The sequence below is a fragment of the Cupriavidus sp. 22TCCZM04-2 genome, assembly GCF_057798895.1.
On record NZ_JBYOJS010000016.1, the window covers coordinates 55,782 to 164,754 of the forward strand.

Annotated in this window: 91 protein-coding genes and 3 pseudogenes (1 of these 94 running past the window's edge); 47 read left to right on the plus strand and 47 right to left on the minus strand. The window is 65.7% G+C overall.

What is annotated here, in order from left to right; translation table 11 throughout:
* Positions 1–419: the beginning of a LysR family transcriptional regulator gene (locus tag AC3FKG_RS21795; protein WP_488744097.1), read on the minus strand. The gene continues 490 nt to the left of window position 1, outside the view; the window shows 419 of its 909 coding nt (coding positions 1–419); the start codon lies at positions 417–419; its stop codon lies beyond the left edge, outside the window.
* 121 nt (positions 420–540) lie between these two features.
* On the opposite strand from AC3FKG_RS21795, the gene mdlC reads away from it, so the two are divergent.
* From mdlC to AC3FKG_RS21830, 7 genes and pseudogenes are all read left to right on the plus strand, one after another.
* Positions 541–2,160 carry a benzoylformate decarboxylase gene (gene mdlC / locus AC3FKG_RS21800; protein WP_488744098.1) on the plus strand — a complete coding sequence of 540 codons (1,620 nt, stop codon included), beginning with the start codon at positions 541–543 and terminating at the stop codon, positions 2,158–2,160.
* A gap of 50 nt (positions 2,161–2,210) precedes the next feature.
* Positions 2,211–3,659 (plus strand): aldehyde dehydrogenase, encoded by a 1,449-nt coding sequence (locus AC3FKG_RS21805; protein ID WP_488744099.1) that lies wholly within the window; start codon positions 2,211–2,213, stop codon positions 3,657–3,659.
* A 13-nt stretch (positions 3,660–3,672) separates the two neighbouring features.
* Positions 3,673–4,107 (plus strand): annotated as a pseudogene (locus tag AC3FKG_RS21810) (FAD-dependent monooxygenase); the annotation flags it as partial.
* Positions 4,108–4,594: 487 nt separating this feature from the next.
* Positions 4,595–5,977, plus strand: coding sequence for an MFS transporter (locus AC3FKG_RS21815; RefSeq protein WP_483713757.1), 1,383 nt, complete (start codon positions 4,595–4,597; stop codon positions 5,975–5,977).
* A 16-nt stretch (positions 5,978–5,993) separates the two neighbouring features.
* On the plus strand, positions 5,994–6,938 hold the full coding sequence (locus tag AC3FKG_RS21820) for a ketopantoate reductase family protein (protein WP_488744100.1): 945 nt from the start codon (positions 5,994–5,996) through the stop codon (positions 6,936–6,938).
* Between the two features lie 11 nt (positions 6,939–6,949).
* Positions 6,950–7,132: pseudogene (locus AC3FKG_RS21825) on the plus strand (porin); the annotation flags it as partial.
* 164 nt (positions 7,133–7,296) lie between these two features.
* Entirely contained in the window at positions 7,297–8,442 is a 1,146-nt protein-coding gene (locus AC3FKG_RS21830; protein ID WP_483714478.1) for an alpha-hydroxy-acid oxidizing protein, read from the plus strand.
* Positions 8,443–8,755: 313 nt separating this feature from the next.
* Here AC3FKG_RS21830 and AC3FKG_RS21835 read toward each other — a convergent pair whose 3' ends face one another.
* From AC3FKG_RS21835 to AC3FKG_RS21850, 4 genes are all read right to left on the minus strand, one after another.
* Complete coding sequence (locus AC3FKG_RS21835; protein ID WP_483713752.1) at positions 8,756–9,946, minus strand: M24 family metallopeptidase; 1,191 nt, start codon at positions 9,944–9,946, stop codon at positions 8,756–8,758.
* A gap of 8 nt (positions 9,947–9,954) precedes the next feature.
* Positions 9,955–10,923 carry a Bug family tripartite tricarboxylate transporter substrate binding protein gene (locus tag AC3FKG_RS21840; protein ID WP_488744101.1) on the minus strand — a complete coding sequence of 323 codons (969 nt, stop codon included), beginning with the start codon at positions 10,921–10,923 and terminating at the stop codon, positions 9,955–9,957.
* Positions 10,924–11,177: 254 nt separating this feature from the next.
* The gene (locus AC3FKG_RS21845; RefSeq protein WP_488744102.1) at positions 11,178–11,789 is read right to left on the minus strand and encodes a TetR family transcriptional regulator; all 612 of its coding nucleotides are present in this window, start codon (positions 11,787–11,789) and stop codon (positions 11,178–11,180) included.
* Positions 11,790–12,066: 277 nt separating this feature from the next.
* Complete coding sequence (locus AC3FKG_RS21850; protein WP_483713749.1) at positions 12,067–12,993, minus strand: LysR substrate-binding domain-containing protein; 927 nt, start codon at positions 12,991–12,993, stop codon at positions 12,067–12,069.
* A gap of 221 nt (positions 12,994–13,214) precedes the next feature.
* Here AC3FKG_RS21850 and AC3FKG_RS21855 point away from each other — a divergent pair, with 221 nt between their 5' ends.
* The 5 genes from AC3FKG_RS21855 to AC3FKG_RS21875 are packed head-to-tail and all read left to right on the plus strand — an operon-like array spanning position 13,215 to position 17,514.
* Positions 13,215–14,111 (plus strand): transporter substrate-binding domain-containing protein, encoded by an 897-nt coding sequence (locus tag AC3FKG_RS21855; RefSeq protein WP_483713748.1) that lies wholly within the window; start codon positions 13,215–13,217, stop codon positions 14,109–14,111.
* A gap of 14 nt (positions 14,112–14,125) precedes the next feature.
* Complete coding sequence (locus tag AC3FKG_RS21860) at positions 14,126–14,866, plus strand: amino acid ABC transporter permease (RefSeq protein ID WP_483713746.1); 741 nt, start codon at positions 14,126–14,128, stop codon at positions 14,864–14,866.
* The gene (locus AC3FKG_RS21865; RefSeq protein ID WP_483713744.1) at positions 14,863–15,552 is read left to right on the plus strand and encodes an amino acid ABC transporter permease; all 690 of its coding nucleotides are present in this window, start codon (positions 14,863–14,865) and stop codon (positions 15,550–15,552) included. Before AC3FKG_RS21860 ends, AC3FKG_RS21865 begins: the two co-directional genes overlap by 4 nt.
* Before the next feature lie 12 nt (positions 15,553–15,564).
* Positions 15,565–16,296 carry an amino acid ABC transporter ATP-binding protein gene (locus tag AC3FKG_RS21870; RefSeq protein WP_483713742.1) on the plus strand — a complete coding sequence of 244 codons (732 nt, stop codon included), beginning with the start codon at positions 15,565–15,567 and terminating at the stop codon, positions 16,294–16,296.
* A 45-nt stretch (positions 16,297–16,341) separates the two neighbouring features.
* On the plus strand, positions 16,342–17,514 hold the full coding sequence (locus tag AC3FKG_RS21875) for a trans-sulfuration enzyme family protein (RefSeq protein ID WP_483713741.1): 1,173 nt from the start codon (positions 16,342–16,344) through the stop codon (positions 17,512–17,514).
* Between the two features lie 343 nt (positions 17,515–17,857).
* Here the strand turns inward: AC3FKG_RS21875 and AC3FKG_RS21880 are convergent, their stop codons facing one another.
* The 5 genes from AC3FKG_RS21880 to AC3FKG_RS21900 are packed head-to-tail and all read right to left on the minus strand — an operon-like array spanning position 17,858 to position 23,985.
* Positions 17,858–18,676 carry an enoyl-CoA hydratase gene (locus AC3FKG_RS21880; protein ID WP_483713740.1) on the minus strand — a complete coding sequence of 273 codons (819 nt, stop codon included), beginning with the start codon at positions 18,674–18,676 and terminating at the stop codon, positions 17,858–17,860.
* Between the two features lie 24 nt (positions 18,677–18,700).
* A complete protein-coding gene (locus tag AC3FKG_RS21885; RefSeq protein WP_488744103.1) occupies positions 18,701–20,116 on the minus strand; it encodes an aldehyde dehydrogenase family protein in 1,416 nt (471 codons plus the stop codon).
* The gene (locus AC3FKG_RS21890) at positions 20,113–20,883 is read right to left on the minus strand and encodes an enoyl-CoA hydratase/isomerase family protein (RefSeq protein WP_483713737.1); all 771 of its coding nucleotides are present in this window, start codon (positions 20,881–20,883) and stop codon (positions 20,113–20,115) included. Before AC3FKG_RS21890 ends, AC3FKG_RS21885 begins: the two co-directional genes overlap by 4 nt.
* 2 nt (positions 20,884–20,885) lie before the next feature.
* Complete coding sequence (locus AC3FKG_RS21895) at positions 20,886–22,988, minus strand: acetate--CoA ligase family protein (RefSeq protein ID WP_483713735.1); 2,103 nt, start codon at positions 22,986–22,988, stop codon at positions 20,886–20,888.
* Complete coding sequence (locus AC3FKG_RS21900; RefSeq protein ID WP_488744104.1) at positions 22,981–23,985, minus strand: Bug family tripartite tricarboxylate transporter substrate binding protein; 1,005 nt, start codon at positions 23,983–23,985, stop codon at positions 22,981–22,983. Before AC3FKG_RS21900 ends, AC3FKG_RS21895 begins: the two co-directional genes overlap by 8 nt.
* 127 nt (positions 23,986–24,112) lie before the next feature.
* Between AC3FKG_RS21900 and AC3FKG_RS21905 the strand changes: the two genes are divergently transcribed.
* A complete protein-coding gene (locus tag AC3FKG_RS21905; protein WP_483713732.1) occupies positions 24,113–25,021 on the plus strand; it encodes a LysR family transcriptional regulator in 909 nt (302 codons plus the stop codon).
* Between the two features lie 184 nt (positions 25,022–25,205).
* Here AC3FKG_RS21905 and AC3FKG_RS21910 read toward each other — a convergent pair whose 3' ends face one another.
* The 12 genes from AC3FKG_RS21910 to AC3FKG_RS21965 all read right to left on the minus strand — a co-directional run bounded on the left by AC3FKG_RS21910 (position 25,206) and on the right by AC3FKG_RS21965 (position 38,719).
* Positions 25,206–26,627, minus strand: coding sequence for an aldehyde dehydrogenase family protein (locus AC3FKG_RS21910; protein WP_488744105.1), 1,422 nt, complete (start codon positions 26,625–26,627; stop codon positions 25,206–25,208).
* A gap of 42 nt (positions 26,628–26,669) precedes the next feature.
* The gene (locus AC3FKG_RS21915) at positions 26,670–27,110 is read right to left on the minus strand and encodes a c-type cytochrome (RefSeq protein WP_488744106.1); all 441 of its coding nucleotides are present in this window, start codon (positions 27,108–27,110) and stop codon (positions 26,670–26,672) included.
* A gap of 23 nt (positions 27,111–27,133) precedes the next feature.
* Complete coding sequence (locus AC3FKG_RS21920; protein ID WP_488744107.1) at positions 27,134–27,622, minus strand: c-type cytochrome; 489 nt, start codon at positions 27,620–27,622, stop codon at positions 27,134–27,136.
* Entirely contained in the window at positions 27,619–28,146 is a 528-nt protein-coding gene (locus AC3FKG_RS21925; protein ID WP_220631701.1) for a methylamine dehydrogenase light chain, read from the minus strand. Before AC3FKG_RS21925 ends, AC3FKG_RS21920 begins: the two co-directional genes overlap by 4 nt.
* 11 nt (positions 28,147–28,157) lie before the next feature.
* Positions 28,158–28,772 (minus strand): methylamine dehydrogenase accessory protein MauD, encoded by a 615-nt coding sequence (gene mauD, locus AC3FKG_RS21930; protein ID WP_483713727.1) that lies wholly within the window; start codon positions 28,770–28,772, stop codon positions 28,158–28,160.
* Between the two features lies 1 nt (position 28,773).
* Positions 28,774–29,325 (minus strand): MauE/DoxX family redox-associated membrane protein, encoded by a 552-nt coding sequence (locus AC3FKG_RS21935; RefSeq protein ID WP_483713726.1) that lies wholly within the window; start codon positions 29,323–29,325, stop codon positions 28,774–28,776.
* Between the two features lie 9 nt (positions 29,326–29,334).
* Positions 29,335–30,372 (minus strand): amine dehydrogenase large subunit, encoded by a 1,038-nt coding sequence (locus AC3FKG_RS21940; protein WP_488744144.1) that lies wholly within the window; start codon positions 30,370–30,372, stop codon positions 29,335–29,337.
* 453 nt (positions 30,373–30,825) lie between these two features.
* Positions 30,826–31,812: a WD40/YVTN/BNR-like repeat-containing protein gene (locus AC3FKG_RS21945; RefSeq protein ID WP_488744108.1), complete on the minus strand. Its 987-nt coding sequence runs from the start codon at positions 31,810–31,812 to the stop codon at positions 30,826–30,828.
* 10 nt (positions 31,813–31,822) lie between these two features.
* A complete protein-coding gene (locus AC3FKG_RS21950) occupies positions 31,823–34,180 on the minus strand; it encodes an efflux RND transporter permease subunit (RefSeq protein WP_488744109.1) in 2,358 nt (785 codons plus the stop codon).
* A 73-nt stretch (positions 34,181–34,253) separates the two neighbouring features.
* Positions 34,254–36,032: a DUF1302 domain-containing protein gene (locus AC3FKG_RS21955; RefSeq protein ID WP_220631913.1), complete on the minus strand. Its 1,779-nt coding sequence runs from the start codon at positions 36,030–36,032 to the stop codon at positions 34,254–34,256.
* Between the two features lie 210 nt (positions 36,033–36,242).
* Entirely contained in the window at positions 36,243–37,625 is a 1,383-nt protein-coding gene (locus tag AC3FKG_RS21960) for a DUF1329 domain-containing protein (RefSeq protein ID WP_483713722.1), read from the minus strand.
* A gap of 356 nt (positions 37,626–37,981) precedes the next feature.
* Positions 37,982–38,719, minus strand: a complete 738-nt coding sequence (locus tag AC3FKG_RS21965; RefSeq protein ID WP_483713720.1) for a helix-turn-helix domain-containing protein — start codon at positions 38,717–38,719, stop codon at positions 37,982–37,984.
* Between the two features lie 54 nt (positions 38,720–38,773).
* Here AC3FKG_RS21965 and AC3FKG_RS21970 point away from each other — a divergent pair, with 54 nt between their 5' ends.
* The 4 genes and pseudogenes from AC3FKG_RS21970 to AC3FKG_RS21985 all read left to right on the plus strand — a co-directional run bounded on the left by AC3FKG_RS21970 (position 38,774) and on the right by AC3FKG_RS21985 (position 43,167).
* Positions 38,774–38,932 (plus strand): hypothetical protein, encoded by a 159-nt coding sequence (locus AC3FKG_RS21970; RefSeq protein ID WP_483713719.1) that lies wholly within the window; start codon positions 38,774–38,776, stop codon positions 38,930–38,932.
* A 265-nt stretch (positions 38,933–39,197) separates the two neighbouring features.
* A complete protein-coding gene (locus tag AC3FKG_RS21975; protein ID WP_488744110.1) occupies positions 39,198–40,679 on the plus strand; it encodes a flavin monoamine oxidase family protein in 1,482 nt (493 codons plus the stop codon).
* Positions 40,680–40,718: 39 nt separating this feature from the next.
* Positions 40,719–42,169: pseudogene (locus tag AC3FKG_RS21980) on the plus strand (arylsulfatase).
* On the plus strand, positions 42,166–43,167 hold the full coding sequence (locus tag AC3FKG_RS21985; RefSeq protein ID WP_483713715.1) for a formylglycine-generating enzyme family protein: 1,002 nt from the start codon (positions 42,166–42,168) through the stop codon (positions 43,165–43,167). The pseudogene AC3FKG_RS21980 and the gene AC3FKG_RS21985 overlap by 4 nt, the downstream one beginning before the upstream one ends.
* Before the next feature lie 405 nt (positions 43,168–43,572).
* Here AC3FKG_RS21985 and AC3FKG_RS21990 read toward each other — a convergent pair whose 3' ends face one another.
* Both AC3FKG_RS21990 and AC3FKG_RS21995 read right to left on the minus strand, forming a co-directional pair.
* Complete coding sequence (locus AC3FKG_RS21990; RefSeq protein WP_483713714.1) at positions 43,573–44,568, minus strand: HpcH/HpaI aldolase/citrate lyase family protein; 996 nt, start codon at positions 44,566–44,568, stop codon at positions 43,573–43,575.
* Positions 44,569–44,615: 47 nt separating this feature from the next.
* Positions 44,616–45,683 carry a MaoC family dehydratase gene (locus AC3FKG_RS21995; protein ID WP_483713713.1) on the minus strand — a complete coding sequence of 356 codons (1,068 nt, stop codon included), beginning with the start codon at positions 45,681–45,683 and terminating at the stop codon, positions 44,616–44,618.
* A gap of 306 nt (positions 45,684–45,989) precedes the next feature.
* On the opposite strand from AC3FKG_RS21995, the gene AC3FKG_RS22000 reads away from it, so the two are divergent.
* Positions 45,990–47,360 (plus strand): MFS transporter, encoded by a 1,371-nt coding sequence (locus AC3FKG_RS22000; RefSeq protein ID WP_488744111.1) that lies wholly within the window; start codon positions 45,990–45,992, stop codon positions 47,358–47,360.
* A 23-nt stretch (positions 47,361–47,383) separates the two neighbouring features.
* Here AC3FKG_RS22000 and AC3FKG_RS22005 read toward each other — a convergent pair whose 3' ends face one another.
* Positions 47,384–48,364: an AraC family transcriptional regulator gene (locus tag AC3FKG_RS22005; RefSeq protein ID WP_483713711.1), complete on the minus strand. Its 981-nt coding sequence runs from the start codon at positions 48,362–48,364 to the stop codon at positions 47,384–47,386.
* Between the two features lie 209 nt (positions 48,365–48,573).
* On the opposite strand from AC3FKG_RS22005, the gene AC3FKG_RS22010 reads away from it, so the two are divergent.
* From AC3FKG_RS22010 to AC3FKG_RS22030, 5 genes are read left to right on the plus strand one after another with little or no spacing between them, the layout of a single operon-like run.
* Positions 48,574–49,350, plus strand: coding sequence for a glucose 1-dehydrogenase (locus AC3FKG_RS22010; protein WP_488744112.1), 777 nt, complete (start codon positions 48,574–48,576; stop codon positions 49,348–49,350).
* A 38-nt stretch (positions 49,351–49,388) separates the two neighbouring features.
* On the plus strand, positions 49,389–49,895 hold the full coding sequence (locus AC3FKG_RS22015; protein ID WP_488744113.1) for a 2,4'-dihydroxyacetophenone dioxygenase family protein: 507 nt from the start codon (positions 49,389–49,391) through the stop codon (positions 49,893–49,895).
* 16 nt (positions 49,896–49,911) lie between these two features.
* A complete protein-coding gene (locus tag AC3FKG_RS22020; RefSeq protein WP_483713707.1) occupies positions 49,912–51,021 on the plus strand; it encodes a glycerol dehydrogenase in 1,110 nt (369 codons plus the stop codon).
* A 32-nt stretch (positions 51,022–51,053) separates the two neighbouring features.
* The gene (locus tag AC3FKG_RS22025; RefSeq protein ID WP_488744114.1) at positions 51,054–52,688 is read left to right on the plus strand and encodes an arylsulfatase; all 1,635 of its coding nucleotides are present in this window, start codon (positions 51,054–51,056) and stop codon (positions 52,686–52,688) included.
* Positions 52,689–52,696: 8 nt separating this feature from the next.
* On the plus strand, positions 52,697–53,875 hold the full coding sequence (locus AC3FKG_RS22030; RefSeq protein WP_488744115.1) for a formylglycine-generating enzyme family protein: 1,179 nt from the start codon (positions 52,697–52,699) through the stop codon (positions 53,873–53,875).
* A 5-nt stretch (positions 53,876–53,880) separates the two neighbouring features.
* On the opposite strand, the gene AC3FKG_RS22035 is transcribed toward AC3FKG_RS22030, so the two are convergent.
* Positions 53,881–54,621 carry an IclR family transcriptional regulator gene (locus AC3FKG_RS22035; RefSeq protein ID WP_488744116.1) on the minus strand — a complete coding sequence of 247 codons (741 nt, stop codon included), beginning with the start codon at positions 54,619–54,621 and terminating at the stop codon, positions 53,881–53,883.
* A 213-nt stretch (positions 54,622–54,834) separates the two neighbouring features.
* Here AC3FKG_RS22035 and AC3FKG_RS22040 point away from each other — a divergent pair, with 213 nt between their 5' ends.
* Genes AC3FKG_RS22040 through AC3FKG_RS22055 form a run of 4 tightly spaced genes read left to right on the plus strand, consistent with a single transcriptional unit; the run spans position 54,835 to position 58,623 of the window.
* Complete coding sequence (locus tag AC3FKG_RS22040; protein ID WP_483713702.1) at positions 54,835–55,827, plus strand: Bug family tripartite tricarboxylate transporter substrate binding protein; 993 nt, start codon at positions 54,835–54,837, stop codon at positions 55,825–55,827.
* 9 nt (positions 55,828–55,836) lie between these two features.
* On the plus strand, positions 55,837–57,012 hold the full coding sequence (locus AC3FKG_RS22045) for a CaiB/BaiF CoA transferase family protein (RefSeq protein WP_483713701.1): 1,176 nt from the start codon (positions 55,837–55,839) through the stop codon (positions 57,010–57,012).
* A 58-nt stretch (positions 57,013–57,070) separates the two neighbouring features.
* A complete protein-coding gene (locus tag AC3FKG_RS22050; protein ID WP_483714477.1) occupies positions 57,071–57,856 on the plus strand; it encodes a crotonase/enoyl-CoA hydratase family protein in 786 nt (261 codons plus the stop codon).
* Between the two features lie 11 nt (positions 57,857–57,867).
* A complete protein-coding gene (locus tag AC3FKG_RS22055; RefSeq protein ID WP_483713700.1) occupies positions 57,868–58,623 on the plus strand; it encodes a 3-hydroxyacyl-CoA dehydrogenase in 756 nt (251 codons plus the stop codon).
* A 60-nt stretch (positions 58,624–58,683) separates the two neighbouring features.
* Here the strand turns inward: AC3FKG_RS22055 and AC3FKG_RS22060 are convergent, their stop codons facing one another.
* Positions 58,684–59,688, minus strand: a complete 1,005-nt coding sequence (locus AC3FKG_RS22060) for a Bug family tripartite tricarboxylate transporter substrate binding protein (RefSeq protein WP_488744117.1) — start codon at positions 59,686–59,688, stop codon at positions 58,684–58,686.
* Positions 59,689–59,907: 219 nt separating this feature from the next.
* Here AC3FKG_RS22060 and AC3FKG_RS22065 point away from each other — a divergent pair, with 219 nt between their 5' ends.
* From AC3FKG_RS22065 to AC3FKG_RS22105, 9 genes are all read left to right on the plus strand, one after another.
* Positions 59,908–60,648, plus strand: a complete 741-nt coding sequence (locus AC3FKG_RS22065) for an IclR family transcriptional regulator (protein WP_483713697.1) — start codon at positions 59,908–59,910, stop codon at positions 60,646–60,648.
* Between the two features lie 54 nt (positions 60,649–60,702).
* Positions 60,703–61,452 carry an SDR family NAD(P)-dependent oxidoreductase gene (locus tag AC3FKG_RS22070; RefSeq protein WP_488744118.1) on the plus strand — a complete coding sequence of 250 codons (750 nt, stop codon included), beginning with the start codon at positions 60,703–60,705 and terminating at the stop codon, positions 61,450–61,452.
* The gene (locus AC3FKG_RS22075) at positions 61,445–62,608 is read left to right on the plus strand and encodes an acyl-CoA dehydrogenase family protein (protein ID WP_488744119.1); all 1,164 of its coding nucleotides are present in this window, start codon (positions 61,445–61,447) and stop codon (positions 62,606–62,608) included. The genes AC3FKG_RS22070 and AC3FKG_RS22075 overlap by 8 nt, the downstream gene beginning before the upstream one ends.
* A gap of 27 nt (positions 62,609–62,635) precedes the next feature.
* A complete protein-coding gene (locus tag AC3FKG_RS22080) occupies positions 62,636–63,136 on the plus strand; it encodes a MaoC family dehydratase (protein ID WP_488744120.1) in 501 nt (166 codons plus the stop codon).
* The gene (locus AC3FKG_RS22085; RefSeq protein ID WP_483713691.1) at positions 63,133–65,298 is read left to right on the plus strand and encodes an acetate--CoA ligase family protein; all 2,166 of its coding nucleotides are present in this window, start codon (positions 63,133–63,135) and stop codon (positions 65,296–65,298) included. Before AC3FKG_RS22080 ends, AC3FKG_RS22085 begins: the two co-directional genes overlap by 4 nt.
* A complete protein-coding gene (locus tag AC3FKG_RS22090) occupies positions 65,292–66,062 on the plus strand; it encodes a citryl-CoA lyase (RefSeq protein ID WP_488744121.1) in 771 nt (256 codons plus the stop codon). The genes AC3FKG_RS22085 and AC3FKG_RS22090 overlap by 7 nt, the downstream gene beginning before the upstream one ends.
* Before the next feature lie 62 nt (positions 66,063–66,124).
* Positions 66,125–67,291 (plus strand): acyl-CoA dehydrogenase family protein, encoded by a 1,167-nt coding sequence (locus tag AC3FKG_RS22095; RefSeq protein WP_483713689.1) that lies wholly within the window; start codon positions 66,125–66,127, stop codon positions 67,289–67,291.
* The gene (locus AC3FKG_RS22100; protein WP_483713688.1) at positions 67,288–68,514 is read left to right on the plus strand and encodes a CaiB/BaiF CoA transferase family protein; all 1,227 of its coding nucleotides are present in this window, start codon (positions 67,288–67,290) and stop codon (positions 68,512–68,514) included. The genes AC3FKG_RS22095 and AC3FKG_RS22100 overlap by 4 nt, the downstream gene beginning before the upstream one ends.
* A 23-nt stretch (positions 68,515–68,537) precedes the next feature.
* Positions 68,538–69,440: a LysR family transcriptional regulator gene (locus tag AC3FKG_RS22105; protein WP_483713687.1), complete on the plus strand. Its 903-nt coding sequence runs from the start codon at positions 68,538–68,540 to the stop codon at positions 69,438–69,440.
* A 105-nt stretch (positions 69,441–69,545) separates the two neighbouring features.
* On the opposite strand, the gene AC3FKG_RS22110 is transcribed toward AC3FKG_RS22105, so the two are convergent.
* The 11 genes from AC3FKG_RS22110 to AC3FKG_RS22160 all read right to left on the minus strand — a co-directional run bounded on the left by AC3FKG_RS22110 (position 69,546) and on the right by AC3FKG_RS22160 (position 83,013).
* Positions 69,546–71,684 carry an acetate--CoA ligase family protein gene (locus AC3FKG_RS22110; protein ID WP_483713686.1) on the minus strand — a complete coding sequence of 713 codons (2,139 nt, stop codon included), beginning with the start codon at positions 71,682–71,684 and terminating at the stop codon, positions 69,546–69,548.
* A 7-nt stretch (positions 71,685–71,691) separates the two neighbouring features.
* A complete protein-coding gene (locus tag AC3FKG_RS22115; protein WP_488744122.1) occupies positions 71,692–72,468 on the minus strand; it encodes an SDR family NAD(P)-dependent oxidoreductase in 777 nt (258 codons plus the stop codon).
* 69 nt (positions 72,469–72,537) lie between these two features.
* Complete coding sequence (locus tag AC3FKG_RS22120) at positions 72,538–73,635, minus strand: acyl-CoA dehydrogenase family protein (protein WP_483713682.1); 1,098 nt, start codon at positions 73,633–73,635, stop codon at positions 72,538–72,540.
* Complete coding sequence (locus tag AC3FKG_RS22125) at positions 73,632–74,771, minus strand: acyl-CoA dehydrogenase family protein (RefSeq protein ID WP_488744123.1); 1,140 nt, start codon at positions 74,769–74,771, stop codon at positions 73,632–73,634. The genes AC3FKG_RS22120 and AC3FKG_RS22125 overlap by 4 nt, the downstream gene beginning before the upstream one ends.
* A gap of 19 nt (positions 74,772–74,790) precedes the next feature.
* Entirely contained in the window at positions 74,791–75,561 is a 771-nt protein-coding gene (locus tag AC3FKG_RS22130) for an enoyl-CoA hydratase/isomerase family protein (protein WP_488744124.1), read from the minus strand.
* A gap of 10 nt (positions 75,562–75,571) precedes the next feature.
* The gene (locus tag AC3FKG_RS22135) at positions 75,572–76,750 is read right to left on the minus strand and encodes a thiolase family protein (RefSeq protein WP_488744125.1); all 1,179 of its coding nucleotides are present in this window, start codon (positions 76,748–76,750) and stop codon (positions 75,572–75,574) included.
* Between the two features lie 7 nt (positions 76,751–76,757).
* Positions 76,758–77,771 carry an acyl-CoA dehydrogenase family protein gene (locus tag AC3FKG_RS22140; protein ID WP_488744126.1) on the minus strand — a complete coding sequence of 338 codons (1,014 nt, stop codon included), beginning with the start codon at positions 77,769–77,771 and terminating at the stop codon, positions 76,758–76,760.
* Positions 77,772–77,790: 19 nt separating this feature from the next.
* Positions 77,791–78,954: an acyl-CoA dehydrogenase family protein gene (locus tag AC3FKG_RS22145; protein ID WP_488744127.1), complete on the minus strand. Its 1,164-nt coding sequence runs from the start codon at positions 78,952–78,954 to the stop codon at positions 77,791–77,793.
* A 21-nt stretch (positions 78,955–78,975) separates the two neighbouring features.
* Positions 78,976–80,187, minus strand: coding sequence for a CaiB/BaiF CoA transferase family protein (locus AC3FKG_RS22150; protein WP_488744128.1), 1,212 nt, complete (start codon positions 80,185–80,187; stop codon positions 78,976–78,978).
* Between the two features lie 391 nt (positions 80,188–80,578).
* Positions 80,579–81,745, minus strand: a complete 1,167-nt coding sequence (locus AC3FKG_RS22155) for a porin (protein ID WP_488744129.1) — start codon at positions 81,743–81,745, stop codon at positions 80,579–80,581.
* A 428-nt stretch (positions 81,746–82,173) separates the two neighbouring features.
* A complete protein-coding gene (locus tag AC3FKG_RS22160) occupies positions 82,174–83,013 on the minus strand; it encodes an enoyl-CoA hydratase/isomerase family protein (protein ID WP_483713673.1) in 840 nt (279 codons plus the stop codon).
* A gap of 325 nt (positions 83,014–83,338) precedes the next feature.
* Between AC3FKG_RS22160 and AC3FKG_RS22165 the strand changes: the two genes are divergently transcribed.
* Positions 83,339–84,532, plus strand: a complete 1,194-nt coding sequence (locus AC3FKG_RS22165) for an acyl-CoA dehydrogenase (protein ID WP_488744130.1) — start codon at positions 83,339–83,341, stop codon at positions 84,530–84,532.
* A 165-nt stretch (positions 84,533–84,697) separates the two neighbouring features.
* On the opposite strand, the gene AC3FKG_RS22170 is transcribed toward AC3FKG_RS22165, so the two are convergent.
* From AC3FKG_RS22170 to AC3FKG_RS22205, 8 genes are all read right to left on the minus strand, one after another.
* A complete protein-coding gene (locus AC3FKG_RS22170) occupies positions 84,698–85,699 on the minus strand; it encodes a Bug family tripartite tricarboxylate transporter substrate binding protein (RefSeq protein WP_488744131.1) in 1,002 nt (333 codons plus the stop codon).
* Positions 85,700–85,810: 111 nt separating this feature from the next.
* Complete coding sequence (locus tag AC3FKG_RS22175; RefSeq protein ID WP_483713670.1) at positions 85,811–86,266, minus strand: MaoC family dehydratase; 456 nt, start codon at positions 86,264–86,266, stop codon at positions 85,811–85,813.
* A 23-nt stretch (positions 86,267–86,289) separates the two neighbouring features.
* Entirely contained in the window at positions 86,290–87,450 is a 1,161-nt protein-coding gene (locus tag AC3FKG_RS22180) for an acyl-CoA dehydrogenase family protein (RefSeq protein ID WP_483713668.1), read from the minus strand.
* Between the two features lie 32 nt (positions 87,451–87,482).
* Positions 87,483–88,685 (minus strand): acyl-CoA dehydrogenase, encoded by a 1,203-nt coding sequence (locus tag AC3FKG_RS22185; protein ID WP_488744132.1) that lies wholly within the window; start codon positions 88,683–88,685, stop codon positions 87,483–87,485.
* A gap of 61 nt (positions 88,686–88,746) precedes the next feature.
* On the minus strand, positions 88,747–89,658 hold the full coding sequence (locus AC3FKG_RS22190) for an SDR family NAD(P)-dependent oxidoreductase (protein WP_483713665.1): 912 nt from the start codon (positions 89,656–89,658) through the stop codon (positions 88,747–88,749).
* Positions 89,645–90,190, minus strand: a complete 546-nt coding sequence (locus AC3FKG_RS22195; protein WP_483713664.1) for an AMP-binding protein — start codon at positions 90,188–90,190, stop codon at positions 89,645–89,647. Before AC3FKG_RS22195 ends, AC3FKG_RS22190 begins: the two co-directional genes overlap by 14 nt.
* Positions 90,191–90,356: 166 nt before the next feature.
* Positions 90,357–94,151, minus strand: coding sequence for a LuxR C-terminal-related transcriptional regulator (locus AC3FKG_RS22200; RefSeq protein ID WP_488744133.1), 3,795 nt, complete (start codon positions 94,149–94,151; stop codon positions 90,357–90,359).
* A gap of 81 nt (positions 94,152–94,232) precedes the next feature.
* Positions 94,233–96,137, minus strand: coding sequence for an AMP-binding protein (locus tag AC3FKG_RS22205; RefSeq protein WP_488744134.1), 1,905 nt, complete (start codon positions 96,135–96,137; stop codon positions 94,233–94,235).
* A 229-nt stretch (positions 96,138–96,366) separates the two neighbouring features.
* Here AC3FKG_RS22205 and AC3FKG_RS22210 point away from each other — a divergent pair, with 229 nt between their 5' ends.
* The 9 genes from AC3FKG_RS22210 (at position 96,367) to AC3FKG_RS22250 (ending at position 107,385) form a co-directional block, all read left to right on the plus strand.
* Complete coding sequence (locus AC3FKG_RS22210) at positions 96,367–97,107, plus strand: IclR family transcriptional regulator (protein ID WP_483713660.1); 741 nt, start codon at positions 96,367–96,369, stop codon at positions 97,105–97,107.
* Between the two features lie 21 nt (positions 97,108–97,128).
* Positions 97,129–97,566, plus strand: coding sequence for a hypothetical protein (locus AC3FKG_RS22215; protein WP_488744135.1), 438 nt, complete (start codon positions 97,129–97,131; stop codon positions 97,564–97,566).
* A complete protein-coding gene (locus AC3FKG_RS22220; RefSeq protein ID WP_488744136.1) occupies positions 97,563–98,156 on the plus strand; it encodes a DUF2889 domain-containing protein in 594 nt (197 codons plus the stop codon). Before AC3FKG_RS22215 ends, AC3FKG_RS22220 begins: the two co-directional genes overlap by 4 nt.
* A 117-nt stretch (positions 98,157–98,273) precedes the next feature.
* The gene (locus AC3FKG_RS22225; RefSeq protein ID WP_483713657.1) at positions 98,274–99,275 is read left to right on the plus strand and encodes a Bug family tripartite tricarboxylate transporter substrate binding protein; all 1,002 of its coding nucleotides are present in this window, start codon (positions 98,274–98,276) and stop codon (positions 99,273–99,275) included.
* 47 nt (positions 99,276–99,322) lie between these two features.
* The gene (locus AC3FKG_RS22230; protein WP_488744137.1) at positions 99,323–100,489 is read left to right on the plus strand and encodes a thiolase domain-containing protein; all 1,167 of its coding nucleotides are present in this window, start codon (positions 99,323–99,325) and stop codon (positions 100,487–100,489) included.
* A gap of 34 nt (positions 100,490–100,523) precedes the next feature.
* Positions 100,524–100,922, plus strand: coding sequence for a Zn-ribbon domain-containing OB-fold protein (locus tag AC3FKG_RS22235; protein WP_483713654.1), 399 nt, complete (start codon positions 100,524–100,526; stop codon positions 100,920–100,922).
* Positions 100,923–101,007: 85 nt separating this feature from the next.
* A complete protein-coding gene (locus tag AC3FKG_RS22240; protein WP_488744138.1) occupies positions 101,008–103,101 on the plus strand; it encodes an acetate--CoA ligase family protein in 2,094 nt (697 codons plus the stop codon).
* Between the two features lie 153 nt (positions 103,102–103,254).
* Positions 103,255–106,977, plus strand: coding sequence for an alkyl sulfatase dimerization domain-containing protein (locus AC3FKG_RS22245; protein WP_488744139.1), 3,723 nt, complete (start codon positions 103,255–103,257; stop codon positions 106,975–106,977).
* Positions 106,978–106,989: 12 nt separating this feature from the next.
* On the plus strand, positions 106,990–107,385 hold the full coding sequence (locus tag AC3FKG_RS22250) for a hypothetical protein (RefSeq protein ID WP_488744140.1): 396 nt from the start codon (positions 106,990–106,992) through the stop codon (positions 107,383–107,385).
* A gap of 124 nt (positions 107,386–107,509) precedes the next feature.
* Here the strand turns inward: AC3FKG_RS22250 and AC3FKG_RS22255 are convergent, their stop codons facing one another.
* Positions 107,510–108,082, minus strand: a complete 573-nt coding sequence (locus AC3FKG_RS22255) for a Crp/Fnr family transcriptional regulator (protein WP_488744141.1) — start codon at positions 108,080–108,082, stop codon at positions 107,510–107,512.
* A 63-nt stretch (positions 108,083–108,145) separates the two neighbouring features.
* On the opposite strand from AC3FKG_RS22255, the gene AC3FKG_RS22260 reads away from it, so the two are divergent.
* Positions 108,146–108,957 (plus strand): IS5 family transposase gene (locus AC3FKG_RS22260; RefSeq protein WP_488743105.1). Its coding sequence is split into 2 segments (ribosomal slippage): positions 108,146–108,485 and positions 108,485–108,957, totalling 813 coding nucleotides; the frame shifts between segments, so codons are not numbered across the junction.
* Positions 108,958–108,973 lie beyond the last annotated feature (16 nt).

Consider the following 108,973-nt stretch of genomic DNA (forward strand, 5'->3'; position numbering starts at 1 on the left):
GAGACAAGCGCATCAGCAAGGCGATCCCAGACTCCTTCGATGATCTGGACCTGAAGATTTGGCCACTTATTGCATGTGCTGCCGATTGCCAATGGAAGCAACAGGCAGGCGATGCTGCCGACTGCGCCGACGCGGATCGTTCCTTTTGCCAAGCCCAGCATCGCCTTGATGTGTTCATTCGCATGCTCGGACTCGCGTTGCAAAAGGAGCGCATGGGGCTGCAACGCCCTGCCCACATCCGTCAACTGCATACCCTTTGAGTGACGCTCGAACAGAGGTGCGCCAACCTGCTCCTCCAGCCGGCGAATCGTGCGGCTCAGCGCCGGTTGCGTCACGTTCAAGCCGTCTGCCGCGCGACCAAGGCTTCCAGATGAAACGATGGCGTTGAAGGCGACAAGATATTGGAGATCGAAAGTCATGCCTAACGGTAATGACTTTCTCTCAAAAAAGCAATTTTCAGGAGGGCGATGAACTTCCACACTTGCGCCATCGAGATAAGCGCTGCGACTCGTCCAGCGCACAACAGAAGGAAAGCGCGAAATGACCGGACCCGTACCCCTCGCCGTCGTCGAAGCAGCCAAGCAACCCGGCACCGTCACCGTCCGCCACGCCGTCGTCGACCTCATGCGTCGTTTCGGCATGACATCCGTGTTCGCGAACCCCGGTTCGACTGAGCTGCCAATGTTTCGCGATTTCCCAAACGACTTCCGCTACGTCCTCGGTTTGCAGGAGGCTACCGTGGTCGGCATGGCGGATGGCTACGCCCAGGCAACGCGAAACGCTTCCTTCGTGAACTTGCATTCGGCAGCAGGCGTGGGCAATGCGATGGGCAACATCTTTACCGCTCACAAAAACCGCACGCCGCTGGTCATCACGGCAGGCCAGCAGGCGCGTTCGATCCTCCCTTTCGACCCATTCCTGTCTTCCACCCAAGCCACTGAACTCCCCAGGCCCTATGTGAAATGGAGCATCGAGCCAGCGCGGGCTCAAGACGTGCCGCAGGCCATCGCGCGGGCGTACTACATCGCGATGATGCCGCCCCGTGGCCCCGTTCTCGTGTCGGTGCCGGTAGACGACTGGGACCAGCCAGCAGAGTTGGTGCCGGCAAGGGTTGTGAGTACGGAGCTTCGCCCGCAGCCTGCCGTTCTGGCACAAATAGGCGACGCGCTAGATGCAAGTCATAGACCGGCGATCGTCGTCGGTGCCGCGATCGATCGGGACAACGCGTGGAACGAGGTCGTTGCTCTGGCAGAGGCGCACAACGCCCGCGTGTGGGCGGCGCCGATGTCGGGCCGGTGCAGTTTCCCCGAGGATCATCGGTTGTTCGCTGGCTTCCTGCCCGCAATGCGTGAGCGGATCGTCAAACTGCTCGGTGACCATGACCTGGTCCTGGCCATTGGCGCGCCCGCGTTCGCGTATCACGTCGAAGGCGCGGGACCACACATCCCAAGCGGTACTACGTTGTGCCAGCTAACCGAGGACCCGGATACCGCGGCTTGGACGCCGGTCGGAATGTCGGCTGTCGGCAGCATCCGCCTGGGCGTACTTGATCTGCTGGCCCGCCCGGCGCCCCAGGTTCGGACCGTGCCGCCGGCCAGGATCAAGGCGCCACGGGCAGAGCCTTCGCCTTTGATGTCAGTTGCCTATGTCCTTCAGACGTTAGCGGAGGTGAAAGCGCCCGAAGACATCGTGGTCGAGGAAGCACCGAGCGCGCGCCCGGTGATGCAAGCCTATCTACCCATCACCCGCAGCGAAACCTTCTTCACGATGGACAGCGGCGGTCTCGGCTATGGCATGCCGGCAGCGGTGGGCGTGGCGCTCGGCAAACCGGGCAGCCGCGTCATCTGCCTGATGGGCGACGGTTCCAGCATGTACTCGATACAGGCGCTGTGGACGGCAGCTCAACTCAAGCTGCCGATCACTTTCGTGATCCTGAACAACCGTCGGTACGCTGCGCTACAGGATTTCGCGCCCGTGTTCGGGTTCGCTGCAACCGATGTCGTTCAGGGAACAGAACTGCCCGACATCGATTTCGTGTCGCTGGCAAAGGGCATGGGATGCGCTGCCACGCTCGTCAGCAATTCCGGCGATTTGCGGGCAGTGCTCGACCTTGCCTTGGCCGGCAAGACGCCACACGTCGTGGAGGTTCAGGTCGCCTGAACGCACCGCCCGCTCCCGCTTCCATACAAGACCCTTCCGGAGACAAACCAATGAAGATTTCGATGTTGATCAACGGCGAGCAAGTCCAGGCCCGCAATGGCGCCACCTTCGAGCGACGCAATCCGCTTGACGGCAGCGTTGCGACGGTCGCGCCTGCGGCCACCGAAGAAGACGCGGTCATGGCCGTCGACGCTGCCGCTGCGGCCTTCAAGACATGGTCGCGCACCGGGCCAACCGAGCGCAGAACGATGCTGACGAAGGCCGCACAAGCCGTCGAAGCGAAAGCCGAGGCCTTCGCGGCTGCCGTGGCGTCCGAAACCGGCGCATCGGCGATCTGGGCAGGCTTCAACGTTCACCTTGCGGCCAGCATGCTTCTAGAGGCCGCATCGCTGACTACACAGATCGGCGGCGAGATTATTCCTTCCGACGTGCCGGGCAACCTCGCCATGGGCGTGCGACAGCCTGCGGGGGTCGTTCTGGGCATCGCCCCCTGGAACGCGCCCGTGATCCTGGCTGTACGGGCCATCGCGACGCCACTGGCTTGTGGCAATACGGTGGTGCTCAAGGGCAGCGAGATCTGTCCGGCGACACACGGCCTCATCATCGAGGCGCTGCAAGAGGCCGGGCTGCCCAAGGGCGTGGTGAACTTTGTCACCAATGCGCCGGCCGACGCGGCTGCTGTCGTCGAAGCCATGATTTCGCACCCGGCTGTGCGGCGGGTCAACTTCACCGGGTCCACCCACGTGGGCAAGCTCATTGCTGCGACCTGCGCGAAGTACCTGAAGCCCGTGGTTCTCGAACTCGGCGGCAAAGCGCCGCTCGTTGTCCTCGACGACGCCGATGTCGATGCCGCCGTCAACGCGGCCGTGTTCGGTGCGTTCGCCAATTCGGGACAGATCTGCATGTCGACCGAGCGGATCGTCGTCGATTCGGCCATCGCCGATGAGTTCGTTGCCAAGTTGAGCGCACGTGCATCGAGTCTTCCGCTCGGTGATCCGTGTCTTGGCCCGGTGGTCCTCGGCTCAGTCGTGGACATGAGCACGGCAAAGCGCTGCAACGAACTGATCGATGATGCGCTTTTGAAAGGCGCGAAGCTCGTAGCGGGTGGCAAGGCGAACGACACGCTGATGCCCGCGACCCTGCTCGACCACGTAACGCCGGACATGCGCATCTTCCGCGAGGAAGCTTTCGGCCCCGTGAAGGGCATCGTGCGTGTCAGTGGCGTCGAAGAGGCAATCGCTTGCGCTAACGATAATGAGTACGGCCTCGCCGCCGCGGTCTTCGGCCGTGATGTGGCCCGCGCCATCCAGGTAGCGGGACGCATCGAGTCAGGCATTTGCCACGTGAACGGACCCACGGTGCACGACGAAGCGCAGATGCCATTTGGCGGCGTCAAAGGCAGTGGCATTGGCCATTTCGGCGGGAAAGCTGGTGTCGAAGCCTTCACCGATCTGCGGTGGGTGACCGTTCAAACGACCCAGCGTCACTACCCCTTCTGAGAGAAACACCGGAATGAAAACTCAAGTTGCCATCATCGGTGCCGGTCCGGCCGGGCTTCTGCTGTCCCAAATCCTGCACCTGCAAGGCATCGAGTCGATTGTCCTCGAAACCCGCAGCCGCGAAGCCATCGAAGCCACGATCCGCGCCGGCGTGCTCGAGCAGGGGACGGTTGATCTCATGAACGAGATTGGCGTTGGCGCGCGTATGGGGCGCGAGGGCTATCGGCACGAAGGAACGATCCTGCGCTTCGACGGGATTGACCGCCGCATCGATTTTCCAGAACTCACTGGTGGCAAGGCTGTAATGGTCTATGCACAGCACGAGGTGATCAAGGACTTGGTGGAAGCGCGCCTAGCGACGGGTGGCGACATTCGGCTCGAAGTGACCGATGTCAGCGTCCACGACCTCGACTCGACCTCGCCGAGCGTGCGATTTCGTCAATTGGGGCTCGAGCGCTACAGCGAAACCGCACTGCGGCGCATCTGGAAGGCGCAACGCTTCTCGTGGTGGATGACCTCGATGCTGCATCGCTTCCCCAACGCGGACGAGTTCCAGCACAAGGTGCAGGTCGCCGAACTCGACTACGTAACGGGCTCGCGCGCTGCTTCGACAGCGCTGGCCGAGAACTATGTCGGCTTGCCATTCGACGCGCTGGACGACTGAGACTCAGTCCGTCAGACCGCCCGGAAAGAGGCGATGGCTGTCAGAAAGCTATGTGGTGAGGAATGCCGTTTTCTCAATAAAGCAGTTTTCCGGCAGGCGTATAGGTTGGACCCTGCTACTGCTACTACCAGGGCGCGCAGACGCCAGAGCGCTCAATCAGGAGACAAGACATGATCGATCGAACCCCGTCAGCCGTTGGCGCGCAAGCATTTCGAGCGCGCAACCAATGCCAGCGCATGCTGCCCACGACCTGCAACCTGGGAGTATGCGCATGAGCTCCCAAGCGGTTCCCTTCAGGGGCAATGCCGATATCGGTCGCCTGCTCGACGACGGCGCCTATACGACCATGCAAAAGTTTGTGGTCTTCCTGGCGGCCCTGTCCATTGTGATGGACGGCTTTGACGGCCAACTCATCGGCTTCGCGATTCCATTGATGATCAAGGAGTGGAACATCACGCGAAGCGCCTTCGCCCCAGCGGTCGCCGCTGGCCTCATTGGCATGGGAATCGGCAGCGCCTGTGCAGGCCTGTTCGCGGACCGATTCGGCCGTCGGATGGCGGTTATCTCCAGCGTCTTTGTCTTCGGCGCAGCGACCTGCGCCATTGGCCTCGCGCCCGATGTCCTGACGGTGGCTGCGCTGAGGTTTGTCGCCGGCCTGGGCATAGGTGGCGCACTGCCGAGTTCGACCACGGTTACGGCTGAGTTCACGCCGGCTCGTCGCAGGACACTCGCCGTCACGGCCACGATCGTCTGCGTACCGCTCGGCGGCATGCTGGCGGGCCTCTTTGCCGGTGAAATCCTGCCGACATTCGGCTGGCGTGGACTGTTCTTTATCGGTGGAACCTTTCCAATTGCGCTGGCTACCATTCTTCTGTTCACGTTGCCAGAGACACCTCGATTCCTTGCACGCCATCCGGCACGCTGGGAGGAGTTGGGCAAGCTGCTAGGGCGTATGGGCCATCCGATGGCTGCCAATGCAACGTACACCGACGCCGCGGAACAGGTCGTGGAAAAGCGGGCCGGATTTGGCGCGCTGTTCTCAAACGGTCTCGCGCGCGACACGCTGGCAACCTGGGCTGCGTTCTTCCTGTGTCTTACCGCCGTCTACAGCGCCTTTAGCTGGCTGCCGACAATGCTGGCATCAGAAGGATTGTCGATGGCCGTCGCTGGCTCGGGGTTGACCGCCTACAACCTCGGAGGCGTAATTGGCGCATTGGTCTGCGCTGTTGCAATAACGCGATTCGGGTCACGTTGGCCCTTGGTGCTGTGCTGCGCCGGAGCAGCCGCCAGTGCATTCGCGATGCAGACCCTGAATGTCGGGCAGGACACGAATCTGTTGATCTTCGGCTTCGGTGTGCATGGCATGTTCGTCAATGCAGTGCAGTCCACCATGTACGCGCTGTGCGCGTTCATGTACCCCACCAGCGTCAGAGCGACCGGCACCGCGTCCGCGCTGGCCTTCGGACGACTGGGTGCGATTCTCAGTGCTTTCGCAGGGGCCGTTGTCATTACGGCCGGTGGTGCGATGGCTTATCTCGCACTACTTGGCACCGCGATGGTCTTTGCGATGCTCGCGCTCCTTGTCGTCAGGCATCACATCCCCAAGCGTGACGGGCTGGTAACGCCGCGTTCCACGGCGGCAATCACTAGCTGAAAATCTGAGGGCAACCATGAAAATTACCATCGTCGGCGCTGGCGCCATGGGCTCAATGTTTGGCGGCTTGCTAGCTGAGTGCGGCAATGATGTCACTCTGATCGACATCAACGATGCACACATCGGCGCCATCCGATCGGATGGCTTGCGATTGGTCACGGACAACGGGGATCGGCGTGTGAAGACGCTGAAAATCTGCCGACCTGAGGAAGCTCGGGAGCTACCCGAATTGCTGGTGATCTTTACCAAGACCCTGCACACTGGCGCCGCGCTCCAAGGCGTCAGGCACCTGATGGGTCCGGAAGTTCATGTGCTTTCCCTGCAGAACGGGCTAGGCAACGTCGAGAAGATCAGCGAGTTCGCCTCGACAGAGCGCATCCTCATCGGCGTCACCACCTGGCCGGCCGACATGGTCGCGCCTGGCCACGTGCACTCGCACGGCAAAGGTATCGTTAGACTCATGACCGCTGACGGCAACGTCAGACCGATCGTCTCCGCAGTCTCCGAGACGCTTTCGGCCGCCGGTCTCCAATGCAGTTCGGATGCTACCGTATGGGCTGCGATTTGGGAGAAGGTTGCGTTCAACGCCGCGCTTAACAGCATCTGCGCCGTAACTGGGTGCACAGTCGATCAACTCGGCACTACGCCTGAAGGTAGCCGGCTCGCAGAGCAAATCGTCGTTGAAGTCCTGTCGGTCGCACAGAGGCTCGGTATCGAAGTGAATCCAGTCAAGTGCAAAGCCAATGTCGCAGGCGCCATTGCCGAGCACAAGGGGCACAAGCCATCGATGTTGCAGGACGTTCAGGCCGGACGCCGCACCGAGATCGAAGCGATCAATGGAGCAGCGGTCGCCACGGCCGAGAGCTTAAACATGAAGCTGCCCACAACCGAGACGCTGCTGTCGCTCATGCGCCTCGTCGAGGCGCGGGTAATTGCCTGGCATCAGCCGTCTCACTCTTGAACGCATCAGGAACGGCGGGCATGCTGAACTACGCGTTCTCTAGGCGCACGGACGTATATGTGGAGGTCGACTACACCAATCTGAAAGGGACGTGGATCGCATTGAACAGCTCGCCTACCTTCAATAACAGCGGTAACACGTTCGGCAAAGGGACGCGGCTGGGGGCGATGCTGGGGATGAGGCACAAGTTCTAATCCAAGCAATGGCCAGCGGCTTAGGTTCGGCTACTCCACCAAGTCATTGATCCCACGAGTATGACGTCGTCGAGATTCGCTATCCGCGGAATAATCACATGAGCAATCCTCAGGACGGACGTAATGCGTTTCCGGCTTTCAGTTCAATCACGCAAGACGCAATCATGACAAGAGCATTTCCCGGTTTCTTCTCCGTCGGTGACTATCGTTCTGAGGCTAGGCGTCGGTTACCAAGGATGGTATTTGACTATCTGGAAGGCGGAGCGGACGACGAGTCAGGCCTCAGGCACAATCGTGCTGCCTTTGATAGATGGGAATTGCGTCCCCGGCGTCTTATTGATGTGAGCAAGCGGGAGCAGTCTACCGAGCTTCTGGGAAGACAAATCTCCTCGCCGCTTGTGATAGCGCCGACAGGCCTTAATAGTGCGTTCTGGCCCAAGGGAGACCTTGCGCTTGCACGCGCTGCGAGCAAGGCCGGGATTCCGTTCGCACTCTCTACCGCGTCGAATATGTCCATCGAAGAGATATCAAAGGGAGCGGACGGAGACTTGTGGTTTCAGTTATACGTGGTACATCGGAATCTGGCGACCAGCTTGGTCAGCCGAGCCCGAGCGGCTAACTATTCGACGTTGATCCTAACCACGGACGTTGCGGTGAATGGGTTTCGGGAGCGTGATCTGCGAAACGGGTTCGCTATGCCATTCAAGATCACTGCACGAGGAGCTCTCGATGGCATTTCACATCCCCGTTGGCTCTGGTCCTACCTAACGAATGGCATGCCGCAGTTGAAGAACTTAGCGACCGACGACGCGTCTGATACCGCGTCGCAGGCTGCGGTGCTGCGGCGGGAAATGGACGCGAGCTTTGGTTGGGACGACCTCCGTCGCTTGCGCGACGACTGGCCTGGAAAACTGCTCGTCAAAGGCATCCTGACGGCTGAGGATGCCGAACGATGCGTGGAAATCGGCGTCGACGGTATCATAGTCTCAAATCATGGCGGACGACAGCTTGCAGAGCTTCCTGCACCGATTGACTCGTTGCCGAGCATTTCTGATCGGACTCCGACCACCAACCTCATTCTGGACAGTGGCATTCGAAGAGGGGGCGATGTGGTAAAGGCGGTCGCATTGGGTGCCAAGGCCGTAATGCTCGGACGCGCCACCTTGTACGGGCTCTCCGCGAAAGGCGAGACTGGTGTATCTGACGTCGTCGCAATGATCAAAGAAGAAATCGACCGGACGCTCGCCCTAGTCGGGTGCAGTTCGATAATGGAAGTCAATAGGAGCTGTGTCGCTCGGCGGCCCGTGTAGCGAGGGGGTACGCGGGCACATCGACGTGATATTTCCCGCGCGTAATCGTCCCACACTGTCCATGACATCGGGCATTACCAGATGGCGGATTTGTTATGAATAAGATTCGACACTCTCACGGTTGCAGACGTTTGAGGCAGCCGCACCGAAAGTCGGCAACGGCCGACGATGCGCCCGCGACAAAGCGAGTGAGTGGCCGTAGCGCTCCGTAAACCGACGCTCGGCGTACCAAAGGTGGAACGGCGGCAGCGGGTTGACAACCGCCGATCCCGGCGTCAAATTTCGCTTGCTAGATCACAGCCAATTCTGAAACTTACGCGACCGTGGCATACGACAACGTCTTCGGTGTCCGGACGATAACCTCAGGCTCTTCGCCAACAATGACCGTGTCATCGAGCCTGAAGCCGCCGAGGCCATACACGTACAACCCTGGCTCGGACGAATAGACTTCTCCTGCCAGCAGGGCACGGGTATTGAATGCCATGTCCTCCGGATACTCGTGCAGCATCAGGCCGACCGCATGGCCCGTTCTGTGGAAAATGAATTCACCACACCCCGCTGCTTCGATCACGGCCTGAGCGGCGGCGTCCATATCGCAGACGCGCCGGCCGACCACAGCAGCAGCGACAGCGGCATCCGTCGCCTGTGCTGCCACGCGGTAGAACTTCGCCTGCTCGTCGGATGGCTGACCACAGAACCAGGTGCGTTCGTTTTCGACATAGAGCCCATTCAGCCTGGGCAACACAAGATTGACGATCGTGTCGCCCTTGGCAATGCGTGCCCCGCAGGATGCACCGTCGCCATGCGGGGATGCCGACGCCGCGCCAGTCAGGGTCCAGCACTTCAGAATTTCGAAATCCTCGCCGGGAAATCGCGTGGCCGCTTCTTCGACCATGAGCGCCGCCATGGCGTGATCCAGCTCCTGAACCAGACGGCCGGGACGGATGTTCTCCCTGTACCTGTCCTGCACCCAGTCGGTAAGGCCGGCCAAGGCGCGCATGTTCTGCAGTTCCTCGTCGTGCTTGACCCACCGCAGGCTCCGCATTTCGGCAAGGGCCGGGCGCAATGTCAACTCAGGAAGATGGCGCTGTGCCCCGGCAAGTATCGGATGATTGACGTCCACGGCGATGCGTGACATGCCCAGTCCCTTCTGGCTCAGCAACGCAGCGACCACCTCCGGCAGTTGCGATGGCAGCGCAAGACGGTTGGCCACGCGTGGATGCTCGGCGTAGTAAGTCACATCCGAGAGCCATACCGTGCCCTTCTTTGCCGCGAACCGCATGTGGTTGGTGGAGAGCTCGTTCATCACGGCAAACGTCTCGCCATTGCGCGGCACGACAACAAACACAGGCCGCTCCCAGGGCCACACATCAAGCTGGAAGTTCGTGGCGTACTGGAAGAAGTCAGGCATGCCGAAAACCAGGGCATCAACGCGCAGGCGATCCATCAGGCGCTGCATCGCCGACAGGCGGGATTCGTGTACAGCTTTCGTGAGATGAGGCATGGCGTGACCTAGAGAGAGATGTTGAGGCGGCGAATGATTGGCCTCCACGCGTCGGCGTCGCGCTTCATATAGTGGCCGACTTCCGAGGGCGGCCCCTTGATGGCGTCGAGAAACTGGAAGCCCAGCTTCTCCTTGAATTGCGGATCGTCCAGAACGTGGTTGATATCCGTGTTGATCTTCTGGATCACATCTGGCGGCGTGCCGGTCCGCGCCACGATCGCGTACCAGCCTGGCACCTCCACGTCGTAGCCCAGCTCCTTGAAGGTCGGCACCGTCGGCAGCGCAGCCAGCCGCTTTTCACCGGTCACTGCCAGTGGCAGCAGTTTCTTGCCGGCGATGAATGGCTGCACACCGGCCACCACGTTCATCATCACGGGCGTTTGCCCGTTCATCAGACTGGTCGATCCTCCGGTCCCGTTGAACGGCACGTGCTGCATCTGGATTCCGGTGCGCTCCGCAACCAGTTCCATCGCCAGGTGCGTGGAGTTGCCGATGCCACCCGACGCGAAGCTGATCTCTCCCGGACGCGCCTTGGCCATGCGCACAAATTCCTGGAACGTCTGTACCTGCAGTGATGGCGAGGCGACAAAGACGAACGGCGAGTTGGCAAGCATGGCCACGCCGGTCAGATCCTTGGTCGGCGAGTACGGCAGCTTCGGATAGAGGAACGGATTGAAGCTCAGGTTGGAAACGCCGGCAAAGAACAGCGTGTAGCCGTCGGCCGGCTGCCCCAGCACGTACGAGATAGCCAGCGTGCCATTGGCACCAGGCTTGTTCTCGACGACAACGGGCTGCTTCCACGCCTGCCCGAGCTTCTCGGCCAATGCCCGGGCCAGTACGTCGTTGCCTGTCCCGCCCGCCTGCGGCACCACCAGCCGGATTGGTTTCGCTGGGAAGCCCTGCGCGCAGGCCGTAGCCGACAGCGCCAGCGAAGCCACCGCCGCTGCAGTCCATCCCCAAATTCGTTGCACGTTCATATCCCACCTGATTCATCTTTTCGTCGGCACCCAAAGCGACGATCGTGATGAATGTACCATGTGGTACACGCTACGGCGAAATTGGGGTTTACGCGAAAGCGCGGAAGCAGCGCGGCGCGGGAAAGGTGATGAGAAGCGCAACCAGAGCGGCGGCGCTACGCTTGATGGAGGGGTGTTCCGAGGACTATCCGCCGGCAAGCAGCCGGCGCCTCGATGATGACGATGGCGTTCTCGGCGGCATGGCCGCCTGCGGGCTATTTTTTCTGCTGCGGCCTGCGGGGTGCGCTCATCTTGCTCGCGAAATATTTGAGCGCAGCCGTTGTTCCCTCGCGATCGCCGGTCGTGATCAGGTCGAGCAGCAAGCCGCGAATTGTCGCGACTTCGACACGTGCAAAGAGTCGCGCCTCGTCCGCGCCGATGTCCATAGCATGCTGCAATCGCTCGGCAATGACGGCAGTCCAACTGCCGATGACATCATCAAGGAAGCCGCTGAAGCGCTCGCGATCCCGGATGGCTCTGCCGTAGATCTCGAACAGCAACTGCATAATCGGCAGGTAGTTCGACGCCGAATAGCGGTCCCATGCTGCAACCATGGTCGCCTCTGCGTCCAACCCTTCGACATGCAGCATTTCGCGCGCTTGCTGTTCGGCATGTCGCACACGGAATAGCAACGCCTGCCAAAAGCCGTCGGCAGAGCCAAAGTAGTAGATGAGCATCCGGTGGCTGGTACCCAGGGCATCCGCCACGCTTCGCAACGACAGATCGCCAAGGCCGTTCTCGAGGACGTGGGCAGTTGCCGCATCCAGCAATTGAAGTGCCTGCTCGCTGGTCGAGCGGTCAGTCGGCGAGGCTTTGGTTCTTGGCATCCTTCGCTTCGATATCGGGAAAAGGCTAGAGAGGCCAGAATGTACCATGCAGTACACGGACGACGGCTATTACTCCTGCGGGCGGCAGCCGGCCATTATCCGTCGCTTGACCTGCCGCGTTGAGCGGCGCAGATGGAAGGGATAACGGTCGATGGCGTCTCTATGCCGCCGATTCCCTTCGCCGAATGCCCGGAAGTCGACCCGCGTCGCGGCTTCCCTGTCTGCCCACCGCTGCGACGTTCATCATGCGCAACCCGAAACCGACACCCCCCGCCTATTAGATGTTCTTCAAGTACGCTTGGACGGCCTTTTCCTCGTCCGAAAGCTGCGTCCGGAGTGCTGCCAAAAACTCCCGTGCGGTTGTCGATAGCAAGCGACCAGCGGGAACGGCCTGGATGCAAATAACCATCGCGTCGACTGAGAGTTTGCGAAACGCCAGCCCCCTCTTACTGTATTCGAGGGCCGTAATGGGATTTACCACTCCGATGCCCAGGCCCGCGAGTGTCAACTCACAAACATTGAACGCGTATGGCGCATGAACGGCAATGTTCAATCGAACGCCATGTTCTGTGAGTTTCTCCTCAAGTCGCCTGCGCGAGGAATCTTCGGGATTCATCGCGAGGAAAGGAACTTCTGCAAGCTGTTGAGGCGTAATCACTCGGTGCCGGGCCAGCGGATGAGCCTCCGGCATAACGACGACACCCGCCTGTTCCGCGAACACCGTGCACTCGAGGCCCTCAGTGGTCACTTCATCCGCAAAAAAACCGACGTCAAACTGCCCAGCGGCGACCCGCTCACGCACGTCGCGGGAACTGAGAATTTGCAACGATACGTTCGGCCATTGGCCCGTAGACTTTCCTTCCCTCATTCGTCCCAGAGCGCGTGGCACGAGGCCTGAGCCGAAGGCCGGATTACACGCAATCTGGAGAGCGCCAACCCCGAACTCCCGTAGCGTTTTGATGCGGTGCTCGATCGCGCTGAGACCCACATACATCCGGTCGACATCTGGCACTAGTGCGAGGGCCTCCGGCGTCGGCTGCAATCGTCCCCTCAGCCGCTGAAAAAGCGCAAATCCGGCTTCGGCTTCGAGCCGCTTGATGGCTTTGCTGACCGCCGGCTGTGACAGACCCAGCAGACTCGCCGCCTTGCGGGCAGATCCCGCTTGGAGAATTGCTCGGAACGTTTCAATCTCAGTGACGCGCATGGTGGGGGCAATCGCGTGGTGGAAGCAAAACCTATAACGAAACTTTACCATCCGATAACTAAGGGATGCTACTGCCGCGGGCCCCGACCGACAAAATTGCCCTCACCCGCGGTTGCGCTGTAGGTGGCCGGTTGAGCATGCATCAACCCGACACCCTGGATGCTCACGCGGGACCCGGCCAACGGAATTACCCCACCATCAAATGGTACTGGAGACAAAAAATGTCGAAACAAATCACTGCAATGTTCGTTTCAGCCGTCACCGTGCTTTTGGCCGCACCAACAATGGCACAACCCACCGGCACACTCGCAAAAATCCGCGATACGGGCACGATTACCATTGGCACGCGCGCTGCGTCGATTCCATTTAACTATCTGGACGACAACAACAAGCAAACGGGCTTTTCGTGGGATATCGAACAGCGCGTCGTCGAACGTGTAAAAAAAGAACTGAATCTTCCTAATCTCCAGGTTAAAACTATGGAGGTTACGCCGCAAACGCGAATCCCCCTGGTCGCTAATCAAACGGTGGATCTGGAATGCAGCTCAACCACTAATAATCTAGAACGACAGAGGCAAGTATCCTTCTCCAATAATTTTTTCATCATTGGCCTTCGATTGCTAGTTAAGAAGGATTCCGGCATCAACGACTGGAATGACGTAGCAGGCAAGACCCTCGCCGTAAGTGCCGGCACCACCGGAGACCGCATCGTCCGCCAGTTGAACGAACAGCATAAGTGGAACGCTAACATTGTTCTTACCAAGGACATAAATGAAACGTTTCTCGTCCTCGAGAGCGGTCGGGTAAAAGCCGTTGTGCAAGACGACATCATCAGCCATTCGGTTGTCGCGGGCTCACGGGAACCAAAAAAATGGGCAGTTGTCGGGACACCCGCGATCCGGGAAGCCTATGCATGCATGCTCCGCAAGGATGACACACAGTTCAAGAACCTCGTGGACGACGTCATTACGAAGATGTCAAAGAGCGGAGAGATGGAAGGAAATTTTGAGAAATACTTCCAGAATAAAATTTCCGTCAAAGGTGGTATGACCGTCGGGTTCCCTCTTAACGACGATTTGCGCGAACTGTTCCGCCACCCCAATGACAAGGCCCTCTGAATTGGTAATTAGTCATGAACTACAATTGGGATTTATCGATATTCTTCCATCCGTCTGTCACTGGTGAGGGCACATACGGCCATATGTTACTCGTTGGTTTAGGGTGGACAGTGCTACTCTCGCTATCTTCCTGGGTTATAGCTCTCGGCTTGGGAACATTGGCTGGCATCGCACGCACCGTTCCCAACAAATCCATACGTCTTCTATCATTAATTTACGTACACGTCTTTAGAAACACACCGCTTCTTGTTCAGTTATTTATTTTTTACTTTGTTATTCCGGAGCTTCTGCCAGAAAAATGGGGCGAAGCGATCAAGAACCTTGATCCGACGACGAATCAGTTTCTCACGATCCTTGTTTGCTTGACGCTATACACGGCCGCAAAGGCAGCCGAGGTGATCCGCAGTGGTATCGAATCCATTCCTAGTGGCCAAGCGAAGGCCGCAAAAGCCCTTGGAATGAGGTCCGTCGCGGTATACCGCTATGTCATTCTTCCTCAAGCCTTCCGTATTGTGATACCCCCGCTGACATCCGATTTTATGAACGTCATCAAGAATTCCGCGGTCGCTCTGACGATTGGACTGATGGAATTGACCGGACAGACTAGACAAATCAGCGAATTCAGCGCACAGCCTTTCGAAGCTTTTGCTGCGGCGACCCTCATATACATGGGACTCGCATACCTGGTCGTCCACTTGATGAACTGGCTAGAGCGGCGATCCGATAAGTCCGTCGCGTTGGGGGTAGTAGCGTGAACTATTCATTCGACTGGAATTCCATTGCCCGTGCGTGGCCAGTGTTGGTTGATGGAATGTACACCACGCTTCTCATGACTGTGGTCGCAATGGTGCTCGGCGTAGTCATCGGCACTCTACTGGCCATCGGAAAGACATACGGTGGACATACATTACGGCGGGTCGTCGAGGCTTACGTCAACCTTTTCCGCTCGATTCCTCTCATTCTGACTATTTTCTGGTTCTATTTTCTTGCGCCACCTATTGCGCGCGTCGTCACGGGCGATCCGAATCTTTCCGTGAGTGCCGTCTTTTCGGCATTGATGGCGTTTGTCCTCGCAGAGTCTGCCTATTATTGCGAAATCGTGAGAGCCGGGATTGGTAGCGTTCGACGCGGGCAAATGCAGGCGGCGTTGGCAATGGGCATGTCACGTTCTCAGGCGCTGCGGCTCGTTGTCTTGCCCCAGGCATTTAGAAACATGACACCGTCGTTAATCAATCAGACGATCGCCTTGGTAAAAGACACCTCGCTGGTCTATGTCATCAGTCTGAATGACTTTCTGGGCGCTGCAACAAAAATTGCGCAGCGAGATGGGTGCCTGGTCGAGATGTACTTATTTGTTGCAGTCGTTTATCTTGCGATTTGCTCGCTGGGAGTCGGTGCAGTCTCGATTTTTAAGAGCCGGCAGAAAGTGTTGTCATATTGATGGCTAGTTGAAATGATCGAACTCAATAGTGTTTCGAAGTGGTATGGCAGCACGAAGGTCCTTGCCGAATGCAGCCTGTCTGTCAGTCGCGGCGAGGTAGTGGTCATCTGCGGACCGTCTGGCTCGGGAAAGTCGACGATGATTCGTACCATTAATGGCCTCGAGCTATTTCAAAGTGGTGATATCACGGTGGACGGCATGTCTCTCCGACACAGCAAAACGAAGCTGCCAGAGGTGAGGAGCCGCGTTGGCATGGTGTTTCAACACTTCGAGCTCTTTCCGCACCTGACTGTCGCCGAGAATCTAACACTGTGCCAGGTCAAAGTGCTAAAACGCGACATGACCCTGGCTCGGTCGAAGGCGCGGTCCTTGCTGGATCGCGTCGGCATGCTGGCGCATCAGCACAAATATCCTGGTCAACTCTCCGGAGGTCAGCAACAACGTGTGGCCATTGCGCGCGCTCTGTGCATGGATCCAGTCGTGATGCTGTTCGACGAACCGACATCCGCGCTCGATCCTGAGATGGTAAACGAGGTGCTTGACGTCATGGCCGGTCTCGCAGCCGAAGGCATGACCATGCTCTGCGTGACACATGAGATGAACTTCGCACGTCGCGTGGGCGATCGCGTTGTGTTTATGGACGCCGGCAGAATTGTCGATGACCTCCCAGTTAGCGATTTCTTTGGCGAGAGCGAACGCAAATCGGCACGGGCAAAGACCTTCCTGTCGCAGGTTTCCGTCTAAATCACGTTGCGCAACCTGCGTTGTATACAAAAAAAAGGAACTCAAGTGAAAAATACTACTGTCTTCCCGACTGATATGCATCACCGCCTCGAGGAAATGCCGGAGTTCATGGGGTTTTCCGTGCCGATTCATCGGGCTTCAACGCTTAAATTCAAAACCGTCGAAGACTTTACAAATCGCCGTAGTCGTTTGTTTGATGGCTTTAGCTATGGCTTGTACGGTACCCCCACAGTTCGATACCTGGAAGAAGAAATTGCCAAGCTGGAGGGAGGTCGATATTGCCTGACGACGCCCTCTGGTTTGTCGGCTGTCAACCTTCCGATGTTGGCATTGCTGCAGAGCGGCGACCACATTTTGGTCGCGCAGAATGCCTACGGTTCGACGCGAGAGTTTTGTAAGGATTTCCTCAATCGCATGAGTATCGCTCATACGATCATTCCCGCCGATGCCTCTTCGGTTCAACCGTGGATCACGCCGGCGACTCGCCTGGTCATTCTCGAGTCCCCCGGCTCCTACACAATGGAAGTTCAGGACATGGGGCAGATTGCGCAGGAAGCGCATGCTCACGGAGCGTTAGTCGCGATCGACAATGCTTGGGGGCTCGGCCTGACTCGCCCATTCGAGTATGGAATCGACATTGTCTGCAACGCCCTCTCGAAGTATGCAGGGGGGCATTCCGACGTCTGCATGGGTTCCGTGACAGTCCAGGACCGCGAGTTGTATGAGCGTCTGAAAACGGCCTCCTTCATGCTGGGCGAAGGCGTCTCGTCTGATGACGCGTCGTTGGTGTTAAGGGGCCTTCAGACGTTCGACGTACGGGTCGCGGAGCACGAACGAAGAGCCCTCCTAGTTGCGGAGTGGTTTATGGAGCAATCCAGCGTAGCACGGGTGATTTGCCCGCAACATCCCGCCGACGAAAACCATGGGCGATTCGCCCGCTATTTCAGCCAAGGCAACGGCCTGCTGAGCGTCGTCCTCGACGAAGCGATCCCCGACGAGCGAGTTATCGAAATGGTCGAAGAGTTTAAGATGTTCAAAATCGGGGCAAGTTGGGGAGGTACTCATAGTCTCGTCGCGCCGGTCCGCGGCACCATGTTCCCATGGCTGCCCCAGCACGAACAGCGGTCTTGGATCCTGCGGTTCCACATCGGGCTGGAACCGTTTGATGGCCTGCTCCATGACCTCGAGGATGGTTTTGTAACCCTGCGCGCGAAGTAAGGGCTTGAGGCGACGCCGCTGCTAACAGAACTTCAAGTCTTTTGCGCAGCGGCTACTCAAATACCCCGACGTACCCCTTTGACGTTTCGTCGGCGGCCTGCATGCCTCTCCTCCCGTACCCTTCGAAATGTAACGCCTCAGCATTTGCAGGCACGCCCACCAACAGCGATGGTGAAGGGTGCACCCATGTTGGGCTGCCGCATTAACCGGATGGCCCGACGGGGCACAGAAGCGGTCACTCGTAATTACCTCTTGAGCGGCAGCCTGGTCAGAGACGGTCGAGCTTCGAGGTCAGCAATCATGCACTGAAGCAGGGTCTTGCGCCGGTGGGACCGATTGCCGGTCACCGACCAGAAAATTCGGCAGGTCTGCGCTCGAGGAAATGCGCAACCCCTTCCGCAAAATCCTCGCTCTGGATGCTTTCGAACATTTCGGCATTGGCGACTTGCGTGGCTTCGGCCAATGACTGGAACGGCTGCTCCCACAGCTGCCGTTTCATCACGCGAATAGATCGGGGTGAAACGTTCTCGGCCAGGTCGTCGGCATAATCGAGCGTGATCGCCATGAGGGCGTCCGCATCCACCAGGCGGTCGACCAGGCCGATCCGCAGCGCCTCGTCAGCCAGCACCTTGCGCGCCGAGTACAACAGGTCGGCCGCATGGCCAGGGCCGACCACGCGCGGCAGCAGCCAGGAGATGCCGTGCTCGGCAATCAAGCCTCGACGCGCGAACGCGGTACTGAATGCTGCGTCGGCACTGGCGAAGCGCATGTCGCTGTAGAGTGCGAATACCAGCCCCAGCCCCGCTGCCGCTCCATTGATTGCCGCGATCACGGGCTTGCGCATGGCCGGAAAGTAGCCATAGCGCGTCTGGTAATCGGCGCGCCGGTTCATGTCGAACGGGCGCATCCACTGGGCGGCGCGGATATCGCCCGGCGGCAGCACTTCGAGCTCGTTGATGTCCATGCCGGCGCAGAAGCCCTTGCCTGCCCCGGTCAGCACCACCACGCGCACGTTGTCGTCGCGATCGATGGAATCCATGGCGTCGCGCAGTTCGCCCTCCATGACCTTGGTCAGCGCATTGAGCCTGTCCGGCCGGTTCATGGTGACCACGGCGATTCGCTCGCTTTTTCCGGCGCGAGCAACGGTAATCTGACTGTACATTTTGCGATTCCTTTCGATGTCGTACTAAGGGAGCTGAACGGATCTCGGTTCCAGGAACTCCTCCAGCCCATACACGCCGCCTTCCCGCCCAATACCGGACATACCGAAGCCGCCGAACGGTGCCGCGGGATTGAACCGGGCGCCGTTGACCTCCACCTGCCCTGCCCGCAGCGCGTTGGCAACCACCTCGCCGGCACCGTCATCGGCAGCCCAGACACTTGCTGCCAGCCCATAGCGCGTGCTGTTGGCCAAGGTGATCGCCTCGTCGACGCTGTCGTAACACAGCACCGCCAGCACCGGTCCGAAGACCTCCTCGTTCGCCAGCCGGCTGTCGGGTGCGACGTTGCCGTAGATGGTCGGCGCAACGAAATAGCCGGTTGCTGGCACCGGCGCATCGGCACCGCCGGCAATCCGATCAAAGCCTGCCTGCTCCGCTTCGGCGATATGCGCCTGCACGCGTTGACGCTGCTGCGCCGATAGCAAGGGGCCGATCCGGGTTTCGCCATCGGCGGGATCGCCGAGCTTCACCGCTGCTGCCGCCTCCGCCAGCAGTTGCCGGCACTGCGGGTAGTCCTCGCGGGGCACGATCAGCCGGGTAGTCGCGCTGCAAGTCTGCCCCGAGTTGAGGAAACATGAGTTGACAGTCGCCTTGACCGCCCTGGCGAGATCCGCGCCCGGCAGCACGACGGACGCGGACTTCCCGCCCAGTTCCATCGACACACGCTTCATGTCGCCGGCCGCTTGCGCGGCGACCTTGCGGCCGACAGCCGTGGAGCCGGTGAACGACACCATCTGGATGTCGGGATGCGATACCAGCGCCTCGCCGACCGCCGCGCCGCCCAACACGAGATTGAGGACGCCCGGCGGCAGCTTCGTCTGCTCGCACGCGGCCATCATCCGTTCGGTCACGGCCGGGGCCAGCTCTGACGGCTTCAGCACCACCGTGCAGCCGGCCAGCAGCGCCGGCGCCACCTTGGCCGTGATCTGATGCAGCGGGTAGTTCCACGGCGTAATAGCGGCTACTGCCCCGACCGGTCCCAGCGTCACGCGGGAATTGCCGATCGTCCGGACGAAGGCGAACGTGTCCGCCAGCGCCGCCGTGGCGCGCCACGCCGCGATTGGTGCATCGACCTGGATCCGACGCGACAGCTTCAGCGGCATGCCGACTTCGCGCGAGATCTCATTCGCCAGCTCCGTCGCGCAGTCTTCCAGCGCGTCGGCCAGCGCGCGCAGATACGGCGCCCGTCCGGCTGCGCCCAGCGCTTGCCAGCCAGGTTGCGCCCGCGCGGCTGCCGCCACGGCTTCGGCCACATCGCCCGCGGTGCCGAGACAGACATCAGCCAACGGGGCTTCGGTCGCCGAATCGTAGACGCGAATTGACTCGCCGGCTCGAATCGGAAGACGTGCGCCGTCTATATAATGTTGGGTAAATTGCTTCACTGCGACTCCCTTGTGTTGCGTTTGTCGAGGAACGCAGCCATCACGCGCTGCGGTTCACCGTCGGCATAGCATTCGAGTTGCGCCCGGATTCCGGCGACACAGGCGTCATCAAATCCCGGCTGCGTCATGGCGCGAAAGCGCTGCTTGGACAGGCGCGCGGCGGTCGGCGGCAGCGCCGCGAGCGATCTGGCCTGCGCGAGCGCCTGCGCCATCAGTTCGGTCTCGCCGCATAGTGCCGTCACCAGACCGATATCGAAGGCGCGCTGGCCACTGACCAGATCGCCCGAGAGCGACATCTGCACGTTATGGGTGTGCCCCACGTGCAGCGTCATCAGGTAGGATCCGACGATGCTCGCCAGGCCTGCCTTGACCTCCGGCTGCCCCCAGCGGCTGTCTGCAGTGGCCAGCCGCCAGTCCGCGCACAGCGCAAGCTGGAAACCCGCGCCTGCCGCCACACCCCGCACTGCGGCCACGCAGGGCTTGTCCAGGTCGCGTACGGCCTGGTACATCGCCCGTTGCCGATTCAGCCAGGGCACGAGCTGCTGCCAGGTCACCGTGGCCGCCTCATCAAGATCCTGTCCGGCACAAAACGCCCGCTCGCCGGCACCGGCCAGCACGACGGCGCGCACCGAAGGCTCGGCGTTGAGCTGGCCCAGGGCTTCGATCAACTCGCCGCGCAAGGCGTCATTGACCGCATTCATTCTGGTCGGGCGGTTCAGCGTGACGATGGCAATGTCGTTATCCCGTTTGACGCGTACAGTTTCCATGTTCAATTCCACTTGAGTTCCACCACAGCATCGACCGCCATGACCCCTTCGCCCGCAGCCATCACCATCAGCGGGTTGATATCCACCGATGCCAGCGCAGTACGGTGACACAATGCCCAGTCGCCGAGCGCCACTGCGGACGCTGCCAGCGCGTCGAGATCAAGCGCCGGGATGTCGCGATAGCCGTCGAACAACGGCGCCAGGCGCAGCCTCGCGCAGGCCGCCTTGACATCTTCGGCCGTGAACGGCGCCAGCAGGGTCACGACGTCCTTGCGTAGTTCGAGCAGTGTGCCGCCCTCCCCGATCATCACCAGCGGCCCGAACACATGATCGACCGAGACCCCCAGCGCAAACTCATGACGGCCCTTGACCATCGTCGCCACAATGACCCGTGGCGATTCCACGCCCAGCCGCTGCAGCGTGTCGAGGCAGTCCTGCGCCGCCCGGGCCACGCTGGAGGCATCGGTCAGGCGAAGCTGCACGAGGCCGTGCTCGCTCTTGTGCGGGACGTCCGCCGCACAGCCCTTGACCACCACCGGCACCCCGCCGAGCGCGTCAAACGCCGCTACCGCCGCATCCACGCTGTCACAGAGTCGGTGCGCCACGACGGGTACGCCGGCTTCGGCGAGCAAGGCCAGGCTACGGGCTTCGTCCTGCAAGCCGCTGCCGTTGAGGCGCTGCGCGTCAGGCCAGGTCGACGCCGTCGCCGTCACCGTTGCCGCCGCGGCCAGCCGATGATGCGCGACATACTGCGCAAGCGCTGCAACGGCATCGGCTTCGGTGACAAAGGCCGGCACGCCGTGTCGCACGAAGACCTCGCGGACCGATTGTTGCGTCGCGCTGACCACCAACGGCTTGGCTTGGCCCGCGCTGAAGTCGGCGGCGTCGCGCGCCAGTGCCTCGACGTCGTAGCCGGGACCCGCCACCGGAATGCCAACCATCACCATGTCGGCCTGCGGATCGGCGCCCAGCGCCTGGAGCACGCGCGGGAACATGTCGGCCTTGCCTAGCAGCGCCGCTGTCATGTCGAGCGGATTGCTGGCCGTGCCAAACTCGGGCAGGATCGCGCCCAGTTCGCGCAGCGTTGCCGGCTGGAGTTCGGTCAGCGGCAAATCGTGTCGTTCGGCCAGGTCGGCCGCCATCACACCCACCGCACCGCTATGGCTCATCACGACCGTGCGGCCCTGCCCCGGGGCGCGCTGCTGCAAATACAGCGGCACCGCGCGGACCAGTTCGCCAATGTCACGCGCACGCCAGATGCCGTGACGTGCTAGGAAGGCATCGATCGCGGCATCGTTGCCGACCAGCGCACCGGTATGCGAGGCCGCCGCCTTGGCACCGCGTTGGCTGTTGCCGGCCTTGATCGCCACGATGCTGGCGCCATGCGCTCGGGCCACTTCCGCCGCGCGGGCAAGCTGGGCAGGGTCGGACACCGATTCGAGGTAGACCAGAATCAACCGCACATCGGGGTCCGCCGCCACGGCCGCGGTCATCGCGCAGGCGTCGAGATCGGCGTCGTTGCCCGTCGCCACCAGGTAGCGCACGCCGTAGCCAGCCTGGCGCAGCAATGCATAAGGCATGACGCTCGCCGCGCCACTCTGGCCGATGATCGCGATCGGGCCGTCCTGGGGCGCCACCTCCATGAACATCGTCGAGAAATTGAGCACCGCGCCGCTGGCGAAGTTGGCCGTGCCTTGCGCGTTCGGGCCCACCAGCCGCATGCCGCTGGCATTGGCCACCGCCACCAATTCCTGCTGCCGCTGGCGTCCCGCCTCGCCCGTTTCGGCAAAACCCGACGCCATGATGACTGCAGCCTTGACGCCCGCGGCGCCGCACTTGCGCACCTGGCCAAGCGTGGCTTCGCCGGACACGGCAATCACGACGGCGTCCGGCGCCTTGCCGATCGCATCAAGATCGGGGTACGCACGATAGCCCTGGATGACCTCGCGCGCCGGGTTGACCGGAAACACCTCGCCCGCATAGCCGAAGGTGCGCATGTAGTGAATCGGTCGTCCGCCCACCTTGTTGGGGTTGTCCGAGGCGCCGATGACGGCCACCGATGCCGGCGAGAACAGCGCGTCGAAGGTTGCAGTGGTCTCAGTCAAGGGTCGCTCCCGATGCCTTGACCACCGGCGACCACTTGCCCGCGTCATGCTGGATCAGTTTCGAGAACTCGGCCGGCGTTCCCGGCAGCGGCCGGGCGCCCAATGCGGCGAGCTGTTTCTGCACGTCTGCCTGCGCCAGCACGGCCTGTAGTTCGCTGTTCAGGCGGCGGATCACATCCGGCGTGGTGCCCTTCGGCGCCGACAGGCCGAACCAGATCGTCACGTCGAAGCCAGGCAGGCCAGCCTCGGCAATCGTCGGCACCTTGGGCAGAGCTTCAGAACGGGTCACGCCGGTCACGCCTAGCGCCTTGACCTTGCCCGCGTTGATGTACTGCCCTTGGCTCGATACGGTGTCGAACATCATCGAGATGCGTCCGCCAAGCAAGTCAGTGAACGCCGCGGCCGAGCCCTTGTACGGCACATGGACGATATCGATGCCGGCCATCGACTTGAACAGTTCACCGGACAGATGGTTGGAGCTGCCGTTGCCGGCCGAGCCGAACGTCAGCGTGCCCGGCTTCTGCTTTGCCAGCGCGATCAGTTCCTTGATGTTGCCGACCGGCAGGTTGTTCGGCACCACCAGCACGTTGACAGTGGATGCCACCGAGCCTACGGCATCGAACGACTTGAGGGGGTCCACCTTCAGCGATCGGTAGAGCCACGGGTTGATGGCCATGGTACCGGTGGTGGAAAAGAAGAGCGTATAGCCGTCGGGGGCTGCCTGCGCAGCGGCCTCGGTGGCGATGGTGCCGCCAGCGCCGCCGCGGTTGTCGACCAACACGGGCTGTCCAAGCTGCTGCGACATGTGCTGGCCGATCAGTCGCGCCATCGCGTCAGTGGGTCCTCCGGCGGGAAACGGCACGACCAGGCGGATCGGTTTGGCGGGATAGCCGGTCGAGGCGGCAGCGGGGGCACTAAAGGCGGCCGGGGTGACAGCGACCAGCAAGGCGCATAACGGACGCCGGAATGCGCGAAGCACAGCGGAAAAGCATGGCATGTTGTCTCCAGATGTTGCGTAAGCCCTCTCTGCAGGGCGGGATGTCCACAGTTTATGGAGTCCTGAGCCAACTCAAAAGAGTATAATCATAGATATCTGATATCCACTTTATGGATGGTTAGCCAGTGTGAATCTGAAACAGCTCGAAACCGTGGCGCTGGTGGCTGAAGTGGGATCGCTGTCACGTGCGGCACGCTCCCTGGGGATAGCCCAGTCACTGGTGAGCCGTGCGATTGCGCAGATCGAGGCGGAATGGGGCGACCGGCTGTTCGAACGAACCGGCCGGGGCGTGGTGCTGTCGGAATTCGGCCAGCGGATCTTCCCGCATGTCCAGTTGCTGCTGGCCCAGTCGGCACGGCTGCGCGATGAGGTCAAGGACGCGGCGGGCGTCCCGTTCGGACAGGTGAGGATCGGCGTGCTGCCGTCAATGGCGCCGCGCCTGATACCGGCGCTGTTCGAGAATCTGCGCGCCTCGGCGCCCGGTGTCCGGCTGCGCGTGGCCGAAGGCTTCAGCGGACAACTCGACGAGGAACTGGAATCGGGCCATCTGGACCTGGCGGTCATCAACCGCTATGGTCCCGGGCCCCGCCAGGGAGAAGACGTGCTTGCTGAGGTCGCCACTTACCTGATCTGCGCGCCCGGCCATCCGCTCGCCGGGGTACCGACGGTGCCGTTCCGCAAGCTCGACGGCGTTCCGCTTGTCCTGCCACCGGCCCCCAACGGGCTGCGATCGATTCTCGACCAGCACGCGCGTCAGCTCGGCATCTCGCTGGATGTGGCGCTGGAAGTCGAATCGTTGAATACGATGAAGGAGGTTGCGCTTTCGGGGGGCGCTTTGACAATACTTCCAATGCTTGCTGTGGACCACGAAGTTGCCACTGGGCATTTGTCCGCCGTCGAGATTGTCGAGCCACGCTTACCACGGACCATTGCCATGGGCATCACGCGACATCACCCATTGTCCCGGGCGGCACGACTCGTTCTTTCTCGACTTCATGACTTGGTGCCTGAAGTTGCAAGGAACACGAGTGCCTAGTTGGAGCCCAATCAAGGTGTCTTACACAGCTGAGTTCGGGGAGGATCGGCTGCCGGCGGGAAGCGAGCGAAGGCGTCTCGAAAAGATCGTGTGCATGGTCATTGATCAATGGCAGAGCGTTCTAGGCCGGATCGGAGCGGCGCCTCAATCCTGAGCTCGTGTCTACGAGAGCCGCCGCCCCGGGTCAGGCCATGATCGCCTTGGTCTCCAGGTACTCGCCAATCCCTTCGGGGCCGAATTCCCGGCCATTTCCGGACTGCTTGTACCCGCCGAAGGGAAGGCTCAGGTCCATGGGCGCCCCATTGATGCGTACGGAGCCCACACGCAGCCGGGTGGCCACCCGACGGGCCCGCTCGACATCCGCCGAAGCGACATACCCGGCCAACCCGTAGGGGGAGTCGTTAGCGATAGCGACCGCATCGTCATCCCCATCGTGGGGGATCAGCACCAGCACGGGCCCGAAGATCTCCTCCTGTGCAATCGCCATGTCATTGCGAACGCCGGCAAGGATCGTCGGCCTGGCGAAATAGCCTTGCTCCAGACCTTGCGGGCGACCCACGCCTCCCGCCGCGACACGCGCGCCCTCTTCCACGCCAAGTTGGATCAGGCCTTGAACTCTTTCGTACTGTGCACGGCTCGACAGAGGCCCCATGCTGACAGCGGTGTCCCCGGGATCGCCCACGGTCACCGCGTCGGCCGTGGCCGCGGCTATCCGGACTGCCTGGTCATAGCGCTCTCTTGGCACCAGCATGCGCGTTGGCGCGACACAGGTCTGACCGCTGTTTCCCATGCACTGCAGCACACCTTGGCGTACCGCAGTTTCCAGATCCGCGTCATCGAGGATCAGCAATGCCGACTTGCCGCCAAGCTCCTGCGCCACCCGCTTCACGGTAGACGCCGCATTGACCGCCACCTGGATGCCGGCGCGCGTTGATCCGGTGATCGATACCACGTCGACGTCACGATGCGAAGACAAGGCCGCGCCCACCGTCTGGCCGTCGCCGTAGATCATGTTGAAGACGCCGGCCGGGGTGCCAGCATCGTGCATGACCTCGGCAAAGATGCGCGCATCAAGCGGGGCGGTCTCGGAAGGCTTGAGCACGACCGTGCAGCCGGCGGCAATGGCAGGGGCCACCTTTGCCGCGATCTGGTTAAGCGGCCAGTTCCAGGGCGTGATGAGTACTGCCACACCGATGGCTTCGCGTCGCACCAGATTCCTGCCTCTGGCCGACTCGAACTCGAAGCTTCGCAGGGCCGCCAGGGTCGCCTTCAGTTGCTCGAGCCCCAATGTCGCCTGTACGTTCCTCGCCAGCGTGATGGGCGCACCAATCTCCATGCGCACCGCCTGTGCGATGTCCTCAAGTCTCGCCTGGTAGCAGGCAATGATCCGTTCAAGCAGCGCGATACGCTCGTCGCGGGTCGATTCCGACCAGCCGTGAAACGCCCCGCGCGCGGCGGCCACCGCACGGTCCGCGTCGCCGGCAGTACCCATCGCCAGCCTGCCGATCACCGATTCGGTCGCAGGGTTGACGATATCCACCTGCGTGAAGCCTGGTGCCGGCTCCACCCACGTCCCGCCAATGTAGAAAGTATCGATCGTCTCCATGATTTGCTCCTGATTTGGTGTGGCGACTGCTGTGGTGGTGCGTCAGTAGTCGGACTTCATCGGCACGCCCTGGCCGCGAAGCTCTTCGATCACGGCGCGGCGCACTGTCGCCACGTCGGCATACGCCGGGCGGCGCAGGGCAGCCACTTCCGAGCCAGTGTAGGGTCTGAAATCCGTCGGCAACTGGTTGGCGCCAAAGCGCGCGAGCATGAGATTGGTCACCGCAGCGAGCTCATCGTCCGTCAGCGCGGAGTTCGACGCGCCTGGCACGCGGACGATGAATTGCCGACCGGCACTGCTATGCACGAACAGGCCGATGGCACCCCGAAGCGGCGGGATATTGCCCGGCACGCCTTCACCAGCGGCGCCGTGGCAGCCCATGCAATTCAGCACATAGTTCCGGTAGGCGACCGCCTCGTCCGCCGGCTGCCCCCATGCGCTCGTGGCCAGCGACACGGCCGCGAGCGCCATCCACGCAGTCAATGGCCGCCATGCCGGAAAAAGCCTCACAGCCCCGCATCCTTGAGCACCTGCTCGCGCAGGTGCCTGACTTCGGTCGGCGTGAGGTTCTGCGCCCGGCGCGCCTTGACCTCGTCAGCGTTGATTGGCTGGCTGCCGGCCGCCTTACCGCCGGAGAGGTCAAGCGCGATATAGCTCAACACCCCGGCCAGTTCTTCGTCCGACATCGTGCGGAAGCTGGGCATGCTCCCGTTGTACTGCTTGCCGCCGTTCTGGATGGCACCCAGGAGGCCATACAGGGCAATGTTCGCCAGCAGTGCCCGGCCGCCCTCGGTGCTCGCATAGCGGGCCGGATAGACGCTCAGCGCCGGCGCCAGGCCATCCTGGCCCTGCCCATTTGCCTGGTGGCAGACCGCGCAGTTCTTCGCAAAGATGGTCTTGCCCGCATCGAGCTCCTGCGCCCGCGCGCCTGCCGATACGCCCAGCGCGATCACCAGGGACAGACTGGCCTTGATGTACTTCGTCGTGGTCCTCATTGCTCCTGGACTCCCAGCAGGACGGAAACCGAGCAGACGTACGTGGACGGCTGGCTCGCCATGCACCAGTTGATGTCGTTGTTGAGCGACATCTTGTACATCGGGCGCTCCCGCTCGTTCCGGTTGCACATGCAGTGGCCACACGAGGTACTGCCGCAGCAGTCGTTGTACGAGACGATGTAGTTCCGTCCGTCGTGCGGATTCAGGCAGGTGCCGATCCACGTGATGGGCGAGGTGGATGTGCCGGGCGGGCAGGTGCTGGAGCTTCCGCCACAGCAGGCGCAAAGAAAGCCGTCGATGGCGCAGTGCTTCCAGTATTCGCAACTGGTCTCGTCATCGATGCCCGCTGGCAGCTTGGGCGCGGCTGCCGGGCCGGCCGCGTAGGCGAGGCGGTCCACCGGCAGCAGCGGCATGGCCGCCGCGCCCACGAGGAGTCGCCCCATCCGGCCGAGCGCGCTGCGGCGGCCATTGCGCTGGGCGACGCTGCGTGCGGAACGCTCAAAGAGTCCGTCGATCCATTTCATGTTTCTGTTCCTCATGCCTGGGCGTGCTGCCCGTCGCGGCGTGCCACATACTCCTGAATCGAAGCCGTTCCGGTTTCGTTGGCTTCGAACAGGCTTTCCAGATGTTCCCGATTGTTGACGAGGCCCTTCGAGCGCACCTTGCCTTCGCCATCGATCACGACCGCGTAGGGCAACCGGCCGATCTGGTAGGCCATGCCGAGTTCCTGCGAAAGGACATAGGGGAACGCGGAAAGACCCGCCTTGCGATAAAAGGCCTCGTGCTCCGCGCGGGGACCATCGCTTGCCAGGACAAAGCGATAGTTGGCACCCTCACTGGCTTGCAGGGACGGCAGCAGCGCGAGCAGCTTCTTGCAAACCGGGCAGGTCGGCGAAACGAAGAAGAGGAAGGTGCTGCGTCCGTCGGCCGAGATGCCGCCAATCCGGACTTCGCTCTGGTACAGGTCGCGCAGGTCGAAGGCGGGCGCCACTGCGCCGACAGCCGGGCCTTTGTCCACCACCAGGGCGCCGACCGGCATGATGCGTTCGTACAGCACACCAATCTGCCGCAACAGCGCCAGGCACACCAGTCCCAGCACAACGACAGCAACCCACAGCATGACTTGCGAAACAACGAGAGCATTTGACATTTCAAGACCTCAACTTCTGAATTGCGGCACCGTTGGCCAGCAGATAATCGATGGCGACAAACAGGCCGCCGCCAACGGCCAGTCCGCCCGTCGCGGTGACATAGTCGATCCATTCGACGGTGCGCTGGGCAGGCTCGAACAGGCATGGCGCCACGAATGCCGCCAGCAGAGCCAGCCGCGCCAGATGCCATCCGGAGAGCCTCGCCGGATGACCATCGCCTTTTCCTCCGAACGCCCAGCAGCCGCAATCGATGTCGCGGTTGCCGCGTGCCAGGCTCACTCCGATTGCGACAAGGAAGAGGCCCAGCAGGCCAAGCCCGGCGAGCGCCGCCGCTGGGCGCGACGGATCGACAAGCAAGGCCGCGGCAATCGCCAGTTCGGCCAGGGCGAGGCACAGAGCCACCGGGGCCACAAGGAACGCCGGCAGCAAGCCATATGACGCCACCGCGCGCCCGAAGCGCTCCGGATTCACAAGCTTGGAAAACCCGGCGGCACCAAACACCACGATGACGGCCGCCTGGCAAGTCCGAAGGACAACGGGATCGATTTCCATCACTCCCCCTCAGAAAGGGAACATCTGAACGACGGCCCTGCCCAGCGTCTTGTCGGCATGCACCGGCTTGCCGCTGACGGCATCGAACGCCTGCACGCCCAGGTAGGTGCTGCCATAGACGATCGGATTGCCACCTTCGGATACCGACAATGTCACCATCGGCATCAGCTTCTCGGCCGCCAGCTTCCACCTAGCCACGCGGGCATGCGACCCGACGTCAAAGACCCAGATCTCCGTGCCCGGCTCCTTGTGCGATCCCTCGCCCCCCTGATGCATGAGGACGTAAAGCTTGCCGGTAGCCTCGCTTGCCGCGAACGGCTGGAGGCCGCCGGGACGCCAGCCCTGGCGCGCCTCCGCTGGCGAGACGAGCTGCCACGGCGCATCGAACCGCGCAGGACTTGCGCTGAAGTCCGCCGGCGTCACCTTGCCGCTGAATGTGACAAACACGTAGCCACTGCCCCAGCGCGCGGCGTGGGTGTAGACCGGGTCGTTCTCCACGTCGATGAAGGCAGCCGACTGCTCGCGGCCGACTTCCCTGCCATCCTGGTCCAGCGTGACAATCAGCGCCTTTCCACTCTGGCACAGCGATGCAAAGCGGTTCCTGCCGGACGGGTACGTCAGCACGCAGGCGGCCGTGTCGATCTCGCCGGCCAGCTTGCGGGTAGCCAGGTTCACAACGGAGACCGACGTCGCCGGCGTGATATTGGTGACGTAGACGAAGCCGCCGTCGTCCGACACCGTGGTATTGAACAGCGACGGCACCTGCTGCGCGTGCTTGGCCGGCAGGACGACCTCGCCAACCTTGCGGAACGATGCGTTGTCCGTGATCTCCAGGACATCGGTGCGTTCGCCGGTGGTGCCGCGCGAGAAGTAGCTCGTCGCGACATAGGTAAAGCGATGATCCGCCGAGCGCGTCACGCCAGGCAGGAACCCCGCTCCCTGTTGGGCAACGACCTTCTTCTTGTCAATGTCGTACACCGTCAGGCGCGCGTCGGTAGGCGCGGACATCTCGAGCGCATAGAGGAAGTGATCGCCACGCGGTGGCATGGGCTGCACGCTGAGCGTCTCGGGCTGCAGCGGCGCCGCGCCGTACACCCGTCGCGGAACCCGCCGACGCTGCAAGTGCCGCCAGGCAGGCGACCACGAACGGTCGCAGGTGTGGAATACGCATGGCTGGTATTGGGGGACTTGGATGGAGCAACTATAGGGTCGCGATCGGGGCGCCCGTATCCGGATTCGGCCAACCGGATGACGCGAGTTGTAACCGGGGCGGGCAATCCTCGCGCCAGAACAGTGCGACCTCAGGCTGTCGCAGCAAACTCGGATCGCCGACCGCGCAAAGGTCGTGCCCATCCGGCTGCTGCTGCCTCTTGACGCGATTGAGAGAGACTTGCGGCCGGAGCGAGCCGCATCGTGTTGAGACCTTCAAGCCATCCACTGACGCGATCTTCTGGGGACCGCGCGACGTGGTGGGCCTGTACCCGATGCGGAACCGTTCATTCACCGCGGCGCGAGCGGACCTCGAGAGGAAAAGTCGATCAACTTGCCGTCCGCCGCCAGCACCACGGCGTTGAGGTCGACGCGGTCGGGGCGCGTGGCAGCGGCCATGCCTTCCGTCCCATTGCTGCGGACCGACGCACCCTCCATGCCGACACCTGCTACGCCGCCCTGCGCCGCCACAAGGTCAGTCAGCCCGCTGTGCGTTCCGCTAGGCACCTGCCGCCAGGAGTCCCCGCCGTCGCCGCTGCGATAGACCGTGCCACGCATCCCGGCGACATAGAGCGCACCGTCTGGCCCCGCGGCGCCTGCCCAAAGGCTGCCCTTGTAGCCCGTCGGCAGGTAGCGCCAGGACTTGCCCTGGTCCGTCGAGCGCAACACCAGTCCCTGCTCCGCCGCGATGAACAGCTTCCCGTCCGGCGCCGCGAACAGGCGAAACAGGTTGCGGTCGGCCTTGGTCGCCCCGGGCGGCGCAGGCAGTTCGCGCTGTCGCCATGTATGTCCGCCATCGTCGGTCTCCAGCAGCAGCGACCACAGCCCCACGGCCAGTCCGTGGTTGCGGTCACTGAACAGCACGGAGAACAGCGGCTGGTCGGCCTCGGTGTCCGACCGCTGAAGCGTCCAGGTCTCGCCGCCGTCGCCGGTATGCAGGATCACGCCCGCGTGGCCGACGGCCCACCCATTTTTTTCATCGGCAAAGCTGACCGATGTCAGCATCGCGCGCACGGGGACGCTTTGCGCTTGCCGGAAATGCCTGCCGTTGTCGTCGGAAAGCAGCACGACGCCGTGCTCGCCCACCGCGACGATCCGGTTGCCGGCACGCGTGGCGCCGAGGATGCCAGCCGTGGCAGCCGATGGCGTGCGCACCGCCGGCATCAATTGCGGCACCGGCGCCTGGCCCTGCGGAGCAGCGGCCGATGCCTGCCCCCCCAGCGTCACGGCCGCCGCAGCCAGCAGTCCGATCAGCTTACGTAGATCCCGTTTTTGCATGCGCCCTCCCTCAGTGCGACATGAAGTTTGAAACCCGCACCGCACCGCGTCGCGGGAACAGCCGTTCCAGTACCACCGCCAGGGCGGGAAGCGCCGTCATCGCCATCACGAGGTTGACAAGGAACATGAACGCCAGCAGCTTGCCCATGTCGGCCTGGAACTTGAGGGCGGAGAACGCCCACGTCGACACGCCGATCGCCAGCGTGATCGCCGTGAAGATGGTGGCCATGCCCACCTCCAGCAGCGCGCTTTCCACCGCCTTTGCGATAGGCAGGCCGTCGGCCAGGTGTGCCTGCAGGCGGTTATAGATGTAGAAGGCGTAGTCCACGCCGATGCCGACGGCCAGTACCATCACCGGCAGCGTCGCCACCGTCAGGCCGATGTCGAGCGCCTTCATGAACCAGTAGCCGACGAAGGTCGCCACGGTCAGCGGCAGGCAGCAGGCGATCATGGCCCGCACGTCGCGATACGCCACCAGTACCAGCAGCATGATGGTGGCGTAGACATACAGCATCATCGGCTGCTCGCTTCGCTCGACTTCCTCGTCGATGGCCGCCAGCACGCCGGCATTGCCCGACGCCAGCCTGATCTTCACGTCCGGACGTGCGTTGGCGGCCCGGAATGCGTTGACGGCGCGGATCACCCCGGCAATGGTGGTCGCCTTGTGGTCGGCCAGGAACAGGTGGACGGCCGTCATGCTGCAATCCTTGCGCATGTAGCCGCGCAGCCGGCCGATCTCGGTGGCAAGCGCCGCGTAGTTGGCGGCATCCATCGGCACCACCGACATCTTCGGGTAGCCCTCGTTGTATCCCGTGTTGTAGGTGCGAAGCAGACTGGAAAAGCCGCTGATGGACACCACCCCGGGCACGTCGCGCATGGCCCAGGAAAAATCGTCCTGGTAGGCCCCGATGGCCGTGTTGCCGCACGATTCCGGGGCTGCCTCGAACACCACGGTCAGCCAGTCCAGGCCCATGTCATAGCTGGCGGCGATGGACTTGGCATCCCGGTTGAAGCGCGCGTCCTGCCGCAGCTCCGGCGCGCCCGGCTCCACCGTGCCGATCACGCGGTCGCGGCTTTCATAGATGGCCACAGCCAGCAGGCAGGCGCTCATCAGCGTCACGGCCACGGCGGTGCGCGGCTGCGCCACGCGGGCGAGCCCGCGCAGCCAGCGGGAGCGACGCTCGCGCCGGGCCATCGCCCCGTCGGCGTAGGCCTGGGAGAAGCGGAAGAACGATGCCACCACCGGCAGCATCACCAGGTTCGTGACGATCTTGTAGCCCACGCCGATCGACGCCGTGACCGCCAGCTCCCGCACCATCGGGATCGGCACGATCAGCAAGGTGATGAACGAGACGAAGGCCGTCACCAGCGCCAGCGTGCCCGGCACGAGCAGCCCCGTGAAGCTGTTGCGCGCCGCCTGCATGGAGTTCCTGCCGTGCGCCAGCTCGCGGACGATGAAATTGATCTGCTGGACCCCATGCGAGACGCCGATGGCAAAGACCAGGAACGGCACCAGCACGGCGAGCGGGTCGAGGCCGTAGCCGAGCAGCCTGAGCGTGCCGAACTGCCAGACCAGCGAGGTCAGCGAGCACAGGATGGGAAGGACCGTGAAACGCACCGAATGGGAGTACCAGTACACGGCCAGTGCGGTCAGCAGCAGCGCTATCGCGCAGAATCCCAGCACGCCGGAGGCGCCATCAGCAATATCGCCCACCTGCTTGGCGAAGCCGATGATCTGGATCTCGAAGTCCTTGTCCTCGAACCGCTCGCGAAGCTGCTTCTCGAGCAGATGGTTGTATGCGATGTAGTCGAGCTGCCTGCCGTCGCGATCCCGCTCCTCCAGTTCGGCGGTAATCATGGCACTGGTCTGGTCGCGCGAGACTAGCGTGCCGACGAAGCCGCCGTCGCTGGTGGCCGAGCGGATACGGCCGATGACGGCATCGTCGAGGCGCGGCGGCGTGATGTTGCCATCGATGAGAGGCTCGGCGCGAAAGCCCTCCTCCGTGATCTCGTTGACGTAGCTGTTCGGCGTCCACAGCGACTGCACGCCGAGCCGGTCCACGTTCGGCATGAACAGCACGGCTTGCGTCACGTCATAGAGCCTGCCCAGCGCGGGCCGGGTCCAGATGGTGCCGTGCCGCGCTTTCACCACCACCGTCAGGCGGTTGGCGCCGAACAGGTCGTCGCGGTAGGACTTGAAGGTCTTGATGTATTCATGGTTCAGCGGCATCTGCTTCTCGAAGCCCGCTTCCATGCGTAGCTGGGCGGCGAAGAAGGCCATCACCGCCGTAAATAGTCCGATCACCACCAGCGTTGCGGTCCGGTGCGCGAACAGGATGCCTTCCAGGCGTCGTACGAATCCGTTCATTGCTGCAAACTTCCAGAGTGCGTGGGTTCGGGGTCGCGCCTGCCAGCGGCCTGCGCGACCCGCGTGGAATTCGTCAGAAGTTCCGGGTCAGGAACGCGCCGACGAAGTTGCGGTCTCCAAGCGGTTGCGCCAGCGGATTGGCGCCCCAGTACATGGTGTAGTTGATGCCGGCCTGCCACTTGGTGGGGTTCTGGTTGAACAGCACGTAGAGGTTGGCGGACTTGGCGCCCTGCATATAGTTGCCGAGCGCGGTCGGCGTGTAGCCCATGAACGAATAGGAGAACGTGACACCCGGCGTGACCTGCCAGCCCGGAATCAGCCTGCCGTCATAGGTCCAGTTGAAGTCCACCGTCGCGCCCATCGACAGCGAGGTACCCTTGGCCGCCGTGATCGGGTAGCCGAGGGTGGAGTTGGTCGAACTGTCCATCCATGGCTGCAACGCCGGTGCCGGGGCTTGCATGACCTGCACACCGTCTACGGTGCGAACGAAGCGCGAGTTGGAGTTCACGCCAGGAAAGTAGATAGCAACCAGTTCCCCGGTGAACGCCGCGGTATCGGCCCCCAGCAGCTTGAGGAAACCACCCGAATTGCTCGGCGTGAGCGCGAGCAGGCCGGTCAGGTGCGTCTGGAACCGTTTCCTGTCGATCCACTGCTGGCAATTGACGCCGGTCACGCCGTTACTGATGATGTCCAGTGGACCGTTTGGCCCATAGCATGCCGAGAGCGCGACGGCATCGCGCGGCCGGTACGAGAGTTCCCAGCCCACCGCCCAGTCTCCCACCGGGAAGTTGGCGCTGACCCCATAGAGCTTGCGATCCTCCAGGTATTGGACCTGGATGGTGTCGTCGGGGCGCAGGCCCATCACCGGCAGCTTGTCGTGATAGTTCATGACGTAGGTGCCGATGTCGAGCTGCGTGCCTTCCGGCTTGTAGTGGAAGGCAAAGCCGTACTGCCCCGAGTTGCGGGCGTACTGGTTCGGCTGCAGCGGGATGCCGAAGGTATTGAACGGCGGGCCGGCGAATGCGCCCTGGTTGATGCCCTGCTGCACCGACTGGATGGTCCCCTGGTCGCGCGACCGCGCGATCGTCGTGGCGTCAGTGCCGGAGAAGTTCGGGTTCTGCGTGCTGACGTTAAAGGGCTCTGCGCCGCGGCCGAGATTGTCGGTCAGCGAGAAGTACGAACCCACCGGCGGCAGGCGGCTGCCGTTCCACTGGACCTGGTAGTACGCCTCCATGTTGAATCCGTGGCCCAGACCCGATGCGAAGCTGATCATGGGCGCCGGCAGCACGGCTTCCTTGATCTGGGTGCCGGGCACCATCAGCTTCTGGATGTCCAGTGCATTGGTCGCGTTGATGCCGCCAAGCCCGAAGATACTTTCACCCCAGTTGATCACCTGGTTGCCAATGCGCACGCGGGCGCTCTGGTCGCCGATCGAAAAACCCTTGCTGACCCACAGGTCGAGCAGCCGCGTGTCGCGCGCCACCTGGTTGAAGGAGTCCTTGGTCAGGTCGGAGCGCTCGGTATGGCTGGCGGCGACATCGTATAGCCAGGTGCCGCGCGCCATGAACTTGATGTCTTCCGGAAAATTCAGCAGCAGTTCGTGCGTACCCTTGACATACGCAGCGAACAGGTCGCCCTTCTTGTAGTTCAGGTTGCCATTGTCCAGATTGGAGAACTGAGCCGTGTTCACGTCGCCGGCACAGCCGGACGCGTTCGGATCGCCCACGCGCTGGCAGTCGATCCCGTGCGCCCGCATGGCCAGCCCCGTGGTGATCTGCGAGTCGAACGAACCGTAGACGGTCTCTCCCTTGATTTCGACCGCACTGGCATTGCCCATCTGCATGGCCGCCATGGCGGCGGCAATGGCAATACAGCGTCTCTTGCTTTGAATCACTTCTTCCTCCCTGTTTCCGGTTGTCCTGCTTCTTGTTGTCTTGCCTGTTGCCTCGTTGCGCTGTTGGCTGCATGGACGAGCGCCGGCCGCGCCGGTCTGTGCCGGCGTCGTGCCAGGAGCATTCGGGACATGTGGCGAGCGCCGGCGGCGCGGCGCTCGCTTGGGGACTTACCGTTCGCTGCGTGAGCGCAGGCTTTCCGGCGTGTAGTAGTCGAGCTTGAAGCGCGGCTCGTTCGAGTCGGTGACCCAGCGGATATCCTTGCCGCCGCCCACGGTGACGCCGTCGGCGATGTAGCGGCCGGAAATCAGGTCATACTGGACGAACGTCTCCAGGTCGCAGGCCCCCGTTTCCCAGACCGGGATCGGGAAGCCTTCGCGCAGCTTCCAGAGCTTGCCCTGCGCGTCGTAGTCCTCGGACACCAGCGCCAGCCAGCTGTCTTCGTCGAAATAGAAGGTCTTCTTCGGTGCCGTGTGGCGGGCTCCGGCCTTGACCGTCGCCTCGACCATCCAGACGCGGTGCAACTCGTAGCGGCGGCTGGCGTTGCTGATGTACTGCGGCCCCAGCACATCGCGAAGCTTGGCGTGGAAGTCGTAGATGCCGAAGGTGTTCGACGGCACATACATCTCCTTCTTGCCCACGAGCTTCCAGTCGAAGCGGTCGAGATTGCCGATGAACATGAAGGCCTGGTCAACCGTGTACTGGTTCTCCATGCCGATCTGCGGCGCGTCATAGGCGTAGCTCGGCATGCGGCGCACGCGGCGCTGGCCAGGGAAGTAGTACGAGACTTCGGGGGCCGCCCCACCGAACGAGTTGACGCCCACCGCGCCCTGCCCGGCAAGCGCCGCTGGCGACTTGTACTGGAAGTAGGCGGCCTGCAGCGTGTGCTTGACCTGTTCCGGCGTGGTAGCCCCCTTCTTCGCCCACGGGAAGTACAGGGTCATTTCCTGGTTCGCGTCGACCCACTCCTCGCTCCCCGCGCGCGGCGACAGCACCGTGTAGAAGCTGGGGAATACGATGCCCATGCCCCGGTAGCGGGTCTGGAAATTCCACATCGCCTCCGCCCCGGTCTTCGGACGCGGGAAGGCCACGCCCGGCAGGACGGCGTTTTCCAGGATTACGCCGTCGGACGCCATCCTGGCCTCGGCAAGGTTGCGCTTGCTGTTGGCCTGCACCCAGTCCGGCGCACCGCAGTTGCGATGCGTCGGATAGACATCCATGTGGTAGCCCTTTGTCGCCTTGATGAACGCGACCTGGCCGGGGCTGAGCTTGTCGGCGTACTTGTCGACGTTGGTGGCATCGATGGAGAAAAGCGCCTTCTCGCCCTTGTGCGACCAGAACCCGCCGCGCGGCTGCTCCGGCGACCAGCCGGCCGACGGCGTGTCCTTGCCATCCCATGCCGGAATGGCGCCGTCCTTGTTGCCGCTGCGCTGCGCTCCGGCCGGGGTCAGATCCGCGTCCCCCTCCGCTGCCAGGACACCGGCATCCATCACCAACATGCCCGCCGCCAGTGCCATGGCGGTCAGGCCGACTACGAACTTGCGCTGCCTCATCCTTTCTTCTCCCTCGTGTCGATATCCGAAACTCGGGAGAAGTCTACGATCCACCGCGTTCGCACAAGGCCGGGTTTCGGCAGAGGGTAGTAACAGGACTTTGCGCCGGCGGCCCAGATGTGATTGGGGAAATTACCTAGGCCGCTGCGCTCGCGTTTCCTGGACGGGCCGGTCGTGCCCGCGGTGGTGGCCGCGGTGGTGCCTAATGCCGTTCTAACCACCGTCGTCCCCGCGAAAGCGGGGACCCAGTGACTTCATCCCCGAAGGGGACGTGAAAGACGCTGGATTCCCGCCTACGCGGGAATGACGGCGGCGCTTGAGACCTTAACTGAACGGCATTACGCGGTGGTGCCCGTCTAGGCGCGCGGCGTTTCCGAAGGCAGGTAGCCGAACATCCGGTTGTAGTCGGCCGCAAACCTGCCCATGTGAACAAAGCCCCAGCGCGCCGCCGCATCCCTGATCTGCACGCGGTCGGCACTGGTTTGCCGCAACAGCCTGCGAACCAGCGACAAGCGCATCGTGCGCAGGTAGACGTACGGTGTTACGCCGGTGACATCGAGGAACGCTATCTGCAGCGTTCGCCGGCTGACTCGCGCCAGGCTGCAAAGCTCAAGCACCCCGACGGGCTGGCTGGGATTCGCCTGCATGTACTTGCGGCAGCGGTTGACGACATCACTGTGGGACAACCGTGTCACGTCGCCGCGGCGCCGTGGCGCTTCGGCATCGATCAGCAGGCAGAACAGGTGTTCCAGGATATCGTCGCGCGCGGAAATGCGGGCCGCCGGGAATGCCAGCGCTTCGCGGTTTTCCCCGGCGGTGCAAAGGCTTTCCACGATGCCTGCCGACGCGCGCTGCCGCGCCGGCAGGCTGACCTTGAGCAGTTGCTCATCGGCCCAGGCAAGGCTGGCCATCCCGCCGAGGTAATCCGCATACATCGCAAAGATCGAATCGCCGAGCACGATGCCGACATGCTCGCTCGGCCCGGAAGACTGGGCAGAAAACTCCCGTCCGCCGGCAATATGGCCAACGGACGTCCCGATCGAACGCCCATAGAGCGTCGTACGGCTATCGGCAGGCAGCGGGATGCCGAACATCCGGCACCCCCTCCTTACACAGCCTTCCTGCAAGGTAGGGACATTCAGCCGCTCGTGATACACGAAGACATCATCGTCGAGCCTGAACTGCTGCAGTTGGCCCTCATATCGGCCTGGGCCGGTTTGCAGGTATTGCTGGTTAAGCTGGGGGAGGCCAAGCGCGTGGTCTTCCGGATTCCCGAACGACTCCACGTGGCAATGCACGGCATGTGACATGGGGGACGCTTCTGCAAAGAGGCGGCTGGATATGTACTTTGTCCGTACAAACCATAGCCCGAAGCCAAATTTTCACTTTCGTCATCCCGCAGGAATACTAGGGTAACTACCCGGTTCGCCTGCAACAGCGAGAGGAATGGCGCCGGGTGCACGTTGCCTCCTGGTTGTAACAAACGAAAGCAACGCCATTGCCGCTTTCGGACATCGCCCGCCTGACGGCTGCCCTATGCTCGGATCGAAAGGTAACCGCAACAGGATTGTCATGGGAAATAATTCGGGACATCGGAAGGCAGCCGCTTCCCTCGACCGACGGGGGTTCATGCGCCAGACCGGACTGGGCGCAGGCGCGATTGCGCTTGGCAGCGTGGTCGGCGCTCCGGAAGCCCACAGCAAGCCTGGCGAGACGCAGCGCAAGGCGAAATCCAGGGGTGTCGACTATGACGTGATCGTGCTCGGCGGCGGCTTCGCCGGCATCACGGCGGCGCGCGAAAGCAGCAAGAACGGCTACAGGACCCTTGTGCTCGAAGCCCGCGACCGGCTCGGCGGCCGCACCTACACCAGCCAGTTTGCCGGCCACATGGTGGAGCTGGGCGGCACCTGGATCCATTGGACACAGCCGTTCGTCTGGGCAGAGGTCCAGCGATACAGGCTCGACGTGATCGAAACGCCCGAGTCGAACGTCGATCCCGCCGGCGTGCACGCCGTAGTGCTGGTGGACGGCCGCCGGGAGTACCTGGACACGCCGGAACGGCTCGGCGACGTGTTCGGCGCCTTCAACCGCTACTTCGCCGACGCCGGCAAACTGTGGGAGCGGCCCTACGACGCGAAGTACCGCTGGCCCGCCATTGCCGCAGCGGACAGGCTGAGTGCCAGCGACATCGTCCAGTCCATGAAGCTCTCGCGCCTTCAGCAGGTCGCACTCGACGGCTATCTGGCCGGCCTGTCGCACTGCCCGCCCGGCATGGCGTCGCACATCGAAGTCAGCCGCTGGTGGGCGTTGCCCGGCGGGAACCTGACCGCCCTGCGCGACGCTGCCGGCCGCTACCGGTTCAAGGACGGCACCATCAGCCTGATCAACGCCATGGTGGCCGACGGCAAGCCGGAGATCCGGCTGTCGACGCCGGTCCGCGCGGTCGAAGACCTCGGCAGCCATGCCGTGGTCACCACGCAGGCCGGCCAGCGCCTGCGCGCTGCCAGCGTCATCGTGGGGCTGCCGATGAACGTGCTGCCGGGCGTGCAGTTCTCCCCGCCGCTAGATGCCAGCGTCGTGGCAGCCGGACAGGAACGCCATGCCGGCCGCGGCGTCAAGCTGCTGATCAAGGTGAAGGGGCGCGTCGCCGATACCCGTGTGCTGGCGTTGGCCGATCCCACGCATCCGCTGCCGCTGATCATCACCTACGCGGCCGCCGACGACCACACCGTCCTCGTCATGTTCGGCCCCGATCCGAAGCGCATCGACTACCAGGACAAGGCCGCGGTCCAGCAGGCACTGCGCGACTTCTTCCCGGATGCGCAAGTGGAAGAGGTCCACTTCCACCCGTGGACCGAGGACCCGTACAGCCTGGGCACCTGGGCCAACTACCGCCCCGGCTGGTTCGAAAAATACTACGCGCACTTCCAGCAGGACCGTGGCCGCGTGATCTTCGGCCAGGGCGACCATGGCGAAGGCTGGCGCGGCTTCATCGACGGGGCGATCGGCGCGGGCATCCGGGCCGCCGAGCGCGCCAAGATCATGCTGGGCTAAGCCTTCCAACGTCCTCGTTCCTGACACGCCATGAAACCCATGCACGCAAGCAAGACGCCGCGCGTCCACCGGCTGACCCGGCTGGTCGCCACGACCCTCGTGACAGCCGCCGCCCTGCTCGGCTCTTCTGTCGCGGCGGCGCAGCAGCAGAAGCCGAACATCCTGCTCATCCTGGTGGACAACCTCGGCTACGGCGAGCTTGGGGTCTACGGCGGCGGCGCCTTGCGTGGCGCGCCCACGCCGCGCATCGACAGGCTGGCCGGCGAAGGCATGCGCCTCACCAACATGAACATGGAGCCGCAATGCACGCCCAGCCGCTCCAGCATGCTGACGGGCCGCTACGCGATCCGGTCTGGCACTTATTCCGTGCCCATCGGCGGAGCGGCCGACGGACTCACGCAATGGGAAGTCACCATGGCCGAGTCGCTCTCGGACGCGGGCTACGCCACCGCCCTCTACGGCAAGTGGCATCTGGGCAGCACGGACGGCCGGCTGCCCAACGACCAGGGCTTCGACGAATGGTATGGGATCCCCCGCACCACGAACGAGGCGCTCTGGCCCGGCTCCAATGGCTTCTCGCCAGACCGGATGAAGCCGGAGTACATCATGGAAGGCCGCAAGGGCGAGAAAAGCCGGGAGCTTCGGGTCTATGACCTGGAGCAACGCCGCCTGATGGATGCCGACCTCACACGCCGCTCGATTGCGTTCATGGAGCGAGAGGTCAAGGCCGGAAAGCCCTTCTTCGCGTTTGCAAGCCTGACCCAGCCGCACTATCCCACGGTGCCGAACGCTTTGCCGGCAAGACCGGCAACGGCGACTGGGCCGACATGCTGGCCGAGATGGACGCGAATGTCGGCCAGATGCTGGACGCGGTCGATCGTCTCGGCGTGCGCGACAACACCATCGTCATCTTCGCCAGCGACAACGGCGCCGAGTACCTGAAGCCGTGGGACGGCTGGTCCGGGCCGTGGCGCGGGCAGTACTTCACGGCTTATGAGGGAGGCATCCGGGTGCCCTTCATGGTCCGCTGGCCAGGCAAGATACCGGCCGGCCGCGTCAGCGACGAGATCGTGCACGGCGTCGACCTGTTCCCCACCATCGCCCACGTTACCGGCGCACGCGTGCCGGGGGACCGCCCGATCGATGGCGTGGACCAGACCGGCTTTTTCGAGGGCAAGACCGACAAGTCCGCCCGCGAGGGCATCCTGATCTGGGTGGACAACCGCCTGCAAGCGGTCAAATGGCACAACTACAAGGTGCACTTCTACCAGCAGGACAACATGGAAGCCCCGCCCGTCAAGCTCGGCATTCCGCGCCTGTTCGACCTCTACACCAATCCACAGGAAGACGAGCACAAGCGCGCCTTCTCGAGCTGGGTGCTTGGTCCCATGCTGAAGATGATGGGCGCATTCGAGGCGAGCGTGAAAAAGGCTCCCCTGATCCCGATGGGAACGCCTGACCCGTACCAGCCTCCCGAAGCACGGCCATGAACAAGCTTGACGCCATGACTCCGGAGACTGATCCGGATGCCGGGATGGCGCGGATTCCCGGCGGGTCGTTCCTGATGGGATCGGATCGTCACTACCCTGACGAAGGGCCGTCGCACCGGGTGAAGGTGTCTCCGTTCCAGATCGCGCGGACTGCCGTCACCAATGCTCAGTTTGCCCGCTTTGTCGCGCAAACCGGCTACGTCACCGTCGCCGAGCGTCCGCTCGATCCGGCCATGTATCCCGGTGCCCTGCCTGAACTGCTGGTGCCCGGCGCGCTCGTGTTCACCAGGCCGCCACAGCGCGTCGACCTGCGCAACATCGGGAACTGGTGGTCCTACGAGCCGGGCGCGAACTGGCGGCATCCACTCGGGCCGGGCAGTTCCCTTGCCGGCCTGGACGATCACCCGGTCGTCCAGGTGGCGTACGAAGACGCCGAGGCGTATGCCGCCTGGGCTGGCCTGGCATTGCCCACTGAAGCCGAATGGGAGTTCGCCGCGCGAGGCGGACTGGACGGCGCCGAATTCGTCTGGGGCGACGAACTCACGCCAGGCGGCCAGCACATGGCGAACACCTGGCAGGGCGAGTTTCCCTGGCAAAACCTGTGCGCCGACGGGTACGAGCGCACCGCTCCGGTCGCGGCGTACCAGCCCAACGGCTACGGTCTGTACCAGATGGCCGGCAATGTCTGGGAGTGGACCGCCGACTGGTATCGGTACCGGCACGTCGGCGCGCAGGCAAGCAAGCCCTGCTGCATCCCGCAGAATCCGCGAGGTGGCGACATAAGCGAGAGCTACGACGGCCGCGAACCGGAAAGCCGCATTCCCCGCAAGGTCATCAAGGGCGGATCGTACCTGTGCGCGCCCAACTATTGCCAACGCTATCGCCCCGCCGCCCGCTACCCCCAGCCGGTGGACACGGCGACATGTCATGTGGGCTTCCGATGTGTGAAACGCGAAGACCCGCAGGGGCGGTCTTGTGCCTCTCATACGGCAAGATAGGTACAGAGCGCGCGCGACAGTTCTTCGTCGAACCGATCCCAGCGGGAACGCTGCCGCGTCCCAGGGCGAAATCTTCGCCCTCCAACAACGCGCTATCTCCGTCCGCCGCGGGCAACCAGGCTTGCCATCGGCTAGCCGATCGGTTGCCGATGGCAAGCGGCCATTGCGCTGTCTGACGCTTGGCGCCTGACTATAATACCGACGGCATCCAATGGCTGGAAGCGGCCGGTGTCTGACCCGCTCGCAGCGGTATCCACTGGTCACGTTGCGTCAGGCGGTAATCAAATTCTCGATTACCGGCGCATACAAAGGCCAGCCCAAGCACGGTCGCGCACGTGCGGTACACATCCTTGTTATGGAGAGGACCACACGCGATGGCAGCTGCCGTGCAGGCTAGTGATCAAGTCATTCCGAGAAGAAGCGCCGTTCCGCTTCAGCCGGAATGGTCATGCCAGTGACTCTCGCCTTCTGGAGGACCTCCCAGAAGTAGCGGTAGGTCGCCCTGTCGTGCAATTCCCCCTTGTACTGGATTGGCCCCCATTCGGCGTCCTGTGCCGCCACGAGAATGCCTGCCGCATCCTCGACCTCGCTGAAGTCCGGCCGCATCGCGCTGACGATCGGCAGGATCTGTGCGGGATAGATGCTCCACATACGAAGGAAGCCGAACTCGCAGCGCGCGCGGCGCGCATCGCCGGCGATGACGTCGGCGTCTTTCAGGTTCAGGCACACGTTGTGCGCCGGCACGATGCCGTTGGCCAGGGCCGCTGCCACCATGTCGGCCTTGGCACGCGCCAGCAGGGCGTGCTCGAACTGCCCTGGGCTGCGCATCGCCGCTGCAGGGATGGCTCCATGATGGCCGCTCACGAAATCCATCAGGCCGAAGTCCAGCACCTCGATGCCCGGCAATTCGGCAATACGGAACACATCGCGCAGTGCCCCGTGCGTTTCGATCAACACATGGACAGGAATAAGACGCTGCAGGCCGGCCTTCAGCGCGGCCTCGCCGATGTACTGGATCACTTCCGCGACCTGCCCCACATTGGTCGCCTTGGGGATCGTAAGGTAGGCCAGCCGTTCGTTGGCTGCCTCGACGATGATGTCCACGTCCTGGCGCCAGGCCGGGTGCGACGGATCATGGATACGCGCGCCGGCGCGGCCGAAGCGGTTGCGTTCCGAGGCGATCATGCGGGCCACCATGCCGGCGTGATCGCGCTCCTGCCCGGCGGCGGCGCCGTCCTCGCAGTCACACGTCACGTCGAAGACGGGGCCGTATTCGACCTGCAGGTCCATGGCCTTGCCGATCAGTTTCTCGCTGCCGGCGAAGTGCTCGCAGGCGGGCAGCACGGGGAAGGGCCTCTCGCCCGCGAAGAGGGCGTCATTCGGATGCGTTGCGATTGTCATGTCTTGACTCGATGAGGAACTGAGTTGGGGCGTACTGCCGGCGCGTCCTAGCGGACGCGCTTCGGCATGGCGATGGTGTAGTCGAGGTCGAGCACCACGTTAGGCGGATGGTCGGGCCTGCCGTCGGCGGGAGGCGGAAACGAGATGGACCCGGCGGCAGCATTCTTCACGGCGATCATCCGCAGGCGCAAACCGCCCACATGCGGCTGGCCGAGGTCCGGCTTGTCCAGCACCATGGTGGCGCATGCGATGGTGTCGCCGGCGTGCGTCGGGTTCACATGGCTGCCGCCGTTGATGGCGAGTATCGACAGGCCGTTCTCAAGGCCATCGTAGGCAAGGGAACGGCAGACGGAGATGACGTGCCCGCCATAGACCAGCCGCTGTCCGCCGGCCAGCGCCATGGCATGGCCATCGAAGTGCGCCCGGGCCGTGTTCTGGTACAGGCGCGTGGCGAGACTGTGGTCGCTGTCATTGATGGTCATTGCGCCCGGATGATCAATGCGCTCGCCCGCTGCGTAGTCGTCCCACAGGTCGCCAGTGCCCGTCAGCGCCGGGATTTCGCTCACGCGTGCGGTGTAGTCGTTGCGCCGCAGGAGTTCCGGAGCCACCACGGGCTGCCTGGCAGGCACCACCGTCTCGCCACATGCGGCGCCGTGGTCGCGCTTATGCACCATGACCCAGCGCACCCAGCTCAACACCTCGCGCCCGTGCTGATTCCGTGCGACGGAGCGCACGTACACCACGCCGCTCCTGCGACTGGAGTTCTCCTTCAGCCCGATGACTTCGGTTTCGACCGCCAGTGTGTCGCCGGAATAGACGTGCGAAAGAAAGCGTACTTCCGCATAGCCCAGATTCGCCACCGCATTTAGCGAGATATCGGGCACCGTCTTTCCGAAGGCGGTGTTGAACACCAGCATGTCCTCCAGCGGCCGACGCTCGAAGCCCAATTGCACGGCGTTCGTCTCCGCGGTGCACAGCGCGGCACGGCTGCCGGTTAGCCCGATGTACAGGCTGCGATCGCCCTCTGTCAACGTACGTGGCGTCGCGTGGCGGATCTTCATGCCAACGCGAAAATCCTCGAAGAAATTTCCGCTGCGATTTCTGTCCCTCTTCATCTGCGTTTCCTTGCTCCTGTCGCATGTCGCTGGCGGACTGCGATACGTGCTCGTCCGCGCCTGCCTGACATGTAAGGGAATGCTGCGTGCCCGTCGGAAGCGCGTCAACCACCCATTTCAAGCGGGTATGACCGCTTATGTCCCGTTGTTTAAGTACCGGCATGGTTTTCCCTTTCCCACCCGCTTCGGGCATTGCGACGGCAATTGCCTCACGCCAACAATGCCGGAACGCAACGGCCGCGCCAGCGGCGCCGGCTGGTCCCGGCGGCCACGACATAACGACTACACCACAACAGAGGAGACACCATGACCGGCTCACCCCCAATCATCGACGTCAAGCGATTCATCGACGAACAGCGGTTCTCGCCCTACCAGTGGGGCATTCTCGCGGCCTGCTTCCTGATGATCGCCATCGACACCTACGATGCCTTCGCCGTCGGCTTCGTCGTGCCAGTGCTGATGCAGGAATGGCACATGGATAAGGCGTTGTTCGGGCCCGTCATGAGTGCATCGATCTTCGGCATGGCCATCGGCGCGCTGATCTCAGGCCCGCTCTACGACCGCAGTACGCCCAAGACCGTCATGGTCTGCTCCATGATCCTGTTCGGCCTGTGCAGCTTTGGCAGCACGCTGGCCGAGACACCGCTGCAACTCGGCCTCTGGCGCCTGGTGACCGGGCTGGGCATCGGCGCGGCCGTCCCCGGCGCGACCACCCTGGTCTACGAATATGCCCCGGCGCGGCGCAGCGCGCTGGTGGTCAACACCATGGCCTGTGGCGGCATGGTCGGCGCGGCGGCCTGCGGGCTGACGGCGGGCATGCTGATCCCGGCCTACGGATGGAAAAGCCTGTTCGTGGTCGGTGCAGCGGTTCCCATCGTGCTGGCGCTGTTTGTGCGGTTCACCATGCCCGAACCGCTGCGCTTCATGGTGTTGCGCGAATGGCCGGCCGCGCGCATCGCCGCCGTGCTGCGCCGCATTGCTCCGACGCAGTCCCTCGACGGCGCGCGCTTCGTGCTCTCGGAGGAACAGGGCACCGGCCGCCAGTCCGGCATGGCGGTCATGCTGTCGCGCCGCCTGCGCACCGGCACGCTGATGCTGTGGCTGACCTACTTTGCGGGCACCTTTGCCTATTACCTGCTGATGGGTTGGATGCCGACGCTGGTGCAGGAAGCCGGCGCCTCTCTGCGCCAGGCCACCATGGCCCCCAGCCTGCTGTCGATCGGCGGCATCGTCGGCGCGTTCGGCGTGGGCTGCCTGATGGACCGCTTCGAGCGCAACGCCGTGGTGGCGCTGGCGTTCGTGCTGGGCGGCATGTCCGTATGGATGATCGGCCAGCAGACCTCGCATCCCGTGCAGCTGCCGCTCTTCATCTTCCTCGCCGGCGTCGGCCTGAACGGCGCGATGTTCTCCATGGGCGGGCTGGCCGCGATGTTCTATCCGACGAGCGGTCGTTCGTCGGGCGTGGCATGGATGTACGGCGTTGGCCGGATCGGCGGCATCCTCGGCCCGATTGCCGGAGGCGTGCTGCTGCGCACCAGCGGCGGCTCCGGCATGTTCTTCACGGTGGTGATGGCAACGGTGATGGTGCCGGCGGTCGCGCTGTGGATCAAGCGCCGTGACGGAGCGCGTGCCGGCCACAGCCCGGGCGTCATCGCCACCGACGCGAAGGCCGGCTGACGCTGACTCCCGGCCGTCGTACGCTACCGGCCCTCGCGAAGATGGCGCCGGTACTGGTGCGGCGTCGCCCCCTTCCACCGGCGGCAGGCGCGGATAAAGTTGGAGACTTCGCCATACCCCAGCGCCTCCGCCACCTGCTCCAGCGTGAGGCCCGTCGCCAGCAGCTCGTCGGCGAGGGCTTCGCGGACCTCCTCCTGCAACTGGCGGAACGTCGTGCCCTCCTCCGCCAGCCGGCGGCGCAGCGTGCGCGACGTCATGTGCAGTTCATCAGCCAGCGTCTCCATGTCAGGCAGTTGGCCGGGGCGGGCGACCAGCCGGTCGCGCAGCCGCCCGCCCAATCCGTCTCGCGCGCGGCGCTGGGCCAGGATCGCCTGGCACTGCGCCTCGCACTGGCGCGCGACGTCCTCGCTCGCGCCGGGCAGCGGGCGGTCGAGATAGCCGGTCGCGTCCTTGACGATCCGGTTCTCGGCGGCGCCGAACTCGGGCGTCATGCCGAACAACGCTTCATAGGGCCGCGCATCGGATGGCGGGGCGATGCGCAGGCTCACGCTCGTCACCGGCAAGTTCGCCTGGACCAGATCCCGCGTGATGCTCGCCATGCTCGCGCAGCCCCGGTCCACGATGAAGGTGCGCACGTCTTCCGGCACGTTGTGGTCGTCGAGGGTCGACACGATCGAATTCCCCTGCACCTCCGTGTGGATACGCGGGAACGGATAGGACAGGTCCACATAACGCACCGCCATCGCCACCGCGTGGCGCAACGTTGCGCAACTCAGGAGCGCAAACCCCCAGATGCCGTATGTCGTCACCCGGTAGCGCCGCCCGGCGTCGATGCCGATTCCCGGGATATGGCCGAGCACCGCCACGAGGTTGCGGATCAGTTGCAATTCCTGCCGGGCCTCCACCACCGCACCGGGGTCCGACAGGCGCTGCCAGTCGATCCCGGTACCTGCCAGGCAGCGGTCACCCGTCAGACCATGGTCGAGGCCGAACTGGACGAGCAACTGCACCCCCGGACCGTTGTGCCGGGGGAAATGGCTGGACTGTGGACTGGACTGCGACATAGCGGCAGGAGGTGAGAAAAACAGGCTGTCCGGAAATGACAATTTTCTGTCCGAATATGCCATAACGCGGCCGACATCGCCAACTTAGGATTGCGCCACAAGGAAACCGGCCACACCGCGAGCCGGAAGCAATGGAGACATAACTTCAAATGCGACTGCAGAACAAGATTGCGCTCGTGACCGGCGGCGCTTCCGGCATGGGACTCGCCTTCACCCGGCGACTCGCCCAGGAAGGCGCGAAGGTCTGGTTTACCGACATCAACGAAACCGGCGGCAAAGCGGCGCAGCAGGACCTGAAGGCGGCCGGCCTCGACGTGGCGTTCCTGCTCCAGGATGTATCGGCCGAAGCCGACTGGTTGCGTGTGCTGGATCTCGTGCGCTGCACCGATGGCCGGCTCGACGTGCTGGTGAACAATGCCGGCATCGCCATCTCGCACCATATCGAGACCTGCACGGTCGAGGACTTCGACCGGACCATGAATATCAACCTGAAGAGCGTCTTCCTTGGCTGCAAGCACGGCCTTGCGCTGATGAAGGAGAAAGGCGGCTCGATCATCAACGTATCGTCGATCACCGCGATCTGCGGCGAACCGGTGGCGCTGGCTTACAGCGCGTCGAAGGCCGGCGTGCGCTACCTGTCGAAGTCGGTGGCGCTGCACTGCGCCGAGAAGGGCTACGCCATCCGCGTCAACAGCCTGCATCCCGGCTATATCGACACCCCCCTGCTGGCCGGCAGCAATGCCGGAGGCCGGCTGACCGAGGCCGAGATCATGACCTCGCGCGTGCGCATCGGCGGGGAGATCCCGCTGAAGCGGCGCGGCACCCCCGACGAGGTCGCCGGTGCCGTGCTGTACCTGGCAAGCGATGACTCCACCTATGTCACCGGCACCGAGCTGGTGGTCGACGGCGGCTACGCTTGCCACTGAACCGCATCCCGACAACGACAAACCCACGGAGACCCCACATGGCCCTTCCCGCCGTCCAGACCGAGCAGGACCGCCTGCTCACTGTCGACACCACCGCCCATCCTTTCCTCAAGTCGCTCGGTGGCCATGCAGGCACCGACATCTTTCCTCTCTTTCTCGACCCGTACAACGGCCTGATGGTGATGCGCGCCCGCTTCGCGCCGGGCCTCACGCTGCCCCTGCACTTCCACACCGGCGCGGTGCACATGTACACGATCTCGGGCTGCTGGTACTACACGGAGTACCCCGACCAGAAGCAGACCGACGGCTGCTACCTGTTCGAGCCAGGTGGCTCGATCCACCAGTTCAACACCCCGGCCGACGGCGGCCCGACCGAGGTCATCTTCATGCTCTTCGGCTGCAACGTGAACTACATGCCCGACGGCACCTTCCTGGGCCTGTCCGATGCCGGCCTCATCAGGAACTGGGTCGACCGCGCCATCAAGGAGCAGGACAACGGCTTGCAGTACATCTCGGCCGCCGCACCGACGTACTCGGCAAAATGATCCACGGAGAGATGGCATGTTGCGCATGATGGGTTTCCCGGGCCAGTACGTGCAGGGGCCGGGCGCGCTGCGGGAACTGGGCGGACTGCTGGCGAAATCGGGATGGCGGCGGCCGCTGGTGCTGTGCGACGCCATCGTCACCGACAAGATCTGGCCAGTGGTGTCCCACGGCCTGCAAGCGGCCGGTATCGTCGCCCGGCACGTCCTGTTCCCGGGCGAATGCACGCGCGCTGCCATCGACGCCCTCGCAGACCAGTCGCGCGAAGGCAACCATGACGTGGTGGTCGGCCTCGGCGGCGGCAAGGCACTGGACACGGCCAAGGGCGTGGCGCTGGCACTGGACGTGCCCATCGCGGTCTGCCCGACCATCGCGTCCAACGACGCCCCCACGAGCCGCGTGATCGTGCTGTACGACGAGGCCCACCGGCTGGCGGGCGCGGAGTTCCTGAAGTCGAACCCGGCTGCGGTCATCGTCGATACGCAGGTCATCGCCCAGGCTCCCGCCCGCTTCTTCGCGGCCGGCATCGGCGACGCCATCAGCAAGAAATTCGAGGCCCGCCAATGCAGGGCGACCGGGCGCAACAACGTCTTCGGCACGCCGCCGCTCGACACGGCCCTGCTTCTGGCGACTGCCACCTACGACACGCTGGTGAAGCACGGCCCCGCCGCATACCGCGCCGTGCTCGAGCGGCAGGCTGACGAGGCCGTGGAGCGTGTGGTCGAGGCCACCGTGCTGCTCAGCGGCGTGGGGTTCGAGGGCGGCGGGCTGTCTCTGGCTCACGGGCTGACGCGCGGCTTCAGCGCCATCCCGGTCCTCGCGAACGCGCTGCATGGCGAACAGGTGGCCTTCGGCGCGCTGGTGCAACTGGTCGCCGAGGGACGTCAGCAGGGCGAGATCGACGAGCTTCTTGGCCTGCTCTGCACGGTCGGCCTGCCGGTCACGCTGGCGGCACTGGGCCTGCCTTCCACCCAAGCCACCGCCGCCGTGGCGCAAATCGCCGATCTCACGCTGGCCGGCCAGGTCGGCCAGGTCATCAGTCCGCCCCTCACCCCCGCCCGGCTCGAAACCGCAATCTGGCGCGCCGACCGGATCGGCGCCGCCGCGCTGAACCGCTGCAACCCATAACAAGCCGACAACAGACCAGTACTGGAAGAGACATGATCAAGCATTGGAAGCAAGCGCTCGCGGTGGCCGCCACGCTATGTGCGCTCGGGCCGGCCGCGTCGGCCGCCCCGCAGAAGCCGAATATCCTCGTCATCTGGGGCGACGACATCGGCTGGGAAAATGTCAGCGCCTACGGCATGGGCGTGATGGGCTACACCACCCCGAACATCGACAGCATCGGCAAGGAAGGCATCCGCTTCACCGACCAGTACGCGCAGCCGTCCTGCACGGCGGGGCGCGCCGCCTTCATCACGGGCCAGTACCCGATCCGCTCGGGCATGACCACCGTCGGCCAGCCCGGCGACAAGCTGGGCTGGCAGGCCGCTTCGCCCAGCCTGGCCGAAGTCATGAAGCAGGCGGGCTACCGCACCGGCCATTTCGGCAAGTCCCATATGGGCGACCTCAATGCCCACCTGCCGACCGTGCACGGCTTCGACGAATTCTTCGGCAATCTCTACCACCTGAACATCGAAGAACAGCCCGAGTACCACGACTACAAGGCCTACGCCGCGTCCTACCCGGGCGGCCCGAAGGCCTTCGCGGCCAAGTTCGGTCCGCGTGGCGTGCTGCACACCTTCGCCTCGGACAAGGACGACCCGACCGAGATGGCACGCTTCGGGCGCATCGGCAAGCAGACCATCGAGGACACCGGCCCCCTCACCATGAAGCGGATGGAGGACTTCGACGCCGCCGAGGTCATCCCGAGGGCCATCGACTTCATGGACCGCTCCCAGAAGGCCGACAAGCCCTTCTTCGTCTGGCTCAACACCAGCCGCATGCACCTCTACACCCACCTGAACGACAAATGGCGCTACGCGGCGGCGAAATATACCCACGAGGATGACCTGCACGGCGGCGGCATGATGCAGCACGACCACGACATCGGCCTCGTGCTCGACTACCTCAAGAAGTCCGGCCTCGACAAGAACACCGTCGTCTGGTACTCCACCGACAACGGCCCCGAGCATGCATCGTGGCCGCACGGCGCCACCACGCCCTTCCGCGGCGAGAAGATGACCACTTACGAGGGCGGGGTGCGCGTGATCTCCATGCTGCGCTGGCCGGGCGTGGTCAAGCCGGGGCAGGTGCTGAACGGCATCCAGGCGCACCAGGACATGTTCACCACCTTCGCCGCCATCGGGGGCGTGCCGGACGTTAGCGAGCGCATGCTGCGAGAGAAGAAGCAGTACATCGACGGCCTCAACAACCTCGACTACTGGACCGGCAAGTCGCCCGAGAGCGCACGCAAGGACTTCCTGTACTACTACGAAAGCAAGCTGGCCGCCGTCCGCATGGGGCCGTGGAAGTTCCACTTCTCGCAGAAGGAGGACTACTACGCCAACCTGCAGCCCCGGACCATCACCATGCTGTTCAACCTGCGCAGCGATCCGTTCGAGAGCTACGACAGCAAGGACTCCTACGGCCATCTCGTGCAGAAGGCCGCATGGATGGCGGGTCCGCTGGGCGAGACCATCGCCGCCCACTTGCGCACGCTGGCCGAGTATCCCCCAGTGCAGCCCGCCAAGTCGTTCGACCGCTCGAACATGGTGCAGGACTTCCTGAACCAACAGGCGCAGTTCAGGAAGCAGCAGGCGCAGCCGGCCACCGCGAAAGAAGCGAAGGAGTAAAAAAAAGCATGGCAGTGACGGCAGTCTTCGCGCCGCGCTGGCGGCGCAGGCAAGCAATGCTGGTGCTGGTGGCGGCCGCCGTAGCCGCCGCCGGCGGCGGCTACGCGTGGTGGCTCGCCAGCGCAGCAAGGCCCGCCGACCAGTCCATCCGGATCGGCGACGGCGTGACCGGGCCAGCCGGCATGGTCCACGTCCCTGGCGGCGAGTTCCTGATGGGCAGCGACAGCAAGCTCGCGCAGCCCAACGAAAAACCGGCCCACAAGGTGCGGGTGCACGGATTCTGGATGGATCAGCACCACGTGACCAACGCCGAGTTCCGAAAGTTCGTGGAGGCGACCCACTACATTACGACCGCCGAACGCCCGCCGGAATGGGAAACGCTGAAGGTGCAACTCCCCCCTGGCACGCCCCGTCCGCCCGACAGCGCCCTCGTGGCCGGCGGCATGGTCTTCGTCGGGACGGCGCGGCCGGTACCGCTGCAGGACTTCTCGCAATGGTGGCGCTTTGTGCCGGGCGCGGACTGGCGCCATCCCGACGGGCCGGGCAGTTCCATCGATGGCAAGGACGACCATCCCGTGGTGCAGGTCTCGTACGAGGACGCTCATGCCTACGCAAAATGGGCAGGCAAGCGCCTGCCCACCGAAGCCGAATGGGAATTCGCCGCACGCGGTGGGCTGGAGCAGGCCACCTACGCCTGGGGCGAGAAGTTCGCTCCGGAGGGAAAGCAAATGGCAAACGTGTGGCAGGGCCAGCAGGCGCAGCCGTTCCCGGTCCTCAGCCCGAAGGCCGGCGGCGCGCTCGGCACGAGTCCGGTCGGCACGTTCCCCGCCAACGGCTACGGCCTGTCGGACATGACCGGCAATGCGTGGCAATGGGTGGCGGACTGGTATCGCGCCGACCAGTTCCGGCGCGAAGCCTCGGCTGGCGGCATACCACAAGACCCGAAGGGGCCGTCCGACGCCTGGGATCCGGATGACGCCGGCGTGCCCGCCAACGCTCCCCGGCGCGTGACGCGCGGTGGCTCGTTCCTCTGCAACGAGGACTATTGCCTGAGCTACCGCCCCAGCGCCCGGCGCGGCACGGACCCGTACAGCAGCATGTCGCACCTCGGCTTCCGGCTGGTGATGGACGACAGCACTTGGGCGGACATGCGACAACGCAACGCGGCGTCAGCGCGCACGCAGTGAGCCGATCAGCCCTCGCCCAGCAACCCGTCGCGGACCTCGCGCAGCGCCTCCAGATAGGCATCGCGCTGCTTGCGCATGCGGTCGGCCGGCCCCGCCAGCGAGATCCCGACCGGCAACCCGGCCAGCCAGCCGGCGACCGCGAGGCCGTCGACGCCTTCGGCGCCCTCCTCCCGCGCTTCGTACCAGCCGCGCTTGCGGCCTTTGGCGATGTCCCCCATCAGCTTGTCGACATCGACGATCGTGTGCGGTGTGATCTGGCGCCGCGTGCTCTCTTCCAGCGCCGCACGTGCCTCGTCTTCGGGCAGCAGCGCGAGCAGGCCCTTGCCCAGCGCCGACGCATGCAGCGCGGCGCGGGAGCCCACGTCGATGATGTAGCGCAGCGGCTGCCGGCTCGGCTGCATGGCGACGACCTTCACCGCCGTCGGTTCCAGCAGGCCGAAAAAGGCGCTTTCATTGGTCTTCGTCTCGAGTTGCTCCACCGCTTCCTGCGCGGCCGTGGTCAGCGGATCGTTCTCGGCGATCTGACGGGCGAGTTCCATCAGCCGGCCAGTCGGATAGAAGCGGCGCGTGCGCGTGGTGCGCATCAGGTAGCCAAGGCTGTGAAGCGTATGCAGCAGGTCGGACGTGCTGGTCGCCGGCAGCGACAGCAGACGCGCCATCTCGGAATTGGACAGTTCCCGCTTTTCGCGGGCGAAGATTTCAAAAACCGCCATGGCACGGCCGGCGGCGGGAATCATGATGGGCATCGGTATCCACGGATCGTTCGGTATCGGACAGCACTATACGAAATTTCGTAAGCAACTGGAAGCTGCGAACGGGAAGCTGCGAATCCGAGCACGTGATACAGCGCATGTATTGATCGACATACCGAAAGTATTTTCCAGATCGCCGCCGCCTCCTTAGCATCCATGGAGCCCGGCTTCCCGGGAACAGAACGATACGACAGACAAGGAGACGACATGGCCTTCCACTCCGCCAGGCGACGCCGGATTGTGGCATCGCTGGCGCTATTCGCTTTGCCCCCTGTGTTGCCCGGCTCCCTGGCACTGGCCCAGACCGACTACCCGAACCATCCGGTCAAGATCATCGTGTCGCTGCCGCCGGGCAGTGGCGCCGACACCACGGCCCGCTTCATCGCTCAGCATCTGTCCGAGACGTTCCACCAGCCTTTCGTGGTCGAGAACCGCCCCGGCGCCAACGGCTTCATCGGCGCGCGCGCGGCGGCCGAGGCGGCGCCCGACGGCTACACGCTGTTCATCGGCAGCAACTCGTCGATGGTCACGAACGCTGCCGTGTTCAAAACCCTGCCCTACGACCCGGTCAAGGACTTCGTGCCGGTGGAGCGCATCGCGCGTTTCGCCATGGTCGTGGTGGTGCCGTCCAGCTCCCCGTACAGGACGCTCGGCGACCTCGTCAGCGCCGCCCGCAAGACGCCCGGCAAGCTGAATTTCGCTGCCGGCAGCGCGGGCTACCAGGTCTACGTCGAACTGTTCCATGAACGCTTCGGCATTAAGGGCAACCCCATTGCGTACAAGGGCACCGCGCCGGCCATGACCGACACGGCCGCCGGCAACGTGGACTACTCCATCGGCGAGATCAGCGCGGTACTGCCGCTGATCCGCGCCGGCCGCATGCGCGCGCTGGCCGTGACCGACTCCCGCCGCCTGAAGGAACTGCCAAAGGTGCCCACGGTGGCCGAAAGCGGCGCGCCAGGCTTCGAGGTCACTGCCTGGACTGGCCTGTTCGCCCCGGCCAGGGTGCCCGCGCCGGTCGTCAAGGCGCTTTCGGACGCCGTGCGCACGGGGATGCAGCAACCCGACAGCGTGAAGTTCATCGAAAACCTTGGCGCCACCGTCTACCCGGGCGGCCCGCAGCAGTTGCGCGACTTCCAGCTCGCCGAGATACAGCGCACGCGCGACATCGTCAGGACCGCCGGCATTCCGGTGGAGTAAGGACTTCCCATGCAAGCACCAGACGTGAAGAAAGGCCCGCTCGCGGGCATCAGGGTCATCGAACTGGCCGGGATCGGCCCCGGCCCGCTGGCCGGCATGATCCTGGCCGACATGGGCGCGGAAGTGCTGCGCATCGAGCGACCGGGCGACGCCGACCTCGGCGTGAAGCGCGAGCGCCGCTTCGACCTTATGCTGCGCAACCGCAAGCCGATCGTGCTGGACCTGAAGGACCCGCAGGCCGTCGCCACCGTGCTCGAACTGGTCGAGAAGGCTGACGCACTGATCGAGGGCTTCCGTCCCGGCGTGACCGAGCGCATGGGCCTCGGCCCGGACGCCTGCCTGGCGCGCAATCCGCGCCTCGTCTACGGCCGCATCACCGGCTGGGGCCAGCACGGTCCGCTGGCACACACGGCCGGCCACGACATCAACTACATCGCCCTCACCGGGGCGCTCAACGCCATCGGCCAGCGCGGCGGACCGCCGGCGATTCCCCCGGCCTACCTGGGCGACTTCGCCGGCGGCGGCATGTTCCTCGTTTCCGGCGTGCTCGCCGCGCTTATCGAGGCCGGCAGGTCCGGCAAGGGACAGGTGGTCGACGCAGCCATCGTCGACGGCGCCGCCGCACTGGGCGCTGTGTTCTTCGGCATGACGGCCGCCGGCCAGTGGCGCCAGGAGCGCGGCACCAACGTCCTCGACTCCGGCGCGCACTACTACAACGTCTACCAGTGCAAGGACGGTGGCTGGATCTCGATCGGCCCGATCGAGGCGCGCTTCTACCGCGACCTGCTCGCCCTGATCGGCGTGGAGCCGGTCAGCCTTGGCGCCCAGACCGACCCCGCCAACTGGGACGCCGCCAGCGCCGCGCTGGCCGAGGTCTTCCGCACGCGCACCCGCGACGAATGGTGCGCCCTGCTGGAAGGCACCGACGCCTGCTTCGCTCCCGTTCTCAGCTACGAGGAAGCGCCCCGCCACCCGCACCTGCAAGCGCGCGGAACGTTCGTCGAGGTCGATGGGATCATGCATCCCGGCCCCGCGCCGCGCTTCAGCCGCACGCCGTCGGTGCCGCCCTCGGCGCCGCGAGCACCCGATGCGCGCGATATCGCGCAAGTCCTGGCTGGCTGGCTGCCGCCCGACCGGATCGAGGCGGCGCGTATCGCGTCGGAACAGGCGTGCAGGTCCTCCTGAACATGCCTCGTTCCCAATCGGCCGGAGCATCCGGCCCCTCTACATGCCTACGCAAACCATGAGTCCTTTCCTCGATATCCAACGCGAAGGCGCCATCGCCATCGTCACCATGAACCGTCCGGAGACGCGCAACGCACTCTCGGACAACGACGCCGTGGAGGCACTGGTCGAGATGTGCGAAGCCGTGAACCGCGACCATGCCGTGCGCGTGGTCGTGCTCACTGGCGCCGGTCCGGCCTTTTCCTCCGGCGGCAACCTGAAGAGCCTGCGTGAAACCTTCGGCCGCGAGTCGGGCGAGCCGGTAATGGCCCGCTATGCCTACCGCGATGGCATCCAGCGCCTGCCACTGGCGCTCTCGAACCTGGAAGTGCCGGTGATCGCCGCCGTCAACGGTCCGGCACTCGGCGCGGGCAATGATCTGGTCTGCACCTGCGACATCCGCATCGCGTCCGAGAAGGCCATCTTCGCCGCCACCTTCGTCAAGCTCGGCCTGATCCCGGGCGACGGCGGCGCGTGGTTGCTGCCGCGTGCCGTCGGCATGTCGCGCGCGGCGGAGCTTTGCTTTACCGGCGACACCATCGACGCCGCGCAGGCGCTCGAATGGGGCCTGGTTTCCCGCGTGGTGCCGCCCGAGGCGCTGATGCCCGCGGCGATGGAGCTGGCGCAACGCATCGCCGCCAATCCGGGCCATGCGCTGCGCATGGCGAAGCGGCTGCTGAAGGAAGGCCAGCACGCCCGCCTCGACACCATCCTTGAAATGTCCGCCGGCTTCCAGGCGCTGGCCCACCACACCGCCGACCACGAGGCTGCGCTCGACAGCTACATGGCGAAGCTGAAGCGTTAAGGGGACACGCCATGGAAATCCGCGACAACGTCTTCCTCGTCACCGGCGGCGCCTCGGGCCTCGGTGAAGCCACCGCCCGCCTTCTGGCCGCAGCCGGCGGCAAAGTCGTCATTGCCGACGTCAACCCTGCCGGCGAGGCGCTCGCCGCCACGCTGGGCGGGCGCTTCGTGCGCTGCGACGTCAGCAGCGAGGCCGATGGCCGCGCCGCCGTGGACGCCGCCACCGCCCTTGGCCGGCTGGCCGGGCTGGTCAACTGCGCAGGCGTGGCGCCTGCGTGCAAGACCGTCGGCAAGGACGGCCCCCATCCGCTCGATGTCTTCGAGCGCACCGTCCGCATCAACCTGGTCGGCACGTTCAACATGGCGCGCCTCGCGGCTGCCGCGATGATCGGCAACACGCCCGACGCGGGCGGCGAGCGAGGCGTGATCGTCAACACCGCCTCGGTGGCGGCGTTCGAGGGGCAGATCGGGCAGGCGGCATACGCCGCGTCGAAGGGCGGCGTGGCGTCGATGACGCTGGCCGTCGCCCGCGACCTCGCCCGCGACGGCGTGCGCTGCCTGACCATCGCACCGGGCCTGTTCGAGACACCGATGCTGCTCGGCCTGCCGGAAACGGTGCGCGATGCGCTCGGCCGGATGGTGCCCTTTCCTTCGCGCCTGGGGCGGCCCGCCGAGTACGCGAAGCTGGTGGAAGCGGTGATCGGGAACACCATGCTGAACGGCGAAGTGATCCGGCTGGATGGGGCGATCCGGATGCAGCCGAAGTAGCTTCCTGCGCTCCCGCCTCATCCGACAGGCCGGCTCGCTACCGGCCTGTTTCGCTTTCCGTCAGTCCACCGTCGCCCCCGACCGCAGGATCGTCCCCTTCCACCGCGCCCGCTCCGACTGCACGTAGGCGCCGAACTGCGCGCTGTCGAGGCGCAGCGGCATGCCGCCGATGCGGTCCAGCGCCTGCACGCTGGATGGGTCCTGGAGCATGGCTGACACATCCTTCTCCCAACGCTTCACTACCGAAGCCGGAGTGTGCGCCGGAAAGAACAGCCCGATCCATGCCGTGGACTGCGCCGATGGATAGCCCGCCTCGGCAATCGTCGGCACCTGCGGCAACGCCGGCAGGCGTGCCGCCCCCATGACCGCCAGCGCCCGCAGCTTGCCGCCCTGCACCTGTGCGAGCGTCGAGGCCGGATAGTCGAAGGTCAGGTCGACCTGTCCGCCGAGCAGGTCGGTGATGGCCGGGGCGCTGCCCTTATAGGGAACGTGGACAAACTTCACGCCCGCTTCCGACTGGAAAAGCTCTGCCGCCAGATGCGTCGCCGTGCCATTGCCGGCCGACGCCACCGCGAGCTTGCCGGGATGCTCCTTGGCATAGGCCACCAGATCCTTCACCGACTGGAACGGCGCCGAACTCTTCACCACCAGCAGGTTGGGCGACGACATCAGCGCGTGCACCGGCACGAAGTCCCGCGCCGGGTCGAAGCGCAGTCCCTTGTAGAGATACTGGTTCGTGGCCATGGTGCCCTGCGTCCCCAGCAGCAGCGTGTAGCCGTCCGGCTCGGCACGGGCCGCCACCTCGGTCGCCAGGTTGCCGCCCGCACCCGGGCGGTTCTCCACCACCACGCGCACGCCGTAGCGCGAGGTCATCTGGCTGGCGACCAGCCGGCCCAACTGGTCGGTGATGCCGCCGGGCGGCCCCGGCACGATCAGCGTGACCGGCTTGGCCGGGTAGTGGTCCTCCGCGGCTACAGCGGGTGTGAGGCCACCAATGCCCAACACGGCCACCGCCGCCCCGTATGCCAGTACCTGTCTGAGGAGCTGGCGCTTCGTTTCCTGCATTTGCGTCTCCTGTCGTTGCCCAAGGGTTTCCCCCTCAAGGCATTGTTTGAGCGGACCCGCATGTGCACCCGGCGTCGCAGGCGCCATATGAAACCGCACGGCCGTTTTACGACCATTCGAATTCTAGTCCTAAATCTCGAAATCTGTTGCATGATTTTGCGAAGTCTCGTATTGTTTTCCCATACACCGTACCAACGCCTAGTTTTTCCGGAGCCTGAATTGCCCACGCTGATTCCCGCCGCCAGCCGCACGATGGCCGTATTCGAAGTCTTCGCCCGCGAGCAGCGCGACCTGTCGAATTCGGACGTGGCGCGGCTGCTGTCGCTGGCGGACAGCAGTTGCTCCGACCTGCTCCACACCCTGCATTCCCTCGGCTACCTGATGCGCACCTCACGCACCCGCCGCTTCTATCCGAGCGGCCGGCTGCTGGAGACCGCGCGCCGCATCGCCGAGAGCGACCCGCTGACCGCGCTGGCGCAGGAGGCCGTGGAGCAACTCTCGGAGCGCACCAATGAAAGTGCCTTCTTCGGCGTCCTGGAGCCAATGGCCGTCAAGGTGGCAGCCGCCGCCGCCAGCCGGCTGCCGCTGCGCTACATCCTCGACGTGGGCGAGCGTGTGGCGCTGCATGCGTCGGCGCTGGGCAAGTCGATGCTGGGCCTGCTGCCCGAGGAGGAGGCCCGCGCCCGCCTCGACGCCATCCGCCGTCCCGCCGTCACCCCGCACACCGTGGTCGACGTGGACCGCCTGCTGGATCAGCTCCAGCGCGGCCGCGAGCTTGGCTGGTACGAGGCCCACGACGAAGGCACGCCCGGCGTGACGGCGCTGGCGGTCTCGCTCTGGATGGGCGGACAGCCCGTCGGGCTCTCGCTGGCCGGACCGGTCGACCGCATCGAGAAGAACCGGGAACCCTATCTGTCGGCGCTGCGCGAAATCAGCCAGGCGCTGCAGGCCGACAACTGACCCGCCCCAATCTGGCAATTACGCAACCGGCAACACGCAACAACTGGAGAAGACATGGATCTTGGATTGAACGATCGCGTGGCGATCATCACCGGCTCGGCGCGCGGCATCGGTGCCGAGACGGCACGCATGCTGGCGAAGGAAGGCGCTTCGGTCGTCGTGACCGATCTCGACCTCGCTGAAGCCGAAGAGAACGCCCGCATCATCGAGGCTGCCGGCGGCAAGGCCATCGCCGTGGCCTGCGACGTGCGCAAGGAAGAACAGGTCAAGCAGCTTGCCGGCGCCGCGCTGGAAGCCTTCGGCCGCATCGACGTGCTGGTGAACAACGCCGGCCTGGTCAAGGACCGCACCATCCTCAAGATGGAAGAAGCCGACTGGGACCTGGTGCTCGACGTCACCCTGAAGGGCGCCTTCCATTGCTGCCGCGCCGTGCTGCCCGCGATGCATGAACGCGGCTGGGGCCGCATCATCAACATCAGCTCGCGCGCGCTGTTCGGCAACCCGGGCCAGGCCAACTACTCGACCGCCAAGGCCGGGATCCTCGGCCTGACCCGCGCGCTGTCGCTGGAGCAGGCACGCAAGGGCGTGACGGTCAACGCCATCGCCCCGGGCTACATCGAGACCGAGTACATCAAGAGCCTGCCCAACTACGAGACCATCCTTGCCAACGTGATGGCAAAGAACGCGGTCACCTTCCCGGGCCAGACCAGCGACATCGCCGGCGCCGTGTGCTTCATGGCTTCGGAGCACGCCCGCTACATCACCGGCACCACCCTGTTCGTGACGGGAGGCCGCTATGGCTGATCCGATGGTTGACGTTGACGGTCTCGACAGCGACCAGCAACTGCTGCGCGACAACATTCGCCGCTACCTCAAGGAGAACATCGCGCCGCGCATCCCGCAGGCGGAGCGCGACAAGAAGTTCCCGCACGAGGCCATGACCGGCCTGATCGACTTCGGCTACTTCGGCGGCATCCTGCCGGAAGCCGACGGCGGCCTGGGCCTCGACTACCCGACCTGGGCCGTGATGATGGAAGAAGCCGGCTACAGCTGGCTGTCGCTGCGCATCCTGCTCAACGGGCTGAACATTGTCTCCGGCATCATCAACGCCTACGGCACCGAGGAACAGAAGGCGCGCTTCGTGCGCCCGCTGCTGCGCAACGAGCGCAAGCCGTTCGTGTCGATCTCCGAGCCGGACGTGGGCTCGAACGTGGCCGAGGTCAAGACCCGCGCCGACAAGCGCGGCGACCGCTACGTCCTGAACGGCAGCAAGCTGTGGGTGACCAACGGCATATTCGCCGACTTCGGCATCGTTGTCGCCCGCACCTACAGCGAGACCTGCAACGGCGAGCTGTCGCTGTTCCTGGTCGAGCACGACGTGACCAAGTACGACGCCACTCCGGTCGACGTGGTGTTCACCCGCAGCACCGGCACCGCCGCATTCAGCTTCGACAACGCCGAAATCCCGGCCGCCAACCTGATCGGCACCGAAGGCCAGGGCCTGCGCCAGATCCTGATCGGCCTGAACTTCGGCCGCCTGAACGTGGCGATGGGCGCGGTGGGCGCGGCGCAGTGCGCACTCGACCTGTCCATCGACTACGCGCTGCAGCGCAAGCAGTTCGGCCGCCAGATCGGCTCGTTCCAGCTCGTGCAGAAGCACATCGTCGACATGACGATGCGCGTGCAGGCCGCGCGCTCGCTCGGCTACCGTGCCGCCCGCTCGATGCAGAACGGCACCTCGCGCACCGAGTGCTCGATCGCGAAGCTGTACGCCACCGAGGCCGCCTTCGAGGTCGCCAACCTCGCGCTGCAGGTACACGGCGGCATCGGCTACGCCACCGACTACCCCATCGAACGGATCTTCCGCGACACCCGCGGCGGGATGATCCCCGAGGGCACCACCGAAATCCAGACGCTGATCATCGGCCGCGAAATCCTCGGCATCAGCGCCCTGACCTGAACACAAAGACACCAGGAGATACGCAGCATGACCCAACCCGCCATCCTCGACCAGATCGCCCAGACCACGCTCTACTGGGAAGACCTGGCGCCGGGCATGACCTACAACACCTCGTCGCGCACCATCACCGAGGCCGACGTGGCCGCCTTCGCCGCGCTCACCGGCGACTTCAACAAGGTCCACGTCGACGCCGAGTACGCGAAGGGCACCATCTTCGGCCAGCGCATCGCCCACGGCATGCTGGTCGCCGCGTTCATGGCCGGCCTGACCTCGCGCTCGATCCCGAACCAGTTCTTCGAAGGGTCGCTGTTCAGCGTGCTGGAAAACCGCCTGAAGTTCCCGAAGCCGACCTTCATCGGCGACACCATCCGCGTGGAGATCGAAGTCACCGAGCAGAAGCCGACCAGCCGCCCGGACCGCGGCATCGTCAGCTTCCTGCGCAAGGCCGTGAACCAGCGCGGCGAAGTCGTGGCCGAGATGGCCGCGACCTGCCTGTTCAAGCGCCGCACGTCGGGAGAAGCACAATGACCGCCAAGCCAGACGCCAACGGCCTCTGGTTCAGCGACCTCAGCCGCCTGGTCGAGCCGCGCTCGATCGTGCTGGTGGGCGCTTCCGAGAAGCCCGACAGCATCGGTGCCCGTACCTTCGAGAACCTGACGGTCTACTCGCAGTTCCAGGGCGACCTGCACCTGGTCAACCCGGGCCGCAAGGAAATCCACGGCCGCCCGTGCTACCCCTCGGTGCGCGACCTCGGCGCCGTGCCCGACCTCGCCATCCTCGCCGTGCGCGCCGACATGGTGCTCGACTCGCTGCGCGAATGCGGCGAGTGCGGCGTGAAGTTCGCGATCGTCTTCACCTCCGGCTTCGGCGAGACCGGTGACGAAGGCCGCGCCGTCGAGGCAGAGATGCGCGAAATCGTCGCCAGGACCGGCATGCGCATCTACGGCCCGAACTGTCCCGGCCTGAACAACATGAACGCGCGCCTCGGCATGACGTTCTCGCCGGCCTGGCGCATCGACAACGCCAGGCCCGGCCCCATCGGCGTGGCCACGCAGGGCGGCGGGCTGGGCCGCTCGTTCATCCAGTCGATGGACCGCGGCGTCGGCATCGGCCTGTGGTGCTCGGGCGGCAACGAGGCCGACCTGGAGGTCAGCGACTATATCCACTACATGGCGGATGCGCCCGACATCAAGGTCATCGTCACCACGCTCGAAGGCGTGCGCAACGGCCCGCGCTTCATGGCCGCCGCGCTGCATGCCGCGCGCCGGGGCAAGCCCATCGTGGCGCTGAAGGTCGGCAAGTCGGAAATCGGCGCCAAGGCCGCCGCCTCGCACACCGCCGCCATCGCCGGCGTGGCCGAGATCAACAGCGCGGTGTTCCGCGAACTCGGCATCATCGAGGTCGACGACATCGACGAACTGATCGACGTGGCCTCGCTGCTGTCGCGCGCCACGCCGACCGGCAAGGAGCAGCTCGCCGTCTACAGCTTCTCGGGCGGCACGGCGGCGCTGTGCACCGACATGGTGGGCATCGCCGGCCTGACGCTGTCGAGGTTCGCGCCGCAGACGCTTGAAGCGCTGGGCCGCGCCCTGCCCGGCTATGCCGCCTTCGACAACCCGGTGGACGTGACCGCCGAGGTGCTGGTCAATGCCGAAGTCGGCTACGCCGCGCTCAAGGCCACGGCCAGCGACCCGAATACCGACCTCGTGCTGGTCCCGATTCCCGTCGAGTACGGCAAGACCAGCGCCATGCTGGCCGACAGCATGGTCCGCGTGCAGTCCGAGGAAAGCACGCCCATCGTGCCGGTCTGGATGAGCGACCGCACCGGCGAAGGCCAGCGCAAGATGATCGAGGGCGGCCTGATGCCCATGCGCGCGGTCGGCAACGCGGTGCTGGCCGTGAAGCGGTTCATCGAGTACGGCAAGTGGCAGGCGCAGTTCGATCACGGCTGGCGTCCGCTCGGCGAGATTGCTCCGCGCAAGGCCGAAGGCGCCTCTGCATCCCTGTCCGAAGCCGCCGGCAAGGCCCTGCTGGCCAGCGCCGGCGTGACCGTGCCGGGCGGCGTGGTCGCCACCACGGCCGACGAGGCCGCGCAGGCCTTCCGCAAGGTGGCCGCGCAAGGCACCGGCAAGATCGTCATGAAGATCGTCAGCGCGGCCATCACGCACAAGACCGACATCGGCGGCGTGCGCCTGGGCATTGCGTCGGAAGACGCCGCCCGCGCGGCCTTCGAGGAGATCCACGCCAACGGCTGCAAGGCCGCGCCCGCGGACCGGATCGAAGGCGTGCTGGTCGAGCCGATGCTGCCGTCGCCGTTCGTGGAGGCCGTGGTCGGCATCCACCGCGACGAGGTGTTCGGCCACGTCTGCACCTTCGGCCTCGGCGGCGTGGCCATCGAGCTGTTCAAGGACGTCAGCCGCCGCCTGCTGCCGCTCACGCCGCAATCGGCACGCGCGATGATCGCCGAGACGCGCTGCTACGAACTGCTGAAGGGCCATCGCGGCCAGGCGGCATACGACATCGACGCCCTGGCGGACACGCTGGTCAGGTTGTCGGACTTCGTGGCAAAGCACGCCGACCGCATCGACGAACTCGAAATCAACCCCCTTGCGGTGCGCCCGCAGGGCCAGGGCGTGGTGGCGCTGGACGCCGTCATCTCCTACCGTGGCACGGAGCCTTCCCAATGGTAAAGACCGAAATCGGCTATACGACGACCGACACCATCATGGTGCGCGGCAAGAACCTGTCCACCGAGATCATCGGCAAGTTCGACTTCGTCGACATGATCTTCTTCACCACGCTCTCGCGCATGCCCACGCCGCGCGAGAAGGTCATGGTCAATGCGCTGCTGGTGACCACCGCCGACCATGGCATCACCCCGAGCTCGCTGTCGGCCCGCCTGACATACATCGGCGCGCCGGAAGCCCTGCAAGGCGCGGTGGCAACCGGCCTGCTCGGCGCGGGCAGCGTGTTCCTGGGCCCGATGCAGAACGCCGCCGAGATGCTGCTCGAAGGCGCGAAGGAACTGCGCGCCGATGCGACCGACCCGGACGTCATGCAGGCCGCGCGCGATGTCATCCGCCGCCACAAGGAGCGCCGCCAGCAAGTCTTCGGCGTGGGCCACCCCATCCACGTCGACGGCGACCCGCGTGTGCCCGCCCTGCGCGACCTGTCGCGCGAGAACGGCTACTACGGCCTGCACTGGCGCCTGATGGAAGCCATCTCGGAAGTGCTGATGACCGAGCACAACCGCAAGCTGCCGATGAACGTGGTGGGTGCCATCGGCGCGATCATCGCCGCGATGGGCCTGGACCCGCTGATCGGGCGCGGCCTGGCACTGGTGGGCCGTTCGGCCGGCCTGCTGGCCCACGTGCTGGAAGAGAAGAGCCAGCCGATGGCCCGCGAGGCGTGGGAACTCGTCCTGAAGGCCGACCCGCGCAACGTCCTGGCCTGACGTGGGCACCGGCCCGGCCGCCGCGCCGGGCCGGCGAGAAGAATTCGCTGAGAGACATTCCGATGCAGAAGCTCACCGCCGAACGGCGCATGATCCAGGAAGCCGCACGCCAGTTCACGATGGAACGGGTGCTGCCGCTGGCCAACAAGCTGGACCCGGAGAAGGGCCAGATTCCCCGCGAACTGATCGACGAAATGGCCGAGCTGGGCTATTTCGGCATCCTGATCCCCGAAGAATACGGCGGCCTCGGCCTTGGTGCCTACGAGTACTGCCTCGTCGCCGAGCAGCTCTCGCGCGGCTGGATGAGCGTGGGCAGCCTGATCGCGCGCGGCAATGGCCTGATTGGCGCGCTCAAGGCGCTCACGCCCGAAAAGAAGACCGAATACCTGCCGCGCATGGCGGCCGGCCAATTCCTCGGCGCCTTCTCGCTCTCCGAGCCCAATGCCGGTTCCGACGTCGCCAACATCTCCTGCCGCGCCGTGCGCGACGGCGACGACTGGGTCATCACCGGCAACAAGTACTGGTGCACCTTTGCCGACGAGGCGGACTTCATCCTCGTGATCTGCCGCACCGATCCCGTGGTCGACCCGAAGGCGCGCCACAAGGGCCTTTCCGCCTTCATGGTCGAGAAGCCGCGCGGCCAGCTGCCCGAGGGCGTGAACGGCAGCATCATCCCCAAGATCGGCTATCACGGCTGGACCACCTGGGAACTCGCCTTCGACGGCTGCCGCGTGCCGCATTCGAAGATGGTCGGTGAGGAAGGCAAGGCGTTCTACCTCGCCACCGCCGGCCTCGAAACCGCCCGCGCCCACACCGCCGCCCGCTCCATCGGCCTGGCGCAGGGCGCGCTGGAAGACTCCATCCAGTACGCGCACGACCGCGCGCAGTTCGGCTCGCCCATCGGCAACTTCCAGGCCATCCGCTTCAAGATCGCCGACATGGCCACGCAGATCGAGGCGTCGCGCGCGCTGCTCTATTCGGTGTGCGAGAAGATCGACGACGGCGGCCGGGCCGATACCGAGGCGTCGATGGTCAAGCTGTTCGCCAGCGAGATGTGCGAGCGCGTGACCAGCGAGGGCCTGCAGATCCATGGCGGCGCGGGCTACACCACGCATTTCGCCGCCGAGCGCTACTGGCGCGACGCGCGCCTGACGAAGATCTTCGAGGGCACCTCGGAAATCCAGATGCGCATCATTTCCGACGCCCTGATGGGCAAGGTGACGGCATGACACGACCGGCATCCACCGGCGCGCTCGCCGGCCTGCGCGTGATCGACCTCACGCAGATGCTGGCCGGCCCGTTCTGCACCCAGGTGCTGGCCGACCACGGCGCGGACGTCATCAAGGTCGAATCCATGGCGGGCGACGGCACGCGCCTGACCGCCCCCTTCTGCGAGGACGACACGCTGCGCGAGTACGGCGGCTACTTCCAGAGCGTCAACCGGAACAAACGCTCGATTGCCGTCGACCTGAAGACCGCCGAAGGCGTGGCGCTCGTGCGCAAGCTGATCGACGGCGCCGACATCGTGGTCGAGAACTTCCGCGCTGGCGTCATGGAGCGCCTCGGCCTGGGCTGGGAGACGCTGCGGGAGAGCAACCCCCGCCTTGTCTACGGCACTGTCCGCGGCTTCGGCGATCCGCGCTCGGGCGCCAGCCCCTACGCGGACTGGCCGGCCTACGACGTGGTCGCGCAGGCCATGGGCGGCATGATGGGCATCACCGGTCCCGACCGCCACACCCCGATGAAGATCGGCCCTGGCGTGGGCGACACGATCCCCGCACTGATGCTTTGCATCGGCATCCTGTCGGCCGTCCATCGCGTCCGGGAGACCGGCAAGGGCCAGTTCGTGGACGTGGCGATGACGGATGCCGTGCTCGCCATGTGCGAGCGCATCGTCTACCAGACCTCGTACACCGGCGTGGTGCCCGGTCCCGAAGGCAACCGCCATCCGCTGCTGTGCCCGTTCGGCCTGTTCCGGGCGCGCGATGGCTACGTCTCGATCGCCGTCGCCAATGATCCGCTGTGGGAGAAGCTCGCCGCCGCCATCGGCCGTCCCGAACTGGGCACGGACCCGGCCTTCGCCACCAACGCAGCCCGGGTCGCCAACACGCAGCAGGTCATCGACCTGCTGGAAGGCTTCACGTCCGTGCGCACCAAGGAGGAAATCGGCGCCGTGCTGGGCGGCAAGGTCCCGTTCGGGCCGGTCTGCACGTCCGCCGAGATCTTTGCCGATCCGCACTATGCGGTGCGGGAGATGCTGGTGGACGTCGAGCAGCCCGGCTCGGCACAGCGCGTAAAGATCGCCGGCGTGCCGATCAAGCTGAGCGACACCCCGGGCGCGGTTCGCCACCGCGCGCCGATGCTGGGCGAGCACACCGACGAAATCCTGTTTGCAGCCGGCTACGGCCCTGACGACATCGACCATCTGCGCGGTGCAGGCGCAGTCCGCTAATCCCGCAACACAGAGCAGCAGAGATGGACCTCCGACAGATGCGACAGGCCCTCGTCCTGAGCGAGACCCTGAATTTCCACCGCGCCGCCGAGCGCCTGTGCATGGCGCAGCCACCGCTGTCCACGGCCATCCGCAAGCTGGAGGAGGAACTCGGCGCCACGCTGTTCGACCGCCTGCCGTCGGGCCTCACGCTGACGCCGGTCGGCGAACTGGTGCTGCGGCAGATGCGCAACACCCTGTTCTTCGCCGACGAGATCCGCCGCGCGGCCAGCGAAGGCGATGCCGGCGAGCGCGGCAAGCTGCGCGTGGGCTTTGTCGGCTCGTCGGTCTACTCCCTGATGCCTCGTCTGATCCGCGCCTTCCGAACCCGGTATCCGCGCGTGGAACTGGTGATCGAGGAATCCACAACCGTCGACCTGCTGCGGGCCGTGGAGGAACACACGCTCGACGCCGCGCTGGTCCGTCATCCGGTATTGGGCAAGACTGCCGCGCAGGTCACCCTGCTCCAGTCCGACCCGCTGGTGCTGGCGGTGAGCATTGATTCGCCGCTGGCCGGGCGCAAGTTCGTCGCGCTCCCCGAGCTCGGCGACACACCGTTCATCGTCTATTCGCAGGCCCGCGTGCCGACCATGCACGCGCTGATGATGTACGCCTTCCAGGCAGCGGGCATCAGTCCGCCTATTGCCCAGGAGGCCGTGCAGGTGCCGACGATCCTCGCGTTGGTGGAAAGCGGCCTGGGCGTCGCGCTCGTGCCGGCCGCCACCGCCCGGCTGGGCGGCGAAGGCATCCGCCACATCCCGCTGACCGGATTGCCCGAGCAGATGGACTTCGGCATCGCCCTGGCGACGCTGCCCGATCCGAGCAACGCGACGACGCGGAACTTCGTGGCGCTGGCGCAGGAGGCGACGCGGGAGGCAACGCCATAGGCGGCACTGGCAGAGGGAGCAGCCGCCTGCTTACCCGGCATTCTCCAAAGCCCTTCACAAGGCCGCGCCCCTCCGTAGCGCGGCCTTCCTCCGCCAAACCGGCCGTCAGCCCTTGCGTTCGATCAGCGCGTCCACCGCCACGATGCGGTCCGGCGTGCAGATCAGCGGATTCACGTCGAACTCGGCGATCAGGTCGCGCTGGTCGGCCGCGAACTCGGACAGGCTGGCGATGACCTCGGCCAGACGCTCCATGTCCACGCCGGCCGCGCCACGGAAGCCCTTGAGCAGCGCCACGCCGCGCAACCGTTCCAGCATCTCGCGCGCCTGCTGCGCCGAGCACGGCGCGATAGTCGCGACCGTGTCCTGCATCAGCTCGACCATCACCCCGCCCAGGCCGACAACCAGCAGCGCGCCGAGGTGCGGATCGACGCGGGCGCCGACCAGGATCTCGACGCCGGCCGGCACCTGGCTTTGCACCAGCACGCCGTTGATGCGGTCGTCGGTCGTCACCTTGCGCGCGTTCGCCATCACCTCGCGGTACGCAACGGCGACTTCCTCGGCCGACTTCACGCCGAGGCGAATCACGCCGGCTTCCGACTTGTGCGGGATTGCCGGGCTTTCGACTTTCAGCACGACCGGATAGCCGCAGGCATCGGCGGCGCGCACGGCGTCCTGCCCGCTCGCCGCCAGGGACTCGCCCACCACCGGCACGCCGTACATGGCGAGGACGTCCTTGGCTTCACGCTCGGTCAGCGTATCGGCCGGCGCGGCCAGGATGCGCGCGCGTGCATCGGCGGCCACCGAAGCGAGCGTCATGCGCGGCGCCTTCGGCGTGGCGCGCGACAACAGCCACTGCTCGCGCCGGTGCCATGCCGCCAGCGCCGCGAAGCAATGCGACACCGAGCGGAACAGCGCCAGCCGCGGCAGCGCTTCGGTCTCGCGCGACTCCGGGCCTTCCATCCAGTTCGACATCCACAGGCCGCAGGCCATCTTGCCGTGCTTCACCGCGAGGTCGTTGAAGACCTCGAAGCGGCGCCCGTTGCCTTCGCCCGTCACCACCAGCGGCACGACGGCGGCGCCATAGGCCACATCAGCGAAGACCGCGTCGCCGCACTGGATGAACGAGTCGAAGTTGTTGGCGGCCTGGGCCGTCAGGTCGCACGGGTTGCGGGCAGCGCCGAAGTCCGGGATATGCGATTCGAGCACGGCACGGGTCGCGTCGCACGGCTGCGGCAGCGGCACGTCGAAGCGCTCGGCCTCGTCGGCGGCGACGATGCCCGCGCCGCCCGAGCCGGAGACGATCGCCACGCCGGTCGCCGTCGGACGCGGTGCCTTGGCGAAGAACACGGTGGTCGGCACCAGTTGCTCGATCGTGTCGACCTGCACCGCGCCGGCCTCGCGCAGCGCCGTGCTGTAGGCGCGGTCGGACCCCGCCATCGACCCGGTGTGCGACATGGCAGCCGCCGCACCCGCTTCGCCACGCGCCATCTTGTAGACGACCAGCGGCTTGCCGGCTTGCGCGCACAGCTCGGCGGCGCGGATGATGCGGCTGGCGTCGGACAGCCCCTCGAACACACAGGCAATCGCCGCGCACGCCGGATCGCCGGCCATGTAGGCAATCTGGTCGGCCACGTCGATGTCGCACGCATTGCCGCACGAGAACACATGGCTGAACGCCGTGCCGTGGTTGGCCGCCTGCTCCAGCGCGAACGCGAGCGCGCCGGACTGGCTCACCAGCCCGATCGCGTGCGGCGGCAGTTCGCCCTCGCGGGCCGGCAGCGCCGTGAACGACACCATCGCGTTGTTGACGTAGTTGGCATAGCCGATGGTGTTGGGGCCGAGCAGCCGCACGCCGCTCTCCCGGGCGATGTCCACCAGGCGGGCCTGGTCGGCTGCCTTCTCCGGATTGCCGGTCTCGGCGTAGCCCGACGCGAACAGCACCACGCCGCCTGCGCCCAGCTTGCCGCACTCGCGCACGATGGGCTCGACCGTGTCGCGCCCGGTGGCGATCAGCACGCAGTCCGGCACCTCGGGCAGCGCGGAGAGCGATGGGTAGCAGCATTCCCCGTTGATCTCCTCGTAGCGCGGGTTGACCAGCAGCACCTTGCCGTCGAACTGTCGCAGGTTGGTCATTGAGCGGCCGGCGAAGGCCTTCTCGTTGGGCGTCGCCCCGACCACCGCGATGGATCGCGGATGGAAGGTGCGGCGCAGCTCATCGTGGGTAAAAAGCTTGCGTGACGACATGCCGGCCTCAGCTCGCCAGGTGGAAGCCACCATTCACGCCGAGGTGCTGGCCGAGCACGTAGCCGGCGGCATCCGACAGCAGAAAGGCGATTGGGGCCGCCACTTCCTCCGGTTGCGCCCAGCGGCCCATCGGAATCATGGCAAGGTAGGTGTCGCGGAAGCGGTCGCTGCGGATGGTCTCGGTCATCGGCGTCTCGACCATGCCCAGGCAGATGGTGTTGGTGCGCACACCGTACTTGCCCCACTCGCGGGCGGCAGCCATCGTCATGCCCAGCATGCCGGCCTTGGCAGAGGCGTAGTTGATCTGGCCGATGGAGCCGCGACGGCCGGCTTCGGACGAGATGTTGACGATCGAGCCGCTGACCTTCTCGCCGTTCTTCGCGCGCTCGACGAGGCGCGAGCCCACTGCCTGGAGCCACAGGAACGCGCCGGTCAGGTGGCAGTCGATCACTTCGTTCCAGGTCTTCAGCGTCATGTTCTCGATCATCGCGGCACGCACGATGCCGGCGCAACTCACAAGGCCGTCCACCTTGCCGAAGCGCGATACGGCATGCTCGACCGAGGCCGAAACGAAGTCGGGGTCGGCCACGTTGCCGACATAGGCTTGCACGTGGTCGGGATGCTCGGCGGCGAGGGCCTGGATGGGTTCGCCCTTCAGGTCCACCGCGCAAACCTTGGCGCCCAGCTTGAGCGCGAGTTCGGCGGTGGCACGGCCCACGCCCTGCGCGGCGCCGGTGACGATGATGACCTTGCCGGCCAGGGACATGAGGTTGTTGTCGGTCATGGTGGATCTCCTCTCGAAGTATTGGAGTAATTCGGGGTTTATTCGGGGTTTATTCGGGACTATTCGGGACTATTCGGGACGCCCTTCCAGGCGGCCCAGATGGAATTGCGTGTCGCCATGCAGCTGGTCGAGCACGAGGATGCGGCGCAGGTAGTGGCCGACCGCGTACTCCTCGGTCATGCCGATGCCGCCGTGCATCTGGATGGCTTCCTGGCAGACCTGCCGTGCGTTGCGGGTGACCAGCACCTTGGCGGCGTGCGACGGCACGTCCGCGCCAGTCAGGTCGTTGCGGCCGGCCAGCGCGAGTGCCAGCGAGACCGCCATGCTGCGGCTCTGCTCCAGCGCCACCAGCATGTCGACGGCGCGATGCTGGAGCGCCTGGTTCGAGCCGATCAGGCGGCCGAACTGCTTGCGCGTCTTCAGGTAGGCGACGGTAAGCGTGTACGCCGAATCCATCGCGCCGACCATCTCCGCGCAGGCCGCGCTGATGCCGGTGTCGAGCAGGCGCTGCAGCAGCGCGGGTGTCAGCGTGCCAAGCCGCTCGCCCTCGGCGTCGTCCAGCGTCACGTCCGCCGCCGGGGTACCGTCGATGAGGCGACCGCCGGCGACGGCCACGCCCGTGGTGCGGGCATTGACCAGGAAGAGCTGGACGCCTTCATTCGGCGCCTGCGCGGTCACGAGGAAGTAGTCCGCCCCGGTGCCATGCAGCACGCAGGGCTTGGTGCCATACAGGCGCCAGCCGTCCACGCCATGGGCAGAATGCGTGGCCACGCGACCGGGCACCGCTTCGCCATGCGCCCACGCCACCTGGAGTTCGCCGCGCGCGATCCGTGGCAACAGGCTGGACTGCTGCGTGGGCGAGCCGAGCTGTTCGATGGCCGTGGCCGCCATGACCACGGTGCCGTGATACGGCTCCAGTGACAGGCACTTGCCCAGCGCCTCGGACACGGCCATTTGGTCCACGGCATCGCCGCCGAAGCCGCCATGCGCCTCGGGCATCGCCGCGGCGGTCACGCCGAGTTCGGCCAGTTGCGCCCACACTTCGGGCGAGTGGCCGGCTTCAGCCGCCACGTATTGCTGGCGGTGGCCGAAATCGTATTCGCGGGCCAGCAGCCGCGCCAGGCTGTCCTGCAGTTGCTGCTGGACGTCGTTCAGTTGCAGGTTCATGACAGGTCGAGCACGGTGGCGGAAAGGATGTTCTTCTGCACTTCGGTGCTGCCGCCGAAGATGGAGACGGCGCGGGAGTACAGATACGACTTGGCGAGCGTTCCAGTGTCCGCCCGCAGCGAGGCCGGGGCGGTCATGCGGCAGATCACGTCGGTGATGGCCTGGAATATCTCGCTGCCGCGGGCCTTCAGCATCGGCGACAGCTTCATGTCGGCATGGCCGCCGTGCATGCGGAACTGCGTCACTTCCAGCGCGTGCAGGTCGGCCTCGATCATGGCGATCTGGCCGCGACAGGCCGCCAGCGTGGAAGCGGGATGCCCCTCCTCCCCCAGCTTCGCCAGCAAAGCCTTCGCGCAGGCCACGCGTTCCTTGTTGCGGCCGATACCGGCGATGTAAGCGCGCTCGTGGCCAAGCAGGAACTTGGCATAGTCCCAGCCCTTGTTCTCTTCGCCGACCAGGTTGGTGGCGGGCACCCGCACGTTGTCGAAGAACACTTCATTCAGGCTGTGGCGGCCGTCGATGCTGATGATCGGCCGCACGGTCACGCCGGGCGTCTTCAGGTCGATCAGCAGGAACGAGATGCCGGCCTGCTTCTTCACCGCATTGGGATCGGTGCGGACGAGGCAGAACACCCAGTCGGAGTAATGCGCCTGGCTCGTCCAGATCTTCTGGCCGTTGACGACGTACTCGTCGCCCTCGCGCACGGCGGCAGTCTTGAGCGATGCGAGGTCGGAGCCGGAACCCGGCTCCGAGAAGCCCTGGCAGACCTGGATGTCGGCGTTCAGCAGCTTCGGCAGGAAGTACTCGCGCTGGGCGTCGGAGCCGAAGTGGATGATCACCGGCCCGAGCATCGTGATGTTGAAGATGTGCGGCGGCGGCGCCGGGGCGGCGGCACACTCGTCGGCGAAGATCTGCTGTTCGGCGGCATCCCAGCCGGCGCCGCCGCATGCCTTCGGCCAGGCGGGCGCACCCCAGCCACGCCTGTTCAGCGCACGTTGCCAGAGTTCGGTATCGGCCTTGGAGGCGAAGCCGCCGTCGCGCAGGCGCTGGCGCATGTCGTCGGGCAGGTTGGCGACGATGAAGTCACGCGCTTCCCGCCGGAACGCCTTGTGCTCCTCCGAGTAGAGCAAGTCCATGGTGGATCCTTGTATCGGTTCAGCGGCCCTGGAAGACAGGCTGCCGCTTTTCGGCGAAGGCCCGCAGGCCTTCGCGCATGTCATAAGAGCGCTGGTGGTTGCGCAGTTCGAGCAGTTCGTGGCGGAGCGCGTCGGCAACCGGCTTGTCGGCGGCTTCGGCCACCACGCGCTTCATGCGGGCGAGCACCAGCGGGCTCCTGGCCGCCAGCAGTTCGCCCACGGCTTGCGCGCGGGCAGCGAGTCCGGCGTCGGGCACGACTTCGTTGACCAGCCCGAAGCGCTCCATCTGCGCGGCGGTGAAGCTCGCGCCGGTGAACAGCAGCCAGCGCGCCACATTGGCGGGCACCTTGCGCGGCAGCACGGCCGCGCCGCCCGCTCCCGGGAACACGCCGAAGTTCGAGTGCGCGTCGCCCAGCTTCGCGCTCTCGGCCGCGAGGACGAGATCGCAGGCCATCACCGTTTCCAGGCCGCCCGCCAGCGCCAGACCATTCACGGCTGCAATGACCGGCTTCGGGAAGGCACGCAGCGCGTCGACGAAGCCAACCACCACGTCCAGGAAATCCGGCTCGCCGGTCACAGGCGGCTCGGCCACTTCCTTCAGGTCTGCCCCGGCGCAGAACGCACGGCCGTTGCCGGTGAGCACCACCACGCGCACGGCGGAGTCGTCGCGCCAGGCATTGAGCCGCGCGGTCATGGCGGCCGCCATCTCGCGGTTCAGGCTGTTCATCGCCGCCGCCCGGTCCATGACCAGCCAGCCGACCGAGTTCTCGATGCGATGCTGAAGACTCATCCCACCCTCCTCAGCACAGTTCCAGGCCAACTGCGGTCGCCTCGCCGCCGCCCAGGCACAGGCTGGCGAGACCGCGCTTCAGGCCGCGCTGCTTCAGCGCGTGGACCAGCGTCACCAGCAAGCGGGCGCCGGTGGCCCCGACCGGATGGCCGAGCGCGCAGGCGCCGCCATTGACGTTGAGGCGGTCGTGGCCGATGCCCAGTTCGTCCAGCGCGATCATCGTCACCACGGCAAACGCCTCGTTGACCTCATAGAGATCGACGTCGCGCGCGGTCCAGCCGGCCTTGTCGAACACGCGGCGCGCGGCGAGCACCGGCGCGTCGGCGAACTGTTGAGGCGGGTTGGCATGGGTGGCGTGCGCGACGATGCGGGCCAGCGGCGCAAGGCCCTGGCGAATGGCGTCGCTCTCGCGCATCAGGACCAGCGCGGCGGCACCGTCGGAGATCGACGAGGCATTGCCGGCCGTTACCGAGCCACCGTCGCGGAACACGGCCTTCAGTTTCGGCAGCCTCGCGGCGTCGCACTGGCCCGGCGTCTCGTCCTCGGTGAACTCGCCGCCGCGCTTGAGCGTGACCGGGGCGATCTCGTCGCGGAAGTGCCCTTCGGCGACCGCCGCCTGCGCGCGCAGCAGGCTCTCGCGGGCGTACGCATCCTGCGCCTCGCGGCCGATGCCGCGCGCCTCGGCGGCGAGGTCGGCGTAGTAGCCCATCAGGTGGCCTTCGTAGGCATCCTCCAGGCCGTCGCAATACATGTGATCGAGGAACTGGCCGTGCCCGAGACGGTAGCCGTAGCGGCCGCGCGGGACGATGTACGGCGCGTTGGTCATCGACTCCATGCCGCCCGCCACGGCCACGTTGCAGGTGCCGGCGAGCAGCAGGTCATGCGCGAGCATCACGGATTTCATGGCCGATCCGCACATCTTGCTGATGGTCGTGGCCGGCGTGGACGTGGGCAGCCCCGCGCCGAGTACAGCCTGCCGCGCTGGCGCCTGACCAACGTTGGCAAACAGGCACAGGCCCATGATGGCTTCGTCGACCGAAGCCGGATCGACGCCTGCCTGCGCCACGGCGGCGCGGATGGTGATGGCGCCCAGCTCCGGCGCCTTGAACGCCGACAGCGAGCCGTTGAACGCCCCGATGGGCGTACGCTTCGCGCCGACGATGACGATGGATTCCTTGTTGTTCTGCATGGCGGCCTCAGGAGTGGAATGCGAGCTGCGTGCGCGCGAAGTCGAGAATCACCTGGCTCGATGCGCCGTCTTGCGCGAACAGCGCGTCACCGAGCAGCTTTGCGCAATATGTCTCGCTGCCGCCGACGCTGCGCCATTCATGCAGGCGGCGCGTGAACAGGCCGAGCGCCAGTTCCTCGGTGATGCCGATGGCGCCGTGCACGGCGTGGGCGATGGCCGCCACTCGCTCCCCCGCCTCGCAGGCGCGCAGCTTTGCGGTAGCAGCGCGCAGTGGGTCGGGAAGGTAGCCGTCGGCGGCGCAGCCCAGGCGGGCGGCGAAGACCGCCGAGGCAGCCTGCTCGGCCATCACGCTCAGTTCCTGCTGCATGGCCTGGAACTGGCTGATCGCGCGCCCGAACTGCTGGCGGTCGTTGACGTATGTCACGCTCATCGCCAGCACGCGCTGCATCGCGCCCGCCATGCCCGCGGCGTGGGCGGCGTTGCACAGGGCGATGATGTCAGCGTCGTCTTCGCGGAAGCGGAAGACGGCGGCTTCGGCGGACTGCCATTGCAGCGAGGCCGATGCCCGTGGGCGGTAGATGCCCGGCGTGCGCATCGCGGCGCTCACCGGCAATAGCAGCCATTCGCCGCGCCACTGCGTCAGCACGAGATCGGCGAGCGCGGCGCCCGGCACGTTGCGGCAGACGATGTGCTGGCCGCCAGCGGCGGCGGGAGCGATGGCAATACACTCGCCCGTGCTCTCGCGCCCGGCCTTCGCCAGCATGGCGCGAGCGATGGCGGTCTCGGCGAGCGGGTGGCTCAGGCCGGCGCGGCCGGCAGCGAGGAACAGCGGGAACGCTTCAGGTAGCGACAGCCCGGCGCCACCGCATTCGGCGGGCACGAGGGCATCGGTGTAGCCAAGGGCGTCGATGGCGGCCCACTGCGCGGCGGCGCCTTCGCCCGCTTCGCTGCGGCGCACCGCCTCGTCGGCGCACAGGTCGGCGAGCGCGCGCTCGAAGCCTTCCAGGAGGGAATCAGTCATATACGTATCCGGATGAGTCTTAGCGAAGCCCGAGCGAGCGGGCGATGATGCCGCGCAGGATCTGGCGCGTGCCGCCGCGCAGCGAGAAGCTCGGGCAAAGCTGCGTGATGTAGGCGAGCGCGCGTTGCAGCGTCTCCGACGGCTCAAAGTCCGGCATCTGCTCGATGGCCGAGGCGATCCATCCCGGCACGGTCTGCTCGAACTCGGTGCCGAGGTCCTTGACGTAGGCAGCGTCGGTCTCGGGGTTCTGGCCCTTGTCGAGCAGGTCGGCCACGGCGAGCGACATCGCCCGCAGCGCGGCCAGGCGCCCGGCGATGCGGCCGGCGATGACCTTCACCGAATCGGGCGCGGGGAGGCCCGACGCACGCACTTCGGCCAGCCACGTCTCGGCCAGAAGCTGGCTGGTCAGGATGCGCTCGGGGCCACTGCGCTCGAAGGCGAGTTCGGCGGTCACCTGCTTCCAGCCCGAGCCTTCCTCGCCGACGATGGCGTCGGCGGGCAGGTCCACGTCCTCGAATACGACTTCGCAGAAGTGCGCGTCACCGGCGAGGTCCTTGATCGGGCGGTAGCTGATGCCGGGCAGGCTCAGGTCGATCAGTACCTGCGACAGGCCCTGGTGGCGGTCGCCGTGCTGGCCCGACGTCCGCACCAGCGCGCACATGTACTGCGTGCGGTGGGCATTGGTCGTCCAGATCTTGCGGCCGTTCAGGCGCCAGCCAGTTTCGGTGCGCACGGCGCGGGTGCGCACGCTGGAGAGGTCGGAGCCGGTGTCGGGCTCGCTCATGCCGATGCACATGAAGATCTCGCCGCGCACCATGCGCGGGACAAAGAACTCGCGCTGCGCCGGCGTGCCGAACTTCAGGATCAGCGGCGCGGTCTGGCGGTCGGCGAACCAGTGGGCCGACACCGGCGCGCCGGCGGCGATCAGTTCCTCCACCAGCACGAAGCGGGCGAAGGCGCTGCGGCCGGCGCCGCCGTACTCTTTTGGCAAGGCGAGGCCGAGCCAGCCCTGTTTCGCGAGGGCGCGGCTGAAGTCGGCGTCATAGCCCATCCAGGTGCGGGCGCGGATATGCGTCGGCACGTCGGCCAGCGTCTCTTCAAGGAAGGCGCGGATTGGGGCACGCAGCGCCTCATCCTCGGGCGGGATGGCGACGAGCGGCAGGAATTCGAGGCTTGTGGTCAAGGTGAAGCTCCGGATATGGCGTTACTGCGCGGCCGGGGCGAGCACGGTGGCGCCCTCCTCGGCCAGCTTGCGAATGTCTGCGGCGCTGTAGCCGGCCTCGGCCAGCACCTCGGCGCTGTGCTCGCCGAGGCGCGGGGCCTGGCGGGCAACCCGCGGCGGCGTCCTCGACCATTGCGAGGGGATCGCCATGGAGCGGATCGCGCCTTCGGTGGGGTGCTCGACCACGTCGAAGAAGTTCACGGCATCGAGGTGCGGATCCGCCAGCAGCGAGTCGATGGTGTGAAGCTGCATCACCGGCATGTCGGCGGCTTCAAGCAATTCGATCCATTCGGCGGACGTGCGCGTGGGCATCACCTCGGCCACCATCTGGTACAACTCGTTGATGTGCTTGGTACGCTCGCCGATGGTGGCGAAGCGCGGGTCGTTGTCCATCAGGCCCGGCTTGCCGATCATGTCGAAGAACTTGCGCCACTGCTTGTCGTTGTAGACAAGCACGCAGACGTAGCCGTCCCTGGTTCGGTACGGGCGGCGGTTGTGGTCGAGAATGCGCGCGTAGCCGCTCGGGCCAATGGGCGGGTCGAAGGTCAGGCCGCCCATGTGGTCGCCCAGCACGAACTGCGCCATGGTTTCGAACATCGGCACGTCGATGGCCTGGCCTTCGCCGGTACGCTGGCGGTGGAACAGCCCGGCCGTCACGGCATTCGCGGCGGCGAGCGCAACGATGCGGTCGGCAATGGCGCTGGGGGCGTAGCGCGGCACGTCTGCGCCGGCCGTCCTGGCGAGCGAGGGAATGGCCACGGCGCCCTGGATCAGGTCGTCATAGGCCGACTTGGCGGCGTAGGGACCGCCCTGGCCGTAGCCGTACACGCCCACGTACAGGATGCACGGATTGATCTTCGCGATCTCCTCGTAGCCGAGGTTCAGCCGCGCCATCGCCTGCGGGCGGACGTTGTAGATGAGTACGTCGGCATCGGCGGCCAGGCGCAGAAGCGCCTCGCGCCCGGCGGGCTTCTTCAGATCCAGCACGACGCTGCGCTTGCTGCGGTTCACATGCAGGAAGATGCCGGCCATGCCGTCGTGGCGGCGAGGGCCCACGTCGCGCACGGTGTCGCCGGCGGGCGGCTCGACCTTGATGACGTCGGCACCAAGGTCGCCGAGGATCTGGGTGGCGTACGGTCCCATGAGGACCGTGGTCATGTCGATGATGCGGACGCCTTGCAGGGGGCCTGTCATGCTGCGGGCCCCTGTTGCCGCGATGCTGCGGTGTTCATGCTGTCTCCTCGAAACGGGTGAATCCATCGTACGTTTCGGGGAGACGTCGGAAAAATACTTTCGGTATTGCGAGCGATACACCGGCTGTATCGGCGGAACTTATCCGGTGTCAGGTCCCGCCAATTCGTCGTCGAATCGCGCGGGAATGCCCATTACTGAGCACCCCCGCACAGATCCCGGCGTGCCCCATCTGGGCTATCGGGGCTCCTTGGCCGAGCCCCCGACGTTCCTCCATCGACGTTTCGCCGACCACCTCGCGGTGGCCTGCGCACGGCTCGGGGCCGATGGGGTTCGTCATTGCTTCATCGCAGTGGACTTGCGTCACCTGCTGCTTGCCGGTCTCCCGGCGCACTCAGAAGATGTGGCGGATGCCCGTAGTCACGCCAACCATGCCCTTCTGCCCGGCCGTCATCGGATAGCCGTAGAGGAACAGCGTCTGCGACGAGTCGAAGTTCAGGCCTGCATTGCGCGAATAGGCAGCCGTCACATAGATGTCAGTGCGCTTGGACAGGCTGTAGTCGGCAAGGAAGGACACTTGCCACGGGTTGGCCGGATTGCTGGCCGGGGCCGCGGGCGCCAGGCTCAATCGCTTGAAGTCCGCGTAGTAGTAGGCCAGCGACAGTCCCAGTGCGGCGGTAGCCTGGTAGTTGACGCCTGCCCAGTAGTAATCATCGCGTGCAAGCGTATTGCCGTTGGCGAAGTCCACCTTGGCCCAGCGGTAGCCGGCCATGGCCTTGAACGGACCGGTTGAATAGCTAAGCGCCGCACCTGCCTTCCGGCTGTTGCCCTGCTGGCCGGAAGTCACGGTCGGGTGCCACTGGTCGTAGGCGATCGAGGCACCGAAGCCATTGCTGAAGTAGGACAGCGACGCGCCGTAGCCGTTATTGTCGCGGAATGCTCCCGGCGTTTCGCCGTTGCCGCCGTTAGCCAGCGCCTGGGCGCCGATCGCCGGCACGCCCACGCCGAACGAATAGTGAGCCACAGCCTGCAGCGGTCCGAACACGCCGACATACTTGACGACGTTGTCTTCGCGGTAGTTGGTGCCAAGCTGCCATGCCACCGGTTCATAAGTCGTGGCAAAGCGCAGCGGCGCAAAATTGGCCATGCCCTCGAAGAAGGACGTGTACTGGCGGCCCAGCATCAGCTTGCCGTAGGTGCTGTTCTGCAGGCCGACAAAGGCCTGGCGGCCGAAGAGGCGGCCGGACTGCAAGGTGCCGGTATCCGGGGCAAAGCCGTTCTCCAGGACGAAGATGGCGCTATTGCCCGCGCCAAGGTCCTCGGTCCCCCGCAGGCCCCAGCGCGATGGCGACAGGCCGCCCAGCGTGGGCATCGACAGACGGCTGCCGCCCGTAGTCGCAAAAACGGGCTGGCCGTTCACGACGGTAGGCTGGGCGTTCGCGACGCGATTCACATACTCGATCGAACCATCGATCACGCCGTACAGCGTCACGCTGGTCTGGGCCTGGGCTGCGCCTGCCACGGCCAGCAGTGCAGCAAGCGCAAGTTGCGATTTCCTCATTTTCCAGTCTTCTCCATTTGATTATTGACTCCACCCCCAATGCGGCCGGCAGGTGAAGGGATTCCCAAGCGCACGCTCCTCCGGGCATACGCAAACGGAAGCAGACCACGGGGCAGGCAGATGCAAGCCTACCCGTCCCGAGGCGTTGTGCCCACCCACAGACTCCCCCGGGTCGGGGGGCACGCAGTCGAAGGCTACTCGTGTAAGAAAACTCCGGCACGGGGCCGGAGCAGAGAAACCCGCAGCTCGAGCAGGCTGCGAGGTGGAGATCTGGCGCAGACCCCGATGTCCATGTTCCATCAGGTGTGAAACAGCCATGGCCAACCGCCCTCCCGCATGTGCCCTGCTGCGCATCGGCGCATGGGCCAGAGCCGGCTGTTGCAGGCGCGAGCGAACGAATCGGAAGGGTCGACATCGGCAGGCAGCCCTTATGCTTCGCGCGCGGCGCGCTCCCAGTCGAATCGCAGCCCTTCGCCGCGCAGGAAACTCCCGATGGCGTCGCGGTAGAACTGCGTGGAAGCGGCCAGTCCCTGCGCCTGCCCTTCCAGCGCGAACATGGTGTCGTAGGACGACTCGAAGGTGCCGTTGAGCGCGCGCTTGGTCAGGGCCACCGCATCGCGCGGGGCGTCGAGGAAGCGGGCGGCGAACTGGCGCGCCGCCGTCGGCAACGCGGCGGCGCCGTGGATCGCATGCACGATGCCGCGCTCGCGCGCCTCCTGCACCTCCATGCGCCGCCCGGTGTACATCAACTCCTTCGCCAGTCCCATGCCCACGGCACGCGGCAGGGCGTACATCGCGCCCATGTCGGGCACCAGCCCGATCTTGACGAAGGCCATCGAGAACGAGGCGCGCTCCGACGCCAGCACGAAGTCCGCCGCCAGCGCCAGCGAGAAGCCGGCACCGGCTGCCGGCCCGTCTACCGCGGCAATCACGGGCAGTTCGAGGTCGTGCAGGCGGCGCAGCCAGCCATGGATTCCGGTCAGCCGGCGACGCATGGCGGCCGGTTCGCGCACGGACGGATCGGGATCGTCAAGCAGATCGCGGATGGACCGGAGGTCGCCACCCGCGCAGAAGCTGCCGCCCGAGCCCGCGAGGATCAGCGCCCGCACCCCGCTGTCGGCCTCGACGAGGTCGAGCATGTCGGCATAGTCCTGCCGCAGTTCCAGCGAGAGCGCGTTGCGCGCCTCGGGCCGCTGGTGGGTGAACTCGGCAATGCCCTCGGAGATAGCGAGCGTGGCATGGCGTAGCGGGTATTGCCGGGATTGCATTGTCCTTCCTCCGATGATGGGAACGGCGCTCCTTGTGCAACGTTGACTTCCACTGCTTCGGCACTGCATGACACAGTGTCCCGTACAACGCGCCGCAGCGGTCCTACTCGACATGGGGGGATAAGGCGAGGCACCGGGATGCGATATCCCGCACAAGGGCCGGAAAGTCCGGAACAGGGAGACTGTCCCTGTCATAAGCGGACATATGGGGTGGCATGGGCCACCAGTGGTGGGGGGCGATGCACGCCCTTCTCTCCTCCAAGATGTCACCATCGCGACGGTCCGCAGCGGCGGACCGCGCGGCCGTGACATGGAGAGCATTCAGATGGACTTCCGCCCCGACCCCACCCTCGCCGAATTCCGCCAGGAAGTACGCCACTTCCTGCAAAACAAAGTTCCCGCCGACCTGCCCCGCCGCGCGCACGGCATGCGCTCGCCGCGCGAGACCGTCATGCAGTGGCAGCGCGTGCTGAACGCGCACGGCTGGGGTGCGCCTTATTGGCAAAAGGAACACGGCGGCACCGGCTGGACCGTGCCGCAACGCCTGGCCTTCGACGAAGAATGTGCCGCCGCAGGCGTGCCTTCGCAGGACGGGTTCGCGCAGAAGCTGGTCGGCCCGGTGATCAACCACTTCGGCACGTCCGCGCAGAAGGCCGAGCACATCGGCGCCATCCTGCGTGGCGAGCGCCTGTGGTGCCAGGGCTTCTCGGAACCCGGATCGGGCTCGGACCTTGCCTCGCTGCGCACGCAGGCCGTGCGCGACGGTGACGAGTACATCATCAATGGCCAGAAGATCTGGACCAGCTACGCCCACCACGCCGACTGGATCTTCCTGCTGGTGCGCACCGACACGTCGGCCAAGAAGCAGGCTGGCATCAGCTTCCTGCTGGTGGACATGAAGACGCCCGGCATTACCGTGCGCCCCATTATCAGCATCGATGGCTGCCACCACCTGAACGAGACCTTCTTCGACAACGTCCGCGTGCCGGTTGCCAACCTCATCAGCGAGGAAGGCAGCGGCTGGAAGGTGACCAAGTTCCTGCTCAACAACGAGCACGCCACCACCGCCGACCTGCCGACGCTGCGCCGCCTGCAACGCCAGTTGCGCGCCATGGCGGCATCGCCCGCCCGCAACCGCACCTTGGGCGAACACCACCAGTTCGCCCTGCGCCTGGCGCGCTGCGAAGCAGAACTGGAAGCCATCTCGGTCATGGTGCAGCGGGTGGCCGCGCTGGAGGCAGACCACAGCCCGGCAGCCCATGCGATGGGCTCGATGCTCAAGATCCGCGGCACGGAGCTGCAGCAGCTGATGGGACAGTTCCTCGTGGAAAGCCTGGGCGACTACGGCCCCGTTGCCTATCCGTCCAGCCATGACGGCCATCAGGGCGAGCCGCTGCCGCAGCAAGAGGTGATGAGCGACATCGCCGCCGAGATGTTCTTCCGCCGCGCCACCACGATCTACGGCGGGACCAGCGAAATCCAGCGCGGGATCGTGGCGAAATCGCTGTTCGGGTTCTGATCGTCATTCCCGCGAAGGCGGGAATCCAGCGACTTTGAGAAGCGCTCGCGCTTCAAAGACACTGGGTCCCCGCCTACGCGGGGACGACGTGTCGGTTATTGGGAGCAAGTCGGCATGGCCAGCGTGCGCCGGTCTCTCAGGGGAGAAAACCGGTGGCTCCGCGGCTTACTCCGGCTGAATCCCCGCCACACCAATCATCTTCTGCCAGATCTGCTGGTCGGCCTGCACCGCGGCGCCCAGCTCCGCGCCAGTCCCCGGATTCGCCAGGCTTCCCCGCGCCGCATAATGCTTCTGCGCCTCGGGCGAGTTCACGAACTCGATGGTCAGCTTGCCGATCCGCTCGACGATCGGCGCGGGCGTGCCGGCGGGCGCGAACAGACCACTCCAGTTGGTGCGCGACACGGCCTCCATCAGCTTCGGGTTCAGCATGCCCGCCTCCGACAACGTCGGCACGTCCGGCAGCACCGGCACCCGCCTCGGGCTGAGCACCGCCAGCGCCCGCAGCTTCTTCGACTGCACCAGCGTATAGGCCGCGCCGAACTCCACCATGCTGTAGTCCACCTGGCCGCCGACGAGGTCGGGCAGCAAGCCGGCAGTGGACTTGTAGGGAACATCCGTCGTCTTGATGCCTGCCGCCTCGTTGAATGCGGCCGACATCAGGCGATAGCCCGTGCTGCTGGAGCCGCCATTGATGGCGCCCGGCTTCGCGCGCGCGGCAGCCACGAGGTCCGGGATCGACTTATATGGCGACTGCTCCGGCACGACCAGCGCAATCGGCAGCGTGGACATGCGCGCCACCGGCACGAAGTCCTTGTTGGGGTTGTAGGGCAGCTTCCGGTACAGGAACGGGTTGGCCGACATCGCGCTGGAAGCCGTGAGCAGCAGCGTGTACCCGTCCGGGGACGACTTGGCGACCGCGTCGCTCGCCAGGATCATGTTGGCGCCCGGCCGGTTCTCGACCACGACGTTCTGTCCGAGCCGCTCGCCCAGGAATTTCGCCAGCAAGCGGGTGTAGTCGTCGATGCTGGTGCCGGGGCTCGCCACGGACACAATGCGGATCGGGCGATCCGGATACTTGTCCGCCAGCGCGGGTCCAGCGCCGGCCAGCAGTGCCCCGCAGGCGATGGCGAGCAGGACGCGGCGGCGTGTCAGTTGGCTATGTGTCATCTCTTGTCTCCTCAAAGTCAGAAAGCCGCGCCGGTGCCCGGCGCGGCTGATCTCGTAACCTCGATGTTGCGCGGCGCCCCGTCTTACGTGCGCTAGGCTGCCGCACCATGTTCAGGGATACCGTCGCGTGATCGACTCGGCGATGCACACCGGCTTGGTGCCGCCTTCCCGCTCGACGATCATCTCCACCTTGGTCTGCGCGCCGCCACCGTCCAGCGCCTCGTACGACAGCAGCTTGAAGTGCGCGCGCAGCTTGCTGCGCACAGGCACCGGCGCCGGAAAGCGCACCTTGTCGAGACCATAGTTCACGCCCGTGCGGCTTTCCTCCACGCGATAGGCCGCATTCGAGAACTCCGGTAGCAGGCTCAGCGTCAGGAAGCCGTGGGCGATGGGGGCGCCAAAGGGGCCGTCCTTGGCGCGCTCGGGATCGACGTGGATCCACTGGTGGTCGCCGGTGGCGTCGGCAAACTGGTTGATGCGGCCCTGCTCGATGGTCACCCACTCGCTGGTGCCGATGATCTCGCCGACGAGCGGCTGGAGATCGCTGATCTTCTCGTAGACTTTCATGCTCTTGCTCACTCCTGATTTCGTTACGACAGTGCTTGCTGCAGCGACCAGGCGACCAGCGACTCGTGCAGGTCGGCGTTGCCGAAGATGGCGTCCGCCACCACGGCGCGCTTGAAGTAGTGGCCGACCGTGTATTCCTCGGTCATGCCGATGCCGCCGTGGAGCTGGATGCCCTGCCCACAGACGTACTTGGCTGCGCGCCCGATCAAGGCCTTGGCCTGGGACACCGCGTTCCGCACCTCCTCCGGCGTGCCGCTTTCCACCGCAGCCAGCAGCGCGTACAGCATGGAGCGCGCCACTTCCAGTTCCGCGGCCATGTCGGCCATGCGGTGCTGGAGCGCCTGGAAGCTGCCGATGGCCACGCCGAACTGCTTGCGCACCTTCAGGTACTCGGCGGTAATCTCGATGGTCTTCTCCATCGCGCCGACCAGTTCCGCGCACAGCGCGGCGGTACCATGCAGCAGGCCGAGGTCCAGCGCGGCCAGGCCGGAGCCCGGCTCGCCCAGCAGCGCGCCGGCGGGAACGAACACGCCGTCGAGCGTGACTTCGGCCGCCCAGCTGCCGTCGTGCAGCGGCAGCGCGCGGCGCGACAGGCCCGGCGCATCGCCTTCCACCACGAAGATGCGCAGTTCGGCGCCGTCGTGCGCGCTGACCGGCTGCGCGATGGGAGTCATGGCGGTGACCAGGAAGGCGTCGGCTTCGGGGCCGCCGAGCACGAGTGTCTTCACGCCGCGCAGCACGTAGCCGCCAGGCGCGGCCTCGGCGTGGGTGGCAATGGGCGTCGGCAGGCCGCGCGAGCCGGCTTCGCTGTAGGCGAGCGCGAGCTTGCGCGAACCGTCGGCCAGCGCCGGCAGCAGCGCTTCGCGCTGCGCGGGTGTGGCGCCGGCCAATAGCGTTTGCGCCGCGAGCACGGCGCAGCCGAGGTATGGCTCGATGACCAGGCCACGGCCAAGCTGGCCAGCGATCAGCACGGTGTCGAGCAGCGTGCCGCCGAGGCCGCCCTGCTCTTCCGGCAGCGCGGCGGCAAGCCAGCCGTTGCTGGCGAAGGTGTCCCAGTGCTTCGCGCTGCAGCGCGAGCCGGACTTGATCAGCGCGGTGCGGGCTTCGAAATCGTAGTCCCGGTCGACAAAGCGGCGCACGCTGTCCTGCAGCATCTGCTGCTCGGAGTCGAGATTGAAATTCATGGTCTGTGTGACTCAGTGTGACGTGGGGGGCTTCAAAGTTGGAACAGCGCGCGGGCGATGATGCCGCGCTGCACTTCGCTGGTACCGCCGTAGATGGTTGAGGCGCGGCGGAAGAACATCTCGCTGGCCAGGCCGCGCGCGATATCCTGCATCGGCAGCGGATCACCGGCGTCGGTCTCGGGCGGCGCGAAGGCCACCGGACCGAAGTCGCCGAGCGATTCCACGATGAAGCTGCTCATGCGCTGCTGCAGTTCCGTACCCCGCACCTTCAGGATCGATCCGAGCGCATGGGCGGCGGCGCCGTGGTCCTGCGCCTGCTCCAGCGCGGCCACGCGCTGTACCAGCATGGCGATGGCGGACAGGTCGGCCTCGAAGCGGGCTACCTGCTGGGCGAACTGCGGACGCTCGATCAGCGGACAGCCTTCGCCGTCGCGCTCTCGCGCCAGCATGCGGATCTGCACCATGTACTTGCGCAGCATCGGCAGATCGGCGGCCGTGGCGTGCTCGTTGTTCAGCAGGAACTTGGTGATCTTCCAGCCATCGCCCTCTTCGCCGATGCGGTTGGCAACCGGAACGCGCACGTTGTCGAAGAAGGTTTCGTTGAGGTGGTGGCAGCCGTCGATGGTGTGGATCGGGCGCACGGTGATGCCCGGCGTCTTCATGTCCACCAGCAGGAAGCTGATGCCGGCCTGCTTCTTGACCTCGGTATTGGTGCGCACCAGCAGGAAGATCCAGTCGGCCCGATGGGCGTGGCTGGTCCAGATCTTCTGGCCGTTGACAACGTACTCGTCACCGTCGCGCACGGCCTGCGTGCGCAGCGAGGCAAGGTCGGAGCCCGAGCCGGGTTCCGAAAAGCCCTGGCACCAGAAGCGCGTGCCGTTGAAGATGTGCGGCAAGTGCTCGGCCTTTTGCTCCGGCGTGGCGAATTCGTTCAGTACCGGGCCGAGCAGCTTCTGCGCGCCGGTGTCCTGAGTGGGCGTACCGGTGGCGGTGCATTCCTCGTCGAACACCAGCCGCTGCAGCACGCTCCAGCCGGTGCCGCCGTGGGCCTTCGGCCAGTATGGCGCACCCCAGCCGTTCTCGTTCAGGATGCGCTGCCACGGCGCGAGCTCCTCACGCGGGGAGCGCGTGCCGATGCGCAGGCGGCCGGCCAGTTCCGCCGGCAGCTTCGTGCGCAGGAACTGGCGCAAATCGTCCCGGAAGGCCTCAAGACTGAGGTCTGGCTGAAAGTCCATGTCTTTGTCTCCTTGTCATGCTTTCGCCCCTGCCGTTCATGGGAGAGGCGAAAATCGTCCGTCAGACCGGGTCCCAGGCGAACGCGTCACGCGACAGGTCGAGCGGGAAGAACGACGGCTTGAACATCGGGATGGCGCGCTCCACGCAGGTCTGCACGGTCCAGCCGGCGTCGTTGTGGGCGGTGCGGATCGGGCGCGGCTGCGACATCAGGTAGATCTCGTTGCTGCGCACGCCGAAGATCTGACCATTGACGTCGCTGGCCTGGTCGGTCAGCAGGGCCAGCGTGAACGGGGCGATCTTGCCCGGCTCCATGCGCATCAGCACCTGCATGCGTGCCTTGGCTTCGGGCGTCTCGGTGGGGATGCTGCCGACCATGCGCGTGAAGGCGAACGGCGCGATGCAGTTCGAGCGCACGTTGAACTTCTTCATGTCGAGCGCAATGGCCTTGGACAGGCCGACGATGCCCATCTTGGCCGCCGCGTAGTTGGCCTGCCCCACGTTGCCGATCAGGCCCGAGGTCGAGGTCATGTGCACGTAGGCGCCGCTTTCCTGCGCCTTGAAGTGCGGAGCGGCCGCGCGCGATACGTTCCAGGTGCCTTTCAGGTGCACGCGGATCACGGCGTCGAATTCCTCTTCGGTCATCTTGTGGAACATCACGTCGCGCAGGTTGCCGGCGTTGTTGACCACGCCGTCCACGCGGCCGTACAGGTCCATGGCCTGCTGGATGATCTTCTGCGCCGAGCCCCAGTCGGCCACGCTATCGGTGTTGGCCGCGGCTTCGCCGCCGAAGGCCTTGATCTCGTCGACGGCCTGCTGCGCGGGGCCGGCGCTGCCGCCGGAACCGTCGATGTTCACACCGAGGTCGTTGACGATGACGCGCGCGCCCTGGCGGGCGGCTTCCAGGGCGATGCCCTTGCCAACGCCGGCACCGGCGCCGGTGACGATGACAACCTTTCCTTCAAGTAAGCTCATGCTTTGTACTCCATGTGTCGAGGGGGTAAGTGTGGGGAAGCGGTGCGATGCCCGCCGAGAGCGCGCCGGCAAAGTCGTGCAGGCCCGGACGCTTCGGCGCGCTGCCGCAGACGATGCAGCCGTACAGGGTGCCGTCGTCGAGCAGCGGCGCGAGTTCCGGCAACGATGCTGGCGTGACGACGGCTGCGCGCGCTCCTGACCCAGGCGCGCGCGCGAACAGATCGAGCGGGACGGCCCGGGCGGCGCACCGCGCAATCGCGAACACGGCGACCGCCCGCTGCGGGCCGTCATCGAGCGACAGCAACACGCTGGCGCCCCCGCGCACGCCCAGCCGCTGTTGCATGTAGCCGGCGAGCATCTGGCTGGCGTCGAGCAGCTTGCCGTAGGACATGCCGCCAGCCGGGAACGCACTGGCATCGGGCGTCGCCGCCGCGCATGCTGCGAGCCGTGCAAACAGGGCCTCGCCAGCAAGCTCCGCGCATGGCGGAATGCCTTCAGGCCAGTTTGCGAGAGTCGGTGCGGATCGGGACATGGCGACGCCGTGCGGAGGTCTGTCGGAATGATTGCCATCATCGCGGGTAGCCCGCCGGGGGGGTACTCCCCAACGCAGGTGGCAGCGCGCCGAAAGGACTTATGCAGAGGATGACGGTGGAACTTATGCGCAGCGCACATGGCGCCGCCGGCGCAGGCGGCACACATCACGCGGCCCGCGCCACCAGCTCGCCAGCCGCGAGATCTCGCAGCCGGGCCGCCGCCTTGCCGCGGCCGTCGACGCCGAGCTTTACGTAGATGTTCTTCAGGTGCCATTTCACCGTTTCCGGCGACAGGTTCAGCACCGATGCGATCTTCTTGTTCGACATCGCCTGCGCGAGCAGGCCGAGGATCTCGCTCTCGCGCTCGCTGAGCGCGGGCGTGGAAGACTGCCCGCGGGCGCCGTGTTCCGACGCGACGTTCGCGCTGGTTCCGGCCGCCGCGAGCAGACGCTTGACATAGAATTCCAGCACCGGCTCGTGCAGCGGCGTTCGCGCAAGGGCGGCGAAGGCCTCCGGCACGCTGGCGGTTGCATCCAGCAGCGAGCGCAGCAGGCCGGTGCCGTGCCCCATGCGGATGGCGCGGGCAAACGCATCTCGCGCCGCGCCATCGTGATGCAGGGCCTGCTGCACCAACGCGCGCTGCAGATGCAGGCTGGCTGCGCCGGGGACACTGCCTGCCGCCGATGCCAGCACCGCGTCGATCATGGCGGCGGCGCCGGCATGGTCCTGCGTGGACATCGCCATTTCGATGCGTCCAAGCGCGGCCACCAGCCGGATCCTGTCGCCTCGCGTCCCGTCAGGATGCTTTTCGGCCAGCGCGGCCACGCACTGCAATACCGTGTTGGCACGTTCGGTCTCACCCTGCTGCAAATGGCGGCGCAGGCGCAGCACCAGCGCCTCGGCGAGCACGCGGTCCAGCCCGAAGCGCACGGCATAGGCTTCCAGCCGGTCCAGGCAGGCGATGGCCTGCGCGCGCCGGCCCGCCAGCCAGTGCGCATTGGACAGCACCATCAGCACGCGCAACACGACATCCGGCAACGACACGCGTTCCAGCCTGGCAATGCGCGGCTCCAGCAACCGGCAGGCGGCCTCGGGATCGTTGGCCTCGTAGAGAATGTCAGCCAGCAGGCCAGCGGCCAGGCAGGCGAGCCCGACATAGGCCGGCCCCTGCCGCTCCGCTTCGCGCAGCACGTCGCGCGCGTGCTGGCCGGCGCGCTCCGCCTGCCCCTCCAGCGCGAGACTGGTAGCCCGGATGTAGCGTCCGAACAGCGAACTGCGCGGCGCGCCGGTGCGCAGTGCGATGTCGTCCTGCAGCCGGCGGACCTCGTCGTACTCGCCCCGCTGCAGGAACAGCCACGACAGCACGTTGCTGCGCGACGACCATGCAAGATCGTCGGCGCCGGGCGGGATGTCCCACAACTGCGGGAGCATGTCGAGTACGGTGTCGGGATCGTCCAGTTGCAGCGCGAGGCCGGCGCGCAGCAGGCAGAGCGTGTAGGCGCGAGCCGGGTCGGCCACGTCGTGCGCGGAGAGTTCGTCCAGGGTGTGCCGCAGCCCGTCCACGTCGCGGGCATAGAGCTGCAGGTAGCCCTTCACGACCAGCAGGCCGTGGCGCAGCCGCACTTGCGCGGACGGCAGCAGCCGCAGCAAGGCCGAAAGCTGGCTCAGCTCGCCACGCGCCAGCAGGGCCCGGCCGCAAGCTTCGACCATGGCCGCCGCGGCGGCTTCGTCGCCCGCGCGCACGGCGTGGAATACGGCGTCGTCGAGCCGGCCGCGCGCGTCGAACCAGGACCATGCGGCGGCGTGCAACGCCTGGCGGTCGGATTCCGGCAACTGGCCCAGCCGCTCGAGCAGCGTCTCGCGCAGCAGCGGATGGATGCGGTACCACGGCTCGCGGCCGGTACTGCTCACCTGCGCCAGGAAGAGGTTGTCTGCCTCCAGCCGCGCCAGGCGCGCGTTGATGTCGGCTTCCTGCTTCCCCAGCATCAACGCGCACAACGCCACGCAGAAGGACTGGCAGGTCGCCATGCGCACCAGCATGTCGAGGTCGTCCGGGGCGAGCCGGACCACCACCTCCCGCTCGAAGTACGCGACGAAGCCGCGCGCATCCCGCACCGGCACGACCGGATAGCCAGCGCCGCGGCGGGCACGCAGGTCGACGGCAAACAGCTGCAGGCCTGCCACCCAGCCGTCGGTCAGTTCGTGGATAGCGGCGGCGTCGCGCGGGTCGATGGTGCCCAGTTGCAGGCGCAGGAACCGCTCGGATTCGTCGGCGGTGAAGCACAGGTCGCGCATGTCGAACTCTGCGACCCCGCCCTGAGCACGCAGGCGCTCAAGAGCCAGCGGCAGCGCGCTGCGTGAAGCGAAGGCAAGGTGCAACTGGGGCGGGGCATAGTCGACCAGCCACTGCAGCGCCTGGATGATGCGCGGCGAGGTCACGTGGTGGAGATCGTCCAGGATCAGCACCAGGTCGCGCTGGCGCTGGCCAAGTGCCTGCACCAGCTGGATGACCCAGTGCTCGATGGCCGGCGCATCGCACTCGCCGCCCGGCGCCGTGGTTTCGCGCGTCAATGACGGATCGACGGCTTGGAGGCTGGCCGACAGGCACTCGAAGAAGCGGTCCGGGGCGTTGTCCTCGGCGCCCAGCGCCAGCCAGCAGACATCGAAGCCGAGCAAAATCAGTGTCTTGCGCCAGGCCGCCAGCGTGGTGGACTTGCCGCTGCCAGCCTGCCCCTGCACGACGACGCAGCGGCGCCGGCGGGCGTCCTGCAGTCTCGCCATCAATGCCTCGCGCACAATCATCTGCCCGCCTCGGCGCGGCGGCAGCAGCTTGGCGCAATCCACCGGCTCCGCTGCCTCACGGGTGGATTTCGGGCCCGCAGTCTCCCCGGCGGACGGCACGGCAAGCGGCGGCGGCGGGAGATCGGAATCTGCCGCGGTACGGGCCCGTTCCTGTGTCCAAGGTGCCGTCTGCCGGGGCGGCACTGCGGGCAGCACGCCGCCAGGCTGTCCGTCGTCGCCGTGGCGCACCCAGCGCAAGGGCCATTGGACAGGTTCGCTCATGAACGCAAGGATCTGCGGAATGCCGGCAGGCAGTCCGCACGCCGCGTCCCGCAGCAGCAACTGCACCGCGCGCCGCCAGGCCGGCGCGCCCGCGACGGGATGCACGACGAGCCGGGGGTGGCAGGCCAGCCATTCGCGGACGCCCGGATGCTGCTGCGCGAGATGGTTGTCCGCGATGAGGTGAACCATGGTGCCATCCGGAGTGGCGCTTTCCAGCTCGCGGAGGAACTCGAGCCAGTCAGACGGCCGGGCCGCGTGTGGTACGGACATGGCAGCCGGCACGGCGGCGGCATCGGCGTCGAGCAGTTGCAGCGCGGTCATGAACGAAGTGGCGAGATGACGCTGCATGGCCGTGCCCGGCCGCGCGGGCTGCGCTTCCCGTCCTCCCGCGCCGCAGATGACGGCCAGCGCGTGTTCGCGCGGGGCAACGTACACGCCGACGATATCGACCGGCCCGCCATCGACATCAAGGCCCGCCAACGCCCGGCTTTCCAGACGCACCGGCAAACCCGTGGACCGCCAGTGGCGCGACACGCTGGACGCGCTGACCCCAAGCGCGACGGCAAGGCTGCGCGTGCTCAGCTGCGCAGTGGCGGGCTCGCTGGCCAGCTCCACGAGCCGCCCCACATCCACCCGGACCGGCGGCGCGCCGCGCGGCAGATCGTGCTCGATGCCGGCCATCCGCGACTGCGCATAGCGGTCGCGCCAGCGCGCCACTTGCACGCGGCCCACGCCTAGTTGGGCGGCGATCTCCTTGTTCTGGCTGCCTTCGGCGGCCAGCAGGATGATGCGGGCGCGCAGGGCGAGCCGGGGATTGGCCGGACTGGCGGCCGCGGCGGCGGCTTGCAGGTCGGCGCGCTCGTTGTCGGACAGGAGTATTTGCGGGGCAATGCGCATGATGGATCCTCGGGTTGACGGATCGGGAAGACGGCTCTGGTACACGGCCGGGGCGCGGCGGGCGCCCCCGGGGCGCGGCGGTCAGGCCCCCCGTGCGACCGACGCGGCGGGCGGCTCCGCGTACAGTTCGCCGATCAGGCTGGCGCGGCGCTCGCGCGTGGTGGCCTGGTTGATATAGCCCTTGTCGGCGATCTCGCCGGCATCGATGGACGGCGGCTCCGCCATCAGCAGCACGCGCCGCGCCTGCTGGCTCGCGGAACCTTTCATCGCCCGCAGGCGTTCGGACAGGGCCGCCACGACGATGGGATGCGACACAAGCTGTTCGGCTGGCAATCCCGTCAATTCCGACGCCAGGCGCTGGCAGGCCACCGCGTTGGGCCACGCCAGCGCGGCCACGAAGTCGCGGTCGTGGCCGCAGACGACCGCATCGGCCAGCAGCGGCGCGCATTGCTCCAGCAATGCCACGCGCACGGCGCCGGTCCGCACCCACGTGCCGTTACTGAGCTTGAAGTCCTCCACGCAGCGGCCGGCGTAGCGCAAGCCGGCGCCGGGCACCGCCGGGTCGACCATGCGGGCGGCGTCGCCCATGCAATAGAAGCCCTCGTCGTCGAAGGCGGCGGCGCTCAGTTCCGGCTGTTGCAGGTAGCCGGAGAAGATGTTGCGGCCGCGCATGCGGACTTCGTAGCGGCCGTCGCCGCCGTCGAGCGGCACCAGTTTCAGCTCCACGCCGGGGACCGGCATGCCAAGGTTGCCGGTGTCGTCGGCGGGCTGGCTGAAGTTCAGCCCCATCGCCGTGGTTTCGGTGGAGCCGAAGCCGCTGGTGAAGAGGATGCGCGCGCCAGCCACGCGCTCGGCCACGCGCTGGAAGCGCGCCTGTACATCGGCCGGCAGGCTGGCACCGCCGTAGCTGACGAACATCAGGCGCGAGAAGAACGCCTGCGCCAGCGCCTCGTCGCGCTCCAGCTCAGTCACGAGCATGCTCCACGCCGCCGGCACGGTGGCGAACATCGTCGGGGAGATCTCGCGCAGGTTCTGCACGGTGCGGGCGAACTGCGCCGGGGTGGGACGGCCATCGTCGATATAGAACGAGGCGCCGAGCACGAAGGCCCGGCCGACGTTGCCGATGCCGCCGAATACGTGGTTCCAGGGCAGCCAGTCGAGCACCACGGCGCCCTGGTAGACGGGATCGCCGTGGGCGAACAGGAACTGACCCATGAGCGCCTGGATGCTGTCGTAGGTAATCGTGACGCCCTTGGGCGCGCCGGTGGAGCCCGACGTGAAGAAATAGCGCGCGGTATCCGTGGCGGCGATCCCGGCGTGCGCCGATTCCACACGGTCTGCGCGCACTGGGGTGAGCGGCGTGTCCTGAAGCGCCGTCCAGTCAACCTGGCCGTCCGCCGCCCCTTCGGCGACGATCACCGCACCAGCCGGCAGGCCCAGCGCGCCGATGGCCCGTGCGAACGGCGCGGCAGCCTGCACGAACACCGCGGACGGGCGCAGCAGCGCATGAATGCCGCGCAGGCGTGCAAAGTCCTGGCTCTGCAGCGAATAGGCCGGCGACACCGCCGCCGTGGGAATTCCCACGTACTCGGCCGCCGCCACCAGCAGGGCGTGCTCGATGGAGTTGCCCGACAGGATCATCAACGGCCGCTCCCGCGACAGGCCCATCTCCAGCAGGCCCGCCGCCACGCTGCGCATGCGCTCGTAGAACTGTGCCCACGTGACCAGGCGCCATGCGCCGGACGCATCGCGCTGGCCGATCGCGGTCTGCCTGCCGCGCTCGTCGGCCCAGCGGCGCGCCCAGGCGCTGAACGTCAGATAGGGCACGGGAACGGGCGCCCGTACCGGGCGCACCAGCACGGTGCCGTCCACGCGGACCTCATGGGCAACGGGCGACACGCGCAGGGCTGCGTCGCGATAGCGGGGCATGGCGGTGGGCTGTGCGGTGGGGGAAGCGGCGGCAGCCGTTCCGGTGGATTGCGACATCTCTACGGTCTCCTGGCGTTCTGGAGGGGCCAATCGGGAATCAATCGGCCCCTCTCCTCAAGGGAGGCGCAATTTAAGCGAATCCCCTTGACTACGAAATACAGGATAATGTTACTATATTTCGTATGATTTGACAGACTCCTTTCGTAGGGACGAACCCTGAAACACGTAAAGGTGCAGCGAAAGGCACCCCTGTCAATATGCCGCGCTTTCCGGAGACCGCACAGCGATGCCCACCCTGATCCCCTCCGCCAGCCGCGCCATGGCGGTTTTCGAAGTGTTTGCGCGCGAAAAGCGCGAGCTTTCGAACGCTGACATGGCCCGCCTGCTCCAGGTGGCCGAGAGCAGCACGTCCGACCTGCTGCACACCCTGCACTCGCTGGGATATCTGATGCGAACGGCTCGCACGCGCCGCTTCTATCCGACCGGTCGGATGCTGGAAACCGCCCGCCAGATCGCCGAGAACGATCCGCTGACGGTCGCCGCGCAGGAAGCCGCGGAGCAACTTGGCGCCCGCAGCGACGAAAGCGCCTTCGTCGGTGTGCCAGACCCGACTTGCGTGAAAGTGGTCGCTACGCAGCCCAGCCGGCTGCCCCTGCGCTACATCCTCGACGTGGGTGCGCGTGCCAGCTTTCACGCCTGTGCACTGGGCAAGGCGCTGCTGTCGCTGCTGCCGGAAGACGAGGCCCGCGCCCGCCTGGCCCGGCATGCGCTGCGTCCGCTGACCTCCCACACCATGCTCGACGTGGACGCGCTGATGGCCCAGGTGGCCGAAGGCCACGAGCGTGGCTGGTGGGAGTCGCGCGAGGAAGGCAGCGAGGGGGTCTATGGCCTGGCCGTCTCGGGCTGGCTGGGCGACCAGCCGGTGGGGCTGTCGCTCGCCGGGCCCGCCGAGCGCATGAGGAAGAACCGGGAAGCCTATCTGACGGTGCTGCGCGGGGTGCGCAATGCGCTGCTCACCAATAGCTGAACCCTGCAGGTAGCCGTCGCCATGCCGCAGTACACCGCCCCCCCGATGGAAGGACTGATGGACCTGCTGCACGAGGTCCGCCAGTTCAGCCGCGACCTCCAGCAGTCCGCCCGCCGCGCCGCGCCGGCCCGCGGGCCGAATGCCTACCGCGACACGCTCCATGCCCTGATCGACCGCCGCATGCAGTGCGACGACGCGCACGGGCGCATCGTTTGCTACGCCTCGGCCGCCGAGCTGGGCGTGCCCGTGGAACTGCCCGCCGAACAGTGCAGGCAGGCCATGAGCGGCGGCCTCGGCTTCGGGCTGCGCGTGCTGTTCTGGGCGGCGCACCGCCGCATGATCGCGACGCGTTCCGTCCGTAACTGGGCGGGGCTGGCACCGCACCCTGTCCGTCCCGCGACCCTGAACCACCCGGCCACCGCGACTATGCGCGGCGCCGCCGGCCCGGAGACACCATGACGACCGCCCCCACCATCAACCGCCGCCCGCTCCACACGCGGACCGTTACCTGCACCGGCTTCCTGCGTGACGACGGCTTAATCGACATCGAAGGCGAGATGCAGGACATCACGCCGACCGGCACGGACCTGCTGTTCAAGATGGTGCCGCCGGGCGGAGCCATTCACCATATGCGCCTGACGCTGACCATCGACCGTGACATGGTCATCCACGATGTGACAGCGCGCATCCAGGCTGGCCCCACCCAGTACTGCCCGGAGATCGAATCCGCCTATGCCGGGCTGAAGGGCCTGCAGATCCGCGGCGGCTTCCTCCAGCAGGCCAAGGCCATCGTGGGCGGCGTGAAGGGCTGCACGCACCTGACCGAACTGCTGGGGCCGATGGCGACCACAGCCATGCAGTCGGCCATGGCGATCATGCGCGCCGAGCGCAACGGGCGCCGCCCGATGGACGGCGAAGGGCCGATGCCGCGCCCTGCGCTGATCGGCTCGTGCCACACCTATCGCTTGGGCAGTCCGGCGGTGGACTACCTGTGGCCGGTCAAGCGGCGGATGCCGGAGGACCTCGCCGACTCCACACCGTCCGCCTGACCTAGTCAATCCAGGGAGACCGCCGCATGGCCTGAGACACGTCCGAGGTTCCAGCGTTGCCCGTACTACCCCTGCAGCACCAGACAAAACCATCCGTCACGACATGGAGGAGACAGCATGACAAGTTTTGCAGGCCGGACCCGGCCTTTGATCCCCGCGCTGGTGGCCATGACCACCCTGCTCCCGCCGGCCCTTCCGGCCGCCGCGCAGTCGCAGCCCGCGCAGACCTATCCGGACCGCCCGGTGCGGATCGTGTCGATCACGAGCGCCGGCACCGGCGCCGACGATTACACCCGCCTGCTGGCGAAGTATCTCGGCCAGAAGCTCGGACAGAGCTTCGTCGTGGAGAACAAGCCGGGCGGCAACATGATCATTGCCAGCGATTACGTCGCCAAGTCCGCGCCGGACGGGTACACGCTGCTGTTGTCGGCCTCGGGCGCCATGGCGGCCAATCCGTTCCTGTTCAGCAAGCTGCCGTACGACCCGCTGAAGGACTTCGTACCCATCGCTCGCATGTCGCTGCTGCCGGTGGTGCTCGTGGTGCCGGGCGATTCGCCCTTCCACTCGCTGGCGGATCTGGTGGCTGCCGCGCGCGCCAGGCCGGGCAAGCTGAATTTCGGCACCTCGAGCACGGGCTACCGCACCATCGTCGCCAACTTCAACGACGCGGCGAAGATCCAGGCCACCAGCGTGCCGTACAAGTCCATGAGCAACCTGCTGCCTGACCTGATGACCGGCATCGTCGACTACGGCGTGGTCGAGGTGTCGGCCGCCGTTCCGCACCTCCAGTCCGGCAAGCTGCGGGCGCTGGCCGTGACCAGCCCGGCGCGCCTGCCGCAACTGAAGGACGTGCCGACCATGGCCGAAGCCGGTCTGCCGCGCGCCGGCGTGAACTCCTGGACCGCGCTGTTCGCCCCGGCCGGCACGCCGCAGCCCATCGTCGACAAGCTCTCGCGCTACACGCTGGAGTTCGTCAACTCCCCGGAGGCCGCGTCGCACTACGCCCAGCGCGGCGCGACGCCGTTTCCCGGCAACGGCACCGAACTGCGCGCCACCATCGTGGCCGATCAGCAGATGTGGAAGCGCCTGATCTCCCTCGCCGGCATCGAGCCGGAATGACAGGCCGGTTCCATCCCCATCACCCCCTCCCCTGCAAGGAAGCAAGCATGAGCATCAATGGCAAGGCCTATATCGTCGGTGCGTACGAGCACCCCACCCGCAAGGCGCCGGACAAGACCGTCGCCCAATTGCACGCCGAATGCGCCAAGGGCGCGCTCGAAGATGCCGGCCTGACGATGGCCGACGTCGACGGCTATTTCTGCGCCGGCGATGCGCCCGGACTGGGCGTTCTGAACATCGTCGACTACCTGGGCCTGAAGGTCCGCCACGTCGACTCCACGGAGACCGGCGGGTCATCGTACCTGGCGCACGTGTCGCACGCGGCGCAAGCCATCGCCATGGGCAAGTGCAATGTGGCGCTGATCACGCTGGCGGGCCGCCCGCGCTCGGAAGGCTCCAGCGGCACCAGGGCGCGCAACTGGGGCCCGGACCTGCCCGACATGCCGTTCGAGGCGCCCTACAGCCCGCTTACCGTCAACTCGTATGCGATGGTCGCCCAGCGCCACATGTATGAGTACGGCACCACGTCCGAGCAACTGGCATGGATCAAGGTGGCCGCGTCGCACCACGCGCAGCACAATCCCCACGCCATGCTGCGCAAGGTGGTGACGGTGGAAGACGTGGTGAATTCGGAACTCGTCTCCGATCCGCTGCACAAGCTCGATTGCTGCGTGGTGTCCGATGGCGGCGGCGCGCTGATCGTGGCCCGCCCGGAAATTGCCGCAACGCTGAAGCGCCCGAAGGTGAAGATCCTCGGCGCCGGCGAGCACGTCAAGGGCCAGCTCGGCGGACAGGTCGACCTGACGTGGTCGGCGGCGAAAGTGTCCGGCGCGGCGGCATTCGCCGAAGCGGGCGTCACGCCGGCCGACATCCGGTACGCGTCGATCTACGACAGCTTCACCATCACCGTGCTGATGCAGCTGGAAGACCTGGGCTTCTGCAAGAAGGGCGAAGGCGGCAAGTTCGTGATGGACGGCAACCTGATCTCGGGCGTCGGCAAGCTGCCCTTCAATACCGATGGCGGCGGCCTCTGCAACAACCACCCGGCCAACCGCGGCGGCATCACCAAGGTGATCGAGGCCGTGCGCCAGCTGCGCGGCGAAGCGCATCCGGCCGTGCAGGTCCCGAACTGCCATCTCGCCCTCGCCCAGGGCACCGGCGGGCTGCTCGGCTCGCGCCACGGGAGCGCCACGCTGATCCTCGAACGCGAGTGAGCAAGCCCCGACAGACCCTTCACGGAATCAAGCCATGACCACCCCTCACACTCCCACCGTTCTGAAGGCGCCGACCGAGTATCCGGACAACGCCGAATTCTGGGCCGCCGCCCGCGAAGGCCGCCTGCTGGTGAAGCACTGCGACGACTGCGGCAAGCCGCACTGGTATCCGCGCACGTTGTGCCCGCACTGCATGGGCACCACGAGCTGGAAGCAGGCCAGCGGCCGCGGCACCGTCTATTCGTACAGCGTCACCCGCCGCGCCGGCCCGACGCCGTTCTGCATGGCCTACGTCACGCTGGAAGAAGGCGTGACGATGATGACCCAGATCGTCGATTGCGATCTCGATACCGTGCGCATCGGCCAGAAGGTCGAACTGACCTTCACGCCCACCGACAACGGGCCGCCGATGCCGACGTTCCGGCCGGTCTGATACGTCTCGACCGCCTTGCCACATGCCGGCCGCCTCCATCCTGGCGGCCGGCGCTCCTGTGACAATCCCACTCCGCACACCACCCATGATCACCACCCCATCGCTGGACCGCCTGCTAGCGCCGCGCTCCGTCGCCGTCATCGGCGCTTCGGACGACCGCGCCCGCATCGGCGGCCGCCCCATCGCTTCCATGCTCAGGCTCGGCTACGCCGGGCGCATCCTGCCCGTCAACCCGAACCGCGCGACGGTGCAGGGCCTGACCGCCTACCCCTCGGTCGACGCCCTGCCCGAAGTGCCGGACGTCGCCATCGTCGCCGTACCCGCGCCGCAGGTACTGGCGACCGTGACGGCGCTCGCGCAACGCGGCGTGCCGGGCGCCATCCTGTTCAGCGCCGGCTTTGCCGAAGTCGGCGGCGAAGGCGTGGCCATGCAGGCCGAACTGGTCGCCGCCGCGCGCCAGGGCGGCATGCGCCTGCTCGGGCCGAACTCGCTGGGGCTGGTAAACCTGCAGACCGGCTTCGTCGGCAGCTTCTCGTCGTTTGCGACGATGGAAGGCGTGCGACCCGGGCGCGTGGGCATCGTCAGCCAGTCGGGCGCCTATGGCAGCCACCTGGTGGCGGCGGCCATGGACGCGGGCGTGTATCCGTCGAACATCGTCATGACCGGCAACGAGGCCGACCTGACGCTGGGCGACATCGTCCGCCTGATGGTGGCCGACCCCAATACCGACGTGATCGCCCTCTATTCGGAAGGCATCAACGACGGCAACGGCCTGGTCGAAGCACTGAAGGCGGCACGCGCCGCGCGGAAGCCGGTGGTGATGATGAAGGTAGGCCGCAGCGAGGTGGGCGGTGCGGCGGCGCGCTCGCACACGGCGTCGATCGCGGGCGACGATGCGGTGGTCGATGCGGTGCTGGAGGAACTCGGCGTGGTGCGTGCCCGCACCACCGAGGAAATGCTCGACATTGTGCGCCTCGCCACGCGCGGCGTCTTCCCCGAGAACAACACGCTGGGCGTGATCACCGTCAGCGGCGGCGCCGGCGTGATCGTCTCGGATGCCGCCGAAGACCTCGGCCTGCCGATGCCGGAGATGCCCGCCGCCGCGCAGAAGCGCATGCTGGAAATGCTGCCGATCTGCGCGCCGCGCAATCCGGTGGACACCACCGCGCAGTTCATCAACGACCCGTCGCTTATCACGCCGTTCACCGAAGCGATGCTATCCGAGGGCGGCTATACGTCCGTGCTGGGTTTCTTCAGCTACGCCGGCTCCACGCCCGAAGTCGCCCCGCTGCTGCGCGGGCAGCTTTCGAAAGTGCGCGAGCGCTTCCCCGACCGTCTCTACGTGCTGGTGCTGCGCGGCCCGCGCGATGTGCTGGACGCCTACGAGGCCGCCGGCTTCACCGTGTTCGAGGACCCGAACCGCGCCGTGTCGGCGATCGCAGCGATGGGCCGCTTCGGCAAGGCGTTCGCTGGCAGGACGCTGGCGCCCGCGCCGGAAGTGGGCGCCGTCGCCCTGCCGGCGCAAACCCCGACCGAAGCGCAGGCCAAGCGCCTGCTCGCCGACGCGGGCATTCCGAGCGCCCCCGAGCGTACCTGCGCCGATGCGGAAGCGGCCGTTGCCGCCGCCCGCGAGATCGGCTTCCCGGTGGTTATGAAGATCCTCTCGCCGGACATCCTGCACAAGTCGGAAATCGGCGGCGTACTGCTGAACGTGCGCGACGAGAACGCCGTGCGCACCGGCTTCGCCACCCTGCTGGACCGCGCCCGCACCGCCGCCCCCACGGCGCGCATCGAGGGCGTGCTGGTCGCACGCCAGCTCAGCGGTGGCGTGGAATGCATCATGGGCATCCAGCGCGACCCGACATTCGGGCCGGTGGCGATGTTTGGCCTGGGTGGCGTGTTCGTCGAGATCCTGAAGGACGTGGTGTTCCATCGCTGTCCGTTTGGCGAGGACGTGGCCGAGGAGATGATCCGCTCGATCAAGGGCGCGCCGCTGCTGCTGGGCGCGCGCGGGCGGCCGGTGGCCGATATTCCGGCGCTGGCGAAAACGCTGTCGCGGCTGTCGGCTTTCGCCGTGGCGGCGGGTCCGCGCCTGCAGTCGGTCGACCTGAATCCCGTCATCGCCATGCCTGAGGGACAGGGGGCGTACGCGGTGGATGCGGTAATCGATCTCGGGTAGATCGCCGGAACGCAAGCCGGGGCGGCTGCATGGCCGCCCCGCAGACACGTCATCCCACTCATGAACTGATCCTGCGGAAGCCACGCGAAGTTCGCCAGAAGCCTCTTCGCGATCCGCCTTCCGTACTGGGCAAATCCGAACACAGGAGCGAATATGGAAGAGATATACGACTACATCATCGTCGGTGCAGGGTCGGCCGGGTGCGCCGTGGCCGGACGGCTTGCCGACGCCGGGGCAGGAAGCGTTGCACTGCTGGAAACGGGAGGACATGATTTCAGCCCGGCCATCACCATCCCCATCGGCATTGCGGCGACCGTGCCGAAGCCAGGCCCCTACAACTACGGCTTCGCCACGGAGCCGCAACCCGGACTGAACGGCCGTCGCGGCTACCAGCCGCGTGGACGCGGCCTCGGCGGCAGTTCGTCCATCAACGGCATGATCTATATCCGCGGCGTTCCGTCCGACTACGACGGCTGGGCAGCCGCGGGCTGCGAAGGCTGGGCGTGGGAAGACGTGCTGCCCTACTTCAAGCGCTCCGAATGCAACGAACGTCTTGCCGGACACGAAGCGGATGCGTGGCACGGCGGCCGCGGGCCGCTGCACGTGGTCGACACGCGCTCCCTCAATCCGTTCGACCGCCGCTTCGTCGAATGCGCGCAGACCGCTGGCATTCCGTACAACCACGACTTCAACGGCGCGCAGCAGGAAGGCGCCGGCTATTACCAGCGCACGCAGCGCAATGGCGAGCGCTGGAACGCCGCTCGCGCGTATCTCCATCAGGGCAACCCGGACTCGCTGAATGGCGGCCGCGCGAATCTTCGCGTACTGCCGAACACGCAGGTATTGCGCATCCTGTTCGAGGGCAAGCGGGCGGTCGGCGTGCGCGTGGAGCGCGATGGTGTCGAGAGCGTGCTGAAGGCACGCCGCGAAATCATCCTTTGCGCCGGCACGTTCGGCTCTCCGCAACTGCTGATGGCCTCGGGCATCGGGCCTGGCGCGCATTTGCGCGAACAGGGCATCGAACTTGTCGTCGATGCGCCTGCAGTCGGCCAGAACCTGCAGGAACACCCCGACATGAAGCTGCAGCATCGCCTGTCCAGCACGGACCTGTACGCAGCCACGCTGCGCGGCGGCCTGCGGCTGATCGGCGAATGGCGCCGCTACAAGAAAGAGCGGTTCGGCATGTTTGCGTCCAACATTGCCGAGACGGGAGGATTCATCAAGAGCCATCCCGACCTCGCCGATCCTGACCTGCAACTGCACTTCTCGACGACGCTGGGCGATTCAAAAAAGCGCAGCGTGCACGGCTACTGCCTGCATGTCTGCGTCCTGCGTCCCCACAGCCGCGGGCAGGTGCTGCTCGCCTCCGCCGACACGCGCATGGCTCCCCGCATTGACCAGAACCTGATGGCCGATGCGCGCGACATGGATACGATGGTCGAGGGCGTCCGCATCGCGCGGCGCATCCTGGCGCAACCTTCACTGGCGGCGTTGGGCGGCGCGGCGCACAACTACGGACATCTGCGCCTCGACGGCAGCGACGACCACGCGGTGCGCCAGTGGATCCGCGAACAGGTGGACATCATTTTCCATCCGGTCGGCACCTGCCGCATGGGCGGCGACGCGCAGTCGGTGGTCGATGCCGAGCTGCGCGTGCGCGGCGTCGAGGGTCTGCGCGTGGCGGACGCCTCGATCATGCCGACGGTGATCGGTGGCAACACGAACGCGCCGGCCATCATGATCGGCGAGAAGGCAGCCGATCTTGTCCGTGGCATCAAGCGTGCGGATGCGTATTCATTCCCGCAGCCGGCACCCAAGACGGCAGCAAGGCAGGACGCGCAGCAGGAAGGCGTGGGCATCACGCGAGCGAGCGCTTCTGCGCCCAGCACCCTGGCCTCGAACCGATGGAAGGTACTGGCGACCGCTGCTGCGCTCACCTTCGCTTCCAGCGCGCAAGTCGTGACAGCCGCCGAGCAGCCCAAGCCAGCCAGCGCAGTCACCACGGCGGCCAACGCCGCGCTGCTGCAGCAGCTTCCATTCAACGACCGCGCCGACTACGAAGAGGCCGGTCGCGGCCTGGTCGCGCCGTTCACGGGCACCATCCTCAATGCGGACGGCAAGCCCATTCGCAACACCGCGGCCTATGCCTTCCAGAGCGCGGACAAGAGCCCGGACTCGGTCAACCCGAGCCTGTGGCGCATGGCACAGCTCAACAGCCATGCTGGCCTGTTCAAGGTGACGGAGCGCATCTACCAGGTGCGGGGCGTGGACCTGGCCAACATGACCATCATCGAAGGCGATCATGGCATCGTCATCGTCGACCCGCTGATGTACACCGAGACGGCCAGGGCTGCACTTGCGCTTTACTATGCAAACCGCCCGAAAAAGCCGGTGGTGGCGGTGATCTACACGCATAGCCATGCCGACCATTTCGGCGGCGTGCGCGGCGTGGTCGATGAAGCCGACGTCAAGGCAGGCAAGGTGGCGATCTACGCGCCGGCCGGATTCATGCAGGAAGCGGTCAGCGAGAACGTCTTCGCCGGTACCGCGATGTTCCGGCGCGCTGTCTATCAGGCGGCAGCCGGCGTGCCGCGAGGCGAGTTAGGGCAGGTCGATACCGGTATCGGCAAGAGCAGCATGGCCGGCGGGACGATCAGCCTGATCGCGCCGACCGTCACGATTTCGAAGCCGTATGAGACCCGCCGCATCGCCGGCATCGACTTCGAATTCCAGTTCACGCCGGGAACCGAGGCGCCGGCCGAGATGAATTTCTACCTGCCCCAGATGCGCGCACTGTGCATGGCCGAGAACGCAACACGCACGATGCACAACATCCTCACGCCGCGCGGCGCGCTGGTGCGCGATCCGAAGGCATGGGGCAAGTTCCTGGACGAAAGCCTGGTTCGCTACGGAGACAAGGCGGAGGTCCTGCTCGCGCAGCACAACTGGCCGACCTGGGGCGGCGAGCGCATCAGGACGCTGCTGGCCGACCAGCGCGACATGTACACCTACCTCAACGACCGCACGCTGCACCTGCTGAACCAGGGCCTGACGCCGACGCAGATTTCCGAGGCGATGCAGAAGCTGCCGGGCGATCTGGAGAAAAAGTGGTATGCACGCGGCTACTACGGTTCGCTGAGCTTCAATGCGCGCGCAGTGTACCAGCGCTACCTGGGCTTCTACGATGGCAATCCGGCCAGCCTGAACCCGCTGGAACCCGAGGCGGCCGGCAAGCGCTATGTCGCCGCGATGGGCGGCGCGGACAAGGTGCTCGCGATGATGCGCCACGCCATCGCGACGGGTGACTACCGCTGGGCCGCAGAGGTCGGCAACCATCTCGTCTTCGCCGAGCCGCAGAACCAGGATGCGCGCAACGCGCAAGCCGACGCTCTCGAACAGCTTGGCTACCAGTCCGAGAATTCGCTGTGGAGAAACATGTACCTGACCGGCGCCATGGAGCTTCGCAACGGGTCCGGATCATACTCCGCGCGGCAGGCCGAAGACCTTGTGCGCGCGCTGGAACCGTCGATGTTCTTCGACTACATGGGCGTTCGGCTGGATTCGGACAAGGCTGTCGGCCACGACATGACGCTGAACTGGGTGTTCTACGACCTGGAGAAGTCCTTCGCGGTCACGCTGCGCAACGGCGTCCTGACGTATCGCGATGGCTTGCGCCATGCGACGCCCGACGCGACCGTCACGATGAGCAAGGCCACGCTGGACCGGATCAGCCTGCGCCAGATCGCACTGTCCGACGCATTGCGGACTGGCGAGGTCAAGGTCGAGGGTAATGGACGCAAGCTGACCGAGTTGATGGGCTTCATCACCACGTTTGACCCGTCCTTCAACATCGTGACGCCGATCGCGAAGCACTGATACAGCATCTTCATGGAGAGCATCGACACGTTCTGCATCAACGGCGAGTGGGTGGCTCCGGCCGCCCGCGGAACCGTGATGAACGTCGTCAACCCGGCCAGCGAGGACGCCTTCGGCAAGCTCTCGCTCGGCCCGCCGAAGACGCCGACCGCGCGGTCGCCGCGGCCCGCGCCGTTACCCCCTCCCGGTCGTAATCGACGCATTACCCTGCTTGAACGCGCGATGGCGACCTACAAGGCCCGCCTAGACGAACTCAGCGCGGCCATGCGCATCGACAAGGGTGCGCCAGTGAGCGTGTGCAACACCATTCAGGCACCAGTCGGCCCGGCACATCTTCATGTCGGCGCTCGACGCGCTGCGCAAGTTCGAATTCGAGACCGGCCATGGCAGGCACTATGTCCGATATGAGCCGATCGCCGTAGCCGCGCACGTGACGCACGCGCAGATGCGCGCTAGCGTCTCTGTGCATCCCAATGAGCCGGTCAGCTTCGACCGCGGCGGCCAGGCGCAATCCGGAATGTGGACGATATGATTACCAGTAGTCATCGTTGCCCCGCAACAGCACCGGATTCACCACCCGGATGCTTCGAAACGCAATCTCGATCAACCCGCGCCTCTCTAGTTTCTTCAAAAGCTCGTTCAACGTCTGGCGCGACACGCCGACTATTGCAGCCAGGTCCACTTGGGACACCTTGACGGTGACAGGACCAGCTTGTCCATTGCCCGGGCTCTGTAGCTGCAGCAATTCCGCCAGCTTTGAACAAACACGCTCTTCCGGGGAAATCAGCTTTGAATCCGAGATGTAGCGCAGCATGCTGGCGTAGCGCTGCGCAATGAACAGTGCGAGGTAGCGGTAGAAGATCGGATCTTCCATTGCGATTCGCTCGAATTGCGCCTTGGAAAGCAAGAATATCCGGACGTCCGTGTCAGCTATCACTGCCACGGTGGTCTTCGCATTGGTAATCAGTGCCAATGGGCCAAACCAGAAGCCGGGATCCCCTACGTGATAGAGGTTCTCCTCGCCGCCAACCAGCACGCGCGTAACGCGGACGTGGCCCTCCAGCACAGCGCCCATCGCCTTAGAAGCTGTTGCGAAATTACCCATAGGGTCTGTTAACTTTTTCGAGCCAGTGTTAACTTCCTGTCTTGTTTTGCCTGACAGGAAGCGATGCCCAGTGAACTGATAGACGACGAACTGTGGTCACTCATCGAACCGTTGCTGCCGGCGCGAGCGCCACGCAACCGCCGATATGCAGGGCGCAAGCCGACGCCGGACCGAGCGGTGCTAACTGGCATCGTGTTCGTTCTGCGCTCTGGCATCGCCTGGAACCTACTGCCGCAAGAGATGGGCTGTGGCTCGGGCACCGCCTGCTGGCGGCGGCTGGTTGCATGGCAGGAAGCTGGTGTCTGGCAATGCATCCACGAGACACTATTGGCCGAACTGCGCCGTCGCGGCCAACTCGACATGGCGCGCGCCATTGTCGACAGTTCCTCGGTTCGCGCCATGCTGGCGGGAAAAAAACTGGCCCGAACCCAACGGACCGGCGCAAGCTCGGCAGCAAGCATCACCTCATCGTCGACGCCCAAGGCATCCCGCTCGCGGTCATCCTGAGCGGCGCGAACTGCAACGACATCACGCAACTCGATGCGCTGGTCGAGGCGATACCTCCCATTCGCGGAAAGCACGGACGCCCTCTGCGCAAGCCGAAAATTGTCCAAGGCGACCGGGGCTACAGTTCCGAGCCACACCGACAGCGCTTGCGCAAGCGCGGCATCACGCCCGTGCTTGCCAAGATCGGCTCGCCTCACGGCAGTGGACTCGGCAAAACGCGCTGGGTCGTGGAGCGCTCGATTGCTTGGCTCCACTCCTTCAGGCGCTTGAAAATTCGATACGAACGATATGCCCATGTCCACGAAGCCTTCCTGTCACTTGCCTGTTCATTGATTTGCTGGAGCAGGCTAAAGCCCTGCATGAACTAATTTCGCAACAGCCTCT

Coding starts and splice junctions, on each gene's coding strand:
- AC3FKG_RS22135 (WP_488744125.1), bottom strand. CDS start 76,750: ATGCAGAACAACAAGGAATCCATCGTCATCGTCGGCGCGAAGCGTACG.
- AC3FKG_RS22120 (WP_483713682.1), bottom strand. CDS start 73,635: ATGAACCTGCAACTGAACGACGTCCAGCAGCAACTGCAGGACAGCCTG.
- AC3FKG_RS22075 (WP_488744119.1), top strand. CDS start 61,445: ATGGCTGATCCGATGGTTGACGTTGACGGTCTCGACAGCGACCAGCAA.
- AC3FKG_RS22235 (WP_483713654.1), top strand. CDS start 100,524: ATGACCACCCCTCACACTCCCACCGTTCTGAAGGCGCCGACCGAGTAT.
- AC3FKG_RS21920 (WP_488744107.1), bottom strand. CDS start 27,622: ATGAGGACCACGACGAAGTACATCAAGGCCAGTCTGTCCCTGGTGATC.
- AC3FKG_RS22020 (WP_483713707.1), top strand. CDS start 49,912: ATGTTGCGCATGATGGGTTTCCCGGGCCAGTACGTGCAGGGGCCGGGC.
- AC3FKG_RS22180 (WP_483713668.1), bottom strand. CDS start 87,450: ATGAATTTCAATCTCGACTCCGAGCAGCAGATGCTGCAGGACAGCGTG.
- AC3FKG_RS22175 (WP_483713670.1), bottom strand. CDS start 86,266: ATGAAAGTCTACGAGAAGATCAGCGATCTCCAGCCGCTCGTCGGCGAG.
- mauD (WP_483713727.1), bottom strand. CDS start 28,772: ATGTCAAATGCTCTCGTTGTTTCGCAAGTCATGCTGTGGGTTGCTGTC.
- AC3FKG_RS22165 (WP_488744130.1), top strand. CDS start 83,339: ATGGACTTCCGCCCCGACCCCACCCTCGCCGAATTCCGCCAGGAAGTA.
- AC3FKG_RS21835 (WP_483713752.1), bottom strand. CDS start 9,946: ATGCCTCATCTCACGAAAGCTGTACACGAATCCCGCCTGTCGGCGATG.
- AC3FKG_RS21890 (WP_483713737.1), bottom strand. CDS start 20,883: ATGGAAACTGTACGCGTCAAACGGGATAACGACATTGCCATCGTCACG.
- AC3FKG_RS22025 (WP_488744114.1), top strand. CDS start 51,054: ATGATCAAGCATTGGAAGCAAGCGCTCGCGGTGGCCGCCACGCTATGT.
- AC3FKG_RS22230 (WP_488744137.1), top strand. CDS start 99,323: ATGAGCATCAATGGCAAGGCCTATATCGTCGGTGCGTACGAGCACCCC.
- AC3FKG_RS21820 (WP_488744100.1), top strand. CDS start 5,994: ATGAAAATTACCATCGTCGGCGCTGGCGCCATGGGCTCAATGTTTGGC.
- AC3FKG_RS21990 (WP_483713714.1), bottom strand. CDS start 44,568: ATGACAATCGCAACGCATCCGAATGACGCCCTCTTCGCGGGCGAGAGG.
- AC3FKG_RS21805 (WP_488744099.1), top strand. CDS start 2,211: ATGAAGATTTCGATGTTGATCAACGGCGAGCAAGTCCAGGCCCGCAAT.
- AC3FKG_RS21840 (WP_488744101.1), bottom strand. CDS start 10,923: ATGAACGTGCAACGAATTTGGGGATGGACTGCAGCGGCGGTGGCTTCG.
- AC3FKG_RS22190 (WP_483713665.1), bottom strand. CDS start 89,658: ATGAGCTTACTTGAAGGAAAGGTTGTCATCGTCACCGGCGCCGGTGCC.
- AC3FKG_RS22215 (WP_488744135.1), top strand. CDS start 97,129: ATGCCGCAGTACACCGCCCCCCCGATGGAAGGACTGATGGACCTGCTG.
- AC3FKG_RS22035 (WP_488744116.1), bottom strand. CDS start 54,621: ATGCCCATCATGATTCCCGCCGCCGGCCGTGCCATGGCGGTTTTTGAA.
- AC3FKG_RS21925 (WP_220631701.1), bottom strand. CDS start 28,146: ATGAAATGGATCGACGGACTCTTTGAGCGTTCCGCACGCAGCGTCGCC.
- AC3FKG_RS22205 (WP_488744134.1), bottom strand. CDS start 96,137: ATGTCGCAATCCACCGGAACGGCTGCCGCCGCTTCCCCCACCGCACAG.
- AC3FKG_RS22050 (WP_483714477.1), top strand. CDS start 57,071: ATGAGTCCTTTCCTCGATATCCAACGCGAAGGCGCCATCGCCATCGTC.
- AC3FKG_RS22060 (WP_488744117.1), bottom strand. CDS start 59,688: ATGCAGGAAACGAAGCGCCAGCTCCTCAGACAGGTACTGGCATACGGG.
- AC3FKG_RS22255 (WP_488744141.1), bottom strand. CDS start 108,082: ATGGGTAATTTCGCAACAGCTTCTAAGGCGATGGGCGCTGTGCTGGAG.
- AC3FKG_RS21975 (WP_488744110.1), top strand. CDS start 39,198: ATGGGAAATAATTCGGGACATCGGAAGGCAGCCGCTTCCCTCGACCGA.
- AC3FKG_RS21910 (WP_488744105.1), bottom strand. CDS start 26,627: ATGGAGACGATCGATACTTTCTACATTGGCGGGACGTGGGTGGAGCCG.
- AC3FKG_RS22070 (WP_488744118.1), top strand. CDS start 60,703: ATGGATCTTGGATTGAACGATCGCGTGGCGATCATCACCGGCTCGGCG.
- AC3FKG_RS22245 (WP_488744139.1), top strand. CDS start 103,255: ATGGAAGAGATATACGACTACATCATCGTCGGTGCAGGGTCGGCCGGG.
- AC3FKG_RS22170 (WP_488744131.1), bottom strand. CDS start 85,699: ATGACACATAGCCAACTGACACGCCGCCGCGTCCTGCTCGCCATCGCC.
- AC3FKG_RS21960 (WP_483713722.1), bottom strand. CDS start 37,625: ATGAGGCAGCGCAAGTTCGTAGTCGGCCTGACCGCCATGGCACTGGCG.
- AC3FKG_RS22225 (WP_483713657.1), top strand. CDS start 98,274: ATGACAAGTTTTGCAGGCCGGACCCGGCCTTTGATCCCCGCGCTGGTG.
- AC3FKG_RS22150 (WP_488744128.1), bottom strand. CDS start 80,187: ATGACAGGCCCCCTGCAAGGCGTCCGCATCATCGACATGACCACGGTC.
- AC3FKG_RS22010 (WP_488744112.1), top strand. CDS start 48,574: ATGCGACTGCAGAACAAGATTGCGCTCGTGACCGGCGGCGCTTCCGGC.
- AC3FKG_RS21945 (WP_488744108.1), bottom strand. CDS start 31,812: ATGCAAAAACGGGATCTACGTAAGCTGATCGGACTGCTGGCTGCGGCG.
- AC3FKG_RS21955 (WP_220631913.1), bottom strand. CDS start 36,032: ATGGCGGCCATGCAGATGGGCAATGCCAGTGCGGTCGAAATCAAGGGA.
- AC3FKG_RS21880 (WP_483713740.1), bottom strand. CDS start 18,676: ATGTACAGTCAGATTACCGTTGCTCGCGCCGGAAAAAGCGAGCGAATC.
- AC3FKG_RS21845 (WP_488744102.1), bottom strand. CDS start 11,789: ATGCCAAGAACCAAAGCCTCGCCGACTGACCGCTCGACCAGCGAGCAG.
- AC3FKG_RS21850 (WP_483713749.1), bottom strand. CDS start 12,993: ATGCGCGTCACTGAGATTGAAACGTTCCGAGCAATTCTCCAAGCGGGA.
- AC3FKG_RS21830 (WP_483714478.1), top strand. CDS start 7,297: ATGACAAGAGCATTTCCCGGTTTCTTCTCCGTCGGTGACTATCGTTCT.
- AC3FKG_RS22125 (WP_488744123.1), bottom strand. CDS start 74,771: ATGGACTTGCTCTACTCGGAGGAGCACAAGGCGTTCCGGCGGGAAGCG.
- AC3FKG_RS22140 (WP_488744126.1), bottom strand. CDS start 77,771: ATGACTGATTCCCTCCTGGAAGGCTTCGAGCGCGCGCTCGCCGACCTG.
- AC3FKG_RS22040 (WP_483713702.1), top strand. CDS start 54,835: ATGGCCTTCCACTCCGCCAGGCGACGCCGGATTGTGGCATCGCTGGCG.
- AC3FKG_RS22155 (WP_488744129.1), bottom strand. CDS start 81,745: ATGAGGAAATCGCAACTTGCGCTTGCTGCACTGCTGGCCGTGGCAGGC.
- AC3FKG_RS22220 (WP_488744136.1), top strand. CDS start 97,563: ATGACGACCGCCCCCACCATCAACCGCCGCCCGCTCCACACGCGGACC.
- AC3FKG_RS22100 (WP_483713688.1), top strand. CDS start 67,288: ATGACACGACCGGCATCCACCGGCGCGCTCGCCGGCCTGCGCGTGATC.
- mdlC (WP_488744098.1), top strand. CDS start 541: ATGACCGGACCCGTACCCCTCGCCGTCGTCGAAGCAGCCAAGCAACCC.
- AC3FKG_RS21855 (WP_483713748.1), top strand. CDS start 13,215: ATGTCGAAACAAATCACTGCAATGTTCGTTTCAGCCGTCACCGTGCTT.
- AC3FKG_RS22090 (WP_488744121.1), top strand. CDS start 65,292: ATGGTAAAGACCGAAATCGGCTATACGACGACCGACACCATCATGGTG.
- AC3FKG_RS21995 (WP_483713713.1), bottom strand. CDS start 45,683: ATGAAGAGGGACAGAAATCGCAGCGGAAATTTCTTCGAGGATTTTCGC.
- AC3FKG_RS22200 (WP_488744133.1), bottom strand. CDS start 94,151: ATGCGCATTGCCCCGCAAATACTCCTGTCCGACAACGAGCGCGCCGAC.
- AC3FKG_RS22105 (WP_483713687.1), top strand. CDS start 68,538: ATGGACCTCCGACAGATGCGACAGGCCCTCGTCCTGAGCGAGACCCTG.
- AC3FKG_RS22095 (WP_483713689.1), top strand. CDS start 66,125: ATGCAGAAGCTCACCGCCGAACGGCGCATGATCCAGGAAGCCGCACGC.
- AC3FKG_RS22000 (WP_488744111.1), top strand. CDS start 45,990: ATGACCGGCTCACCCCCAATCATCGACGTCAAGCGATTCATCGACGAA.
- AC3FKG_RS21940 (WP_488744144.1), bottom strand. CDS start 30,372: ATGCCACCGCGTGGCGATCACTTCCTCTATGCGCTCGAGATGTCCGCG.
- AC3FKG_RS21985 (WP_483713715.1), top strand. CDS start 42,166: ATGAACAAGCTTGACGCCATGACTCCGGAGACTGATCCGGATGCCGGG.
- AC3FKG_RS22240 (WP_488744138.1), top strand. CDS start 101,008: ATGATCACCACCCCATCGCTGGACCGCCTGCTAGCGCCGCGCTCCGTC.
- AC3FKG_RS21950 (WP_488744109.1), bottom strand. CDS start 34,180: ATGAACGGATTCGTACGACGCCTGGAAGGCATCCTGTTCGCGCACCGG.
- AC3FKG_RS21965 (WP_483713720.1), bottom strand. CDS start 38,719: ATGTTCGGCATCCCGCTGCCTGCCGATAGCCGTACGACGCTCTATGGG.
- AC3FKG_RS22015 (WP_488744113.1), top strand. CDS start 49,389: ATGGCCCTTCCCGCCGTCCAGACCGAGCAGGACCGCCTGCTCACTGTC.
- AC3FKG_RS21815 (WP_483713757.1), top strand. CDS start 4,595: ATGAGCTCCCAAGCGGTTCCCTTCAGGGGCAATGCCGATATCGGTCGC.
- AC3FKG_RS22250 (WP_488744140.1), top strand. CDS start 106,990: ATGGAGAGCATCGACACGTTCTGCATCAACGGCGAGTGGGTGGCTCCG.
- AC3FKG_RS22160 (WP_483713673.1), bottom strand. CDS start 83,013: ATGCAATCCCGGCAATACCCGCTACGCCATGCCACGCTCGCTATCTCC.
- AC3FKG_RS22080 (WP_488744120.1), top strand. CDS start 62,636: ATGACCCAACCCGCCATCCTCGACCAGATCGCCCAGACCACGCTCTAC.
- AC3FKG_RS22130 (WP_488744124.1), bottom strand. CDS start 75,561: ATGAGTCTTCAGCATCGCATCGAGAACTCGGTCGGCTGGCTGGTCATG.
- AC3FKG_RS22045 (WP_483713701.1), top strand. CDS start 55,837: ATGCAAGCACCAGACGTGAAGAAAGGCCCGCTCGCGGGCATCAGGGTC.
- AC3FKG_RS22085 (WP_483713691.1), top strand. CDS start 63,133: ATGACCGCCAAGCCAGACGCCAACGGCCTCTGGTTCAGCGACCTCAGC.
- AC3FKG_RS22110 (WP_483713686.1), bottom strand. CDS start 71,684: ATGTCGTCACGCAAGCTTTTTACCCACGATGAGCTGCGCCGCACCTTC.
- AC3FKG_RS22195 (WP_483713664.1), bottom strand. CDS start 90,190: ATGTCCCGATCCGCACCGACTCTCGCAAACTGGCCTGAAGGCATTCCG.
- AC3FKG_RS22185 (WP_488744132.1), bottom strand. CDS start 88,685: ATGGACTTTCAGCCAGACCTCAGTCTTGAGGCCTTCCGGGACGATTTG.
- AC3FKG_RS22030 (WP_488744115.1), top strand. CDS start 52,697: ATGGCAGTGACGGCAGTCTTCGCGCCGCGCTGGCGGCGCAGGCAAGCA.
- AC3FKG_RS22115 (WP_488744122.1), bottom strand. CDS start 72,468: ATGACCGACAACAACCTCATGTCCCTGGCCGGCAAGGTCATCATCGTC.
- AC3FKG_RS21870 (WP_483713742.1), top strand. CDS start 15,565: ATGATCGAACTCAATAGTGTTTCGAAGTGGTATGGCAGCACGAAGGTC.
- AC3FKG_RS22210 (WP_483713660.1), top strand. CDS start 96,367: ATGCCCACCCTGATCCCCTCCGCCAGCCGCGCCATGGCGGTTTTCGAA.
- AC3FKG_RS21935 (WP_483713726.1), bottom strand. CDS start 29,325: ATGGAAATCGATCCCGTTGTCCTTCGGACTTGCCAGGCGGCCGTCATC.
- AC3FKG_RS21900 (WP_488744104.1), bottom strand. CDS start 23,985: ATGCCATGCTTTTCCGCTGTGCTTCGCGCATTCCGGCGTCCGTTATGC.
- AC3FKG_RS21860 (WP_483713746.1), top strand. CDS start 14,126: ATGAACTACAATTGGGATTTATCGATATTCTTCCATCCGTCTGTCACT.
- AC3FKG_RS22055 (WP_483713700.1), top strand. CDS start 57,868: ATGGAAATCCGCGACAACGTCTTCCTCGTCACCGGCGGCGCCTCGGGC.